Here is a 112,156-nt window from a genome sequence, read left to right as displayed (position 1 = left end):
GTCAGGGTCACGCCCGAGGTCAACAGGATCAGCGTATTGAGCAGTGGCAGGCCCCAGGCCGGAATGGTCTGGAAGGCGCCGCCGATATCGGCCGGGCCATTGGTCGGCCACGCTGCCGAGTAGCCATCCCACAGGTATTCGTTGGTGAGTACGCCATGGCCTTCACCACCGAGCCAGGGCAGGCCCATGTTGCGGGTGTAGAACAGCGCGCCGAAGAAAGCAGCGAAGAACATCACCTCGGAGAAGATGAACCAGATCATCCCCATCCGGAACGAGCCATCCACCTGCCGGTTGTAGTTGCCGCCCTCGGATTCGCGGATGACGTCACCGAACCACAAGAACAGGGTGAACACCATCATCGCCACGCCGATGAAGAAGGCCGCGCGGCCCCAGCTGGCGTCGTTGAGCCAACTGGCTACCCCGACCATCATCACCAGCATCGCGATCGATCCTACAAACGGCCATTTGCTGCTGCTTGGCACGAAGTAGACGTTGGGATCAGGGGTGTTATGGGCCATGGCGTTGCTTCCGGGTCCGTGATCAGGGAGCTGCATGCGCAGCGGCCGCGGCAGTTGCCGGGGCCAGCTGTTCGGTCAGCGCATCATTCTTGTAGAAGGTGTAGGACAAGGTGATCGTGTTGACGTCGGCCGGCAGGTCCGGGTCGACGATGAAACGTACCGGCATGTCGCGCTTCTCACCGGCCTGCAGGGTCTGCGCGGTGAAGCAGAAACATTCGGTCTTGTTGAAGTAACCCGAAGCACGCGCTGGCGCCACCGACGGCACCGCACTGCCAACCAGCGCGCGGTCGCTGTCATTGCGGGCGTAATACAGGGCTTCGTTCAACTCGCCCGGCACCACGTCCATCGTCAGCTTTTCCGGATGGAAGGCCCACGGCAGCTTGGAGTTCACGCCGCCATCGAACTCCACCCGCACGGTGCGCTTGCCGGTAGTCGCATGTGCATTGGCTTCATGCGTGGTAGCGCCACGCTCCAGGCGCACGCCGAATACTTTTTCGCAGGCGATGCGGTACAGCGGCACCAGCGAGAAGGTCAACACGAACACCGCAAACGCCACGCCGATCAGCCGGCCAAGGCCGGCATTGGGCTTGGGTGCGGGAGCCGGCGCGGTCAACTCGCCAGCACCCCGGACAGGATGAAGCCGACGTAGACCGCCACCGCGATCAGGCCGACCACCAGCGCGGTGCGCCGCGAACGGCGCCTGCGCAGGGCCAACTCTTCAGCCTGGAAATGGTCGTTGCTGCTCATTGCCGGCCTCCTCAATGGGTCACGTCGTCATGCGCCAGATCGCCCGGCTTGATCACCGGCGGCACGGTGAAGGTGTGCGCGGGCGCCGGTGACGGAATGGTCCACTCCAGGCCCTTGGCGCTTTCCCAGGCACGCGCTTCTGCACGCTTGCCGTTGCGCAGCGAGGACAGCAGGATCGCCGCCATCATGAACGGCGTGGCGAACATGCCGAATGCACCGATCGAGCTGATCAGGTTCCAGTCGGCGAACACCGGGTTGTAGTCAGGGATGCGTCGCGGCATGCCGGCCAGGCCGAGGAAGTGCTGCGGGAAGAACAGCAGGTTGACGAACACCATCGTCCACCAGAAATGGAACTTGCCCCAGAACTCGTTGTACATGCGACCGGTCCATTTCGGCCACCAGTAGTAGACCGCGGCAATCAGCGCCAATACCGCGCCGGTCACCAGCACGTAGTGGAAGTGCGCCACCACGAAATAGGTGTCGTGGTACTGGTAGTCGGCCGGCACGATGGCCAGCATCAGGCCGGAGAAACCGCCGATGGTGAACAGAATGACGAAGGCGATGGAGAACAGCATCGGCGTTTCAAACGTCAACGAGCCCTCCCACATCGTGCTGACCCAGTTGAACACCTTCACACCGGTCGGGATCGAGATCAGCATCGTGGCGAACATGAAGTAGATCTCACCACCCAACGGCATGCCCACCGTGAACATGTGGTGGGCCCACACGATGAACGACAGGAAGGCGATGGCGGCAGTCGCATAGACCATCGCCTGGTAACCGAACAGCGGCTTGCGGCTGAAGGTCGGCAGGATCTCGCTGACCACGCCGAATGCCGGCAGGATCATGATGTAGACCTCGGGGTGACCGAAGAACCAGAAGATGTGCTGGAACATAACCGGGTCACCGCCACCGGCGGCATTGAAGAAGCTGGTACCGAAGAACTTGTCGGTCAACAGCATGGTCACCGCGCCAGCCAGCACCGGCATCACCGCGATCAGCAGGAAGGCGGTGATCAGCCAGGTCCAGCAGAAGATCGGCATCTTCAGCAGGTCGATACCCGGTGCGCGCATGTTGAGCACGGTGGCGATGATGTTGATCGCGCCCATGATCGAGCTGACACCGGCCACGTGGATGGCGAACACGCTGAAGGCAACGTTGTAGCCACCCTGCAGCGACAGCGGCGGATACAGCGTCCAGCCGCCGGCCGGCGCACCACCGGGCAGGAACAAGGTCACCAGCAGCATGCCGAAGGCCACCGGCAGCAACCAGAACGACCAGTTGTTCATGCGCGGCAGCGCCATGTCGGGCGCGCCGATCTGCAGCGGGATCATCCAGTTGGCGAGGCCGACGAAGGCCGGCATCACGCCACCGAAGATCATCACCAGTGCATGCACGGTGGTCATCTGGTTGAAGAACTCGGGCTTGACGAACTGCAGGCCGGGTTGCGCCAGCTCCAAGCGGATCACCACGCTCATCGCCGCACCGATGATGAACATCGTGAAGCTGAAAAGCAGGTACAGCGTGCCGATGTCCTTGTGGTTGGTGGAGAAGAACCAGCGCTCGAAGAAGCCCTGTTGGTGGCCGTGGTGATCGGAGTGGTCCACTGCGGTATTCGCCATTGCAACTACACCTCGTTATGCGTTTTCAGGCATCGCGCCGGTGGCACCGGCACGCAGTGGTATCAGGCAGCGGCCGCCGCTGGTGCGGCGGGGGTTGCTTCCGGTTGCGTTGCTTGGGGCGCCGCGGCGGGTGCCGGTTCGGCGACAGGCGCAGGCACGACTTCTGCAGGCGCGGCAGGCGCCGGCTTGCGCGAGGCCAGCCAGGACTTGAACTCGTCCTTGGACACGGCCTTGACCACGATTGGCATGAAGCCGTGGTCCTTGCCGCACAGTTCCGCGCATTGGCCGCGGTACACGCCTTCGGTTTCGATGTTGGTCCAGCGCTCGTTGATGAAGCCCGGCACGGCGTCCTGCTTCCAGCCCAGCGCCGGTACCCACCACGCATGGATCACGTCGTCGGAGGTGATGACGAAACGCACCTTGGTATCCACCGGCAGCACCAGTGGGTTGTCCACGTCGAGCAGGTAGTGCGGATCGCTGGCCATGGTCGGCACGCTGCCGCTCTGCCGCACTTCGTCGGACTTGCGATCGAGGCGGCTGGTGAAGACCACGTCTTCACCGAGGTATTCGTACTTCCACATCCACTGATAGCCGGTGATCTTCACCGTCATCTCGGAATCGCGGGTGTCGTACATGGCGATCAGCTTGGCGGTGGCCGGCCAGGCCATCACCACCAGGATGACGATGGGAATGACGGTCCAGATGATCTCCGCCTTGGTGTTGTGGCTGAACTGCTTGGCCACCGCACCCTTGGACCTGCGGAACTTGAACATGGCGTAGGCCATCGCGCCGAACACCAGCACGCCGATGACGCTACACACCCACAACGCCACCATGTGTGCGTCCCACGCCATACGCGAGGTATGGGTGACGCCCTTGCCCATGTTGAGTTGCCATTCCTTGGGATCGGCTGATTGCGCCCATGCTGCCTGCGCCGACAGCATCATCGCTGCCGCTGCCAAACCGTGTTTCAACTTCGCGCCCCACACGCTGCTTTGCTTCATTGCCTAGACCCTTGACGTCATCGGTTGCTGCCATTGCTGGCTGCGAGCAAGCCTTCAAGTGTCACCGCAAGTTCCCGACGTTCCACGGGCGCGAGGAAACTCCCCACTTCCACCCACTTGCCGCTGGAAACCAGCAGGACCCGTTCCTTCCCGGTCACCACCCGCACCCAGTACGGGTGTGCGCGGAATACCGGCGAAACTCCGGCCGCGGGAATCACTTCCACGCAGTCCGGTCCTACCCGGATCTCTTCCCGGCGATTGCTGCTTCGCCAACATGCGCGCAGTGCAGCTGCCACCAGAAAGCCATGCAACAACGCGAAGACAGGGGCCAGGCGGTTGCCGGACAGCCAAGCCAGGCCGGCCGCGAACACCATCACTCCTGCCAACGCCGCAAACAACTGGACGAACTGCCGAGCACTGAGTGCCCGTGGGGGGTGCAGTAACAACTGCGTCCCTGAGCCATCGGAATCTTGCCGAAGCACCTGGATCATCGCAGCCGCGTCCATACCGCGGAAATCGAGTTCGATGGTAGCCCTGCCCACACACGCCCGGCAAGCTTCCATTCATCAACGTCGAGAATGCTGCAGTGCACATCAAAACTGTGCCCATATCGCCCAAGGCCGTCGATTTATTTGCCGGAATCAGCACAAATGAATCTGATCCGTTAATTATTGCGAAAGCGCCCACAGGCCAGCGCTTTTGCGCCGCAAACAGATGCTCTTAGGGGACTAGGAAATCCGCCACCGAAGATTAAAATGGCCGAATCCAACTGTGGCCGAGCGCATGAACGCAACACCTTCTCCTGATGTCGCATCCCCAACGTCGCCGGCCCCGCCGCTGCTGACACCTGAGCTGCCGCCGGCGCCGCCCGCGCTGCGCCAGGCCATCACCGATGCATGGCTCGAGGACGAAACCAGCCACGTCCGCGAACTGCTGGAGCAGGCGCGCCTGCCGGCCGCCGAACAGGCGCAGGTACAGGCCACTGCCGCCGACCTGGTGCGCCGCGTACGTGCCCGTTCCAAGAACCAGGGCGCGATCGAAGCCTTCATGCGCCAGTACGACCTCGGCAGCGAGGAAGGCGTGCTGCTGATGTGCGTGGCCGAAGCCCTGCTGCGCATTCCGGACCAGGAAACCGCCGACAAGCTGATCCGCGACAAGCTGGGCGAAGCCGACTGGAAGCGCCACATGGGCCAGTCCGATTCGGTGCTGGTCAATGCCTCCACGTGGGGCCTGATGCTGACCGGTCACCTGGTTGACCTGGCCGATGCCACCAAGCGCGACGTGCATGGTGCGTTCAAGCGTCTGATCGGCCGCGTTGGCGAGCCGGTGATCCGCCTGGCCGTGCGTCAGGCAATGAAGATCATGGGCCACCAGTTCGTCATGGGCCGCACCATCGACGAAGCGCTGTCGCGCTCGCACAAGGGCGACAACAGCAACTACCGCTATTCCTTCGACATGCTCGGCGAAGGCGCGCTGACCATGAAGGACGCGCTGCGCTACCTGGAAGATTACCGTCGCGCCATCCACGCCATCGGCAGCGACAACATCGCCCGCGGCGGCAAGGCCGATGGTGACGTCACCACCTCGCATGGCATCTCGATCAAGCTGTCGGCGCTGTACCCGCGCTACGAGCATGCCAAGCGCGAGCGCGTATTGAAGGATCTGGTGCCGGGCGTGCTGGAACTGGCGCAGCTGGCCAAGTCCTACGGCATCGGCTGCACCGTCGACGCCGAGGAAACCGATCGCCTGGAACTGTCGCTGGACATCATCGAGCGCGTGGTCAGCCATCCGTCGCTGAAGGGCTGGGCGGGCTTCGGCATCGTTGTGCAGTCCTACCAGAAGCGCACGCCGTACACGATTGATTACCTCGCTGACCTGGCCCGTCGCATCGGCCACAAGCTGCAGGTGCGTCTGGTCAAGGGCGCGTACTGGGATGCGGAAATCAAGCGTGCGCAGATCGAAGGCCTGCCCGCCTACCCGGTGTTCACCCGCAAGCAGAACACCGACGTGTCCTACATCGCCTGCGCCAAGCGTTTGTTTGGCCATAGCGACGCGATCTACCCGATGTTCGCCACCCACAACGCGGCCACCATCGCCACGATCAAGCAGATCGCCAAGGGCGGCGTGTACGAACACCAGAAGCTGCACGGCATGGGCGATGACCTGTATGCCGAGGTGATTCCGGCTGACCGTTTGAACGTGCCCTGCCGCGTGTACGCGCCGGTTGGCTCGCACGAAGACCTGCTGCCCTACCTGGTGCGTCGCCTGCTGGAAAACGGCGCCAACTCCAGCTTCGTCAACCGCATCACCGATGAAGACGTGTCGATCGACGACCTGATCCGCGATCCGGTCGAAGCCGTGTCTTCGTTCGCTTCCATCCCGCACCCCAAGATCCCGCTGCCGGTTGATTTGCTGCGCAGCCAGAACCACGACAGGACCAACTCCATGGGCATCAACCTCGCCAACGACAACGAACTGCGCGCCCTGGCCGAGCAGCTCAACGCCGCCATCAAGCCTTGGCAGGCGACGCCGCTGGTGCAGGGCGTGGCCGCGGGCACGCCGTCGCAGCCGGTGGTCAACCCGGCCGACAACCGCCAGGTCGTCGGTCACTGGCAGGCTGCCGATGCCGCCACCGTGCAGAAGGCGTTGGCCAATGCAGTAGCAGCACAGCCAGCCTGGAACCGCACCCCGGCCGCCAGCCGCGCCGCCATCCTCGAGCACGCCGCCGATCAGCTTGAATCGCGCATCGCCGAGTTCATGGCACTGTGCGTGAAGGAAGCCGGCAAGAGCCTGCCCGACGGCGTCGCCGAAGTGCGCGAAGCGGTCGACTTCCTGCGTTACTACGCCAAGCAGGCCCGCGAGCAGTTCGGCACCGCCGAGAAGCTGCCGAGCCCGACCGGCGAAAGCAACGAGCTGCAGCTGCACGGCCGTGGCGTCTTCGTCTGCATCAGCCCGTGGAACTTCCCGCTGGCGATCTTCCTCGGCCAGGTGGCCGCCGCCCTGGCCGCCGGCAACAGCGTCATCGCCAAGCCGGCCGAGCAGACCAACCTGATCGGCTACTACGCAGTGAAGCTGCTGCTGGACGCTGGCGTGCCGGAAGGCGTGCTGCAGTTCCTGCCGGGCGATGGCGCCACCGTCGGCGCCGCGCTGACCGCCGACCCGCGCGTGGCTGGCGTGGCCTTCACCGGCTCCACCGAGACCGCCCGCGCCATCAACCGCGCTATGGCCGCCCGCGATGCCGCCATCGGTGTGCTGATCGCCGAGACCGGTGGCCAGAACGCCTTCATCGCCGATTCCTCGGCGCTGCCGGAGCAGCTGGTCAAGGACGCCATCGGCTCGGCCTTCACCTCCGCCGGCCAGCGTTGCTCGGCAGCGCGCGTGCTGTTCGTACAGGACGACATCGCCGACAAGGTGATGGGCATGCTGTCCGGCGCGATGGCCGAACTGAAGGTCGCCGATCCGGGTGAACTGTCCACCGACGTCGGCCCGGTCATCGACGCCGACGCGCTGCAGATCCTCAAGGACCACGCCGTGCGCATGGACGCCGAAGCCCGCCTGATCGCTGCCGCACCGCTGTCCGAAGCCGCCGCACACGGCACCTTCTTCGCCCCGCGTGCGTATGAGCTGAAGGATCTGAATCAGCTGCACAAGGAGATCTTCGGACCGGTGCTGCACGTGATCCGCTGGAAGGCCGATCAGTTGGATGCGGTGATCGACCAGATCAACGCCACCGGCTACGGCCTGACCCTGGGCGTGCATTCACGCATCGACGAAACCGTTGATCGCATTGCAGCGCGCGTCAACGTCGGCAACGTCTACGTCAACCGCAACCAGATCGGCGCCGTGGTCGGTGTGCAGCCGTTCGGCGGCCAGGGCCTGTCCGGCACCGGCCCCAAGGCCGGCGGCCCGCACTACCTGCTGCGCTTCGCCACCGAGAAGACGGTAACGGTGAACACCACTGCAGCCGGCGGCAACGCCTCGCTTCTGACCCTCGGCGATTGATTCCAATCGTTCCGTGATTGAGAAAAGCCCCGCGCAAGCGGGGTTTTTCTTTGCCCTGCGAAAAGCCTACCCCTCCCCAGCCCTCCCCTTCGCTACGCGAAAGGGAGGGAGCGTAGTGCCGAGCCATGCTCGGCAGAGGCTTTCCCGGTAGTGCGACAGCCTTGTAGGAGCGGCGTCAGCCGCGAAGCAGATGGTCTATCTGACTGCAGCGGCATCGGTTATTTCATTGATGCCAGCTTCGCGGCTGACGCCGCTCCCACAAATGCATGGCTGCCATGCCGTGCAGCACACAAACAAAAAGCCCCGCTTGCGCGGGGCTTTCTGCATGCATCAATTACAGGTTCGATTAGAACTTGTAGTTGATCGAAGCAGCGAGGATGTCGCCGCCCACGTCGTACTTGCCCTTGACCACGTTGCCCGTAGCCGAGGTGACGTTGATGCTCGGCTCATTGGTGAACAGGTGGGTGTAACCGAAGTTGAACTCGGTCTTCTCCGACGGGGTCCAGCCGAGGCCAACCGACAGCCACTTGCGGGTCACGTCCGGCACGCGCACGTCGCGGTGCTCGATGCTGGTCGGCGACTCGTCATAGGCCACACCGCCACGCAGGGTGATGGTGTCGGACAGCTTGTACTCGGTACCGAGCGAGGCAAAGGTGGTGTCGTTGTAGTGGAAGCCCAGGGTGTTGTCCGGCTGGTTCGAGGCGAAGTCGACGGTGACTTCATCGAACGCGGTCTTCCAGGCGGTGCGCGACACGTCGCCCATCACGGTCCAGCGATCGTTGACGCGGTGGGTCACGCTCATCGAGAACGACGCCGGCAGGGTCACCGTGGCCTTGCCCGAAGTGTCCACGAACAGGCCGCTACCCGGCTGGCCGAGGGCAACCGAGACATTCTGCGGAACGGTGAAGTTGGCCTTGCCGCCGGTGATCTTGTGCTCGACCTTGGAGCGGTAGCTGAAGGCGATGTTGGTGTCTTCGGTGGGGCTCAAGGTGGTGCCAAGCACGTAACCGACGGCATTGTTGTCGCCTTCGATGGTGACGAAGCCATCGGCGCTGCCCGGGAAGAAGCCACCCGCTGCGGCGGCCTGGCCTGCTGCAGCGGCGGCGGCGGCGATCTGCGCCGGGGTGCGGCCAGCGGCAGCAGCAGCTGCGGCGGCACGCTGCTGGGCGGCACCGTTGACCACGGCGCCCATGTCCAGTGCGTTGGACAGTTCGATGGTCAGGTGCTCAACGAACACCGAGGCGCCGAACGACACGTACGGGTTGACGTCGTAAGAGAACGCCGCGCCCAGGTCGATGGCCTTCAGGTCGGTGGTCACGCCGCTGTAGCGGCCCACCCAGTTCTTGTCGTAATCGGTCTTGAAGCCGAACGGTGCAGTCAGCGACAGGCCGAAATGCATGTTGTCGTTCTCACCGAACGGCAGGTGGAAATACGCTGCCGGGACCGGCGCGATCATGCCGGCATCGCCGCCATTGCCGCCGGTGATGTTGGTGCCGGTGCCCGGGCCACCCGGGCCGGAGTTACGGCCAGAGGCTTTTTCGAAATCTGCCGAGAAGCTGATTGCGCTCAGGTCGGCCTGGAACTGGCGACCGTCGAGCAGGCGCATCGACGCCGGGTTGGTGGCGACAACCGAAGCGTCGTCCCATGCGCTGGTGGAACCAGCAAAAGCGCGGCCAAGGCCCTTGGCGCTGTTTTCCTTCAGCTGGAAGGCAGCAGCATCGGCGTGGCTGAAAGCCAGGGCGCCGGCAATACCGACGGCAAGGGCAGTTACACGAGCAATAGCAGAAGCGGTCATAGTGGAAGCTCTCTCCGTAAACGGTAATGGTCGTTTTGCGCCTGCACTCCCAAGTAGCAAGCTACTTGACAGTGCGCCGGAGTCCCCTCCCGACATACGACGCCGTATGCAGTATCACCCACGCTCGTTAACTAAACAATAACGACGTAAGACATATTCCCAGCCCTTCCCGGACGTTGCCGGGTTAGGCTTCCGCAGTCATGTTCGTCTCCATTCCTTCCAGAAATAAGTCAGGCCTGCGCTGGGCGGTGCCCTTGCTGTGCCTGACCCTGCTGGCCGCCTTCCTCTGGTCAATCTCACGGCCAGATGAGGCGCGACGCTCGCTGTGGTTGGACTGGGGTGCGCTGGCCACCGGCCTGGGCAGCGGCCACGACTGGTGGGCGGCATTGCGCGACGGCAGCGTATTAAGGCTGTTCACCGCGCTGTTCCTGCACGCCGACTGGTCGCACCTGCTGGGCAACCTGGTGTTCCTGCTGATCTTCGGCCTGCCGGCAGAACGCGTCCTGGGGCCGTGGCGCCTGCTGTTGCTGTTCCTGTTTGGCGGCGCCATCGCCAACCTGGCCGCGCTGTATGTGATCGGTTCGCCCGAACGCACCATCATCGGCGCCAGTGGCGCGGTATCGGCCCTGATGGGCACGTATCTGACCTTGTTCCCGCGCGCCAAGCTGGGCGTGGTGCTGCCACTGGGTTTGTTCCTGGAATTCGTGCGTGCGCCGGCGTTTCTGCTGATCGGCGTGTGGGCGGCCCTGCAGGTCGTCTTCGCCTACATCGGCCCCAGCTTCGGCATGGTGGCCTGGTCGGCGCATGTGGCCGGCTTTCTGTTTGGCGTGGCGTACGGGTTGTATGTGCGTGCCGCGATTGCCCGGCGCCTGCGCAAGCGTAAGGGGTTTTAGGTTTTTTGTAGGAGCGGCGTCAGCCGCGAAGCCCGCGATCCATCAGATCGCGGGTGGGCCGTGCCTTGGGTAGAGCCGAACCATGTTCGGCTGGGGCCTTACCGGTGAAGCACCTGCCGAGCATGGCTCGGCACTACCGCTGGGAGAGCCCCTGCCGAGCATGGCTCGGCACTACAGAGGCTTTTCTTCCGCTGCAGGCCTTTCTTTGGTTTCTGGCTTGGCGGCCTCCGTCGGTGCAACAGGCTTCGTTTCTGAAGCAGGCTTCGCCTTTGCCGCCGCTGCAGCCTGCGCCGCCGTTACCGAGCCGGGGTGCTTGAGTTCCTGCAGCGCCGACTGGATCGGGGCGTCGCCCGGCAACACCACGCCGGCCTTGCTGTCCACCGCTTCGTCATCGCCACGCAGATGGCCAGGCAACTTGGCTTCGCTGTAGTCGCTCAGGCTGGCCGGCAGATCGTTGACCGCATCGGCCGGATCCGGCGCCAGTTCCACATCCGGCAGGATGCCGGTGGCCTGGATCGAGCGACCGCTGGGCGTGTAGTAGCGCGCGGTGGTCAGCTTGACCGAGTCGCCGTTGTCCAGCGGCAGCACGGTCTGCACCGAGCCCTTGCCGAAGGTGCGGCTGCCGACCACGCGCGCGCGGCCGTTATCACGCAAAGCACCGGCCAGCACTTCCGAGGCACTGGCCGAGCCAGCGTCGGCCAATACCACCATCGGTGCGCCCTTGAGCAGGTCGCCCGGGGTAGCGTCGAACTTGGCATCGCTGATCGAGATGCGGCCACGGGTACTGACAATACCGCCCTTTTCCAGCAGATCATCAGCCACCTGTACGGCAGCAGTCAGCAGGCCGCCCGGGTTACTGCGCAGATCCAGCACCAGGCCCTTCAACTTGCCGCCGGCCTGCGCCTGCAGTTGGTTCAGCTGCTTCTGGAAGTCAGCGCCGGTATCGGCCTGGAAGGTGCTGATGCGGATATAGCCGTAGCCCGGCTCCAGCATCTTGCTGCGCACGCTGGTAACGCGGATGGTCTCGCGCATCACGGTGACATCGAAGGGCTTCTGCTCGCCACGCGCAATAGTCAACACCACGCTGCTGCCGGCCTTGCCACGCAGCGGTTCGCTGGCATCGATGGCGTTGATCGGGGTGCCATCGATGGCAACGATCAGGTCACCGGCCTGCAGCCCGGCACGCGCGGCCGGGGTGTCGTCGATCGGCGACACCACCTTCAAGGTGTTGTCCTGCTGCAGCACCTCCACACCGATGCCTTCGTAGGCACCATTGGTCTGCTCGTCGAAGGCCTCGGCATCTTCCTTGTTGAAGTAGGTGCTGTGCGGGTCCAGTTCCAGCAGCAGGCCGCGTACGGCCGACTGCATCAACTTCTTGTCATCCACCGGATCCACATAGGCCGCGCGCACGGCGTTGTAGACGCCGACAAAACGGCGGATCTCATCCAGCGGCACGCGTGAGGTGACCGATTCCTTGGCATCGGGATCGTCCGCCTTGGACACCTTGTCCGGGGCGCTCTGGGCCAGTGCAACAGCCGGTGACAGGGCCAACAGCAGGGCAGCAGCAAGACGGGCTACACGCATGAACCACTCCATGAGATTACGGATGCGCAATAACCGCGCTGGACCCGATTATGCGCGAAGCCCGGCTAAATTCTTGTTGAATCGACGCAGCCCGCTGCGCCAGCACTCAGCGGGCGTTACTGCCGCTGCAGCCAAGTCGAGGGATCCACCGGCTGGCCGTTGCGGCGCAGTTCAAAATACAGCGCGGTCACACCCTGGCCACCGGAGTTGCCGACCTTCGCCACCGCGTCGCCACGTTTGATGGTGGCACCGGCATCCTTCAACAAGGCGTCGTTATGCGCGTACAGGCTCATATAGCCGTTGCCGTGATCGACGATCAGGATCATGCCGTAGCCGGTCATCCAATCGGAAAACACCACCGTGCCGTCGGCAACGGCGGTGACGGTACTGCCTGCCGGCGCACCGATCAGCACGCCCGCGCTGTTGCGGCCATCCGGCAAGCGTCCGCCATAACGGGCCAGCAGGTTGCCCGACAACGGCCAACCCAGGCCGCCAACCCGCGGTGCCGGTGCGTTGGCCACCACCCGCGGCGGCACCTTGCCCGGCGTGGCCCGAGCGGGAGTGCGAGCTGAGCCGCTATTGGCGGCGGCGGTCTGCCGCGCCTGTTCGGCGGCACGGCGAGCGGCCGCGCGGCGCTCGGCTTCGGCGCGGGCAGCAGCTGCGCGCAGACTGGCCAGCACCTGCTCCAACGCGCGTGCATCCTTGCCCAAGGCCTTTTCGCGCTCGCTGCGATCCTGATAGCGGGTATCCAGCTCGCTCAGCACGCTGGCGCGCTGGCGACGGTCCTGGGCCAGCGCGGTAGCCTGCTGGCGTTGTTGTTCGCGGGCCTGCTCCAGTTCCTTGCTACGGGCGACGATCTGCTGCTCGGTGCTGGTCAGCGCCTGCAGATCGGCTGTCAGGCCGGTGATTGCCTTGGCGCGCTCGCGCTGCAGGTAGCGGTGATAGGCCAGTTCGCGATTGGCATCGGCCACGCTGTCCTGCGACAGCAGCAGCTTCAATGGCGCGTGATTGCCCAACTGGTAAGCACCGCGCAGCAGGGTTGCCAGCTGCTGGCGTTGCTGGGCCAAGCCGCTTTCCAGCGTGGTCCGGCGTTGCTGCAGGGCCGCCAATGACTGTTGTTCGCGCTGCACGGCGGCTTCGGCCTCGGCCACCGCGCGGCCGCTGCGGGCAACCTTCTGGTCGGCCTCGCGCAGGCGCTGGCTGGCTTCTCCGCGCTGCCCCTCCAGCTGGCGTCGTTCCTGGGCAACGCCTTTGATCTCGCCGCGCAGCTGCTGCAGCTTCTTCTCGGTGTCGCGCGAGCTGTTCTGCGCCGATAATGGACCGGCCAGCAACACCCCCAGCATCAGCAGGCAGGCACCGCGCCATGGCGGCAGGGCCGTACGTCGTTGGGGGCGAGGCTGGCGACTGGGCTGGCGCAAAGAGGTTCCAGTGACTTCAGGCAGATGCGGATTGTACCCAAGCGTGATGCCATGCCACCCAGTCCATCGGCATTTCCAAAGTGGAGATCTCATGAAACGTCTATTTCTACTTCTGCTGCTGAGCACGAGTGCCCCACTGGCGCTGGCCGCGGACGACATCAGCAAGGTCAATGGCAGCATCCAGACCCAGGCCGGCAACACCTACGGCGATCTGGAAACCGTCAATGGCAGCATCCAGTTGGCTTCCGGTGTGCAGGCCAACAGCGTCGAGACCGTGAACGGCAGCGTACGCACCGAAGACAATGTGCAGGCGCACAGCATCGAAACCGTCAACGGCGGGATCCACGGTGGCCGCAACCTGGTGCTTACCCACGGGCTGGATACAGTAAACGGCGGCATCTATGTTGATCGCGGCAGCCGCATCGGCGGCAATATTGAAACCGTCAACGGCAGCATCGGCCTGGTCGCCGTGCAACTGGGTGGCGATATCGAAACCGTGAACGGCGATATCACCGTTGGCATCGATTCAGTTGTCAAAGGCGGCATCAAGGTCAATCGCCCCTCGTTCGGCATCTCGCTGACGGCGCCGCGCAAGCCGCGGATCGTCATCGGCCCGAACGCGGTGGTTGAAGGCCAGCTGGTGTTCGAGCGCGAGGTCGTGCTGCTGGTGCACGACTCGGCAAAGATCGGTCCTGTGACCGGTGCCACGCCGCAACGTTTCGACAGCGAAACCGCGCCACGCTGAACGCGCATTGCAGGCCAATCCTGCCTAGAATCCGGGTTCGACCTTGCAACCCGGAGTTCTCATGCAACGCAAACTGTTGTTGTGCCTGGCCGCGACCGCGGCATTGGCCGCCTGCAAGCAGGAGGCCCCGGCACCGGCGGCCTCCGCGCCCGCCCCCGCACCGCCGCCGGCCCACACCTTTGCCGGTGCCATCAATGCCGCCGACTTCGGCGAGCTGGTGAAGACCCTGGCCTCGGATGAATTCGAAGGCCGCGCCCCCGGCAGCAATGGCGAAGAACTGACGGTCAACTACATCCGCGACCAGATGCAGCGCATCGGTCTGCAGCCGGGCAACGGCGACAGCTGGTTCCAGGAAGTGCCGATGACCGAAACCACGGCCAACCCGGCTACCGTGCTGAAGATCCAGCAGGGCCAGGCCAGCCGTGACCTGGCGTTCGGCACCGACATGGTGATCGGCACCCGCAGCGGCCAGCCGGAAATCAAGATCGACAACAGCGAGCTGGTCTTCGTCGGCTATGGCGTCGACGCACCCGAGCAGAACTGGAACGACTACACCGGCCAGGATTGGAAGGGCAAGACGGTGGTGATGTTCGTCAACGACCCCGGCTTCCATACCGACGACGCCAAGTTGTTCGATGGCAAGCGCATGACCTATTACGGGCGCTGGACCTACAAGTTCGAGGAAGCCGCACGCAAGGGCGCCGCCGCCGCGCTGATCGTGCACGACAGCGCTGGTGCCTCCTATGGCTGGGACGTGGTGAAGAACTCCTGGGGTGGCGCCCAGTACGACCTGCCCGCCGCCGAAGACAGCCAGCCGCGCCTGCAGGCACAGGGCTGGCTCAGCGCCGAGGCCGCACGCAAGCTGTTTGCCGATGCCGGGCTGGACCTGGACAAGGCCTACAAGGACGCCAGCAAGCGTGGCTTCAAGCCGGCACCGCTGAATGCCAGCCTGTCGCTGGACCTGAAGAGCACCATCGCGCAGAAGAAGTCGCGCAACGTGGTCGGCGTACTGCCGGGCAGCAAGCGTGCCGACGAAGCCGTGCTGTACATGGCGCACTGGGATCACCTGGGCAAGCACGAGGGCGAGGAAGGCGACAACATCTACAACGGTGCGGTCGACAACGCCACCGGCGTGGCCGGCATTCTTGAAGTGGCCGACGCGCTCGCCCACCAGCAGACCCCGCCGGAACGCTCGGTGGTGTTCCTTGCAGTGACGCTGGAGGAATCGGGCCTGCTCGGTTCGCAGTACTACGTGAACCACCCGACCTTCCCGCTGGACAAGATTGCCGGCGTGATCAACATCGATGCGATGTCGGTCAATGGCCGTGCACGTGACCTCACCGTGACGGGCTTTGGCAGCTCCGAGCTGGAAGACCTGCTCAAGCCGCTGGCCGCCAAGCAGGGCCGTACCCTGCATGCGGAGAGCTCGGTGCAGAGCGGCTTCTACTTCCGCTCCGATCACTTCAACTTCGCCAAGGCCGGCGTGCCTGCGTTGTATGCCGATGGCGGCGAAGACCTGATCGACGGCGGCGTCGAGGCTGGCAAGCGTGCGGCTGAAGCCTATGGCAAGGACCGCTACCACGGCCCGAAGGACGAGTACGATCCGGCCACCTGGAAGCTCGACGGCATCGTCGAAGACCTGGAACTGTTGTATGGCGTTGGCCAGCAGTTGGCCGGCGGTGACGCCTGGCCGAACTGGTACGAAGGCAACCCGTTCAAGGCCAACCGCGACGCGATGATGAAGAACAAGGACAGCAACACGGCCAAGTAAGCTGCTGCTGATCGCGACAGAACGGCGCCTGCGGGCGCCGTTCTTGTTTGTGTGTGTCTACGCTGCCTACGCCGCCGGTGCTTCCGCACGCGCCATGCGCGCCTTGCGCACACCGGCCACCGCGAACACCACCAGGCCAGCCCAGATCAGGCAGAAACCAACCAGCTGATTGGCATTGAAGGCTTCGCGGAACACCAGCACGCCGACCAGGAACTGCAGGGTTGGCGCGATGTATTGCAGCAGGCCAACCACGGTCAGCGGCACCCGCCGCACGCCGAAGGCGAAGGCAATCAGCGGGATCGCGCTGACCGCACCGGCCAGCACCAGCAACACGTCGTTGCCGACGCCCCAGCCGGAAATGAAACCGCCGCCATGACCGGCCTCGGCCCAGATCACATAGGCCAGCGCCGGTGCCACCATGAACAGGCTTTCCACACCCAGCCCGCTCACCGCATCGACAACCACCAGCTTGCGCAGCAGGCCATACAGGCCAAAGGTGATGGACAGGCCAATCGCGATCCACGGCGGACGGCCGCTCTGCCAGGTCAGCCAGGCCACGCCCAGGGCTGCCAGCGCCACCGCCAACCACTGCAGCTTGCCGAGCCGCTCACCCAGCACCATCACCCCGAGCAGCACGCTCAGCAGCGGGTTGATGAAGTAGCCAAGACTGGTCTCGACCACGTGGCCGGCGTTCACCGCCCAGATGTACAGGCTCCAGTTCAGCGCGATCAGCAGGCTGGACAGGCCCAGCAGCCAGAACCGCCGTGGCGTGGCCCATACCTCGGTCAACCAGCCCCAGCCGCGCATGATGCCCAGCCCACCGACCAGCAGCACCGCGCTCCAGACAATGCGGTGGGCAATGATCAGGAACGACGGCACCTCCTTGAGCAGATGCCAGTACAGCGGGAACAAGCCCCAGATAACGAAAGCCAAGGTGGTGGCCCACAGGCCGTTGCGGGTTTCGCTGTTGCTGTTCATGCGCGACGCAGCCTTGCAAGGGTGATGACCACGACGCCGGCCAGGATCACCGCCATCGCGCCAAGATCGGAAATGCTGAAACGCTCATGCGCGATCCACGCGCCCAGCGCCACGGCGATCACCGGATTGACGTAGGCATAGCTGCTGGCCAGCACCGGGCGCACGTTGTGCAGCAGCCACACGTAGGCGGTAAAGGCGATGATCGAGCCGAATACGGTCAGGTAGCTCACCGACAACAGACCCTGCAGGTTGGGTAGCGCGCTGATGCGTTCGCCGCGCAGCAGGCCAACACTGATCAGCACCACGCCACCACACAGCATCTGCCCGGCGGCAGTCATGAACGGCGATGGCAGGTCGCGGCCGCGCGACCAGATCGAGCCACCGGCCCAGCCCAGCGGCGCGATCAGCAACAGGATCAGCCCGGTCGGCGTCGCGGTCAGGCTGCTGCCGGCGTTGAGCCAGACCACGCCGACGAAACCAATGGCGATGCCCAGCCACTCGCCAAGCGTGGCCCTCTCGCCACGGATGGCCGAGAACAGCGCCATCCACAAGGGCACCGAGGCCACCGCCACCGCGGCCAGACCGGACGACACATCGCGCTCGGCCAGCACCACCATGCCATTGCCGAGGAACAGCAGGCACACCCCCATCACCGCCACGGTCTTCCACTGCGCGCGGGTAGGCGCGGCGACGCCACGCCAGCGCAGGAAGGCATAGAGCAGGCTGCCGGCGAGCAGGAAGCGCGTGCCGGAGATCACCGTCAGCGGCGGCAACCCGCTTTCCAGCGCGAGATGAATGCCTAGATAGGTCGACCCCCACACCACGTAGACCAGGAACAAGGCCAGAACGACAAGGCCACCCCTGGGAGGAGCAGCCGGCGTGGATACGGGGGAGGACATGAGGCGGTGCCACCATTCGGGGGAAGGTGAATTCTAGGCCACCCGGGCACAGAGATCAGTCTGAAAAACGGCATGCTGTATTCGTTTCGCAGTCCTGCCTACGTCATCCATACATGGTCTGCGCTAGCTTGAAGGCAACCACCACGCCAGCACCGCGCGCATCGCCCGGCCATCGGCCACCCAGCGAGGACAGCATCTGCATGAACAGCCCCTCCGCCAACCTACCGGCAGCCTCCGAACGCGCCGCCCTGCGCCGCTCCATCTCCAATACCTTGAAGGGCTCGGCCGGCAACCTGGTCGAGTGGTATGACGTGTATGTGTACTCGGTGTTCGCGGTGTACTTCGAGTCGCAGTTCTTCTCGGCGGCCGACAAGAACTCCACGATCTACGTGTGGGCGATCTTCGCCGCGACGTTCCTGATGCGGCCGATCGGCGCGTGGTACTTCGGCCGTTTCGCCGACCGCTACGGCCGCCGCCGCGCACTGACGGTATCGGTGACGGTGATGGCGGCCTGCTCGTTCCTGATCGCGATCACCCCGACCGCCGCGCAGATCGGCGGTGCCGCGGCACTGATCCTGCTGCTGGCCCGGCTGGCGCAGGGCTTCGCGACCGGCGGCGAGTACGGCACCAGCGCCACCTACATGTCCGAAGCGGCTATTCCCGGCCGCCGCGGCTTCCTGTCCTCGTTCCACTACGTCACCCTGGTTGGCGGCCACGTACTGGCGCAGCTGACCCTGCTCGGCATGTTGCTGCTGTGGGACAAGCCCGAGATTTCCGCCTGGGGTTGGCGCATCGCGTTCGGCATCGGTGGCATCGCCGCCATCGTGGTGTTCTGGTTGCGCCGGAGCATGGACGAATCACTGACTTCCGATTCCATCGAAGCCGCGAAGGATGGCCGCGCCAAGGCATCCGGCTCGATGTACGAACTGTTCGTGCATCAATGGCGACCGTTGCTGTTGTGCTTCCTGATCACCGCCGGTGGCACGGTGGCGTTCTACACCTACTCGGTGAACGGGCCGAAGATGATCCAGAGTGCATTCGCCGGCAATGACGTGATGACCGGCACCGTGATCAACCTGGGCGTGCTGACCTTTTTGATGCTGCTGCAGCCGCTTGGCGGTTGGCTGTCGGACATCGTCGGCCGAAAGAGCCTGCTGGTGTTCTTCGGCGTCGGCGGCGTGCTCTACAGCTGGTACATGATCACCCAATTGCCGCAGCAACATGATCCGCTGATGGCCTTCCTGGTGCTGGCAGTCGGCTTCGTCATCCTGACCGGCTATACCTCGATCAACGCGGTGGTGAAGGCCGAGCTGTTCCCCACGCATGTGCGTGCCTTGGGCGTGGGCTTTGGCTACGCGATGGCCAATTCACTGTTCGGCGGTACGGCGCCGTTGCTGTACCAGGGCGCGCTGAAGACCGGTCATGTGGATACGTTTGCTATCTATGTGACGGCGGTGATTGCGGTGTCGCTGGTGGTCTATGTGTTCTTTTTGAAGAACAAGGGGCCGAACTGGTTGGATGGTACGCGGCGGTAAGGCTGTGCAAGCAACGGAGCTGAAGTGGCTTTGGGCTTGGACGAGGACAAAAAAACGGCGGACCAAGTCCGCCGGCCTTCTCATCACTCAGCGCCGAACAAGGTCACTCAACGCCGAGCAGCATCACTCGCTTCACGTGCAGCCTCGAACTCCGCACCCTTCTGCCAGGTTGGCCACTTCCGGCTATTGGCCAGCTCCAGACCCATGTCATAAACCAGCAAGGTATCGGCGGCCAGACCACGCGCATCCCACTGCGGCGACCACGCATCGCAGGCCTGGTGATAGCACTTGGCGAAATAGGCATCACGCAGCGCGCGGCCGGCGGCAACGCCGCCGTCCAGCTTGTCCAGGCCGGCACCTACGGTGATCGCTGGCACACCCTTGCGGGCGAACGCGAAATGGTCGGCGCGGTAGAAGAAACCGGCTTCCAGGTTCGGATCCGGCGACCAGCGACGGCCGCGTGCCTGTGCAACGCGCTGCACATCATCCTCCAGCGAAACCCGGCCATTGCCCCAGGTCGCGATGTCGGCGGTTTCGCCGTCCGGGCTGAACATCTCGATGTTCAATACCGCCGCAGTGGTCTCCAGCGGTGCCAGCGGGTGCGCGGCGTAATAGCTTGCGCCGAGCAGGCCCTTCTCTTCGGCCGTCAACGCGATGAAATACAGCGAGCGCTGCGGACGCGGGCCGGCGGCGAACACGCGGCCGAGCTCCAGCACCGAGGCCACGCCGGTGGCATTGTCGATGGCACCGTGGCGCACGGTCTGGCCAGCTGCGTCCGGCTGGCCGATGCCGAAGGCATCCCAGTGTGCGGAGAAGATCACCGACTCCTGCGGATGACTGCTGCCTTCCAGCTTGGCCACCACGTTGCGGGTAACCACGCGCTCACGCTTGACCCAGAAGCTGGTGGTGAGACTGGCGTCGCCGAGCTCGACAGGACGGAAGTCAGCCTTCATCGCCTTGCGCTTCTCGGTCTCGAAATCGAGGCCAGCGGCGCTGAAGATGCGCTCAGCCAGCGCCCTCTGCATCCAGCCGCGTACCGGCGTATGCGCGGCCTGGGCCTCGTCGTTGCTGCGTTCGATATCGAACAGCGGCGAAGTACCGGACGCCTTCACCGTTGCCCACGGATAGGCGGCCGGAGCGGTCTCGTGCACGATCAGCACGCCCTCGGCGCCGCGGCGTGCGGCCTCCTCGAACTTGTAGGTCCAGCGGCCGTAGTAGGTAACCGCTTTGCCGTCGAACGCACCCGGCGCTTCGGTTTCGAAGTCGGCGTCATTGATCAGCACGACGGCGATCTTGCCGCTCAGGTCCAGGCCCTTGTAATCGTCCCAATGCCGTTCCGGCGCGGAGATGCCGTAGCCGATGAAAACCAGCGGCGTGTCCTGCTGGTCGACCACACCGAACGGACTAAGACTCTGCAGGGTGATGTCCTCACCGTTGACCAGGGGCACCGACTTGCCGTTCAAGCTCAGGCTGGCCTGTACCGGGCCATCCACCGTCGCGCGGACCAGCGGCACTTCCTGCACCCAGCTGCCGTCCTTGCCGCCCGGCTGCAGGCCGGCCTTGCGGAATTCGTCGACCAGATAGTCCACCGTGCGCTGCTCACCAGCCGAGGCCGGGGCACGGCCTTCGAACTCGTCCGAGGCCAGGATGCGTACATGCCGCGACAGCGCTTCCGGATCGATGCCACCGCCGGGCAGGTCATTGGCCGCCGAGGCGATGCCACCGACAAACAGGCAGGAAGACAGCAGCAGGATGCGCATCGGGTTCACGGCAACTACCAACGACAGAATGAATGGCAGATTCTAACCGGCCTTGCCTTGGTAGTGCCGAGCCATGCTCGGCAGAGGCGTTACCGGGAAAGCCCCTGCCGAGCATGGCTCGGCACTACACCCCTTCCCTTTCGCGCAGCGAAGGGGAGGGTTGGGGAGGGGTGGGCTTCACCACTCCTGTTCTGGTCGTGGCTTCGCGGCTGACGCCTGATCTCCTGCATTGCCGGGGAAGCCTCTGCCGAGCATGGCTCGGCACTACAGGTAACCCCGCTCGCTTTCAGCGCTTCTCGCGGTCCAACCAGCAGGCCAGTCCTTGTGCATTGAGCTCGATATCCATCGCTAGCACACGCAGCACTTCAGACGCATCCAGCGGACTGCCCTGTAATCTCAACCGCGCCACATACAACGCACCCAGCGCGTCCACCAGCAGGCGATGCCGCTCCGGCTCACCATTGCAGCGCTGTGCGATCGCCACCATCGCGTCGATCTGCTCGTGCAGTTCCTGCGCCAATCGCGCCGTGCCTTCGACCCGGCCGTAATGGGTCAGGTACATGCCTTCCGGCGCTTCCTGCATCAAGAGCAGGATCGAGGCATGCATTGCCTCCGGCTCGAACTGCACCGGCGAGGAGGTGGGAATGATGAACGCACCACCCGCGTGATCCAGCTCGCGGTACGACAAACCAAAGGTGTCGCCAGTAAACCAGCTGCGGCTGGCTGCATCCCATACACAAAAGTGGTGCCGTGCATGTCCCGGCGTATCCACGCAGACCAGCTCGCGGCCCGCCAGCAGAACGCGATGCCCGTCCTCGGCAACCACTACACGTTCGGCCGGCACCGGCACGATCTGTCCGTAACTGCGCGCGATCTCGGCTTCGCCATACACCGCCGTTGCACCGGCAATCAGTCGGGTCGGATCGATCATGTGCTGGGCGCCACGTGGGTGCACGACCAGCTTGGCATTGGGCAGCTGCTGCATCAGCGCACCAGCACCGCCGGCATGATCCAGGTGCACATGGGTGACGATCAGCCAGTCGATGTCCGCTGGCTGCAAACCGGCCTGCTCAATGCAGGCCAGCAGATTCGGCAAGGAATGCGTGGTGCCGCAATCGACGAACGCGCCGCGCCCATCCTGCACGATCAGATAGGCCGCATCGAAGTGATCGCGCTGGAACGCGGTATCGATGGTGTGGATGCCATGGGCAAGAGACATGCAGCAACTCCGGCAGAAACTGGCTTCGATCGTGCCAGCCGCCCTGCCCGCACTCAACCCGGACTTTTGTCGCAGCCGTACCGGCTCAGTGCTGCAGCACGCGCGGGCGCAACAGCAGGGCAAGCACCATCACCGCCAGGAAGCCGCCGTAGGCGTACAGCACGGCCAGGATCTGCTTCCACAGGCCTTCGGCGACCTCGGTGGCGCCCACGTGGTAGCCCCACAACATGAAGCCGATGCTGGCCACCAGGGCCAGCACCAGCATCGATGCATCAAACACGCTGCGCCGGCGATTGCGCGGCTGGCGCGGGAACCACCAGTACAGCGCTCCCATCACGCAGAACCAAGGGAGAAACAACAACAACGACAACCAGGCCATCGACGTGCTCCTCCGCAGGTGATTACTCCTTCGCTGCAGCCTCGCGCAGTTCGCGCAACGCCGCCAGCACCGGCTCCACTTCCACTTCGACCTTGAACAACTCGCTCTGCAGCGCATCGCCCTGCTCGGCCTGCTTGAGCACGGCGATCAGCTGGCCGGCATCGCGCGGCGAGTCAAAGCCTTCGCTCTGGATCAGCAGCGTGCCTTCGCCATCGAGCAGCTTGAAGTAGAAGCGGCCATCCTTCTCGCGGTACTGCTTGAACAGCGGCAGCGCCGCCTTGGCAGCGACCGCCGCCTTGGGCTTGTCACCGGCGGCAGACAGGTCACGCAGGCCAACGGCGTGGCGCAATTCCTTCAACAGCGGGATGGCGAACTGCTCGCGCAGCTGCTGGCCGCGCTTGCGCAGGATGGCTTCGATCTTCTCGGGCTCGGCCATCAAGGCGTTGTAGCGCTCGCGCAGCGGCGACAACTCGGTGTCGATGCGTTCGAACAGCTGCTGCTTGGCATCGCCCCAGCTGATGCCGTCGGCAAAGGCCTTGGCGAAGGCTGCGGTCTGCTCCGGGCTGGCGAAGGCCTGGTACATCTGGAACAGCGCCGAGCCTTCGGTGTCCTTGGGCTCGCCCGGCAGGCGCGAGTCGGTGAGGATGGAGAACACCAGCTTCTTCAGCTCCTCGCGCGGCACGAACAGCGGGATGGTGTTGCTGTAGCTCTTGCTCATCTTGCGGCCGTCCAGGCCGGCCAGGGTGGCCACCTGTTCGTCGATGATCACTTCCGGCAGGGCGAAATATTCCTTGCCGTAAACGTGGTTGAAACGCTGGGCGAAATCGCGCGCCATCTCGATGTGCTGGATCTGGTCACGACCCACCGGCACCTTGTTGGCGTTGAAGATCAGGATGTCGGCGGCCATCAGTACCGGGTACATGAACAGGCCGGCGCTGACGCCTGCGTCGTCGTCGAGCTGCTCCTCGCGGTTCTTGTCCACCGCGGCCTTGTAGGCATGGGCGCGGTTGAGGATGCCCTTGCTGGCGACCACGGTGAGGAACCACATCAGCTCGGTGGTTTCCGGGATGTCACTCTGGCGGTAGAACCACACCTTGTCCGGATCCAGGCCGCAGGCCAGCCAGCTGGCCGCGATCTCCAGGGTCGAACGCTGGGTGCGCTCGGGCTCCTGCGCCTTGATCAGGCTGTGCAGGTCGGCCAGGAAGAAGAAGCTCTCGATGTCCGAGGCCTGGCTGGCGGCGATGGCCGGGCGGATGGCGCCGACGTAATTGCCGAGGTGGGGAGTGCCGGAGGGGGTGATGCCGGTGAGGACGCGGGTAGTCATGTAAACCAAGCTGACGAGCGGATGAACCGGGCCAGTGTAACCGCCCCTGCCTGTCCCCGCCCTCAACCCCATTGCCCGCGGCCGGCCGTTTGAAGCCATGTACCCCGCCAAGGAGCCTGCCATGTACCGTTTTCTAGCCAGTGTGTTGTCGGTTGTCGCGCTATGCGGGTTCAGCCCGGTACGGCCGGCCGATGAGGGTCCGGTGCAGCTGTCGGTGATCGACCGCGACGACGGGCAGGAACTGGACCTGTACCCGCACCGGGGCCAGCAATGGGTAGCCGGCAGCCCCGGCCACCGCTACAGCGTGCGCATGCAGAACCGTAGCGGCCAGCGCGTACTGGTGGTGCTGTCGGTGGACGGGGTCAACGCCATCACCGGCCAGACCGCCTCGCCCAGCCAGTCCGGCTATGTGCTGGAGCCCTGGCAGAGCAGCGAGATCACCGGCTGGCGCAAATCCAATGCCGAGGTGGCGCAGTTCGTGTTCACCAGCTCCAGCGACAGCTACGCCAGCCGTACCGGCCGCCCGGCCAATGTCGGGGTGATCGGCATCGCCGTTTTCAATGAAGCACGCCGGCCGGTGCATGACGTGCGCCCGCTGCCGATGCCGCGGCCGACCCCACGACCGATGCCGCAGTACGAGGACCGTGCCGAGGCCAGTGCCAGTGCCAGCTCCGGCGCGCGCGCGGCCGAAGCCGCTGCGCCCAGTGCGTCGGCCAAGAGTGAGTCGCAGCAGCGGCTTGGCACCGGTCACGGTGAACGTGAGTGGTCGAGTTCGTCATTGACCAGCTTCGAACGTGCCAGCCGTAATCCGGTGCAGGTCAGCGAAGTGCGTTATGACTCGCGGCAGCGGCTGGTGGCGTTGGGCGTACTGCCGCGCGGTCATCGCCATGTGGACAGCTCACCGCAGGCGTTCCCGAGTGGTTTCGTGCCGGACCCGCCGGCGCGTGGGCGTTGAGTTGGTTGATCGCAGCGCGGGGCCGCAGCTTGTCTGTAGGAGCGGCGTAAGCCGCGAAGCTGACCTTGCCAAAGCCCTTACCCCCCATGCCATCTGATGATGCCCTTGCTTCGCGGCTTACGCCGCTCCTACAAATAGGCAAAAAGGAAACCGATGCCAGAGGTCTGGCATCGGTTTCTGATTGAGGCAAATAGCTTCTCTCAATCACCCCACATCAGTGGTAATCGGGATAGTCCTTGTGCAGCGCTTTCTGGAAGTCGCGCACTTCGGTTTCTGCGCGGTCCTTGGCCCAGCCATAACGTTCCTGCAGGCGACCTGCCAGGTATTCGGCGTTGCCTTCAGCCACCTTCATGTCGTCGTCGGTAATGTCGCCCCACTTGGCCTGTACCTTGCCCTTGAGCTGGGTCCACTTGCCGGAAATGATGTCTTTGTTCATTACGCTGCTCCTTCGGGGGATACGCGGTTGATTCGCGTGGGACCACTTTCGTCGCCCCCCCGTTGGCATCAGGTCCATGTTTCGTTGTGTGCTGCTGACCTTGGTGAACATCGCTTCAGCTAGCAGACTCCGTGCATGAAAAAGGCCGGCATTGCCGGCCTCCTTCATTCATCTGCAGGACCCTGCCAAGTATCACTTACCCTTGGCAGCGTCTTCGACCTTCTCACCGGCCTTCTGCACATCCTTGCCTGCACCCGCCACGGTATTGCAGCCAGCCAGCACCGCAACCGAGAACAGCGACAACATCATCAGGGCAACCAAACGCTTCATGTGTTTCTCCTGTGGTGGTTCCATCGGTGCGGTCCACAACGGACCGCGTGTTCATCAGCACTTGCCGTCTTTGCAATCCTGCGCCTTGTCTTCGACCTTCTCACCGGCCTTCTGCATGTCCTTGCCTGCGCCCGCCACGGTATTGCAGCCGCTGAGCATGCCAACCGAGAACGCGCCCACCAGGGCCAACATCAACAGTCGCATCATCATTCGTCTTCTCCTCCCTTTCAAGGCAGATGCCGTGGCCGGTGACCGGCGGCGGGCACGTCGTGTGTGAAGACGAATCTGGCGGCTGGGCCGTGTGCTCCGCGTGAAACCGCGCAGCACACGTTCAGCGATGTCGGCCGATTGTTAATCGCGCATCAGGGTGGACTTGCCGAACAGGCTCTCCACCAGGTCCACGGCCAGCTCGGCGGTGCGGTTCTGGTGGTCGAGCAACGGGTTCAGCTCGACGATGTCCAGCGAGCCCATCAAGCCGGTGTCGGCGATCATCTCCATCACCAGCTGCGCTTCACGGTAATTGACGCCACCCGGAACCGTCGTGCCAACGCCCGGCGCGATGCTGGGATCGAGGAAGTCCACATCGAAACTGACATGCAGGTGGGTATTGGCATCGATGCCATGCAGCGCGGCTTCCATCGTCCGCTTCATCCCTGCTTCGTCGATGTAGCGCATGTCGTAGACATCCACACGGTGCTGCTTGATCAGGCGCTTCTCTTCCGGGTCGACCGAGCGGATGCCGATCTGGTGCACCTGCCACGGTGCGATCGCCGGGGCGTTGCCGCCCAGGTGGGTCAGGCCTTCCGGGCCGAGGCCGCACAGGCAGGCCACCGGCATACCGTGGATATTGCCCGATGGGGTGACGTCGGAGGTGTTGAAATCCGAGTGCGCGTCCAGCCACAGCACGCGCAGCTGCTTGCCTTGCTCACGGCACCAGCGCGCAACGGCGGTGATCGAACCCACGCCGAGACAATGGTCGCCGCCAAGCATGATCGGCATGCGGCCTTCCTTCAGCTCGGCGTAACTCGCCTCCATCAGTGCATGGTTCCATGCGACCACTTCGTCGAGATGACGGTAGCCCTGCACCGGGCCGGTCCACGGATTGCGCGGGCCATCCAGGTTGCCGATGTCGCGTACATCCACACCGCGCTCAGCCAAGGCCTCCGGCAGGCCAGCGATGCGCAGCGCCTCCGGCCCCAGCCGCGCACCACGTGCGCCCGCACCCACATCGGTAGGCACGCCAATCAGCGACACCGGACGAAAACTGCTCATACCACCTCCGTTGCAAATGAAATCAGTTTAGCGAGCGACCGCAGAAAGACCTTGCGGCAGCGCGTCAAACCCGGAGTCCAATAACCCCCTACGCCTACTGCGCCAAGCCTTCTGGCCAGCGTACGCCCACCACATGTCAGCTGTTCGCACTGTCCGGTTCAGGCTGCCGCTGCTTGTACGCCAATCAGGGTGCCGGGGCTTTTGGATCCCAGTCCGCGGGCGCAACGATCTTGGGCAGCTCCGGGTCGGCGATGTAGTTGGGCGACATGATCTGCACCCCGGCGGCGTTGAACGCATCCTGGATATTGGCATGCAGCTCACTGAGTATCTGCGCGCGCAGCGGCAACTGAATGATGTGCACGCGCACCACATAGGCAACGTAGAAATCGTTGAGCGCGGTCTGCAGCACATGCGCGGCCGGGACCCGCTGCACATGCGCGGTCTTGCCCGCAGCGTCCAGCAACAGCCTATGCACCTGTCGCCAGGGCGTGTCGTAACCGATGGTGATGCTGGTCTCCAACCACATGCCCGCTGCCTGTGGATCCCGCGAGTAGTTCAGCAGCTTGCCGCTGAGCACATGCATGTTGGGGAGACTGACCTCCACCCCGGTAAGGGTGCGGATGCGGGTGGTGAACAGGCCGATCTGCAGCACCTGGCCTTCGACATCGGCAACCTTGACCAGATCACCGACCGACATTGTCCGTGCATAGAGCAGGGTGAAGCCGGCCGCGGCCTGGCCCACGATGCTGGAGCCGCCCAGCGAGATCATCACGCCCAGCAATACGCTCAAACCCTTGAACGCGTCGCTGCTGGAGCCGGGCAGATACGGATAGGCCATCGCAAGTGCGAACAGCCAGATACCTGCCACTGTGAGCTTGCGGCTGGGCTCGGCCAACTGGCGGTCAATGCCGAAAATCTGGAAGCGCCCGTTCTGTACGCCGCGGAACAGCATGCCAACGATCTGGCTGGCCAAGCGCGCCAACAGGAAAATGATGACCGCGGTGACCAGCCCCGGAATCGCTGCCACACCGGCCCACAACCAGGCCTTGGCCTGGGCGGCGATCCACACCGTCATCGCCGTGGCCCAGGGTTGGGTGTAATCGAACTGATGGAACACGTAGCGCAGCCATTCCTCTGCCAGCACCAGCACCGCCACCAGCAGCACCGCACGCGACAGCCAGTCGGCCAAAGCATTTGCCCCGTGCAGCATCTGCTTGACCGGTGCGCTGTGCAACGCACTCGCCCGCTTTCCAACCCATGCCAACATCGCCGCACGCAGCCTGCGCGCAGCCCATGCCAGCAACCAGATCAATGCACCCGCCAACAGCGTGGCGACAAGGCTGTACAGCACACCGCGAAGCACCCGCCCCGGTGCCCGCTCGCGTTCGGCAGCGGCAACCGCATCAGCCAGCCGGCTGCGAACTTCCTCACGCACCTGGCCCAGGCTCTGGCCCTGTGCAGCATCCACGTCGGCGGGGGTGATGATGGTGACGACCTCGCCCCCGAGCAGCAGGATCGCGCCATCGGCGGTGTCGTTGAAGCTGACCCCGGGCACGCCGGGCTCCTCAACGATCCGCTTGATGTTGAGCTCGGTGACCTGCGCCCGCTGCAGTGGCGAGCGGCCCATGAAAGCGCCGCGGAAGGTAAGGATGTCGCGGTTGTAGTAACGCGCCGTCGCCGGAACCGGCCCTTCAACCTGCGCCGCGTCATCGACGGCGACCGCCGTGCCTGGCAAGGCGAGCCCGGCCAGCGACGCGAGCGCGACTGCCAGCGCGAGCGAAGCGAACCGACGTACAACCGAGCGGACGACGACGCGGCTTCGGAACATGATTGCGCTTCCCCGCAGGAACAGGTGACAGCCCGGTGCAGTGTTGCCGCAAGAGCGGCACAAAGGGAAGCCCATCCTCCGCACAGGAGACGCTGAATGTCTCCGACGGTCATGTATCGCGAACCAGCGCTCGCCAAACTCTCCCCGCAGTACCGCCCCGCTTGATATTGGTCAGTACCACCGACCAGGCCTGCTCGGATACTCACCCAATGAACAGCCCCGCCTCCACCTTGACTGTCCTCAATGCGCCGCACCGGCTGCTGTTCTTCATTGGTGTCTGCAACCTCGGCCTGGCGATGGGCTGGTGGGCGTTGTGGCTGGGCGGGTTGCAGCTGGGAAAACCCCTGCCAGCACCCGGCTTGCCGCCGGCCTGGCTGCACGGGCTATGGATGCAGTACCTGGTGCTGCCCAGTTTCATCTTCGGCTTCCTGTTGACCGTGTTCCCGCGCTGGATGGGCCTGTCGGCGCTGCCGCGATGGCAGTACGCCGGGGTCGGCGGCGGCCTGTTCGGCGCGCAGATCGCGCTGCTTGCTGCCGGCCTCGGCTGGCAGCCGGGTGTGTGGCTGGCCCTGCTGTTGGCGTTGCTGGGTTGGGCGTTCGGCCTGCTCGCACTCGGCCGTTTGCTGCTGCAGGAGAAAGGCCGCACCTGGCATGCGTGGTCCTGCTGTTCCGGCTTGCTGATGGGCTGGATAGGCCTGCTCTGCTTCGCGATTGCTGCCGCAGGCGGCGATGTCCGCTGGCAGGCACTGAGCGTGTCGATCGGCACCTTCGGACTGTTGCTGCCGATCTACGCCAGCGTCGCCCATCGCATGTTTCCGTTCTTCGCCGGCAATGTGGTGCCTGGTTACCAGGCTTGGCGGCCGCCGCAATGGCTGGCGATCCTGTGGGGGCTGTGCCTGCTGCATCTGGCCGGTGAAAGCCTGCAGCTGGCACTGGCAACGCTGCTTGCCGATGCTGGACTGCTGCTGTTGTCGCTGTACTCGCTGTGGCGCTGGTGGCCGCGCGGCCCCAAGCCTGCCTTGCTGGCGGTATTGTTCTACGGGCTGGCGTGGTGGCCGCTGGCGATGCTGCTGTATCTGCTGCAGGACATCGCCGCCCTCGCCGGCCACGTTGGCTGGCTGGAACGCGCGCCGCTGCATGCCTTGGTGATCGGCCTGTTCGGCAGCCTGCTGGTGGCGATGGTCACCCGCGTGACCCAGGGCCATTCCGGGCGTTCGCTGGTGATGCCGGTGGTGGCCTGGATCGCCCTGCTCGGCCTGCAGCTGGTCGCAGTGCTGCGCATCCTCGCACCGCTGCTGGACGATCCCTGGCGTTGGCATGCCGTCGCCGCCGCAGGCTGGCTGTTGGTGCTTGCACCGTGGTTGCTGCGGTTGGGGTGGATCTACTGGCGCCCGCGTGCGGATGGAAAACCGGACTGAACGCTGCGCTCAGACCTGAACGCGGCCGTCAGCCAGATGCACGACCTGCTGGCCGAACATATCCACATCTTCGGGATCATGGCTGATCAGCAGCAGCGGAATGCCGGTCTGGTCCAGCACGGTCTCGAGCTCCTGGCGCAGATGCGCACGCAAGGCGTGGTCGAGGGCTGCGAATGGCTCATCCAGCAGCAGCGCCTGCGGCTTGGTTACCAACGCCCGCGCCAAGGCGGTGCGCTGACGCTGGCCGCCGGAGATCTGCGATGGCAGCAGGTCACCGAGGTGATCGATACGGAACGCCTGCAGCCATTGCTCCACCGCATCGATGCGGCGACCACGCGGTGGGTTCAACAGGCCTTGCTGCAGGCCGAAACCAACGTTCTGCCGCACCGTCAGGTGCGGGAACAAGGCGTAATCCTGGAACACATAGCCGATACGGCGGCGCTGCGGTGACAGGTTGATGCCTGCCGCCGCGTCGAACAGCGCCTGCCCGTGCATGCGGATCACACCGGCATCCGGCCGCAGCAGCCCGGCCACCGCCTTCAAGGTCAAACTCTTGCCGGCGCCGGATGGGCCGAACAACACAACATTGGGCTGCGTGCAGCGCAGCGCCGCATGCAATTGGAACTGCTGGCCTGCTGCCTGCAGCTGGCGCCGGATATCCAGTTCAAGCCACATTGCGTGCCCCCTCCTGTCGCCGTCCCACCAGCCGCGCGGCGAGCAGCAACACGCTGATGCAGACCAGCGAGGACAGCAGCACCAAGGCGTTGGCGCGACCGTCATTGCCGGCCTGTACCGCCTCGTAGATGGCGATGGACAAGGTCTGGGTGCGGCCGGGAATACTGCCGGCGACCATGATGGTGGCGCCGAACTCGCCCATCGCGCGGGCAAATGCCAGCAGCAGGCCGGCAAGAATGCCGCGCCATGCCAGCGGCAAGGTCACACGGAAGAACAGCGCCAGCTCCGACACACCCAAGGTGCGCGCAGCCTGTTCCAGCTGCCCATCAACGTCTTCAAATGCCGCACGTGCAGGTTTGAACACCAGCGGAAACGACGCGACTGCGGCAGCGATCACCGCTGCCTGCCAGGTAAACACAAGATTGATGCCGAAGCTGCTCTCCAGCCATGCGCCAAGCGGGCCCTTGCTGCCGATCAGCACCAGCAGGTAATAGCCCAGCACCGTCGGCGGCAGCACCATCGGCAAGGTGAATATGGTGTCCAGCAACTCACGGCCGGGAAAGCGCCGCCGCGCCAACAAGGCACCAAATCCGACACCGAGCACGAGGTTGATCGCGGTCGCCCAGCCGGCCACCTTCAGCGACAACCACAGCGCGCTCCAGTCCAGATCCACCATCAAGGGCTACCGAAGCCGTGCCTGTGCAGGATGGCCTGGCCCGGCGCCGAGCGCACGAAGGCGATGAAGCGCTTGGCTTCGGCGGCATTGCGACTGGTCTTCACCATTGCCAGCGGATACGCGATACCACCGGCAACCGGCACCTGGAAGGCACGCTGCACGCGCTCGCTCATCGCCTGCGCGTCGGTGGCGTAGACGAAGCCTGCATCCACTTCACCCCGCGCGACATAGTCCAGTGACTGACGCACATTCTGGGTGCTGATCATCTTGGCCTGCACCGCCGGCCACAAACCGGCATGCTGCAGCGCGCCGCGTGCATAGCGACCCACCGGTACGCTGTCGGGGTTGCCAATGGCAACGCGCTTTACATCAGCCTTGGCCAGTGCCGCCAACGTGCTCGGTTTGTTGCTGGCCTGCGGCGGCACCACCACCCACAGGCTGTTCTGTGCGAATACGTGCTGTGTCGTTGGATCAATCAGGCCTTCGGTGCTGGCCTGCGCCATGGTGGTCTGGTCGGCCGAGGCCAGCACATCGACCGGCGCGCCGCGCGCAATCTGCTGCAGCAGCGTCCCGGACGCGGCGAAGTTCAGATCAACCTTCGTGCCCGGGTTGGCCTTCTCATACGCAGCGGAAATCTCGCGAAAGCTTTCAGTCAGGCTGGAAGCAGCGGAGACCGTCAGGTCAGCCGCGCTTGCCGGCAGCGTGGCGGCCAGCAACAACAATGCCCACAGTTTGTTCATGCACGCATCCTCGGTTGGGCATCATTCGCTTGCGTCATCGGTGGCCGCCATCAGCGCCAGACGCTCCGGTTGCAGCAGGATGATCTCGCGCTGCTTCACCGCGATGACTTCCTCGTCACTCAACCGGCGCAGTACCCGGCTGGCGGTTTCCGGTGCCATGCGCAGGTAGTTGGCGATCTCGGTGCGGGTCATGGTCAGGTTGAAGCGGTGCGCCGAAAATCCTCGCCGCGCATAGCGGCTGGAGATATCCAGCAGGAACGCGGCCATGCGTTCCTCGGTACGGTAATTGGCGGCCAGCAGCGCCGCCTTGCCGATCTCGGCACTGAGCAGGCTGAACAGCTTGGCCTGCAGGCCGGGCATGCGGCTGGCCAACATGCTGATACGCGGAAACGAGATACGGCACAGATGCACGGTATCCAACGCCACCGCATTGCAGGGATAACGCGAGCCGTGGATGGCGTTCAAGCCGATCACTTCGCCGGGCAAGGCGAAGCCCAGCACCTGCTCGTTGCCAAGGCTGTCATCGACGAAGGTCTTGACCATGCCGGCACGCACCGCAGCGATCGAGTCGAAGGGCTCGCCCGCACGGAAGATGTAATCGCCCGCATGGTAGGGCCCGACGTGGTCGACCATCACGTGCAGCTCGTTCAGCGCGGTCTTGTCATAGCCCTGCGAGCTGCAGGCATCGGAAAACGCACAGGTCGTGCAGAAATGCAGCGCATCACCGTCGCCGGCAGCGGCTGGATTCGGCGTCGCAGTGCCCAAGGGGCCGCGCGGTGGGGGTGTAGGTGACGTCATTCCGTTTTCAAGCAACAGCGGCCAAGGGGCGGAAGCACGCTGCGATCATACGCCACAGCAGCTCACCTTCGTTCTGGATCAACAACATGTCGCCGTCACGGCGCAGCCAGCCGCGTTCGATGAACATGGCGACGCGGCTCCAGGCGTGCTCGAAACAGGCGTCGAATGGCTGCGCGTTGCGCCATTCGAAGGCGCGCATGTCCAATGCGTGGTCGCAGGCCAGGCTCTGCACCACCTCGTCGGTCATACGTTCATGCTCTGAAAGAATAAGCCCGGACGATATGCCCGGCTGGCCAACCACCAGGCAGGCGCGCCAATGGCTCGGCTCTGGCTCGATGCGGCAGATCACATCACCGATCTGGCTGCAGGCGCCAACGCCGATGCCGAGCAGGTCATGGCGCTCGCGCCGCGGCACCCCGAGCAGGTCGCAATGACGCTGGCCGTCGCCGTTGCGCAGCGGCATTGGCAGGTCCGGCCGCTGGTAGTGGTCGCCGCCCAGCGGCAGGTAGCCGGCCGCACGCAGCAGCCGCCATGCCTGCAGCCAGTCTGTCGGCAATGGGTACTCGGGCAGCAGGGCCGGCGACGGCAGGACGATACGCTCGGGTGCCAGCTCCACTACCCGCTGCAGCCGCTGCAGGAACGACACATCGGCGTAGCACGGCACACGCAGCTGGTAATAGCAGGCGGTGAACCCGGCCTGCTGGGCGTGCGCCAACATTGCCGGCCCGTCGACACCGGCGTGGTCGATCACCGTCATCCGGGTACAGCCGACCTCACGCAAGGACGCCGGTGCGACATCGCTGGCCGCATCCAGGCGCACCTCGACCTGCGGCCGGGCGATGGTGCACAGCTGCTCCGGCACCGCGTCCAACAGCCGGCCCAGCAGGGCGGGCGGCAGATGCTCGACGATGCCCGGCTGCAGCACCATGGCAGCCACTTCGCGGTCGCTGGCCAGCATGTCGGCGTGCAGGCGCAGGCATACCATCAGCGCATCGAGGACGTTCTCGGCGCGCTCCAGGTCATGCGGCGGCGCACAGAAACCCAGGGTCAGCGCGCGTGGAATCAGATGCTCGTTGCTGGCCTGCATGGCTGCACGCCAGCCGGCTTCGGCGAAGCCCGGGCTCAGCTCCGCCGGCGCCGGGAACAACACGTGCGCGGGTTGCTGCAGCAGTGCAACATGCAATGTGGCGTCATCCATCCCGGCGGTCTCTACTGACATGCAAGCATCCTCGCGTAGCGACCGCCGGTTTTCACTGATCTGGATCAAGCGCGGCGCTGTTTCTCCGCTGCTCCGGCATCAATGGCTTCGGGCAGATCGGTCTCGCGATCGAGCTGCGGGAAGTTGCGACGCTCCATCCGCCGGATGGCGAAGTGCATCCAGGCCAGGGAGATGCTGACCAGCACGAACAGCAGCATGAAGCAGCTGCTCCAGATGCCCAGCGCATCATTGAGCGCGCCGAACACGATGGGCAGGATGAAGCCGCCAAGGCCGCCAATCATGCCGACCACGCCACCCACCGAGCCCACATGCTGCGGGTAATAGACCGGGATGTGCTTGTAGACCGCGGCCTTGCCCAGCGACATGAAAAAGCCGAGCACGAACACCAGCACAGTGAACAGGGTCACGCTGATCGCCAGATGGAAGCTGATCTCGCCGTGTATGCCCTGCACGATGTAGCGGGTATCCGGGTAGGCGAGGATGAAGGTGCAGATCACCGATACGCCCAGCGTCCAGTACATCACCCGACGTGCACCGATGCGGTCTGACATCCAGCCGCCCACCACCCGGAACAGGCTGGCCGGGATCGAGTAACACGCCGCCAACACGCCGGCCGTGCCCACGTCCATGCCATAGGCGCCGACCAGATAATGCGGCAGCCACAGTGCCAGCGCGACGAAGCCGCCGAACACGAAGAAGTAATACAGCGAGAAACGCCACACCTGCAGGTTCTTCAGCGGCGCCATCTGTTCGGCGAAGGACATCGGCTTGACGCCGCTGCGGCGGCGGTCTTCCAGCGAGGGATCTTCCTTGCTGAACAGATAGAACAGGATGGCGGTGACCGCCAGGCCGACGGCCCACAGCTTGGCCACCATCATCCAGCCCGAGGCCACCATCACCAGCGGCGCCAGCAGCTTGGTCACCGCCGAGCCGATGTTGCCAGCACCGAAGATGCCCAACGCGGTGCCCTGCTTCTCCGGCGGGAACCACTTGGACACATAGGTGACGCCGACCGAGAAGTTGCCGCCGGCGATGCCGACGAACAAGGCCGCCAACAGGAACTGCGGATAGGTCTGCGCATAGGTCAGCAGCCAGGTCGCCACCGCACCACACAGCATCACCAGGGTCATCACCTTGCGCCCGCCGAACTGATCGGACCAGATGCCGAGGAAGACGCGGATCACCGAGCCGGTCAGTACCGGGGTGGCGATCAGCAGACCGAACTGGGTGTCATTCAGACCCAGCTGTTCGCTGATCTGGATGCCGATGATGGCGAAGATCATCCACACCGCGAAACACACGGTGAAGGCGAAGGTGCTCAGCCATAGCGCACGTTGTTGTTCGCCGCTGCTGATGTTCTGTAGATTCTGGCTCATTGCCGCTCCTGGGGGGATTGCGTCTTACTCAGCTTGTGCTTCGATGTCTTCCAGCCCGCGTACCGGGTAACGCTCGCGCAGCTCCAGCAGGAACTGCTGCACGTCGCGCTGGCGCACCTGCAGTTCGAGGTAGTCACTGATCTGTGGCTGCACCTGCTCGAAGCTCAGCGCTACGCCGGCTTCCAGCACGTCAACGCTGACCACGTGGTAGCCCCAGCGCGATTCCACCGGAAAACCCGCCAGGCCTTGCCGCAGGCGGAATACCTGGCGATCGAATTCCGGCGTGGTCTGGCCGCGTTGCAGCCAGCCCAAATCGCCGCCCTCGCTGCTGGACGGGCACTGCGAGTGGCGCGCGGCCAGATCGGCGAACAGGTGTGGCTGCTCCAGCAGTTCGGCAATCAGCTTTTCGGCCTGGGTGCGGGCTTTCAGCCGGCCGGCGATATCGTCGGCCGGTGCCGCCAGCAGGATGTGGCGTACACGGATGCGGTCCGGTGAGCGGAAGCGCTCGGGGTTCTGCGCGAAGTAGCGCTGGCAGTCGTCCTCGCTGGGCACGCGGTCTACCAGCGTCTGTTCGATCAGTTGCTGGATGCGTGCTTCCTCGCTGGTCTCCTGGCCAACGCCGGGGGCGTCGGCCAGGCCAAGCCGCTCGGCTTCCAGCCGCAGCAGCTCGCGTACCACCAGCGCACGCGCCGCATCGGCACGTGACTGCTCCGGGCGCATCGCCCGGTGGTACTGCATCTCGCGGGCGATGTCAGCCTCGCTGATCGGCGTGTCCTGCACGTACAGACTGCACGGTGCCGGTTGGCCCAGGCTGCGCGGACCATCATCGGCGTCGTGATGGTGGCCGGCCTCGGCCGGCACCGGTGTCTGCGAATCGATGACGGTGATGGGGAGAATGCGTGGCAGGCTGCCCATGAGTTACTCCCACGGACCGTAGCGCAGCGTGGCCTGGCGACGACGCACCACCTGGTATGGCCGCCACAGGTAGCTGATCGGCACGCTCCACACATGCACCAGACGGGTGAACGGGGCGATCAACACCAGCGTCAGGCCGAGGAAGATGTGCGCCTTGTAAACCCAATGCACGCCTTCTACATAGTCGGCCGCACCGGCACGGAAGGTGACGATGTGCTGCGCCCACTCGGCCAGCATCACCATCACGCCGCCATCGAGATGGCCGGCGGAGACCTTGATGCTGTACAGGCCTAGGCAGAGCTGGGCGAACAGCAGCACCAGCACCAGCGTGTCACCGAAGCTGCCGATCGCACGTACCCGCGCATTGGTCAGGCGACGCACCAGCAGGATGGTGATGCCGACGAAGCACAGCGCGCCGAAGAAGCCGCCAACCACCATCGCCAGCAACTGCTTCTGCGAGGAAGTGATGAAGGGCTCGTACAGCGCATGCGGGGTCAGCAGGCCGACGAAGTGACCGCCGAGGATGGCGATGATGCCGATGTGGAAACAGTTGCTGCCAAAGCGCATGCCACGGTCGGACAACAACTGGGTGGAGCCGGTGCGCCAGCTGTACATGGCCTTGTCATAGCGCGCCCAGCTGCCGATCAACAGCACCGCCACCGCGATGTAGGGATAGAACTGGAAGGCGAACTGATTGAGGTAATTCATGGCTGGATCTCCCGCGGCTGCGCGCGTGCCGGTGAACGATGGGGTGGATCACATTCCTGCGAAGGCGCATCGGCACCGAAGCGCACCGCTTCTTCTTCCCACAGCTGGTCCATGGCTTCGACGGTGTCGTCGCGCACTTCCTCGCTTGCGCGCTGGCGCAGCACGGCCAGATTCACCTTGCCCTCGCCTGCCTCGACCAGGATCTCCAGCAACACTGCATGCGGCAGCCCACGCTCGGCGGCGCGTGCGGCGAGCATGCCGGCGATATGGCCGATGTGGTGCAGCCAGTCCTTGGCCTCGGCCTGCGGCCGGTGCGAGAGGTATTCCAGCAACAGCGGCAGGTAGTCCGGCAGCTCCCGCGCATCCAGCTCGAAACCGTTCTTGCGATAGGCTTCGATCAGGTCGACCATGGCCTGGCCGCGGTCACGTGATTCGCCGTGGATGTGTTCGAACACCAGCAGGCTCATCGAGCGGCCACGGTCGAAAGTGGCCAGCCAGCGGTCCTGCGCGTCCAGCGGGTCGCTGGCCAGCAGGTCACGAACGAAGGTCTGCAACTGCCCGCGACGGGCCGGCGACAGCGCCGGATCGTCGCAGGCCTCGAGCAGCTCCTCGCCATGCTGCCAAAGCTCGTCACGCGGATAGTCCAGCAGGACACCAATCAGCTTGAGCACACTCATTTCGTCACCTCGTGCCGGTGCTGGCGATTGGGATGCACCGCAAAGGTGGTGCTCTTGCGCTGGGTGAACAGGTCGGCCGGGCTATCGCCGTTGCAACCATTGCCAAAGGTGAAGCCGCAACCGCCGCGTTCGCCGAAGGCGTCATTGGCGTACTCACGGTGCGCACTCGGAATGACGAAGCGGTCCTCGTAGTTGGCAATGGCCAGGTAGCGGTACATCTCTTCCACCTGCGCCGGAGTCAAACCAACCTGTTCGAGCACGCGCATGTCTTCCACGCCGTCCACGTTCTTGCCACGGCGCCAAGCGCGCATCGCCATCAAACGCTCGAGTGCGCGGATGACAGGCGCTTCGTCACCTGCCGTCAGCAGATTGGCCAGGTAACGCACCGGGATACGCAGCGAGGCGATATCCGGCAGTTCACCGCTCATGCCAACGTGGCCACGCTCGGCCGCCGATTGAATCGGCGACAACGGCGGCACGTACCAGACCATCGGCAAGGTGCGATATTCCGGGTGCAGCGGCAGCGCCAGCTTCCAGTCGATGGCCAGCTTGTAGACCGGCGACTGTTTGGCCGATTCCAGCCAGCTGTCGGGGATGCCTTCGGCACGCGCGGCGGCGATCACCGCCGGGTCGAACGGGTCCAGGAAGATGTCCAGGTGCGACTGGTACAGGTCCTTCTCCGCTGCCACCGATGCGGCTTCAGCAATGCGGTCGGCGTCGTACAGCATCACCCCCAGGTAGCGGATGCGACCCACGCAGGTTTCCGAACACACGGTGGGCTCGCCCATCTCGATGCGCGGGTAGCAGAAGATGCACTTCTCGGACTTGCCGCTCTTCCAGTTGTAATAGATCTTCTTGTACGGGCAGGCCGACACGCACATGCGCCAGCCACGGCACTTGTCCTGGTCGATCAGCACGATCCCGTCTTCCTCGCGCTTGTAGATCGCACCGGACGGGCACGCCGAGACACAGGCCGGGTTGAGGCAGTGCTCGCACAGGCGCGGCAGGTACATCATGAAGGTCTTTTCGAAGGCGCCGTAGATCTCCTTCTGCACCTTGTCGAAGTTGTAATCGCGCGAACGCTTGGAGAACTCGGTACCGAGGATTTCCTCCCAGTTCGGGCCCCACTCGATCTTCTCCATGCGCTGGCCGGTCAGCAGCGAGCGTGGACGCGCGGTCGGCTGGTGCTTCAGCTCGGGCGCGTCGTGCAGGTGCTGGTAATCGAAGTCGAACGGCTCGTAGTAGTCGTCGATCTGCGGCAGGTCGGGGTTGGAGAAGATCTTGGCCAGCATGCGCCAGCGGCCACCGGCGCGCGGCACCAGCTTGCCGCTGCCGTTGCGCACCCAACCACCGTTCCACTTCTCCTGGTTTTCCCATTCCTTGGGGTAACCGATGCCGGGCTTGGTCTCGACGTTGTTGAACCAGGCGTACTCCACGCCTTCGCGCGAGGTCCACACGTTCTTGCAGGTGATCGAGCAGGTGTGGCAGCCGATGCACTTGTCCAGGTTCAACACCATCGCAATCTGGGCACGTACTTTCATCACACCACCTCCCGCGCGGCGCCCGAGGCATTCGAGTTTGATTGCTCGTCATCCAGCCAATCGATCTTGTCCATCTTGCGCACGATCACGAACTCATCGCGGTTGGTACCGCAGGTACCGTAGTAGTTGAAGCCCCAGGCCAGCTGCGCGTAGCCGCCGATCATGTGGGTGGGCTTGAGCACGATGCGGGTCACCGAGTTGTGGATGCCGCCGCGGGTGCCGGAGATCTCCGAGCCCGGCACGTTGATGATGCGTTCCTGGGCGTGGTACATCATCGCCATGCCCGGCATCACGCGCTGGCTGACCACCGCACGCGCGGCAATCGCACCGTTGACGTTGAACAGCTCGATCCAGTCGTTGTCCTCGATGCCGGCGTTGCGTGCATCGTCCTCGCTCAACCAGACGATGGGACCACCACGCGACAAGGTCTGCATGATCAGGTTGTCGCTGTAGGTGCTGTGGATGCCCCACTTCTGGTGCGGGGTAATCCAGTTCAGCACGATCTCCTTGTTGCCGTTCTGGCGCTTGTTGAGCAGCGGCTCCACCGTGCGTGTATTGACCGGTGGGCGGTAGCTCATGAAGGCCTCACCGAAGTCGATCATCCACTCGTGATCCTGGTAGAACTGCTGGCGGCCGGTGATGGTGCGCCACGGGATCAACTCGTGCACGTTGGTGTAGCCAGCGTTGTAGCTGACGTTGTCGTCTTCCAGCCCGGACCAGATCGGCGAGGAAATGATCTTGCGCGGCTGCGCCTGGATGTCACGGAAGCGGATCGCTTCGTGTTCCTTGCCCAGCGCCAGATGGGTATGCTCGCGGCCGGTGAAGGTGCCCAGCGACTCCCAGGCCTTGACCGCGACATGGCCATTGGTTTCCGGTGCCAGGTGCAGCACCACTTCGCAGGCATCGATCGCCGTGTCGATGGACGGGCGACCCTTGCTGATGCCGTCCTCCAGCACGGTGTGGTTGAGCTTGCCGAGGAATTCCACCTCGTGCTTGGTATCCCAGCTCATGCCCTTGCCGCCGTTGCCGAGCTTGTCCAGCAGCGGCCCCAGCGAGGTGAACTTACGGTAGAGATTGGGGTAGTCGCGCTCGACCACCGCCATGCTCGGCATGGTCTTGCCGGGGATGGCCTCGCACTGGCCCTTCTTCCAATCGGCGACGCCGAACGGCATGCCCAGTTCGTTGGGCGTGTCGTGCAGGGTCGGTACCAGCACCAGATCCTTCTCGACACCGAGCACGCCCGGTGCCATGTCGCTGAGCGTACGAGCGACGCCCTTGAAGATCTCCCAGTCGCTGCGCGATTCCCAGGCCGGGTCCACCGCCTTGGACAGCGGGTGGATGAACGGATGCATGTCCGAGGTGTTGAGGTCGTCCTTCTCGTACCAGGTGGCGGTCGGCAGCACGATGTCCGAGTACAGCGCCGTGGTGCACATGCGGAAATCCAGCGTCACCAGCAGGTCGAGCTTGCCTTCCGGGGCTTCGTCATGCCACTTCACGTCCTCGGGTTTGACCGCGCCCATCTCGCCCAGGTCCTTGCCCTGCAGGCCATGACGCGTGCCGAGCAGATGCCGCAGCATGTACTCGTGGCCCTTGCCGGAGGAACCGAGCAGGTTGGAGCGCCAGATGAACATCATGCGCGGGTGATTCTGCGCGGCATCCGGATCGGCGAAAGCGAAATCCAGCGAGCCGTCCTTGAACTTGGACAGCGCATAGTCGGCCGGTGCGATGCCGGCCTGTTCGGCCTCGCGCACCAGCTGCAACGGATTGCGGTCCAGCTGCGGTGCACTCGGCAACCAGCCCATGCGCACCGCGCGCAGGTTGAGGTCGGCCAGGCTGCCGCTGTATTTGGAAGCATCGGCCAGCGGTGACAGCAGTTCGTCCACCTGCAGCTTCTCGTAACGCCACTGCCCGGTGTTGAAGTAGAAGAACGAGGTGCCGTTCATCTGCCGCGGCGGGCGGCTCCAGTCCAGGCCGAAGGCCAGCGGCTGCCAGCCGGTCTGCGGGCGCAGCTTTTCCTGGCCCACGTAATGCGCCCAGCCACCACCGGTCTGGCCCACGCAGCCGCACATGACCAGCATGTTGATCAGGCCGCGGTAGTTCATGTCGTTGTGGAACCAGTGGTTCATGCCGGCGCCGACGATGATCATGCTGCGACCATGGGTCTTGTCGGCGGTGCGGGCGAACTCACGGGCAATTTCGATCACCTCGGCGCGTGACACGCCGGTGATGCGCTCCTGCCAAGCGGGAGTGCCCGGCACGTTGTCATCGAAGCTCTTGGCGACATTGCCGCCGCCGAAGCCACGATCAACACCGTACTGCGCCAGCAGCAGGTCGTAGACCGTGGCCACCAGCGCTTCGCCACCATCAGCCAACTGCAGGCGGCGCAGCGGGATATTGCGCTCCAGCACTTCCTCGGCCGGTGCGGCGGTCCAGCCGTCGCTCTCGATGCCGCCGAAGTATGGGAAGCTCACCGCCTCGATGCCATCGTGGATATCGGCCAGGCTCAGGCGCAGGCGCGTGTCATGGCCATCGCTGGCCTTTTCCTCGATGTTCCACTTGCCCTTCTCGCCCCAGCGGAAGCCGACCGAGCCATTCGGCACGGTGATGTCGCCGCTGTTCTCGTCGAACGCCAGCGTCTTCCATTCGGGGTTGTTGCTCTCGCCCAGCCCGCCCAGCTCGCTGGCGCGCAAGAAGTGGCCCGGTACCAGGCGGCCATCGGCGCGGCGCTCGACGCGCACCAGCATCGGCATGTCCGAGTACTGGCGGCAGTAGTCCTGGAAGTATTGCGAAGGCGTGTCGACGTGGAACTCGCGCAGGATCACGTGGCCGAAGGCGAATGCCAGTGCGGCATCGGTACCCTGCTTGGGATGCAGCCAATGGTCGGTGAGCTTGGCCAGCTCGGAATAGTCGGGACAAATCGACACCGTCTTGGTGCCGTTGTAACGCGCCTCGGTGAAGAAGTGCGCGTCGGGCGTGCGCGTCTGCGGCACGTTCGAGCCCCAGGCGATGATGTAGCGGCTGTTGTACCAATCGGCCGATTCCGGCACATCGGTCTGCTCGCCCCACACCTGCGGCGAGGCCGGCGGCAGATCGCAGTACCAATCGTAGAAGGACAGACAGGCACCACCGAGCAGCGACAGATAGCGCGCACCGGCAGCGTAGGACACCATCGACATTGCCGGAATCGGTGAGAAGCCGACGATGCGGTCCGGGCCGTATTCCTTGGTGGTGTAGAGGTTGGAGGCGGCGATGATCTCGTTGGCCTCGTCCCAGTTCAATCGAACGAAACCGCCCATGCCGCGCCGACGCTTGTACTCGCGGGACTTGGCCGGGTCCTGCACGATGCTGGCCCAGGCCTCGACCGGTGACATGGTCTTGCGGGCCTGCCGCCACATGCGCAGCAAGGTGCCGCGGATCAGCGGGTACTTCAGCCGGTTGGCGCTGTACAGGTACCAGGAATAGCTGGCACCACGCGGGCAGCCGCGTGGTTCGTGATTGGGCAGGTCCGGGCGGGTGCGCGGGTAGTCGGTCTGCTGGGTTTCCCAGGTGACCAGGCCGTTCTTGACGTAGATCTTCCAGCTGCAGGAGCCGGTGCAGTTCACGCCGTGGGTGGAGCGTACGATCTTGTCGTACTGCCAACGGGCGCGATAACTGTTTTCCCAGTCCCGCCCTTCGCTCTTGCTGAACCCGTGGCCATCGGCAAAGGGTTGTGGATCCCGCTTGAAGAACTGCAAGCGATCAAGGAAATAGCTCATGGTGAATCTCCGTTCGCAAACTGCTGCATCGTGGCTATGTGTGGAATCTGGCTGCGGTGCGTGTGTAACTCAGCAGGGGGTTTCAGCCCCGCGCCGGTAGTACCACCACCAGGTCACGACCAGGCAGGTGATGTAGAACGCAATGAAGCCGTACAGCGCCATGTCCGGGCTGCCGGTCAAGGTGATGGAAGAGCCGTAACTCTTGGGGATGAAGAAGCCGCCGTAGGCACCGATGGCGCCGGAGAAGCCGACAACGGCAGCGGATTCGATGCTGGCCTGGTGGGCAGCAGCCTTCTTGCCTTCGGCACCTTCATTGGCCGACAGGCGCTCGTGCAGGGTGCGGAAGATCACCGGGATCATCCGGAAGGTGGTGCCGTTGCCGATGCCGCTGAGCACGAACAAGGCCATGAACGAGAGCAGGAAGCCAACGAAGTTGCCGCCCTGGCCATTGCTCGGCAGGAAGTGCAGCACGCCGAACACCGCTGCGATCATCAACGCGAACACCCAGAAGGTCAGGCGTGCGCCACCCCAGCGGTCGGCCATGCTGCCGCCCACCGAGCGCATCAGTGCGCCCAGCAGCGGGCCGATGAAGGCATAGGCCAGTGGATTCACATCCGGGAACTGGCTCTTGACCAGCATCGGGAAGCCGGCCGAGAAGCCGATATAGGAACCGAAGGTGCCGATGTACAACCAGCACATCAGCCAGTTGTGCTTGCGGCGGAAGATCACCGCCTGCTCGGAGAACGAGGAGCGAGCGCTGGTCAGGTCATTCATGCCGAACCAGGCGGCGATCGCGAAGAAGGCAATGAACGGCACCCAGATGAAACCGGCGTTCTGCACGAACAGGGGAGCGCCGCCGTCGGCCACCGCTTGCGGTGCGCCGCCCATGGCGCCAAACACGCCGACGCTGATCACCAGCGGCACCACCGCCTGCGACACCGATACGCCGACATTGCCCAGGCCTGCATTCAAACCCAGCGCCATGCCCTGGCGCTGCTTGGGATAAAAGAACGAGATGTTGGACATCGACGAGGAGAAGTTGGCGCCGCCGAAGCCACAGAGGATGGCGATCAGCACGAACACCCAATACGGCGTGGCCGGGTTCTGCACCGCAAAGCCCAGCCACAAGGTCGGCAGCAGCAAGGATGCGGTCGACAATGCGGTCCAGCGGCGGCCACCGAAGATCGGGATCACGAAGGAATAGAAGATGCGCAGCGTGGCGCCGGACAGGCTGGGCAGGGCCACCAGCCAGAACAGCTGATCGGTGGTGAAGGCGAAACCGATCTTGGGCAGGCTGATGGTCACTGCCGAGAACAGCACCCATACCGAGAACGCCAGCAGCAGTGACGGTATCGATATGACCAGATTGCGGGTGGCGACCTTCTTGCCGGTGCGTTCCCAGTAATCAGGATCCTCCGGCCTCCAATCGTTGATGACGCGACCGGGACCGGAACTGCTCTGCTTTGCTACATCGCGACTGGCACTCATGCATCGCTCCAAGGCTGTTTGATACGGCGCTGGCTTGCTGTGCTGTTGCTTGCCCAGTCGCCACGGCGTCATTAGGCCCGGCGCCCCCTGGGGCAGTCTTGATCTTGATCAATCCAACGGCGCTCTCGCACCGACTACCTGACAAATATCAACTGATGCTTACGGCGTCGGCCGGATTGCGGCGCTGCACGCCGCGTTGACGCACGCTGTCACGCACATCCACATCAAATTGAAGCTGCAGCGGCGGCAGTGCCTGCGTTGGCAGCATGAAACCCAGGCCGTCACGGCATGGCAGACGCGCCTGCAGCGCCAGCACGTCTTCGCGCGGCAGCTTGATCATCAACGTGGTTGCATCGCCATCCAGCAGCGCCTCCGCCATGTCGTGCAGCTGCAAGCGCTGCGACAGGGCTCCGGGCGTGCCAAGCCAGGTCTGGTTCTCCAGCACCTCGCCAGCGAGCAGGCGTGCCAGCTCGCTTTCATCAATGCGCAGCCGTAGCGACTGCGACTGGATCTGGACTTTCATGACGCAACTTCCTCCCATTCGCGGGGGGTATTGCAGTTCACAAGGCGGGCTTCGGCACCGGCTGGCAGCGGCAGCTCCAGGCCACCGAGGCGGCGTTGGAACATCCGTAGCGAGCGTGGCCCGTCTGTACCCGTGACCATTTCATACAGCAGACTGCGACAAGTGCCGTCGATGTTCAAGTACATCGGCACCGGTTCCCCGCAAAAAGTTGCACACGACGCGGCTCCCGCCCCAGCCAGCTGTCGCAGCAATGTCACATCCAACAAGGGCATATCCACCGGCACTACCCATGCAGGCCCGTCATCCAGGGTTTCCACCACGCTGTGCAGGCCGCCCAGCGGGCCGCAGCGCGGCACCACATCGGGTACCGAATCGAAGCCTGGATAGTCGCCACTCACCTTTACGGGATGGGCACCAAGTGCACTCAGCAGCGCACAACTGTGTTCGAGCAGCGTGCGCCCACGCCACCGCAGCAGCGCCTTGTCCTGGCCCATGCGGCTGGACAGCCCGCCGGCCAGCACGATGCCGGCCACCGGCGCCGGCTCAATGCGAGTGGTCGTGGACATGTCCGTCGATGTGCGCGTGCTCGGTGTCGGGTTGGCACAGGCTGCAGCCCTCGCTCCACTCGCTGTCGCCGTCCTGGTAATGCTCCTGCTTCCAGATCGGCGAACGGTGCTTCACCCCCTCGATCAACTGCCGGCAGGCGCGGAACGCCTCATCACGGTGCGGGCTGCCAGCGGCTACCACCACGGCGACATCACCGACTGCCAGTCTGCCTTTGGCATGTGCCACGTACAGTTTGATGCGTGGGCCGAAGTCGGCGGTGATTTCGGCAATCTGCCGCTGGAACTCATTCAATACCAGCGGCTCGAACAGGTCATAGGTGATGCCCAGCACCGGCCGGCCCTGGTTCAGATCACGCACCTTGCCGATGAAGACATCGATGCCGCCAAAACCCGGCTCGGATACGGCGGCGATGCCTTTCGCAGGATCAATCGCCGCATCGGCACGGTCCACCACTTTCCATACACTTTCGAAGCTCATCTCAGCCTCCACTTACCGGTGGCAGGATCGCCACCCGCCCGTCGCCGGGCAGCACATCGTTGTCGCGCAATACGCGTTGTTCGTCGGCGAATGCCGAGTAATCGACCAGGCCGGCACGGAACTGCGGGTAGCGCTGCTGCAGCAATGCGCGCAGCGCCCTGCGCAGGTCGATGACCTGCCCGCCTTCGACCGGCACACTGAGCTCGCGCTGCGGGTCCAGCTCCGAAAACGCCCCAAACAGCTGCACCACTATCTCTTTCATGACATCTCCTGCGGGCTGAGCTGCACCGGTTCGCGGTGGCCCCAGCCCTGTACACGTACCAGACTGCCGGCGGTGGCCAGATCATCGTCACCCTCCAGCACCACCCACGCATTGGCGCGCAGCATGGTCTTGAGGCGGAAGGACTCCTGCCCGGCCAGCACACGCACGCTCAGCTGCCCACTTGCATCGGCCTGCACGCGTGCGCGCGCATGGAAACGCAGGCCCGGCGGCTTGCGCACGTCGGCCTGCAGTGGCAACTGCAATACATATTCTTCTGCGAGGCCAAGCATCTTTCGCAGCACCGGCTCGACGAAGAAACGCAGCCCAACCGCGGCAGAAATCGGGTTACCCGGCAGGCCGAAATACAACGTGCCATCGGCCAGCCGCGCGAACAGCAGCGGTTTTCCCGGGCGGATCGCGACCTTGTGGAAAATGATCTCGGCACCGCGCGCACGCAGCGCATCGGGAATGAAATCGTAGCGGCCCTGCGATACCGCGCCGGTACTCAGCACTACCCGCGCACCCGCAGCCAGCGCTGAATCCAGAGCGGCATCAAAGGCGGCAACGTCATCACTGACCACGCCGTTCCAGACCACGTCCGCACCTGCAGCACGCAGGCGGCTGACCAGGAACGGGCGATTGCTGTCGCGTATCTGCCCGGACTGCAGCTCTGCGGTCGCATCGCTGATCAACTCCTTGCCGGTGCTGATCACCGCAACCTGCGGCTGTTGTTGTACCTGCACCGTGGCAACGCCGAGTGCATGCAGCAAGGTCATCGCATTGACGTCCAGGGCCGAACCCGCAGCGAGCACGGTTTCGCCCTGTTCTACATCCTGGCCGCGCAGTCGTACATGCTGGCCGGGCTTCACCGTTGCCTGCAGGCGCACGCGGGTGGGACGGCCTTCCACGGCCTCCAGCACCTCGACCTGTTCGATCGGCACCACGCTGTCCAGACCCGACGGCATGCGTGCGCCAGTCATGATTTCCCAGGCCTGTGCGGAATCGCCGTCTGCAGCGGCGGTGTCGCCTGCGGCCTGCCAACCCTGCACCCGCAGCACGCTGCCCGCTGCCACCGGTTGCCCGTTCGCGCACAGCGCGAAGCCGTCCATCGCAGCGTTGTCGAACGGCGGCAGGTCCTGCGCGCTGTTTACCGGTGCGGCCAGTATCCGTTCGGCGGCCGCATCGATGGAAACCTGTTCACTGCGCGCCGCCGGTGCGGCCGCCAGCAACTGCTGCAGCGCCTGCGCATAACTGATCATGCGTGCGTGCCCCCGTCCATCATTGCCAGCGCATGGCCGAGCACGGGGGTGAGGATGTTCATGCACTGTGCGGCGGCGCGCGGGCTGCCTGGCAGGGCGATGACCAGCAGATCGTCCAGTTGCACGACTTCTGCGCGGCTCAGCCAGGCCATCGGTGTGTGCTGGGCACTGAGCCCGCGCAGCATCTGTGCCAGTCCGGGCACCGGGCGTCCACCCAATGCCTGCAAGGCCTCGGGCGTCAGATCACGCGGGCCCAGGCCAGTACCGCCAGTGCACAGGCAGAGGCGCACACCGTCGGCGGCCAGCGCGCGCAGGCGCGCGACCAAGGGCTCGATGCCGTCTGCCAATACTTCATTGCTGACCACCTCACCGCCCAAGGCCTGCAGGCCCTTGACCAGCACCGGCCCGGATTCGTCGACATAGTCGCCGCGGCTTGCGCGGTCACTGAGGGTGATCACCGCACAGCGCGCCGCGCCCAGAGTCTTGGGCGGACGCGGGCGGAAACGTTCAAGCTCGCCGGCATCCATGCCTTGCGGGTGTGTCCACACGCCACTCTTGCCGCCTTCCTTGAACAGCAGGCGGATGGCACTGATTTCCAGTGCCGGCTCGACCGGCTTGCTCAGGTCGTACAAGGTCAGCAGGGCGGCATTGACGCCGGCCAGCGCTTCCATCTCGACGCCGGTACGCGCTTCGCTGGCGCACTCGCACCAGACCCGGATCGCCAGCCGTTCCGGCACCGGCGCGCAGTACACGCGCACCAGCTCCAACGGCAGCGGGTGACACATCGGCATCAATGCCGAGGCCATCTTTGCGCCTTGCAGACCGGCAATCTCAGCCATCACCAGCGCATCACCCTTGGGCAGGCGGCGCTCGACGATCAATGGATAGGCAACAGGCCCGGCGATCAGTTCACCCACCGCCACCGCGCGACGGCGGGTGATGCGTTTGTCGCGTACATCGGCCATATGGAATGCCGCACTTATCTGCCCACTCATTGCTTGTTTCATCCTCCAATCGAGGCCAGGTGCGGGGTAAGCCCGGTCTGGCCGAAGTGCAGTCCATGCCCGGCCGCCTTGAGCCCAAGCTGGGTGGTGATGCGCGCCAGCAGCGCATCCTGGTCATCGTCGGACTGCAGCAGCGGGCGCAGCGCCACGCCGAAGTCACCGAACAGGCACAGGCGCAGGTCGCCGCGCGCAGTAACCCGCAGGCGATTGCAGCCTTTGCAGAAATCCTTTGAATACGGGGCGATGATGCCGATGCTGCCGCGGTAATCCGGGTGGCTGAACTCACGTGCTGGGCCGGCATCGGCGACGCGCTTGCGCTCACTCCAACCGGCAGCCAGCAGCTGTTCGATCACCACGTCGGCGCGCAGGTGATGGCGCTCGTAGTACTCGCGGTTGTCACCGGTGCGCATCAGCTCGATGAAACGCACACTGATTGGGCGCTCGCGCAGGAATTCCATCCACGCCGGCAGCTCGTCATCGTTGAGGCCGCGCAGCAACACCGCATTGAGCTTGATCGACTGCAGGCCCAGGGCCTGCGCCAGGTTGAGACCTTCCATGATCTCGGGCAGCCGATCGTGGCCGGTGATGGCGTGGAAGCGATCACGCTGCAGGCTGTCCATGCTGACATTGAGCGCAGTGAGCCCGGCGCGGTGCCAGCCGGGCAGATGCCGCGGCAGCAGGCAGCCATTGGTGGTGATGGCCACTTTGCGGATACCCGGCACCTGCGCCACGGTAGCGATGATCTGCGGCAGGTCCTTGCGCAGGCTGGGCTCGCCGCCGGTCAGGCGGATCTTGTGCATGCCCAGCGCAGCAAACCCGCGCACCAGCCGTTCGATCTCATCCACCACCATGAACTGCGGCCGGCCATCGGCCTGATAACCGTCGGGCAGGCAGTAGCTGCAACGGAAGTTGCAGGCCTCGGTCAGCGACAGACGCAGGTATGGAAAGCTGCGACCGAAGCCGTCGGTGAGTTGGCTCATGGCTGTTTCACCTTGTGACTCCACGTTTGCACGCTCGCCCGGCATGCCGGGATGCCCTCGCCTTTGTTGACAGGCTGCCAGCCTACGCGGGGCATTGCGACGATGGCATGACTTAAATCAATTCAGACCCCAGCCAGACCCTGGTCAGCTGTGGCAGCATGGCTTCTCAATGGCTTCCTCCTTGTGAAAACAATCATGATGCTGAGTGATTTCGACGATCTACTGCGTGCCGCTTCGGAGCAGACCGAGCCACAACGCCTGTTGTTCGTGTTCGTCAAAGCCGACCTGCCTGAATCCCCGACCGCCGATCAACATGCCCGCCATGACAGCGGTGAAGGTGGCACCCTGAGCCCGGTGCTGTGCGTGGACAAGGCCCCGCAGGAAATCGCCTCGTTTGCCGCACTTGCCGCCGAATCTGCCAACACCGGCTTGGCCTGGGACCTGGTATTCGTCGCCTCGCTGGATGGCCGCGCCGGCATTGCTCCCTCCAGTGATGAAGCCGCGCAGCCGCTGCGCCTGATGGTCAATGCCGTCAACGATGGTCAGATCAGCCGCTTCGCCGCGTTTGACCGCGACGGCGCGCCGGTGCAGTTCTACTAGCGCGCAGTTCCGGCAGCACGCAGCGTTGCCAGCTGGCACCCCGCTCAGGTCGCAAGCTGCAGCAACAGGAAGAAGATCACCAGCACGGTGTTCAGCCCCCACGCCACGGTGAGGCCGCGTGCGGCCAAACCATAGTTGGGGTTGTGCGCGCTGGGCGCGGCCCGCCACACCGTGGGGATGATCCAACCGGTGTAGAGCAGCAAGACGGCAAACAGGCCGAGCAGCAGGCTGGTCCTGCCTTGCATCAGCGCCCATAGCGCCGCGGCCCATAACAGATTGCTGGGGATCACCCCCTGCAGCCAGAACACACGCCACAAATGTGAGGGCGGCGACTTGTCGCCCGGGGTACTCATCGAACCGACAGCAGTCATGATCGGGACTCCTGAGTTGCGCAGCACTGTACCCGAGCTTGCACCTGCCAAGCGGGCGGGTCAAATCCGCTGGCAGTCATCGCGGTAAGTGCTATCGCCTTGCCCGATCAGCAAGCTTGCCGCGCCAGCACATAGCCGGCATCCGGATGCTGCCATGCCGGGTTTCCCGGCAGTGCTCGGGCGGGGCACCTCGCCAGCCCTCTTCAATCCGCGTCATCCAGCAGACAGCGCACCAGCTTCTCGACCAGACGGCTGACCTGCTTGCGGTCGATATCCGCGCCCACCGCGCCACGCACCATCACGCCGTTGAAGATTGCCGAGATCATGTTCATCCGCAGCTCAACCTCGGCCGCGTCCAGCCCCTCTGGCAAGCCGACCCGATTGGACAAGGCCATGAATTCGCCGCTCACTACCTTGTCCGATTGCCGAAGGATGCGCTGGATGGCCGGATTACGTGCGGCTTCGGCGGCCAACTCCAACTGCAGTTCCAGATGCGCGGGATCCAGGCAGCGGTCCACGGAATCGGGGACCTGCCGCGTCACCCGGGTTGCCAGGCTGCCGCCGCTCTCGTCTTCCTGCAGCTTGCGGGCCAGCTCGGAGAGGTTCTGCTCCTCACGCTTGGCGATGGCCTCGACGATGGCTTCCTTGTTCTCGAAGTAGTGATAGATGTGCCCCGGGCTCATCCCGGCCGCTTTCGAGATCTTGGCGATGCTGGTGCCATGGAAGCCATTGCGTCGGAAGCAGACGCTGGCCGCGTCCAGCACCTGCTGGCGGCGCGCCTCACCCTTCTCCTGACCAACCGCAGCGCTGCTACTCGCATTCATGAAGTGAACCTGGCGATGTCTTGATCGGATTGGCGCATGACCCCGGCCATGTTGTGTAGTACGATCATTCTAACTAGAACGATCATTCTAATTCTGGTTGAACGCTTGGATGGCCTCCCCGCCGCCGAGCCGAGCACAACGGAGCACGCCCATGACCACCCTGCTGAAAGACATTGCGGTGCTGTTCGACGCCAGCGAATCCGGCCAACAGATTCTGGATACGGCAACCCGACTGGCCGGCGGCCATGCCTCGCATCTGATCGGCATCACCGCCCTGGCCCAGCAGCCGGCCACCCTGCAGGCAGGTTTTGCCAAGGGCGAGGCCCTGCATGAAGTGATCGTCCGCCACCAGTCGGTGATGGCCGCGCGTGCGCTCCAACTCGGGCAGAGCTTGAACGATGCCTTGAACCGTCATGAGGTGAGCGGCGAGTTACGGGTGATATCCCATGCGGAGTCCAGCAGCGAATCGTCACTGCACGCCTTGTACTGCGACCTGCTGGTGGTCAGCCATCCGAACATCCCGGCCTCGCCGCTGACCTGGTCCGCGCCACAGATACTGCAGCAATCGGGCATCCCGATCCTGATCGTGCCGCGTGACTGGGGCGACAAGCCGGTCGGGAAGAAGGTGTTGGTGGCATGGAATGGCAGCCGGCAATCACGCCGCGCCATCGCCGATGCGATGCCTATGCTCATCAAAGCCGACGAGGTCACATTGCTGATCATCGATGCGCAGCGCAAGGCCGAGTTGCACGGCGACGAACCCGGCGCGGACATGGCGGCCTATCTCGCCCGACATCACGTGAAAGTCGATCTGCAGCGCGTCACCTCCGCCGGCGTCGCCATCGCCGAGGTCATCGTTGCGCACGCAAAGCACGCCCAGTGCGACATGGTGGTGTTCGGTGCATACAGCCGACCCAAACTCAGTGAAGCGCTGTTTGGCGGCGTAACCCGGACCCTGCTGACGGAGGTTCCCGTTCCGCTGTTCGTTTCCCAGTAACTGCAACGATCACATCTGTGCATCAATCAACAGCTTGCCGCGCATGATCAAGCACGTGTGTCAGGCTAAAAGAATCTTCTGCTGACTCTCCTTCAGCAGAGATACCTCCGCGGCCTCTCCCCCGACCGCGGAGTCCTGCAGTCCATCGGACTGTGCGAATGTCGCGATGACGTCCGCGCCGGGAGGCGGTAGAGCCCCGCCTCCCGGCTTTTCGAAGATGGCTTTTTCAGCTGCGAAGACGCGCTCTGCAAGCGCGGCGATTCGCCCGCAACTGAACTCCCGATCCGCAATGACAGCTGTCCCTGGCAGAACCAGTGCAGTGCGAAAGAGCCACCGAACAACTGCTCAGGAACGTATCGCACCGCGCACAGGACAACCCCGCCGGCACAGTGTCATACGTAACCATGTCGCCTAAACCGATGCGGAATGAATCACCCGTAAATCCGTGACAAACCGTCTCATTTACGCAAATACATCGGCACTGGCCGACTCGTAGAATCGAATTGCCGAGGACATCGCGGCACTACGGCTACCGCCACACAGGTAGCCAGGCGAACTATTCCGTTTGAGTAACCTGCACCAGGAAACAACAATGAACGTCCGCGAACTTCTGCAGTCCAAGAAACAAACCGTCGTCACCATCGACGTGGAAGACACCATCGGCGCCGCCGCACACAAGATGAGCGCGAACAAGATCGCCGCGCTGGTGGTGATGAAGGACGATGCACCGGTGAACATCATTTCCGAAAAGGACATCGTGCGCAGCCTTGCCGAGGATGGCCCGCAGGCGGGACGCCGCGTGATCTCCAGCCTGCCTTCCACCGGACTGGAAGGCATCGCACCGGAGGCAAGCCTCAAGCAGGCCATGGCACTGATGACGTACTCGCGTCACCGCCACCTGATGGTGACCGAAGGCTCCAAGCTGGTTGGCATCCTCAGCCTCGGCGATATCGTCAAGAACCTGCTCAGCGAGCTGGAACTTGAGAAGGCTGTATTGCAGGACATCTACACCGCTGCACACTGAGCCAACCACCTGCGCTCACGCTGGGCCTGTGCATCACACAATCACAGGCATCGGCTCAACTACCCTCACAGTATCTGCAAGCGCCGCATAGCGGCAACAGATCGCGGCCTTCAGCAAGCTTGGGGGACCGCGATCCAACCTTCAGCTGGCCACAGAGCACTGCCTGGCAGTCCAAGGGAAACGTTGCCGACAAGCCGGCCGATGGCTGCTCCGGCGATTTCCGCGCTGCTGCACGGTATCCGCACTCTGCGCATGCATGCCAGCCGACCAACGCATGTACCTTGCCTTCCCCGTTGCCGTGCCCTGCATTCAGTCGTGCACTGCACTTGCACATTCAACGGCCATGCCGGTAACTGACAGCGATATCCGCAGGTCCTTTCCACAGCGGTATTTCCGTGTGGGCTGAACTTGGATCCTGACGACGGATATCGCGTTCTGGCGGCAGGCGCGCAGTTGAAACCATGGCCTTGCGCAAGCCCAGATCGCCTTCACTCCGACCACCATCTCCCACAAGGTTGCGTTACCCGACATGGAAGCGGAAACGAGCACTGGCAGTCCAGGCAAGGCCAGCATCCTGCTATCAGCGGCGCAAGATGATGGTGCTCACTCAGCCCATCCCATCATTGAGTTCAAGCATGTTGGAAAGCGCTATCGCGGAAGAACGGCCGTCGCCGATCTCTCGCTGACCATCGCCGCCGGCAGCTTCTTCGCCTTGCTGGGTCCAAATGGCGCCGGCAAGACAACGTCCATCCGGATGATGTCGACCCTGACCCAACCAAGCACCGGCACGATCACGGTGGCGGGGCATGATGTGGTGAAAGACGCCGCACGCGTGCGGGGCCAGATCGGTGTTGTGTTCCAGAACCATTCGCTGGACGATGAACTCAGCGTCAACGAAAACCTGCAGCTGCACGCGATGATCCATTCGATGCCCGTCGCCGATGCCAGGCACCGGGCAGCTGCGCTGCTGGAGCTGGTAGGTATGGCCGCGCGTACACGCCAGCTGGTGCGCGGCCTGTCCGGCGGCGAGAAGCGACGCGTCGAGCTCGCGCGGGCCCTGCTTCATCGGCCGCGCATCCTGTACCTGGATGAGCCGACCGTCGGCCTCGACACCCAGGTCAGGAATACGCTCTGGTCATACCTCAAGCGCATCTCGGCGGAGGAAGGTGTCACCGTTGTGTTCACCACGCATTACCTGGAAGAGGCCGAGGCCAACGCCGATGCGCTCGCGCTGATCAATCGCGGGCACCTGCTCGGCAGCGGAACCATCGATGCGCTGAACAGCGCGCTCGGTACAACGGGGCTGACCGATGCGTATCTGCAGATGACAGGCAAGGAACCGAGCTGATCATGTTCAAGCCCATTTACGGCCTGTGGCTGCGCGATATCAGGAAGTTCAGCCGCAGCCGCTGGAAGATCCTCAGCGGCCTGGCCCAGCCCGTGCTTTATCTGGTGGTGATGGGCATGGGCATGGATCAGGTGTTCCAGGCTGCCGGCTACAGCAGCTATCCGCGCTTTCTCTCTCCTGGCGTGGTTGCGATGGCAGTGATCATCGCCGCGTTCATCAGTGGCTTCTCGGTACTCTGGGACCGCAAGTTCGGTTTCCTGAAGGAAACCCTGGTGGCACCGGTCCCGCGCTGGCAGCTGGTTGTCGGCAGGTGCCTGGGCGCAGCCACCACTGCTGCGCTGCAGGCTTCGCTGGTGCTGGGGTTGGTGTATCTGGTCCTGGCGCAATGGCCAGGCGGCCTTGCCTTGCTGGAAATGGAAAGCGCGATCTTCGCTACCGGTTTCCTGTTCGCGGTGCTCGGCGCATTGTGTGGCGCGGTCATCGAGGACTTCCAAGCCATACAGGTCATCATCAGCTTTATCCTGATGCCAATGATCTTCCTGTCCGGCGCGCTGTTCCCGCTTCCCGCGGGCGATCACTCCGCAATTCTCGGGACTCTCATCAGGTTCAACCCGGTGAGCTATCTGGTCGACCTCATCCGACTGGCGATGGGGCAGCCGGGCAGTTTTTCGCTGACCACTTCGCTCAGCATGTATACCGGCCTGCTCGCCGGCTCGCTGGCGTTGTGCGTACGCGCTTTCACCAGGATCGATGCGTCCTAGCAACCGCACCTGTCCGTGGCCGGCCACAACTGCCAGCATCTTCCGCCGAGCAGCGATGCATCCGGGATGCACCACGGCGGGAAACTGCATACCCATCGCATGGCCATGCATCAGGGTCCACCCGGATCATCACCACGCCAGAGAAGCAGAAGCCCACGTCGCCGTGGGCTTCTCTCGTTTACCCAGTTACCTGCATGGGCGTGAATGTCGCCGAGCCGGTCACCTCAGTTCGGTACGCGCTTGGCGAGCTCGATCAGCATCCGTGATGCCAGGTACAGGCGCGGCGGTATGGAGTCGATCTCGATGTACTCATTGCGTGCGTGGTAGCCCCATCCGGCAAGCCCAAGGCCTTCCAGCACCGCGGCATGGCCGGAGCGGCCGGCAAAGCCGGCATCGGTGCCGCCATTGGTGGTGGGATGCATCAGCAGCTTGCGTCCATCCAGCTCGGCATAGATCTGCTGTGCCAGATCCGCCAACGCCCGGCCACGTTCGCCCGCCACGTAGATCGGGCGCAGTGGCTCCAGCGTCACCGTGGTGGTGGTATCCGGCACTGCGTGGCTTTCCTTGACCTTGGCCTGCAGCGCAGCCAACAGATTGGCATTGCTGTCGGCCTGCATCACCCGCGCATCGCCGCCGACTTCCGCACGCTCCGGAATCTGGTTGCGTGCGGTGCCTGCATTGGCGGTGGTCCAGTTGAGCTGCGCGCCGGGCACGGCGGCGGCGACGTCCTTGGTCTGGATGATCTGATGTGCCAGCTCGACGAGTGCGTTGCGGCCCTGCTCCGGTGCCGCACCTGCATGTGCAGACAGGCCCTGCACCGTCATCCGTACCTGCGAGGTGCCGGCGGCACTGAGCAGCACGCCTTCGCTTTCGATCACGGCCTTGGCCGGCGAGGGCTCGAAGGACAGCACCACGTCGTGCTCGTCCGCCAGCTTGGCAATCGTTTCGCCCGAGCCCGGCGAGCCGATTTCCTCGTCCGGATTGAACAACACGGTGACCGTCGCGTAATCGTTCCAGCCACGCGCCTTGAGCAGGGCCAGCGAATGCAGGATCACCGCGATACCACCCTTGTCGTCGGCGATGCCCGGGCCGTACAGCAGGTTGCCCTTCTGGTGGAAGGGTTCCTTCTCAAGGATGCCGCGGTCGTAGACAGTATCGGCGTGGGCGATCAGCATCACCTGCAACTTGCCGTTGCCGGTGAAGGTACCGCGGACCAGATCCGGGCCGCCGGTGGCCGAAGCAACCCGCTCGACCTTGGCATCAAGGGCGCGCAGTCGCTTGTCCAGATAGTCCATCAGTTTGCCGACACCTTCGTGATCGGTGGAACCCGACTCCACCGTCACCAGCGCGCGCAGTGTCTCGATCACCGCCGGTTGCTGGGCCGTGGCCGCTGCCTGCAGCTGCGCATCCAACTGCGCTGCCTGCGCCTGCGATCCAAGTATCCCTGCAGCCAACAAACCGCTGAAAATCGCCGTGCGTGAAATGCTCATGGCCTGCTCCTATGGTTGCTGCCGTAGCCTATCAGCGCCACGGCAGCAATGGAGAGCACGGGCGCACAGGGACTGGTCATCCGCTGGAACCATGGTTTTGCGCATCCCCTCGGCGTTGCCCGCGGAGAGATGATCCGTGAGTTTCAGCGGTTGACGGTGCCTTCAGACCTCCTGCAGGCCCGGCCGGCCATGCGCCACCGCATAGCGCTTCCAGCTTTCCAGCTTGCCGTTGGGCTGCATGACCTGGTCAAGCGTCTTCATGTCGCCCATCCAGGTATCGCGGGTCACGTCGCACAGGACATAACCACGTTTGTCGGTGGTGGCCTTCAGGTGCGGGCTGTGTTGCAGCGTATTGCGTGCCATCGCGTCGATGCCCTGGCCATCGGCGCCAGAGCTGATCGAGGTGGCCAGGAACTCGCTGGAAATCACCCCGGAGTCGGCGTTGTCCTGCACCAGGTCGCTGGCGTAGTGGCGGTGCGCGTCACCGCATGCGGTGACCACGTTGTTGAAGCCCACTGTCTGGATGTGATCGAGCAACCGTCTGCGGCTGTCCAGGTAACCGGACCATTGGTCGTCCGATGACACTACCTGCCCATCCTTCTCGCGCGCGTAATTACCCAGCGACACCTGGTGGGCGATGGTGTGCCAACGCGGCGTTGCATCCGCCAGCCCATCGAACAACCAGCGTTCCTGCTGCGCGCCGACGATGCTGCGTGCCGGCGACTCGACCTGCGCACGCGACGCCATGTCCGCCTGCTTGCTGCGGTATTGGCGGGTATCCAGCAGATGCAGGTCCATCAGGTTGCCATAGCGCGCACGGCGATACAGCTGCATGTGCCCATTCACCGGAAATGCCGAACGGCGCAGCGGCATGTTCTCGTAGTACGCCTGGAAGGCCTGCGCGCGCCGCAGCAGGAACACTTCGCTCGGGGTTCCATCCTGGTCCTCCGCGCCCGCCCAGTTGTTGTCCACTTCATGATCGTCGAAGGTCACGAACCAGGGTGCGGCGGCGTGCGCGGCCTGCAGATCGGCGTCACTCTTGTACTGCGCATAGCGGCGGCGATAATCATCCAGCGTGTAGATCTGCGGCCCAACGTGGTTGCGCAGGTTGGTGAAAGGCTGACCATTCATCCGCCGCACACCCGGCTGACTTTCGCCCTCGTAGATGTAGTCGCCATAGTGGAAGACGAAATCCAGCGGTTCCTCGGCGATGCGGCGCCAGCCGGTGAAATGCCCTTCCTCGAAGTGCTGGCAACCGGCCACCGCGAAGCGGACCCTGTCCACCTGTGCCGTCGCCGCAGGCAGGGTGCAGGTGCGGCCTGCCGCGCTTTCATGGCCGCCAACGGTGAAGCGGTACCAATACGGCCGGCCAGGCTCCAGCCCTTCCAGCTCCACGTGCAAGGCATGGCCGAGCTCGGGATGCGCCAGCGCGGAACCCTGCCGCAGCACGCGACGGAAGCCGTCGTCGGCAGCCAGCTGCCACTGCACCGGGATCGGCCGCGGCGTGATGCCACCGCCGAATGCCAACGGCTCGGTCGCCAGCCGCGTCCACAACACCATGCCATCGGTACTGGGGTCACCGGACGCCACGCCGAGCGTGAACGGCGTGCTGGCAAAGCGCGGCGACGCCAGCAGGTTGCGCGGATTCAGCGCGCTGGCATCGGCCTGTGCGGCCAACGACGCGGTGCCCATCCACGCGCCGAACGCCGACAGACCGGACAGCGCGAGGAAGCGCCTGCGATTGAAGTTGTCCACGGGCCGCGTCCTCAGTTGTAGATGATGTGGAAATAGTAGAAGCGGCCGTAGTCATCGATCTCGGTACGGAAGCGCCCGTTCGGACCGGTGCTGTAGGTCGGCTGCATGTTGAACAGGTTCTTGGCTTCGTACTTCAGCGTGACGTGCTTGCTGATCTTGTGGCTGAAGGCCAGGTTGAAGGTCATGTACGGGTCGTAATAGGAGTCCAGCCATTCGGTGTCACCGAAGTCGACCAGCATGCGGCTGCGGTAGTTGCCGGAAACCCGCAGCTGGGCGCTGTTCCACGGCATGCGCCAGATCGCTGAACCATTGACCGACCAGTCCGGCTGGTACAACAGGCGATCAAGCCGGCGCGGGGTACCGTCACTGATCTTGTAGTTGGTCTGTCCGTCCAGGCCGGTGGCGTTGAAGAACATGTCGAAGCGGTGCCGTCCCCAGCGCAGGTTGCGGTTGGCGATGGCGAACTCGACGCCGCGCAGCCGCGACTCCTCGGTGTTCATCGGCTGGGTGACCCGATAGGTGGTGTCGCCGATATCCTCGAAGGTGGTCAAGGTGTAGATGTCGTCCTTGATCACCTTGTCGAACAAGGCAACCGAGACGATGCCGTTGTTGCCGTTGAAGTACGTCTCCCAGGCCAGGTCCAGGTTCGTCGAGCGGCGCGGGTCGAGCCCGGCATTGCCTTGCTTGATCGTGCAGTAGCCCCTGCCCTCATCATCGTCCGCGCAGCTGCTGTTGGTGGCCTGGGCGATGTTGCTCGGGGTCGGCCGGCCGAGCGTCCGGCTCGCAGAGAAGCGCAGGCGCTGGTTCTCGCTGAGTTTGAAACTGGCATTCAGCGACGGCAGCAGGTCGCTGTAACCGCCGCTGGTCTTGAGGAAATCGGCGGTATAGGTGCTGCCGCCGTTGCTGCTGTACGGGCTGAATGCATCGAAGCGGGTGTGGTCGTAGCGCAGGCCGCCGATCAGCAGCAGGCGATCCCATGCATAGTGGGCGGACACATAGGCATTGGCGATGTCTTCCACATACTTGTAGTCGCTGGTGAAGTTCGCGTTGGGATAGGCCGCGTTGTTGTTACCCAGGGTCGGCAGCAGCTCTTCGGTGACCTTGCTGTTGTCGATCAGCGGGAAGCCAGGCACCGAGCCGAGCAGCGTGGAGCCCGGGTACAGGTAGTCATTCAAGGTTGCGCTGGTCTTGTAGTAGTTGAAGTCGATGTCCTGCCAGATGTTGAGGTGGCGGTACTCGGCACCGGCAGCAAGGCCGAAACCGCGCGCGTCGGCATCGATGTTGTGGCTGAAATCCAGGCGCAGGTTGTCGATGGTCTCCTTCGCGTCGCGCGGCGAGATATAGGCCTGGGCTGGATTGAGCTTGAAGCTGGAACTGGTCAGCAGGCTGGGATCAGACACGCCCACGGCGTTCGGGAAGCCATGCTTGTCATTGGCGTAATCCACGAACAGATTGCTCGGGTAGGCACGCACGCCCCAGTAGACCTGGGTGTTGTCGAAGGTTTCCTCGGTATGGCCGCCACGCAGGGTCAACCTGGTCAGCGCGCCGATGTCCCAGTTGAAGCTGGCGATCGCGCCGCGGTTGTTGCGGTCCCAGCGATCGTGGCGGTTCTTGATGTAGATGCTGTTGATCTGGGTGGTGCCGCTGTCCGCCGTCTGATCACGGATCGCGAACTTCGCGTTGGAATACAGATCGGTCTTGTTCATCGTCGAGTTCTCGTAGAAACGGTACGAGTACAGCAACAGCGACGCATAGAAGGGATCATCACTTGGCTTCCACTCCAGCTTGGCCGAGCCACCGAAATTGGTGATGTAGTTGGTATAGGTGCCGGTACTGAAGTTGCCCGGTGCACGCAGGCCGTTCCAACCGGCCGCCTCGGTGGGCGCGGTGGTGCCATCGGTCAGGTACTTGCCCGCATCGTTGAAGTAGTAGTTGGACTCGACCCAACGCTTGATGCTGTTGCGTGAGCGCTGTTCATAGCGGGCGACCGCGACGATGCCGAACTGCTGGTCTGCGCCAAACTGGTTGGAGAACACCATCTTGGCGCTCTTGCCGAAGTGTCCCAGCGTCTTGTGGTCACCGCCTGCGCTGCGGCCGACGTCGGTCTCCGCGGTGGAGTAGATGCCAGCCACGTCGGCGAACACATATTTCCCCGAGCGGTCGAACGCGCTGCGGCTGATGATATCGATGACGCCACCAATGGCATCCGGCGCCTGCTCGGCACTGAAGCTCTTGTAGATATCGGTGCGGGTACCGATGTCGCTGGGAATCAGCTGCAGATTGTTCATCCGCTCGCCGGATCCACTACCGCCGACGCTGGCTATGGCGATGCCATCAATCGTGGTGTAGTTGAGGTTGGCCTGCACGCCACGCACGGTGACGTAACGTGGCTCACCGGCGTCCTCCACCGCACTCAGGCCCGGCGCAGCCATCAGGCTCTCGGCCAGTGTCTCATCGCCATAGCTGTCCATCTCGTCATAGATCACCGAATCCTTGATCACCGGCGACTGCTTCTTCTGGTCGATGACCTCGTGCGCGGCAATCACCGTCACCGTCCCCAGGGTCGGCGCTGCAGCGGCCTCTGCGGCACGTGGTACCACTGGCGCTGGCTGCGCAGCGGCCGGCTTGGCGGGCGCTGGATCGATGGCGATGACGTTGCCATCCACCACGCTGTAGCCCAGCCCGCTGCCGGCCAGCAATACATCCAGCGCCTGCTTGACGGTGGCGCCGCTCGGCACCGCCGCTGCCATGCGCGGCGCACCGGTGGGCGAGTAGAGGAACTGCACACCGGCACTGCGCGACAACTGCTCCAACGCGTGGCCCAGCGACTGCGCCGGGATCGCAGTCGTCACCTTCGCCTCCAATCCGCCGGTGGCGGCCAGTGCCGGCACGGCAATGCAAGGGGATAGTGCGAGAACGACCGACAGGTAGAGCTTCTTCCGCATCACGGTTCCTAGAGGAGGGAGATTGCATGTACCGCGTCGGCAGGTGACGTCGGCTTCCCCTAGTAAGAGCTGTGCTGTGGCGAAGTGGAGAACACTGATTCGATGAATTTTTTCTTACAGGCCCAACGCCGAGCCCTCAGCGGCTATGGACATGCACGGTGTCACCGCGGCGTTGCACCTTGAAGCGCGGGTCGCGGGCAAGGAATGCCTGCAGCGCCACGATCCGGTCCGCATCCAGGCTGCCAGACAGGCGCATGGCCGCCGCTGTATCGTCCTCGATCACGACCTGCACGCGGTTATGGCGATTGAATGCCGCCGCAACCTCATCCAGGCGCTCGTCCAGGAAGGAGACCTTGCGTTGCTGCCAATCCAGTAGCATCGATGCAGGCATGTCCAAGGGCTGTACAGCACCGGTATCGTTGTCCACCAGCACCACCCGGCCCGCAAACAGCCGGGCAAGTCGCTGCTGATCCGAGTCCCCCCGCCAGACCTCGACTTCGCCGGAGACCACACCGATACGGGTGTTCTGCAGCCGCCGCGACACATCGAACACGGTACCGATATCGCGCACCCGCAACTCGCCTACCTGCACCTCGAACGCGCGCCGGTCCGGTGCCACATCGAAACTCGCCTCACCGCGCAGCAGCTCTACATGTCGATCCAGCCAGCCCATGCGCACGCGGATCGCGCTGTCCGCGTTCAGTCGCACCTGGGTGCTATCTGCCAGTACCAGTTCGCGCAGTTCACCGTGGCCTGCAGTCAACACCTGTTCCTGCGGCCATAGACGCGACAGTGACGCCCCCAACAGCAGCACCAGGCAGGCAGCAGCAGCCAAGGCAGCCCAGCCGCGCCTGCCACGTCGCGCTGGAACGACGTTGTGTGCGGTGGCTTTGGCGAACAAGGGCACGACCTTGGCCATCGGTCGGCCTGCGCCAGCCACTATCAGGTCGCCTTCCAGCAGGTCGGACGATGCAGCCGGCATCGCCTCGCCCACCTGCCGGTGCAGATCCAGTGCCTGCAGATAGGCACGCACATGCTCGGGTGAACGGCGCAACCAGGCCAGGAACGCGCGTCGCTGTACTTCGCTCAGCGCTCCTTCGCGATTGACCAGAAGCCATTGCAGGCCCTGCTCGGCGACACTTCCGTCTGTACAGTCGGTGGTATTCCGGTTCATGCACCCTCCCTGGTGCCTAGCGCCTGCCGGCAGGCTTCCAGCCCCTTGCCGATATGCTTGCGCACCATGTGCACCGACACATCAAGCTGCGCGCTGATCTGCAGGCACTCCACGCCTTCGCGGTAATGCAGTTCCATCACCCGGCGCGTGGTTGCAGGCAATCGCGCGATGGCGCCACGGATGTCACTCCAACGTTGCACCTGCTCGAACTCGCCCTCGATGTCTTCCTCGCTCTTCAACACCTCGGCAAGCAGATCGACGTCGTCCAGCGGTGGGCGCGCGGATTGCGTGCGCGCGTGCTCGCGCGCAAGGTTGGCGGCTACCGCAAAAAGATAGCCTTCTGGATTGGCGATGGCCTCGGCATCGTCGTCACTGCGACGCAGCAGCCGCAGGTAGACCTCCTGCGCCAGATCCTCGGCATCATCGGCGTGGGAGCCACGGCGCAGGAAGAATCCCCGCAGCAAGCGTCGGCGCAGCTCATAGCCCTGCTCCCAGATCCTGGCGCTTTTCACGACAACCCAAGGTCCCGCCGCCGATAAAGCGGCAGATGGTGGCGCGCGATGATGACAGCAGCATTTCATCGCCTGGCAAAGGGAGTAGCTGCGGTGCGCCGGCAATGCATGCATTCCCGGCGGCAGGAAGCCTGTGATTGCATGTCAGGGGGAGGTGTCCCTGCGGTGGCATCCCGGTCAGTCCGCACGCGTCACGCTTCACCAACCCCATGCGCATGGCCGCATCGGTGGCGTGCGGCAACGATTCCATGAACAAGAAAGTGAACAAAAACAGCGGCTTCGTCCAAAAAAGGAAGCAAGCCGTTCGCGCGTGCGATGATCGGGGTTCCTCCGCTACCCCAACACTGCATGGAATGGTTATCCGACCCAACAATCTGGATGGGTCTCTCTACACTTGTCGTTCTCGAAATCATCCTCGGCATCGACAACCTCGTTTTCATCGCGATCCTTGCGGACAAGCTTCCTCCCCACCAGCGTGACAAGGCCCGCCTCATTGGCTTGAGCCTGGCGCTGGTGATGCGACTGGGCCTGCTGGCCACGCTGTCCTGGATCATGCGGCTCACCGCGCCGCTGTTCTCCGTATTCGACCACGCGTTCTCCGGCCGTGACCTGATTCTGCTGGTCGGCGGTCTGTTCCTGTTGTTCAAGGCAACGATGGAACTGCACGAGCGGCTTGAAGGACGCTCGCACGAGACCGGCGACAACAAGGTCTACGCCAGCTTCGGTCTGGTGGTGACGCAGATCGTCATCCTCGATGCGGTGTTCTCGCTGGACTCGGTGATTACTGCGGTCGGCATGGTCGACCACCTCGGCGTGATGTTTGCTGCAGTGACGATTGCGATGGCGGTGATGATGCTGGCCAGCAAGCCGCTCACCAGTTTCGTCAACCGTCATCCGACAGTGGTGATCCTGTGCCTTGGCTTCCTGTTGATGATCGGCTTCAGCCTTGTGGCCGAAGGCCTGGGCTTCAAGATTCCCAAGGGCTATCTGTACGCTGCGATTGCGTTCTCGGTGCTGATCGAGGGCTTCAACCAGTGGACCCAGTTCAACCGCGAGAAGCACGCGCAGAACCTGTCCTTCCGGCAGCGCACCTCCAATGCGGTGCTCAAGCTGCTGGGGTCGCGCCCGACGCAGGCCGTTGCCGGTGAGAGCCACGAGCCAGCCGATCAGCTGCCATCAGGCCTTGCCGCATCCGAGCACGACATGATCCGTGGCGTGCTGGCCCTGGCCGACCGCTCGGTAGCAAGCGTGATGACCGTGCGCGCCGACATCCAATGGATCGATCTCGGCAAGGGGCCAGAGCACACCACCGCGCAATTGATGAGCTCGCCGCATACCCGCCTGCTGGTGGCGGATGGCGAACTGGACAACCTGCAAGGCGTTGTGCAGAGCCGCGACCTGCTCGCAGGCGTTCTCGCCGGCAAGCCCTTGGTACTGGCGGATTACCTGCGCGAGCCGCTGACCCTACCCGAAGGCGCAACCGCGCTGCGTGCGCTGGAACGGATCAAGCAGCACCCGATTCCGTTGGCGGTGGTAGTCGACGAATACGGCAGCGTGCAGGGTCTGGTTACCGCCAACGATCTGCTGGCGGCCATTGCAGGCGATCTTGCCGATACCCGCGACGCCGATTTCGGCACCGAACAGGTGGACGGCAGCTGGATCGTGGATGCGTCCATGTCGATCGAAGACGTGGAGCGCATCACCGGCATCACCCTGGAACGAAGTCCACTGTATGTCAGTCTGTCCGGCTTGCTGTTGCATGCACTGGAGCGGCTGCCAGTGGCTGGCGATACTGTTGAGTCGGCTGGCTGGCGTCTGCAGGTGATTGACCTGGAAGGCAGGCGAATCGGCAAGACGCGGATTTCCGCGATCGACAAGCCGTACCCACCGCGGTGGGGGTCACGGCTCCCCCGTGCCGCCGTTACGCGTCCTGACAACCGTCCTGGCTCAGGCCTGCCGGGGTGATCCAGGCACCAATCAGCATCATTGGCTGTTGTCACTGCATCCAAACCCTGTGCTGCTGCGTACAAGCGACCTCTGACACGCTGGAAAGGACCAACAAGCGCCATGCAGATACGTAGACAGCTCCTCGGATTCGCCGGCTGGTTCCTGGTCACCTTCGTCGCCGCAGCGCTTGGTGCCCGCGCCTCCATCTCGGCCTCCAGTTTCTACGCCGCCCTTGCACTACCTGCATGGGCACCACCGGCGAACCTGTTTGGTCCCGTGTGGACGGCGCTTTACGCGATGATGGCGCTGGCAGCGTTTCTTGTCTGGCGCGAACGCGGTTGGCGCGCGGCCGCACCTGCGTTGCCCCTTTACCTGCTGCAGCTTGGCATCAACGCACTATGGAGCTGGCTGTTCTTCGGCTGGAAACAGGGCGCTATGGCCTTCGCCGATATTCTGCTGTTGATCGTGTTGATCGTTGCCACGCTGATTGCGTTCTGGCGCATCCACAAGGTCGCGGCCTGCCTGTTGCTGCCCTATCTTGCCTGGGTGGGCTTTGCCAGCGTGCTCAACTACGCGGTCTGGCAGGCGAATCCCGGGCTGCTGTAAACAGCAAAAGCTCTTACGCGCGCGTGCTGCCGCAGCAGGCCTACGCTGCGTCGGCATCCCCAAGCTGATTGATCTGCGTGCACTCCACCTCGCCGGGCGGATCACGCATGCGTGCCAATGCGATCATCGCGCGACCCAGAACCAGGTTGCTGGTGAACAGCGACGGCAGGGCAGCCGCTGCCAGCTGCATCATTGGCCCGCCAACCACATACAGCGGCTTCAGCAGCGCATGTCGGGTGCCGGTGCCAGCGACCGGTCGCATGCCGCCCGGCCGCAGCATTACCGTACGCCCCGGCAGCTGGGCCAGTGCCCGCTCCGTTTCGCCTTTGATGCGCAGGGGCATAAAGTGGCTTTCAGGGCTGGCATGTGCGCCTGATACATACAGGAACATGCCCTGTGGATTGGCTGCGAACCAGGTCTGCGCGACTGCCAGTGTGGTGTCCAGCGTGACTCGCCGATACTCGTCCTCCTCGGTGCCAATCGGCGCTGCACCCGCGCAATAAAAGCAGGCATCAAAGCCGACCAGGTCCGCACGGCGGCGGTGCGCCTGCTGGAAATCCTCCAGCACCAACTCCTCCGTCGCCGTAACCAACCCACCCGCACGCCGCACCAGCGCGACCGTGCGCTTGACGTGCGCGGAACCGGCGCAGGCCAAGGCCACGCCTTGACCGACCAGCCCGCTGGCGCCGGTCAACACGATCTTCAGGCGTCCGGCATCGTTCATCGGCTGCGTCCCGTGCGATCTACAGTTTGACGAAGCGTTGCACTTTGCGCGCCAACCAACCACTGAACACCAGCGGTGCGTCCAACGCCGACACGCAGATGCACGGCACACCAGGGGCTGTGACCGGCTGGTGCTCGACGTCCCCATCCAGGTCCGCCACGTCGCCGGGGGCGAACAAGCCCAAGGCATCGTTGTAGGAGCCGCGCAGGATCTGGGTCAGCTCGCTGCGGCCATGACTGTGCATCGGCAGGCACTTGCCAGGGGCGATCTTCAGCATGATCAGTGACGGCATCTGCCTCGCGCGGATGCAATGCACACCCGGTGCCATCCAACGCCAGCGCAGGCTGCCCAGCGAGTCGCCGAAATAGGGATGCAGTGATGCGGGCAGATACTCCGGGTCGGCCTGTGGCCGCTCGGGTGGCAAGGGGCGCTCTGGCTTCTGCTCAGGCATCGCAGCCGTACTGGGTTCCATCAGTTGCGCCAGCATGGAAGCGCGCAATGTTTCGCGCCGCGTTTCCTCCAGCACCGGCTGGGTTTGTTCCAGCAGTGCCGAGCCGACCGCTTCGGCATCGCGCAGGCGCTTGCGGCAGTGCGGGCACTGCTCGAGATGGGCGCCGGCAACGATGCTCAATGGCGCCTGCAAGGCACCGGCCGCGTAACTCATCAAGGTCGATTCATGCAGGTGATGGTGCGGGTTCATGACGCCCCCCCGACCTTGGACTGCAACAGCAGGAAGGCGCGACGCAGATGTGACTTCACCGTGCCCAAGGGCATCCCCAACGCCTGCGCGATCTCGCCATGGCTCTTCGCCTCGAAATAGGACATCCGCACCAGCCGCGCCTGCACGGCGGAGAGCTCGTTGATGCGTTGGCGCAGCCGTGCATGGTCGGCGAACTGCTCGGCACTGCTGCGCTCGAGTACGTCGCTGGCGGCGGCGTTCTCCACTGCCGCCTGCACCAGCGTCCAGCTGCGCTCGTGGCGCACGCGGTCGATGTGCAGGTTACGTGCGATGCGGTACAGCCAGGTACTCAGCGCGCCCTGCGCCGGATCGAACTCCCCGGCCCGCAGCCACAAGCGCAGCAGGCATTCCTGCGCCAGTTCCTCGGCCACCGCCTCCGGGGCACCCAGGCCACGCAGGTATACGCACAGGCGTGGCATGAAGTGGTCGTAGATGCGCATGAAGCAGTCGCGATCGCGCAGCCGCGCCACGCCGTCCATGTCACCGGCCCAGTTCATTGGCTCTTTGCTCAGCTGCTGTGAACTGGACACGATCCGGGCGATGTCCAAGGAGGAAGGGAGGTTGCGGGAATCAGGGTACATCTGCGTGGGCAGGACTGCAGTGAATGTGTTGTCCTTCCTACGCGCGGTGGCGGCGTTTGGATGCACGGCCCTGCCTGCATCCAGCGGCCGGCCTCGCCCGTAGGCAGGGAGAGCTCTTTCCGGGATGCCCCCATGCGCATGGCCTGCCTGTTGCTGTTCCTGCCCTTCATGGCGTCGGCAGCGCCGCTGCTGCGCGGTGAAGGCGTTGCCACGACCCGCGACGGGGCGGTGGCCTACCGCGAGGTGCATTGGCAGCGCGGCGCTGGGGATGCGGCGGAGCGCTGGGTGCACTACCTTTGCGCCGACGGCCAGCCGTTCGCGCGCAAGCACATGCAGGTCAACGGTTCCGCTCAGGCCCCCAGCTACCACTGGGAGGACCGTCGCAGCGGACAGGCCGCCAGCGTTGCAGCGGCAGCGGGCGTCCTGCAGCTGAACTGGAAAGAAGATGCAGCGGCAAAAACGCGCGCGCGGCGACTGCCACTTCCAGCCGATGCGGTGATCGACGCCGGGTTCGACGCCGCCGTGCGCACGCATTGGCAGCGCTTGATGCAGGGCGAGCGGCTCAGCCTGCAGTTCCTGGTACCCAGCCGGCAGCGCTACTACCCGGTGCAGGTGCAGCGTGTCGGCGCCGTCCGCTGGCAGGGTATGGATGCCCAGTCCATCCAGGTGCAGCTGGATGCGTGGTACGGGATGGTCGCGCCGCGTCTGGCGCTGGTCTATGCCGATGCTGATCGGCGGCTGCTGGAATTCCATGGCACCAGCAACCTGCGCGATGCCCGCGGTGACTACCCGCTGGTGACGGTACGCTTCGCGAAGAAGGCAGTGGAACGCCCGGCGGCGCAGTGGCAGGCGGAACTGCAGCAGGCACTGGTGGCGCGCTGTACCGCCGCACCGGGCTGACCGCAATGGAATCTCCATTACGCTGCATCCAATCACCGCCGCGCGCCGTAGAGAAGGGTAGAAATCCTCCCGAGATACGCTCCATGGCATCCGCAGCGCCCCTTCCCCGCCGACGTGTGGCCCTGCTGCGCACGCTGCAGCGCTGGTTCGACACCGCCGATAGCGCTGGCGCCGCTGGCGAGTCGCTGCCAAACGATCGCATTGATTGGATGCGCGCCCTGCCTTTCGTCCTGCTGCACCTCGGCTGCCTGGGGGTGATCTGGGTGGGTGTCTCGTGGACGGCAGTTGCCGTTGCGCTGGCCTTGTATGCAGTGCGGATGTTCGCGATAACCGCGTTCTATCACCGCTATTTTTCCCATCGCACCTTCCAGACATCGCGCGCGGTGCAGTTCGTGTTCGCCCTTGTCGGCGCGTCCAGCGTGCAGCGCGGGCCGCTGTGGTGGGCGGCGCACCATCGGCATCACCACCGCCATGCCGACCAGCCGCTGGACCCGCATTCCCCGCAGCAGAAAGGCTTCTGGCGCAGCCATGTCGGCTGGTTCCTGACCCGTGAGGCGTTCGCCACCGACCTGCAGCGCGTGCCGGATCTTGCCCATTTCCCGGAACTGCGTTGGCTGGACCGCTTCGACACCGTGGTCCCCCTGCTGCTCGCCGCAGCCCTGTATGCACTGGGTGCGTTGCTTGAACGCTGGGCACCGGGCCTGCAGACCTCGGGCATGCAATTGCTGGTATGGGGTTTCTTCATCTCCACGGTGGTGTTGTTCCACGCCACCGTCACCATCAATTCACTGGCCCACCGCTTTGGCCGCCGCCGCTTCGACACCCGCGACGACAGCCGCAACAACCTTTGGCTGGCGCTGCTCACCTTCGGCGAGGGCTGGCACAACAACCACCATTTCTTTCCCGGCACGGTGCGACAGGGATTCCGCTGGTGGGAGATCGACCTGACCTGGTATGGCCTGCGGGTGATGGCGATGCTGGGCCTGGTCAAGGAGCTCAAGCCGATCCCGGCCTGGGTGCTTGCCAAGGCGAGGAACTGATATGCGTATCGCCGTCATTGGTTCGGGAATTGCCGGGCTGGCCAGCGCCTGGTGGCTGGATGCCGCGCATGAAGTCACGTTGTTCGAGGCCAATGACTACCTCGGCGGCCACACCCACACCCATGCGCTGCAGGTGGACGGGATACCGATGGCCGTGGACACGGGCTTCATCGTCTTCAACCCGCAGCACTACCCGCTGCTGAGCGCGCTGTTCGATGAGCTTGGCGTGGCATCGCAGCCGACCACGATGAGTTTCTCCATGCGCAGCGAGCGCAGTGGCGTGGAGTACAACGCGACCTCGCTCGATGGCCTGTTCTGCCAGCGTCGCAACCTGCTGTCGCCACGCTTCTGGGGCATGCTGCGTGACCTGCGCCGCTTCTACCGTGAGGCACCTGCGCTGCTGGAAGGCGGTGACGGCCCCACGCTTGGCGAATACCTGCGCAGCCAGCGCTACGGCGAGGCCTTCGTCGAGGAACATCTGCTGCCGATGGCATCCGCGCTGTGGTCCTCGCCGACCGCAACCGTGCGCGATTTCCCGGCACGCTATCTGGTCCAGTTCATGGCCAACCACCAGATGCTGCAGGTCAGCGCACGTCCACAATGGCGCGTGGTGAAGGGCGGCTCGGCACGCTATGTCGACGCCCTGCGGGCACGCTGGCAGGTGCGAGAACGGCTTGAATGCGCGGTATGGAAGGTTGAGCGCGAAGCGGATGGTGCCTGGGTCCACAGCAGCGCAGGCGTTGAGGGCTTCGACGAGGTGATCCTGGCCTGCCACAGCGACCAGGCCTTGCGCCTGCTCGATGACGCGACCCCGCTTGAGCAGCAGATACTGGGCGCCATCAACTACCAGCACAACGAAGTGCTGTTGCATACCGATGCCTCCTTGCTGCCACGCAACCGCAAGGCGTGGGCAGCGTGGAACGCGCACGTGCCGCAAGCTGCCGACGCACCCTGCACGGTCAGCTACTGCATGAACCTGCTGCAGGGACTTCCAGGCGATACGCCGCTGGTGGTGACGCTCAACGACAGCGCTCGGATCGATCCTGCCAAGGTGCTGCGCCGCATGCGCTACGCACACCCGGTGCACGACCACGCCGCGGTGGCGGCACAACAGCGCTGGGCCGATATCCAGGGCCAACGCCACACCTGGTTCGCCGGCGCGTATTGGGGCTGGGGCTTCCACGAAGATGGCATACGCAGTGCCCGCCGCGTGGTGGATGCCTTGACTGCGCGCAGGCCCAATGCATCGTGGCTGCCGCAGCCGGAGGCGACCGCATGACCAACAGTGCGATCTACCTCGGCCATGTTGTGCATCGCCGCCATCTTCCGCATCCACATGCGTTCCGCTATCCCATCGCCCAGCTGCTGCTGGACCTGGACGAACTGGAGCAGATCTTTGCCGGGCGCTGGCTGTGGTCGGTGAACCGCCGCAACCTGGTCGAGTTCCGCCGCAGTGACTATTTCGGCGATCCCGCCCTGCCCTTGGCAGATGCAGTGCGTGCCCACGCCGCAACCGTGCTTGGTCATCGGCCGGCCGGACCGGTGCGCCTGCTTACCCATCTGCGCGTTGCGGGCCATGTGTTCAATCCGGTCAGTTTCTACTACTGCTACCGGGCCGACGGCATCAGCCTGGACTGCATCGTGGCGGACATCACCAACACGCCATGGAGAGAACGCCACGCCTATGTACTGCCCGCAGCCACCGCGCTCAGCAACGGCCGGGCACTGCGCTGGCAGTTCGACAAGTGCTTCCATGTTTCGCCGTTCATGGCGATGGATTGCCGCTACGACTGGCGCCTCACCGCGCCCGGCGACGACCTGCAGGTGCATATGCAGGTCTGGCGCGAAGGCCTGCGCCAGTTCGACGCGACCCAGTCCATGCAGCGCCACCCGCTCAATGGCACCGGCTTGGCGCGGGTACTGGCCTGCTATCCGTTGATGACGCTGCAGGTTGTCGCCGCCATCCACTGGCAGGCATTGCGGCTGTGGCTGAAGCGCAACCCAGTCCACGACCACCCTTCCCTTGCCGAGAAAACGCGATGAACCAGATGACTTCCTCGGTAGCCCTGCCGCAACCCGGTGCGCTGGATGCACTGCTGCGGCGCCGGATGCTGGCCGAACTCGCACCACTGCGCGATGGTTGCCTGCGCGTGCGCGATGCGCTCGGCGAGGTGGTGCTGGGCGATGCTTCAGCGCAGCTGCAAACCACGGTGACCATCGACGACCCCGCGTTCTACCGCAAGGTAGCCGCACAAGGCAGCGTCGGCGCCGGCGAAAGCTACATCAATGGCGACTGGCGTTGCGATGACCTGGTCACGCTGGTGCGCATCCTGGTGCGCAACCGCGACCTGCTCGATGACATGGAGCGCGGCCCCGCGCGTATTGGTGGCTGGCTGCTGCGTGGATGGAACCGGCTGCGGCGCAACAGCCGCGAAGGCAGCCGCCGCAACATCGCCGCGCACTATGACCTCGGCAACGATTTCTTCGCGCTGTTCCTGTCGCCGGACCTGATGTATTCCTCCGCACTGTTTGCCGACGAAAACACATCACTTGAGCAGGCCTCACAGCGCAAGCTCGACCGCATCTGCCAGCAGCTGCAGTTGCAGGCCGGCGACCGAGTGATCGAGATCGGCACCGGCTGGGGTGGTTTCGCCGTGCACGCGGCACGCCACTACGGCTGCCATGTCACTACAACAACCATCTCGGCGGAGCAGCACGCACTGGCTGCGCAGCGCGTGAGTGAGGCCGGGCTGCAGGACCGGATCACCCTGCTGATGCAGGACTACCGTGATCTTGAAGGTCGGTACGACAAGCTGGTCTCGATCGAGATGATCGAGGCCATTGGCGCCGAATACCTGGACACCTACATGGCTACCCTGCAGCGGCTGCTCAAGCCCGATGGCGTAGCGCTGCTGCAGGCGATCACCATCGAGGACCATCGCTACGAACAGGCCCGGCGCAGCGTTGACTACATCAAACGCTTCGTGTTCCCCGGCAGCTTCATCCCTTCGATCAATGCGATTGTGGCGGCGAAAACGCGGGCCAGCGATCTGCAGCTGGTGGCCCAGAACGACTTCGGCTACTCCTATGCCTTGACCCTGCGCGCCTGGCGCCAGCGCTTCATGGCGCAGCTGCCTGCGGTGCACGCACAAGGCTTCGACGCACGCTTCTGCCGACTCTGGGAGTTCTATCTCGCCTACTGCGAGGGTGGCTTCCTGGAACGCTCGATCGGCGTATCGCACCTGCTGCTGGCCCGGCCCGGCCATCAACCCGCAGCCAATGCCGGACAGATCCGCTGACATGCGCAGGACCGTGCTGAACCTGCTGGGCAATCAACTGGTCTGGCTGTGCGCCGTGGCCGGTGCCGGGCGTGGCTGGCAATGGCCGGCCCTGCTCGCCTCGGCGCTCTACATCGTCAGCCAGTTTTGCAGCGCCGCCCAGCCACGGATCGAGTTGCGCTTGCTGCTGCTGGCGCTGGTCTGCGCCTGGTTGGTTGACGCGCTGGCCGCGGCAAGCGGCCGCGTCGACTACGCCGCTGCCCCGTTTGGCTGGGCGCCGCCGCCGTGGATCATCGCGCTATGGGCCGCGTTCGCGATGACGCTGACCTCGTCGATGGCCTTCCTGCAACGGCATTGGCTGCTACCGGTGACGTTCGGGCTGCTGTTGGCACCGCTGGCCTATCTGTCCGCCGCACGTGGCTTTGGCGCCGTGCATTTTGCCGCCCCCGCTTGGCAAGGATTGCTGCTTCTTGGTATCGGCTGGAGCGTCGCCCTGACGTTACTGGTCACCAGCGCACGCCGCTGGTCCCGCAGCCCAACCCAAGCTCCACTGACAGGCGCGTCCACATGAACAATCTGGGCTGGGTACTGTTGTATGCCGTGGCGATCATGCTTTGGGGCTGGGTCTGGCAGCGCCGCCATCGCAATATCGGCATCGTCGATGTGCTCTGGGCCAAGGGCCTGGCTGCCGCCGCGCTGCTGCTTGCGTGGCTGGGCGACGGCGCAGTGTTGCCGCGCATCAGCTTGGCCGTGCTCGGCGGACTGTGGGGAAGCCGTCTCGCCCTGCATCTATGGCAGCGCGTGCGGCACGAGTCCGAGGATGGTCGCTACACGTATCTGCGCGAACATTGGCACAGCCATCAAGGCAAGATCTTCGGCTTCTTCATTGCCCAGGCACTGCTGATAGTCCTGTTTTCGCTGCCGTTTGTCGCGGTGGCCAGCAACCCACGCACCGATGGCTATGGCTGGGTAGTCGCAGCGGCTTCGGTTTGGTTGTTGAGCGTGCTCGGCGAATCAGTGGCAGACCGCCAGCTCGCGCGTTTTCGTGCTGAGTCGGGCAACAAAGGCCGCACCTGTCGGCAGGGTCTGTGGCGCTACTCGCGACACCCCAACTATTTCTTCGAATGGCTGCACTGGTTCACCTACGTGCTGCTGGCCGTTGGCTCGCCACTATGGTGGCTGGCATGGGCCGGGCCGGTGCTGATGTACCTGTTCCTGCGCTACCTGAGCGGCGTGCCGTTCACCGAGAAGCAGGCGCTACGCAGCCGCGGTGAGGATTACCGCGCTTACCAGCGCAGCACCCCGATGTTCTTCCCCTGGTTTCCTCGCACTGCCAAGGAGCAATCACCATGAACGCAGCCACGCAGCTGGATTCCGCCAACCATGCCGAGCCCGGCCTGACCGGCTGGGCCGAGCGCGGTTGGCTGCCAGATGCCGCGCTGCGCTGGGGTATCCGCCGCCTGTGCGCACAGCGACTGGAGGAGGAAACTGAGGAAGGCCTGCAAGCGCAATCGGAGCGGTTCAGCCGGCGCATCGCCGAGTTGTCCAGCAGTCCGCTGGCCCTGCATGTGGATGCTGCCAACCGCCAGCACTACGAAGTACCTGCGGCATTCTTCCAGGCCTGCCTTGGCCAGCGTTTGAAGTACAGCAGCTGCTACTACCACACCGGCACTGAAACCCTGGATCAGGCCGAGGACGCAATGCTGGAGCTCTACGGGCAACGCGCCGGGCTCGCCAATGGCCAGCACATCCTCGAACTGGGCTGCGGCTGGGGCTCGCTGACCCTGTGGATGGCCGAGCACTACCCTGACGCGCGGATCACTGCGGTCTCCAACTCACATAGCCAGCGCCAACACATCCTGGCCCAGTGCAAGGCGCGCGACTTCGCCAATGTCGAAGTGCTGACCATCGACGTCAATCAGCTGCAGCTGCCGAGCGCCACCTTCGACCGCTGCGTATCAGTGGAGATGTTCGAACACATCCGCAATTACGAGCGCCTGCTTGGCCGCATTTCCCGCTGGCTGAAGCCGGATGGCGCGTTGTTCGTGCATATCTTTGCCCATCGCACGCATATGTATCCGTTCGACACGATCGGCGAGGACAACTGGATGGGTCGCCATTTCTTCACCGGCGGGCTGATGCCGGCCGCCGATACCCTGCTGCATTTCCAACGCGACATGCAGCTGCAGCAGCGTTGGTTGCTGGATGGCCGCCACTACCAGCGCACCGCCAACCATTGGCTGCAACGGCAGGACGCCGCACGCGAGCAGGTCATGCCGCTGCTGGTGCAGACCTACGGCAGCGACGCCGCCGCAAGCATCTGGTGGCAACGCTGGCGCATGTTCTGGATGGCCTGCGCAGAGCTGTTCGGTTACGACGACGGCCAGCAATGGCTGGTGGCGCATTACCTGTTCCGTCCCCGCTGAAGGCAGGCCCGACCATGCGAACCCTTCCGATTCTGTCGATGCTGTCCATCGCCTTGTTCGGCGCTGGTTGCAGCAACCTGGACACCCGACCGATCCCGCGCCCGGCATCGGTCGATGTACCGCGCTTCATGGGCGACTGGTACGTGATCGCGCATATTCCGTCGCGTCCGGAACGCCAAGCCTTCGATGCGGTGGAACGTTATGCAGCGCGGCCCGACGGACGCATCCAGACCACCTTCACCTACCGCAAGGGCAGCTTCCAGGCGCCGCTGAAAACCATGCACCCCATCGGCAAGGTCGACGCCGAAGGCAATGGCGCAGTCTGGGGCATGCAGTTCATCTGGCCGATCCAGGCCGAATACATCATCGCCTGGGTGGACGAGGGCTATAGCCAGACCATCGTCGCCCGCAGCAAGCGCGACTATGTCTGGTACATGGCGCGCACACCGCAGGTTTCGGCAGCGGACTACCAACATGCGGTGGAGCGCATCAAGGCGATGGGCTACGACGTCAGCAAGCTGCGGCGGGTGCCGCAGTCGGTTCGGTGATCACACAAGCGCCAAAGCAGCTATGGAACTTCAAATTCAAAGCCCTTCTTTCTCTCGCCAACCACAGCAACTTCGCGAAAATTCAATTCCGAATCAACTTCGCAAACTCTTCGTCCCCACCTTTCCCTCTCACTACCATCGTGCCAACGAATGACAACCTGCAGGCGGCCATCCTCGGTAAATTCAGCCGATTGAAATTTCATCAGTGCAACCCACGGAGACGGCCAGAAATTCAACAACCGATACTTGACATCTCTCGCCACATCCAGCAGAACAAATCGCACCGATTCAAACTCCGTTTCCAACGAAAGTGCAAATCTTCGGTGAATCGCCCAGGCTTTTGTAGACACTCTTCAGCCGTTTAGTGCGTACTGCCGTTCAAACTCTATCGGGGACAGGCCGCCATTGGAACCGTGTCGCCGTGTCGGGTTGTAAAACATCTCGATGTACTGGAAGACATCTGCGCGTGCCTCGTCGTGATTGCTGTAGATCCGCCGCTTAATGCGTTCGCGTTTCAATAGCTGGAAGAAGCTCTCCATTGCTGCGTTGTCGTGGCAATTTCCTCGCCGGCTCATGCTGCATACGATGTCGTGCTCACGCAGGAAGCACTGCCAGTCTTCGCTGGTGAACTGCGTTCCTTGGTCAGAGTGCAGAAGCAAACCTGGATCGGGTTTGCGCCTCCACACCGCAGCGAGCAGCGCTTGCAGCACCAAATCGGTGTGCTGCGTGGGGCGCGTCGCCCAGCCCACCACCTGGCGTGAGAACAGGTCCAGCACAACGGCTAAGTACATGAAGCCGTCGTAGGTTCGGATGTAGGTAATGTCCGTTACCCATGCGCGATTCGGCTCACATACTTTGAAACCGCGCGCCAAGACGTTCTTTGCTACTGACCCCACTGGTCCACTCAGGGGTCGTGGCTTACGGCCATAGCCAACCATGGCCCGAAGTCCTTCGCTCTTCATCAATCGCGCTACGCGATGTCGGCTGCACGTCTCCCCTAGCTCGCGGAGATCCGAAGTGACCTTGCGATGTCCGTAGACCGAGCCACTCTCAAGCCAGCTGTGTTTGATCAGTCCAAGCAGTCGTTGGTCATCCCGCTCGCGGTGGCTTATCGGACCTCGTAGCCAAGCGTAGTAACCGCTGCGATGGACACTCAGTACCCGGCACATGGCTGCCAATCCGAACTGATCCGCATGGAGCTTCATGAAGGCGTACTTTGCTCTTACCCCTTGGCAAAGTACGCGGCGGCTTTTTTTAGGATGTCTCGCTCTTCAGTGACGCGACGCAACTCAGCCTTAAGCCGGCGAACCTCGGCGTTCTGATCCTGCTCAACGCGACGCCCCACCTCTCCCTGGCCGTGCTGACGTCTCCACCCGTACAAGCTATGGACCGACACACCTAGTCGCTCAGCAACCTCAGCTACCGGTCGACCGTACTCGACAATCTGCCGAACCGCCTCGATCTTGAACTCATCCGTGTAACGCTTCGTACTCATAACCACCTCCGCGTAAGCCATAGTTTATGGCTGCGAGGTGTCTACGAAATCCTGGGCGATTCACATGCTATTTCGGGAGCACCAGTCCGCGCTCGATCAGGCCATATTTTTTGCGCAATTCGCAGAACCCGGGGATATTTGCTTCTGCGTGGGAGCCGGGGGAGCTGGAAAAACCAGTTTAGCGCAGATCTTGGGGCCGATGCTCTACGGAGAGCAATCCAGCCAGCAGTCTGGAACAAAGCCCTTTATTCTGGTTTCGCTGGATGCTGCTGATCGAGCGTACTTCAGTTCGAAAGACTTCATTCGCAGCTGCCTGTTAGAACTGGGCGATCCCTTCAGGTCACGCGTGGAAGACGTTTCACGCTGGGAGTTGGCACCGGAGATAAAACAGCGACTTGTAAGACTGACCAGCCTGCATTCTTCACGCTCTCACGGCGAGCCGGAGATGAGGGCCGCTTTTGTCAATCTAGCCAAAATGTTAGGCGTCAAACTGCTTATTATCGACGAGGCCAACATGCTGCGTTTGACGCAAAAAACTCGGGTTCCTACAGACTATCTAGAAAGTCTTCGTAGATTGGGGGATAAGGCGGGCTGCTCGATTATCCTCTTTGGGACGATCGATCTTATTGGTCTGCTAGGCCATAGTGCTCAGCTGAACCGTCGCACATCTCGGATCCATATCGCTCGAATGAGTTGTCGCGATGAATGCGGAGCCATCGAATTCACAGCCTTCTTAAAGGGGATTGAAATCGATTATTCCATCACTCCTGGACTGCTTACAGAGCAGAGATTCGCTGTTCATGAGTTGACGTATGGCATACCCGGAGAAATTGTCGGGTTGGTTAAGCGTGCGAAGATGACTGCTGGGGCGGAGGGGGTCGAGTTGGAATGGAAACACGTGAGCAAAGCGGGTCACCTCCCCATGGCATGGAAACAGATGATAACCGAGGCCGACCTCATCGAATCTACGATGGAGGGTACAAGCAGCATGCCAGACCCGAGGGCAGATGTGGCTCATCCGAAGCGCAAGATCCGAATGAAGCCAAGGCGCACAGCTAACAGCAAGTACTCCTCATGATACAGCTCGTCATGCCGCAGCCTAGGCATCTAGGGAGCATTTATGCGGAGTCTCTACATTCTCTGGTGATGCGGACCGCAATGGCCTATCAGGTGCCGTTATCGGAATGCTGCCGTCTCGCTTCCTCCGCAGTGTCTGACGAGCCCAAGAGATTTTATTACAAGACACTTCAGAATTGGGTGAGCCAAGGAATGGCCTGCTCACAGCTGGTCGATGGCCTGGAACTTATTTCGGGTCGCAGCGACATTCGACTTACTACACTCCAATTTCTTCGTATTGGACAAAGTCGAAAGCTGGTTGCGCGCCAGCTGCGTCTTTGCCCGCTATGTGTTCATCCTCGCGATGGCTGCGACTATGGAATGCTCGCCCATCAGATGGTGCACGTGCGCCAATGCCCCCTTCATGGATGCAAGCTGGTCGATCGCTGCCGGTGCGGTAAATTCTTCACAATCGGGCAGCTTGAGATCGCAGGCCGCCGGTGCCGCCAGTGTGGAGAAGGGCTATGGGAATACGTAGAAAAAGCTACTTGGATGGATACGCTAGACAAGTGGCGCCAAGAACAAGTGTTAAGTCTCGTAGAGTATTCCACGAGTATGGAGAGATTGAGTAGTGCAGAGGACTGGCTCATCAAATTCAATGCGGGCATGACTGAATTATTGAATTGCAGGACTGCCTATGCCAAAGCGGATCGGTGGCTGGTTAGAGAAATTGTCAAACGAGCACGGAAGAATCCCGAGGCTCGTCCATCGTTGAATACCCTGATCTCAGTCGCTGCAATGCAAGCGAAAAACGTGATCGACTTCATCCAGGCGCCGGCCGCGGCTCTGACACCACGCCTTCTTGATATTGGCAACGTGACCACGGGTAGGGATAAACGTAAGGCAAAGAACAATGCAACGACTAACCGAGCTAAAAAATTGCTAAAAGACCTCCTCGCACTGACTGAAGAGGCAGAATTGCCGTCGTTACGAAGTGTATTGCGACAAGCAGAGATCGACTCTACGGTTATTTGGCGATCTGATCCGAAGTTGTTGCGGCGCTATTGTGAAGAGCGACAACGCCGAAAGGATTGGGCAAACGACAGGGTCAAGAGGAAGGCGCAGTTCGAAGCGCATCGCCTAGTGACAGAGCTTGTGCAGCGAGGTGATACACCGGAGATTCGCCGCCACGGAAGGGAGGTGATGATCACCACCGGTGCAACCAAGGAAGTCGCCGAGCAAGCCATGCGCGCAGTGCTGCTCGGATGGTCCGCAGTTGTCGACATTCCGCAAACGTAAGGAACCTCAAAAGTATCAGCCGGATCGCGTCGTATGAGGCATGGCCGGGCGGGACTGGAGCCCAACTCCTTGGAGCTGCCACAGTAGCCATGTACCGTGCCCAATTCCAACCTAGCGTGTCACTGCCGGGACTCCTTTGGGCAGCCGCGACTCAGGGCCAGCCAGTCCAGAGTACGTGGCATACGTCAGACGCGTGATTACCCGACCCTAGGCGGTTTGGTAGAAAACGAGGTCCATCGACCACGCTGGGTTGGCAGCAGTCGGCCGCAACGGAGGCGGCTCACGGCGTAGTCACTGTGGTATCGGGTCCGAAGATCTGTCACAAGGCGCGCTTAGTGCCAGCGAATTCTCAGAGAACATAGTCGAGAATCTTCTGGCGTATCAAACAATTAGCGATCTTGACTCCGAAAATACCAGCACTTGTTGAGGGCGGATCCCAAAAACCAGAAGATCCTGAGAATCCTCTCAACAAGTCGTTGTGGGGCCAGAGACATGCTCGGACTTCAATCTGGCGCGCCCGGAGGGATTCGAACCCCCGACCAATGGCTTCGGAAGCCACTACTCTATCCGGCTGAGCTACGGGCGCATTGTGCTCCGACCGGCTGAGCCGGGCGGACGCGCATTCTAACGGCAAAAGCGGCCGCAGGTCTGCCCCCACCTTTGGATTGCTGTAGTTGGGCGGGAAAAACCTGCCCAGCTGGTAACCTTTGCACATGAGCCGTCTCCCAACTACACCGTCCACCGCAGCTGGCACTTCGCGGTTCGGGCACTACTGGAAATTGATGCGCGCCGATCGCCCGATCGGCACCTTGCTGCTGCTGTGGCCCACCTGGTGGGCGCTGTGGCTGGCCGCCGATGGCCTGCCGCCGCTGTGGATACTGTTCGTGTTCAGCGCCGGCGTCTGGCTGACCCGCTCGGCCGGCTGCGTGATCAATGACTACGCCGACCGCTGGTTGGACCCGCACGTCAAACGCACCAAGGATCGACCGCTGGCCACCGGCGCCATCTCCGGCCGCGCAGCGCTGATGCTGTTCGCCGGCTTGATGCTGGTCGCATTCGCGCTGGTGTTGACCCTGAACGCCTTGACCATCGGGCTGAGCTTCATCGGCGTGTTCCTGGCCGCCAGCTATCCCTACCTGAAGCGCTACACGCATCTGCCGCAGGTCTACCTGGGCATGGCCTTCGGCTGGGGCATCCCGATGGCCTTCGCCGCCATCCAGGGCGAGGTGCCGCCATTGGGCTGGGTGCTGTATGCCGCCAACATCCTCTGGTCCACCGCCTATGACACCTGGTACGCCATGGTCGACCGCGATGACGACCTGAAAGTGGGCTCGCATTCCACCGCCATCCTGTTTGGCGATCTGGACCTGGTGATCCAGGGCATCCTGTACGCGCTGTTCTTCGCTGCGATGGCGCTGGTCGGGCAGCGCGCGGGCTTGGGCTGGGCGTATTGGGCCGGCATCGGCGTGGCGATGGCGCTGGTGGTGTATGAGTTCTGGCTATGCCGCGACCGCGAGCGAGAGCCTTGCTTCAAGGCCTTCCTGCACAACAACTGGGTCGGCGCGGTGTTGTTTGCCGGCATTGTCGCCAGCCAGTATCTGGATTGATAAGAAACGGCCCGCACTGCGGGCCGTTTCTCTATTGCGGTGCCGTTGTCCCGTTGTAGGAGCGGCGTAAGCCGCGAAGCCCACAATGTCGGATGGCACAGCCCTCTGTGGATCTGATGGACTATCTGCTTCGCGGCTTACGCCGCTCCTACAAAATGCGACGTCACATCGCGCCGATGGACTTGCCCAGCGAGCGCAGGCGGAACGCTGCGATTATCTGCAGCACGCCGTAGATCAAGGCCAGCACGCCGATCCACAGCGAAGTCACTGCCAGGCCGGCAATCGGGTTGAGTGCGAACATCACGCCCAAGGCCACTGCCAGCAGACCGCTGACGATCAGCATCCACTCACCCGTGATCTGCTTGCGCACGCGGATGGCGAACACGATGCGATAGATGCCACCAACCACCAGCCAGGCGGCCAGGAACAGCAGCAGCACACTCGCCGTTGCCAGCGGGTTGATCACCGCCAACACGCCAAAACCGATCGAGGCCAGCGCATAGAACAGCGCCCAACCGCGCGATACCGGTGCAGAGCCATTGAAGGCCGAGACCAGCACCACCACGCCCTCAACAATGGCCATGATGCCGAGCCACCATGCCAATACCGCCGCGGTACGCACCGGTGCCATTACTGCCAGAACGCCAAAAATCACCGCAAACAGGCCAAACAGCAGCAGCACCCACCAGTTGCGCGTCAATGTGCCAAACAACGATCCAGCAGGAAAACCCGGGGAAGCACCCATGTCTGTCTCCTCTTGTTGATCAGGTGTAAAGGCCTTTCCATCCCAGTCTAGGCCCATAGCCGTAGTAATGGCATGTAGAGATGACATCCGAGATCTCAAGCCCGTTGCGGCGCAGGTCCGGCCTAGTGATCACACCGCCTGCAATCACGGCACGCGCGCACAGACCCAGGCATCCACCCGCTGCACACCCGCGCGGTGCAGCGTGTGCGCCGCCGCATGCAAGGTGGCACCGGTGGTCATCACGTCATCGAGCAGCACTACATGCGCCGGCAGCACCCCCACGGCGATGAAGGCGCCACGCAGATTGCGCTTGCGTTCGGATGCATCCAGCTCCGATTGCGGCTGGGTGGATAGCCGCCGATGCAGGCCACGGCACAGCGGCAGCTGCAGCGCGCGCGCCACCGGTTTGGCCAGCTCCTTGGCCTGGTCATAGCCGCGTTGGCGCAACCGCGACAGATGCAGCGGCACCGGCACGATCGCCTGCGGGCGCTCGGCGTCGCGCACCGCATCCAGCAACAAGGCCGACAACAGCCGCCCGGCGCTGAGGTCATGGTGGAATTTGAATCGCAGTAGCAAGCCGTCAACCGGCGCGCTATATGTGAAGGCCGCCAGAGTCGATTGCAGGGGCGAGCTCGAGCGCTGGCAGGCGCCGCACACCCCACCGGCATCGACGCCCGGTAAGGGCAGCGCACAACGCCGGCAAGCGGCCCGTTGCCATGGCAGTCCCGCGCTGCAGGCCAGGCACAGATCCCGCCCCGGCAAGCCATCCTCACCGCAGACCAGGCAGCGCGGCGGGAACAGCAGCGCCGACAACTGGCCCCCAATCCTGTAAACCAGACCTTTCATTAGATAGTTGACAGCAATGTGTATGCTGACCAGACTGCGCCGCTTCCATCGCCCCATCTGTCAGGTAACACCGATGTCCACCGTCATCCGCCACGACTGGAAGCGCGAAGAGCTGCTGTCCCTGCTCGAATTGCCCTTCCCCGAGCTGCTGCACCGCGCAGCCAGCGTGCATCGCCAGCACTTCGACCCGGCGCAGGTTCAGGTCTCCACCCTGCTGTCGGTCAAGACCGGCGGTTGCCCGGAAGACTGCGCCTACTGCCCGCAGGCCCAGCGTTACGACACCGGCGTGGACGCGCAGAAGCTGATGGACACCGACAGCGTGGTGGCCCGTGCCCGCGCCGCCAAGCAGGCCGGCGCCTCGCGCTTCTGCATGGGTGCGGCCTGGCGCTCGCCCAAGGACCGTGACATCCCCAAGGTCGCGGCGATGATCCGCGAGGTGAAGTCGCTGGGTCTGGAGACCTGCGCCACCCTCGGCATGCTCGAAGGCCACCAGGCGCAGGCGCTGAAGGACGCCGGGCTGGACTACTACAACCACAATCTGGACACCGCGCCGGATTACTACGACTCCATCATCCATACCCGCCAGTACCAGGACCGCCTGGACACGCTGGAGCACGTGCGCAACGCCGGCATGAAGACCTGCTGCGGCGGCATCGTTGGCATGGGCGAGACCCGCGAGCACCGCGCCGGCCTGCTGCAGGCGCTGGCCAACCTGCCGGCGCACCCGGACTCGGTGCCGATCAACCGCCTGGTGCAGGTCGCCGGTACGCCGTTGCACGGCAGCGCCGAGCTGGACCCGTTCGAGTTCGTGCGCATGATCGCCGTGGCCCGCATCGTGATGCCGCGCTCGATGGTGCGGCTGTCGGCCGGCCGCGAAAGCATGAGCGACGAGCTGCAGGCGTTGTGCTTCCTGGCCGGTGCCAACTCCATCTTCTACGGCGAAAAGCTGCTGACCACCGGCAACCCGGACACCGAGCGCGACCAGGCTCTGTTCGCCCGTCTCGGCATCAGCCCGATGCAGGTACATGTGGACGCCGACGACCACGACCACCCTGGCACGGTGCACCTGGATATCGCCCCGCTCTGCGCCCGCAGCGCCTGACCTCGCCGGCGCCCCGCCCGCGGGGCGCCGCTTGGGCATTCTTACAGGCAACCGGGTACGCTAGCCGCCCGCTTGACCATGAACCTTGCCATGGCCCGTCCTGACATCCACGACCGCATCAACGCCCAGCGCAAGCTGCGGCTTGCCCAGGGCCGCATCCGCACCCGGCGCAGCATCAGCCGCCGTGACGGGGTGCGTTTGGAACTGGACGGCCGCTGGTTGACCGGCTTCTGCAGCAACGACTACCTCGGCCTGTCGCAACAGTTCGAGGTGATCGCCGCGCTGCAGGACGCCGCCGGCCGCGAAGGCGCCGGCAGCACCGCCTCGCACCTGGTCTGTGGCCACCACAGCGTGCACGAGCAGCTGGAACGCGAGATGGCCGACTGGCTCGGCTACCCGCGCGCCCTGCTGTTCGACAGCGGCTTCATGGCCAACCTCGCCGTGCAGCAAGCACTGCTCACCGAAGAAACCGATATCTGCGTGCAGGACCGGCTCAACCACGCCAGCCTGCTCGACGCCAGCCGCCTGGCCGGCTGCCGCCTGCGCCGCTATCCACACCTGGACAGCGAAGGTGCCATGCGCCAGCTCAAGAACACCGCCGATGGCGCCGCCATGCTGGTCACCGACGGCGTCTTCAGCATGGATGGCGACATCGCCCCGCTGCGCTCACTGTCGCTGGTGGCACGCATGCAGGAGGCGCTGTTCTATGTGGACGACGCCCACGGCATTGGTGTGATCGGCGAACACGGCCGCGGCTGCGTCGCCGATGCTGGCCTTGGCGTGAAGGAAGTTCCGCTGCAGCTGGCCACCCTGGGCAAGGCACTTGGCAGCCACGGCGCGGTGGTCGTAGGCGAAGACGCGCTGATCCAGCACCTGGCCGAAACCGCACGCCCTTACATCTACACCACTGCGCTGCCGCCGGCACAGGCTGCCGCCTCGCTGGCGGCGGTGAAGCTGGCGCGCCGCGACCACTGGCGCCGCGAAAAACTCACCGAGCTGATCTCCGCCTTCCGCGAGGGTGCGCGCTGCAACGGGCTGGAACTGATGGCCTCGGAAACCCCGATCCAACCGCTGCTGTGCGGTGACGAAGCCACGGTGATGGCCTTGTCGGCGACGCTGGAGCAGTCCGGCTTCCTGGTCAGCGCGATCCGCCCACCGACCGTGCCCGAAGGCAAGGCGCGTCTGCGCGTGACCATGTCGGCGCTGCATACCGTCGAGCAGGTCAAGGCGCTGGTAGACGCCATCGCCAAGGCCCGCGACGTGGTGCTGTACCAGAAGTCCCTGAACACTGTTGCCTGAGAACCGGTTGTAACGCCATGCATATCGAAGTCACCGGCAGCGGCCCGGCATTGGTCCTGATCCACGGCTGGGCATTGCATGGCGGCATTTTCGCGCCACTGGTCGAGCGGCTGGCGCCGCACTTCGAACTGCATGTGGTCGACCTGCCCGGGCATGGCCACAGCCGCGACGATGCAACACCCTTGCGCCTGCCCTACCTGGTCAACGCCATCGCCAGCGCCACCCCGGCGGCGGTGTGGTGCGGCTGGTCGTTGGGCGGGCTGGTGGCCCTGCACGGCGCCGCTACATTGCCGCAGGTGCGCGGGCTGGCGATGCTGGCAGCCACGCCGCGCTTCGTCCGCGATGCCGATTGGCCCAATGCAGTGGAGCCGGTGGTGTTCGAGCAGTTCGGGCGCGATCTGGAACAGGACTATCGCGGCACCCTCGAACGCTTCCTCGCGCTGGACGTGATGGGCTCGCAGCACGCCCGCAGCGAACTGCGCACCCTGCGCGATGCGCTGGTCGAACGCGGCGAACCGGCCCCGCGCGCCCTGCATGAAGGCCTGGCCCTGCTGGAGCGTAGCGACCTGCGCGGCGGCCTGCCCGGCCTGCAAAAACCCGGCCTGTGGATAGGCGGGCAGCGCGACCGGCTGGTGCCGTCCAAGGCCATGCACCAGGCCGCCACATTGGCGCCGGCAGGCCTGCACAGCGCCCACACCATCGAAGGTGGCGGCCACGCGCCATTCCTCGGCCATGCCGATCACGTTGCCGGGCTGCTGCAACAGTTTGTTGCTGGCTGCGAGTGAACGGTTACGCGGCCATTCGCGCTGGCTGGCCGATGATGTCGTCGGCCGCCTGAGCACAGCAGCGCTTCCCATCCCGAATTACGAATCCGAATCACCGCCATGTCTTCTCTGTTCGACCCCAAACACGTCCGCCGCGCCTTCTCACGCGCCGCCAGCAGCTACCGCGCCGCCGCCGTGCTGCAGCAGGAAGTCGCTAAGCGCCTGCTGGAATCGCTGGACTATCTGGAAGACCGGCAACCGCAGGTGGTGTTGGACGTAGGCAGCGGTCCGGCCCACGCCACCGCGGCGATGAAGAAGCGCTGGCCCAAGGCGCAGGTAATCGCGCTGGACCTGGCCCTGCCGATGCTGGCCGAGGCCAAGAAGCAGGCCGGCTGGTGGCGCCCGTTCTCGCGCGTCTGCGCCGACGCCCGCGCCCTGCCGCTGGCCGACAACAGCGTGGACGTGATCTACAGCAACCTGTGCCTGCAGTGGGTGGAAGACCTGCCAGCGGTATTTGCCGGCTTCCGCCGCGTGCTCAAGCCCAATGGCCTGCTGGTCTGTTCAACCTTCGCCCACGACACGCTGGTGGAACTGCGGCAGGCGTTTGCGCAGGCCGATGACACCTCGCATGTAAGCCACTTCGTGCAGATCGCCCAGTTCGGCGATGCCTTGATGATGGCCGGTTTCCGCGATCCGGTACTGGACCGCGACATGTTCACCCTGACCTATGACGACCTGCCAACGCTGATGCGCGAACTCAAGGCGATAGGCGCCACCAACGCCATGCACAACCGTCGCCACACCCTGACCGGGCGCAGCCGCTTTGCGGCAGCACGCGATGCCTACGAGCCGATGCGTCGCGCTGACGGCAAGCTGCCGAGCAGCTGGGAAGTGGTGTACGCGCATGCCTGGGCACCGGCACCGGGCGCGCCAATTCGTGAGCAGGGCCAGGATGTGGCGAGCGTGCCGTTGTCGTCGATTCCCATTCGGCGGAAGACGCAGGAATAGGGACAGGGGAAGATGCTGCTCCGTAGTGCCGAGCCATGCTCGGCAGGGGCTTTACCAGCGAAAAACTGCCCTCCCCCCCCCCTCTCCCGCAGGCGGGAGAGGGGCTAAAGCCGTAGTGCCGAGCCATGCTCGGCAGGGGCTTTACCAGCGAAAGACTGCCCTCACCCCAACCCCTCTCCCGCAGGCGGGAGAGGGGCTAAAGCCGTAGTGCCGAGCCATGCTCGGCAGAGGCTCTACCAGCGAAAGACTGCCCTCACCCCAACCCCTTTCCCGCAGGCGGGAGAGGGGCTAAAGCCGTAGTGCCGAGCCATGCTCGGCAGGGGCACTACAGACAACCCATCGGACAGCGCGTCAGCTTCGCGGCTTACGCCGCTCCTACAAATGCAGTTTCTTCACCGCTCAAGCTCCTTTTACAAACAGGTCGCGGTGGAAGAAATAGACTTCCTGCAGCAGGAAACGCCAGCTGGTGTGGAAACTGCGGAAGCGCGTGCTCGGCGTGGACGACGCCAACGCATCAATCCCCAACTCCTTGGACAGACGCAGCGCGCGCGCCATATGCAACGGGTCGCTGACCACGATCACCTTGTGCATGTCGTGCTTGGCCATTACCTGCTTGGCTTCGACCAGATTCTGCCGGGTAGTGCGCGAGCGGGTTTCGATCAGGATGTCATTGCCCGGAATCTTCTGCTTCAGCGCATAGCGCCGCGCCACCTGTGATTCGGAAAAACGCGCACCCGTGCCACCAAAGCCACCGGTAAAAATCAACTTCGGTGCATAGCCCTGCCGGTACAGATCCAGGCCATGGCGGATGCGTTCTTCAAATACCGGCGAAGGCTTGGCGTCATAGGCCGCAGCGCCAAGCACGATGATGGCATCGGCAGGCGCGGCCTGGTCACGGTCACCCACCCAGATGATCCACGCCGCCACGCCCAGCACCCACAACAGCAGCAACACACACAAGCGCCACAACCAGCCCATCAACCCTGTACGCCGAACCGCTGACTTCATGCCTGCACCCAAGGCAAGGCATCCAGATCCACATTGCCACCGGACAACACCAGCCCCACCGTGCGCCCGGCAAAGCACTGCGGCTGGGACAGCACGGCCGCCAGGGTGATCGCCGACGATGGCTCGACGGTCTGCTTCATCACCTGCCAGATCAAACGCATCGCAGCCACGGTATCGGCATCGTCCACGCTGATTACCTGTGCCGCACCGTGCAACAAGGCGAAATTGGGCGCACCCAGCGCGCCGCGCAGGCCGTCGCATAGCGTATCCGGCACGAAGTCGATCAAACGCTCACCCGCCGCCAGCGAACGCGCGGTGTCGGCGGCGCCGGCTGGCTCGGCCAACACCAGCTCGCAGTTCGGCAGCAGCTGCTGCATCGCCAGCAGGGTACCTGCGGCCAAGCCACCGCCGCCTACCGGCACCACCAGTACATCCAGTTGCGTGCCGGCCTGACGGATCAGCTCAAGCACGGCAGTGCCCTGCCCGGCGATGACCCGCGGGTCGGTATAAGGATGAACCAGCGTCGCCCCGGTTTCGCGCTGCACGCGCAGGCACTCGGCTTCACGCGCGGCCTGGGTAGGCGCACAACGCCAGAGGGTGGCCTGGTTGCGTTCGATATTGGCCAACTTGGCCGCCACCGCGCCCTCGGGCACCACCACATGGCAGGGAACCCCGCGCGAGCGCGCCGCCAAGGCCAGTGCGGCACCGTGGTTGCCCGAAGAATGTGTCACCACACCGTGGCTGGCATGCTCCACATCCAGCGACCACACCGCGTTGCAGGCCCCGCGGAACTTGAACGCGCCGCTGCGCTGCAGGTGTTCGGCCTTGAAGTGCAGGCTGGCGCCGGCCAGTGCATCCAGCGTGCGTGAGCGCAGCACCGGGGTGACCGTCGCATGGGCGGCAATCCGCGCCGCTGCTGCCAGAACCTCGGCAAATCCGGGCAAAGGAAGTTCATTCATGGTGAAAGGTTAGCCCAGGCCCCGGGCCTGCGACCATCTCATCTGCGCACACGTTGTATGTTCAGCCATGTAGATGCGAATTAAGGGCCGATTCAACGCCGTGGCCCGAAGCTGGATGCCATACCCACGAGGGGGGGATTTCTGATGATCAAGCGCCTGATTGTTTCCACCGGCCTGCTGTTGGGCCTGTCTGGCTGTGCCACGTACGACTACGTAGGCGGCGGTTCGGGCGGCTATTACCACGGCTCCCCCTCGGTGCAGTACAGCTATCCCTATGGCTACCCGAACAGTGGCTACGGCTACGGCGGTTATGGCTATGGCAGCGGCTACTACGGCTACGGCAACTACGGTTACCCCGTCTACCGGCCCAATTACAACCGTCCCCGCCCGCCGTATCACGGCAATGGCCAGCGTCCGCCCGGTCATGGCAATGGGAATCGGCCGCACCCCGGCGGTGACGGCGATCACAACCATGGTGGCAACCGTCCACGCCCGCCGGGCAACGGTGGCAATGACGGCCGACCGACACGACCGCCACCGCCGGTGAACGGCGGCGGCAACAAGTCGCCGTGGCGCAACCTGGACAATCTGAGCCGGCCGCCGCCACGCGCCAACAACCAGCCGATGCAGCGCGCCCAGCCCATGCAGCAGGCGATGCAGCGGCCTCAACCTGCTGCCCGTCCGGCTATTCAGGCACGGCCGATGCCGGCCCGACAGCCGTCACAAACCCGGCAACCGAACGGCGCCCGTATCCAGGAACGATAAAAAGGTTGCAATTGGCGCAAATGCAGGCATTCTTGGCCCTACGGGTGACCGCTTGCGTCGCATAGTGACCTAAACCGGTCCCGCCCAGACAGTTCAATGTCGATGTCCGTCAGGAAATCTGGATCCCCCCTGTTCCGGCCCTGTCGGACATCGGCGCCTTAAAAGACAAAGCCCCGGCCTAGGCCGGGGCTTTGTCTTTCAACGCTTTCCCGCCAAGGCGGGCCTTGCTGGACTGCAAGGCCGGTAGTCCCCCGACTACCGGCCCCTGCTACCCCAACGTGCGCTTCGGTCGGCCCCTGTTCCAATTCCGACCTTGTTGCGCCTATGTCGCATGCCACGTTGGGTGCAATGTATTAACTGCAGGTTGCGTGCCAACTTTAGGGTCCATGCGTACCTGATTGCGCTTGGCAGTAAAATCACCACATACGCCGTCACATCGTGGGGAAATACCCATCTGACGGACTTCACACTTTCTTGACCGATCTCACGCCCATGAGCGACTCCTTCTACCGTTACGACGTCATCGTCATTGGCGGCGGCCACGCTGGCACCGAAGCAGCCCTGGCTGCAGCGCGTGGCGGCGCCCGCACCCTGCTGCTGACCCACAACGTCGAAACCGTTGGCGCGATGAGCTGCAACCCGGCCATCGGCGGCATCGGCAAGGGTCATCTGGTCAAGGAGATCGATGCGCTGGGCGGGGCCATGGCACATGCCGCCGACCGTGCCGGCATCCAGTGGCGCACGCTCAATGCCTCCAAGGGCCCGGCCGTGCGCGCGACCCGCTGCCAGGCCGACCGCAACCTGTACCGGATGGCGATCCGCGGCATCGTGGAGTCACAGCCGAACCTGACCGTATTCCAGGCCGCCGTCGATGATCTGGTGATCGAGGGCGACGCCGTGCGTGGCGCCATCACCCAGACCGGACTGACCTTCCACGCCGCCGCAGTAGTGCTCACCGCCGGCACCTTCCTCGCAGGCAAGATCCATATCGGCGAAACCCAATACACCGCCGGCCGCATGGGCGACCCGCCGGCGACCACGCTGGCCGCGCGCCTGCGCGAGCGCCCGTTCGTCATCGACCGCCTGAAGACCGGCACCCCGCCGCGCATCGACGGCCGCTCGCTGGATTACAGCGTGATGGACGAGCAGCCCGGCGACGATCCGTTGCCGGTGATGTCCTACCTGGGCGATGTCAGCGAGCATCCGCAGCAGGTCAGCTGCTGGATCACCCATACCAGCGAGCGCACCCACGACATCATCCGTGGCGCCTTGCATCGCTCGCCACTGTACAGCGGCCAGATCGAAGGCATCGGCCCGCGTTACTGCCCGTCGATCGAGGACAAGGTGGTGCGCTTCGCCGAGAAGAACAGCCACCAGATCTTCGTCGAGCCGGAAGGCCTGGACGTGGTGGAGATCTATCCCAACGGCATCTCCACCTCGCTGCCGTTTGACGTGCAGCTGGAACTGGTACGCAGCATCCGAGGTTTCGAGCAGGCGCACATCACCCGCCCCGGCTACGCGATCGAGTACGACTTCTTCGATCCGCGCGGCCTGAAAAACACGCTGGAAACCCGTCAGGTCAACGGCCTGTTCTTCGCCGGCCAGATCAACGGCACCACCGGCTATGAAGAAGCCGGCGCGCAGGGCCTGCTGGCCGGCATCAATGCCGCCTTGTTCGTGCAGGGCAAGGACGGATGGTGCCCGCGTCGCGACGAAGCCTATATCGGCGTGCTGGTTGACGACCTGATCACCCACGGCACCACCGAGCCCTATCGAATGTTCACCAGCCGCGCCGAATACCGGCTGCAGCTGCGCGAAGACAATGCCGACACCCGTCTGACCCCGACCGGCCGCAAGCTGGGCCTGATTGACGACCGCCGCTGGTCGGCGTTTGAAACCAAGCAGGCCGCCGTTGCCAGCGAGAGCGCACGTCTGCGCGGCATCTGGGCAACACCGGGCAATGCACTGGGCCGCGAAGTCGCCGAAACCACCGGCGTGGCAGTCAGCCGCGAAACCAATGTGCTGGACCTGATCAAGCGCCCGGAACTGGATTATGCCAAGCTGATGCAGGTGCCATCACTCGGGCCGGGCGTCGATGATGCCCGCGTGGCCGAGCAGGTGGAGATCAGCGTCAAGTACGCCGGTTACCTGGACCGTCAGCGCGATGAGATCGAGCGTTCGCAGCGGCATGAAAACACCGCGATTGTCGAAGGCTTCGACTTTGCTTCGGTGCGTGGTTTGTCGACCGAAGCATTGCAGAAGCTGGAGCGTGTTCGCCCGCAGACGATTGGTCAGGCGCAGCGTATTCCGGGGATGACGCCTGCGGCGATTTCCTTGCTGCTGGTGCACCTGGAGCGGGCGCGACGCGGCAAGGTGGCGTGAGTTTCTGATTTGGGTTGGTAGTGGCGGGAGCTTAAGGGCGTTACCCCTCCCCAACCCTCCCCTTGGCTGCGCCAAAGGGAGGGGGTAGAAGCGGCGCCCCGCCATCCGAAAGAACACGCGAAACAGCCCCCTCCCTTGCGCCGAAGGCGGAGGGGAGGGTTGGGGAGGGGTGCCGTTCGCGAACAACACAACGTCGACCGCGCAACATCGCTCACATCAATGCATCCCTACTGCATCTGATTTCCAGACAACTCCTCAACCACCGGAAGCCAACCGCGCAAAGCCGCAACCAAGCCGCGCGTTATCATGCGCATCAACGCCTCACCGACATCGAACACCACCATGCCCGCACTGCGCCCCTTCCTGGATAAAACCCCCACCCTCGGTGAACGCGCCTATATCGACGAGGCCTGCACCATCATCGGTGATGTGCAGATTGGCGATGATGCGTCGGTGTGGCCGGGTACGGTGATCCGTGGTGATGTGAACTACGTGCGCATCGGTGCACGCACCAATGTGCAGGACGGCACCATCATCCATGTCAGCCATGACAGCCCCTACAACAAGGGCGGCTACCCGACGCTGATCGGCGAAGGCGTCACCGTCGGCCATGGCTGCATCATCCACGCCTGCACCATCGGTGATTACTGCCTGATCGGCATGGGCGCCTGCATCCTTGATGGTGCGGTGATCGAAGCCAATGCCTTCATCGCTGCTGGCGCGGTGGTTGGGCCGGGCAAGCTGGTGCGCAGCGGCGAGTTGTGGGCGGGCAACCCTGCGCGACTGATGCGCCAGCTCAGCGAGAAAGACATCGAGGGCCTGCGCTACTCAGCCGATCACTACGTCAAGGTCAAGGACCAGTACCGCGGCATGCAGGGCTGACCAGCAGGCATTGTCGGCAGCTGCCTTGCGGGTGCACACTGCCGGCCTTGGCGTGGGGACGCCTTCGAGGGTTTGACATGATGTCGATGAGAATCGTGGCGCAGCGCCTGTTGGCGACTGTGGCACTGCTGTGTGTGGTTTGCTTTGCCGCCTCCGCCCAGGACGCTGCCCCGCAAGAACAGGGCATGAGCGCGGAGCAGTTCGAGCAGTCGCTGCAGTTCCGTAGCGGGCAGATCGAAGTACCCGAGGCACGGGCCCACTTCAACTTGAATGACGAGTTCCGCTATCTGGACAAGGCTGACGCGCGCCGGGTGCTGGAAGACATGTGGGGCAACCCGCCCGATGACAGCGTGCTCGGCATGATCGTGCCGCGCAGCCCGGGTTTGAGCGAGCAGGACAGTTGGGCGGTGGTCGTGACCTGGTCCGACGATGGCTACGTGTCCGACGAAGATGCCAGCAAGATCGACTACGCCGACCTGCTCAAGACCATGCAGGCCGAGACCCGCGACAGCAATCCTGAGCGAGTGAAGGCAGGCTATGGCTCACTCGATCTGGTGGGCTGGGCGGTGCCGCCACGTTATGAGGCAGGCAGCAAGAAGCTCTACTGGGCACGCGAGCTGGCCTTCAACGACCAGCCCGATCACACCCTCAACTACGACATCCGTGTGCTCGGCCGGCATGGCTACCTGAGCTTGAATGCTGTTTCAGGAATGTCGGAACTGGCACTGGTACGTGATGGCATGGACAAGCTGCTGCCGATGGCCGAGTTCGACCAGGGTGCGCGCTACGCCGATCACAACCCCAGTACCGACAAGGTCGCCGCCTATGGCGTGGCAACCTTGATCGGCGGTGGGCTGGCGGCCAAAGCCGGACTATTTGCCAAGCTCGGCCTGCTGCTGGCCAAGTTCTGGAAGCTGCTGTTGATCGGCGTGCTGTTCTTCGGTGCTGCAATCAAGAAGCTGTTCGTGCGTGGTGACGACAACCGTACCGTGCGCTGAAACCCGCCTCGCCCAGCCCATTGCTGTCTGCGGTGGGCTGGGTTTTCAGGCTGCCGCCAGCTAAAGTCAGCTTTCTGATAGGGACGTAGCAGAGACACGAATGCCACAGGCATCCGTCCGGGCCGGACTCCGGGCTTCCATCCGCCGCATGCAGCACCAGCACTTGCTGCTGGAGCTACTGCAATGAACGCAGCGCGGCCGATGCTGGACACCTATCGCGAGGTCATCACACCCGAAGGCGTGCCCCTGCAGCTGCCCGCTGCCGGTCCGGTGCCGCGTGCCCTGGCCTGGTTGATCGACCTGTGCGTGCGCTTTGGCGTGCTGACGGTGATGAGCCCATTGCTGTTCGCGCTGGGCGAGTTCGGTAGCGGCCTTTATCTTGGGCTGATGTTCCTGATGTTCTGGGCCTACCCGATCGTGCTGGAGGTGTGGTTCGGCCGCACCTTGGGCAAGAAGGTGTTGGGCCTGCGCGTGGTCGCCCGCGACGGCGCACCGTTGGGCTGGATGGCGGCGATCGTGCGCAACCTGCTGCGCACCGTCGACGTGCTGCCATTTGGTTACGCGCTGGGCCTGGTCACCTGCCTGTTTGATACGCATGGCCGCCGCCTGGGCGATCTGGTCGCCGGCTCGCTGGTAATCCATACCGTGCCGCGTCCGGCCACGCCGCCAGCACGCATCGATACCGCACTGGCACCACCGCTGCCCTTGCAGCCCAGCGAACAGGCTGCCTTGATCGCCTTCGCCGACCGCGCGCCGGCACTTTCACCAGGCCGTCAACGTGAGCTGGCCGACATTGCCATTGGGCTGAGCCAGGAGCGCGGCCAGGCTGGCGTAGTGCGTTTGTATGCAATGGCCAACTGGTTGCTGGGGCGGCGATGAGACAGGAACAGTTTGTCACCCGCTATCAGCACGAATGGCAGCAGTTCGAGGACTGGCTGCAACGCCGTGGCGAACGCACGCGGAAGCAGCGGCCCAGCATCGACCCCGACGTGCTGGGCGATGAAACCATCCCCCAACGTTACCGTCGCCTCTGCCAGCAGCTGGCCTTGGCGCGCCGCCGTGGCTACAGCCCGCAGCTGGTGGAACAACTGCAGCAGCTGATGCAGCGCGGCCACAACCTGCTGTATCGCACACCGGCACCGCGCTGGCAGCGTGCGCTTGAATTCCTGTTCGCCGACTTCCCAACCACCGTACGCAGCCAGGCAGGCGCAATGTGGGTGGCGTGTGCGCTGTTCGCGATTCCGCTGATCGGCATCTTCGTGCTGCTGCAATACAAGCCTGAGCTGATCCACATGCTGATGGATCCACGCCAGCTGGCGAACATCGAAAAGATGTATGACCCGGCCGCCGACAATCTGGGCCGCGATAGCGGCACCGACTGGGCAATGTTCGGCCACTACATCATGAACAACATCAGCATCGGCCTGCGCACCTTTGCCAGCGGACTATTGGCCGGCATCGGCACCATCCTGGTATTGCTGTTCAACGGCATCACCATTGGTGCGGTGGCCGGGCATCTGCAGCAGATCGGCTCGGGCGATCCGTTCTGGCGCTTTGTGGTCGGCCACGCGCCGTTCGAGCTGACCGCCATTGTGATTGCTGGCGGTGCCGGCCTGCAGCTGGGCCTGCGCCTGCTGGCACCGGGCCGCAAACGTCGCATCGATGCACTGATCGAAGGCGGCGTGATTGGTGCACGGCTGTGCCTGGGCGTTGCCTTCATGCTGCTGGTGGCTGCTTTCATCGAGGCGTTCTGGTCCTCGATCGCATGGGTGCCGATGTGGGGCAAGCTCAGTGTGTCTGCCGTGCTGTGGACGGTAGTGCTGTTGTGGCTGTGGCGCGGCGGACGTGGAGGTGATCATGCGCATTGATCAGCTCGATGTCGCACTGCGTGCGCGTTCGCAGTGGGAAGCGATGGAACTGGGCACCGCCCTGGTCCGCCGTCATGCCGCGGCAATCTGGAAGCCCTGGGTGTTGCTGACGCTGCCGGTGTTTGCGCTGCTCAACCTGCTGGGCTGGTGGCTGGACAACTTCTGGGTGTCCAGTTTCATCCTATGGTGGCTCAAGCCCGCCTTCGAGCGCATCCCGCTGTACGTGATTTCGCGTGGCGCATTTGGTGCCGAACCCACTACCGGCCAGACCCTGCGCGCGCAGTGGAACTGGGGATGGCGCGGTGTCGGCGCCTATCTCGGTTGGCGTCGACTCAGCCCCGCCCGCTCACTGTTGATGCCGGTCGATCTGCTGGAAGGTGGCGACGCCAGCCAGCGACGCGGACGTCGGCATGTACTTGGCGGTGCCGCCTATGGCCACGCCGCGCTGCTTACGTGGGTGTGCTGGCATTTCGAGGCCATGCTGCAATTTGCCGGTGTTGCCCTGTTTTTCATGTTCGTGCCGGTGGAGCTGCTGTCCGAATCACTGCGAGCAACGTGGGAACTGATCGGCCAAGACACCCCCGCATGGGCATGGATAGGCTTCAATCTGCTGGCATGGCTGGCGATGACCTTGATCAGTCCGTTCTACAGCGGCGCCGGTTTTGGCCTCTACCTCAACCGTCGCACCCAGCTGGAAGCCTGGGATGTGGAAATCGCCTTCCGTCGCCTGCGCGAGCGACTGGCCGGCCTGGCGCCGATGCTGGTAGTGCTGCTGGCCGTGTTCGCGCTGCCATCGCTGCAGGCGCTTGCACAGGACAGCGCGGATACGCATAGCGTCAGCAGCCACGGCAACCACAAAGACGCTACCGAAGCAGGAACTGAATCGTCTCCCGCTGCCGCTGCCCCGACCACACCGCAACAACTGTTCGACGCTGCACCAGCCGATACCGCCGGCTTCCGCCAGGCTGCTGCACGTGCCTATGAAGACCCACAACTTGGCGCCAAGCGAAGCGTCACCCGCTGGGTAAAGAAGGCATCGGACAAGAAGCCTGATACCGATGACGACAACGACGAGCGCGATCTCGGCCCGATCCTCGGTGCCATCGCCAAGTTCGCCGCGCTGATCAGCGAAAGCATCCTGTGGATTCTGCTTGCCGTGCTGCTGGTGGTACTCGCGCTGACCGCGCGTTGGTGGCTGCCGTGGTTCCGCGGCGATGGCCGTCGCAGCCGCGACGTGCAGACACCAGCGCTACAGGAAGCGCGGCAGCTGCCGGAAGTGCTGCCGCCGGACATCCTCGGCAGCGCGCGTCGGTTGTGGCGCGAAGGCAAGCCACGGCACGCACTGGCATTGCTGTACCGCGCTTCGGTGGAGGTGCTGGTCGAACGCGGCAATACCGTGTTGCCACCAGGTGCCACGGAAGCGCAATGCCTGCGCGCATCACGCAAGATGCCGCAGGATGCAGACCGCAACCTGTTCGCACGCATGGTACGCATCTGGCAGTACGCCGCTTATGCCGGCCGTCTGCCCAGCGATGAAGAATTCGAAGCACTGATCAAGGAACTGCACCAGCAGTACGGGTGGCCGGCATGAACGCCGCCATGCGTAATACGCTGGTGGTCGTGCTGCTGTTGCTGGCCACATTGGTCGCGTTCTGGTTCGTCCGCAATTACGAGAAAGTCAGCGAAGAAGTCACCCTGCCTGCTTATGGCGAACCGACCTACAACGCGCTGTATGCGCTGCGCGAAGCCCTGATCCGCGACGGCAGCAAGGCCGCAACCCGGCGCCAGCTCGACCTGCCAGCCATGCAGCTGCAGCCCGGCGATACCGTGTTGATGCTGGACGACCCGCGCCTGCTCACCCCAACACAGGTGGAAAGCCTGCTGGACTGGCTGCAATTCGGCGGCCACCTGGTGTTGCAGGCGCCAGACGCCGACGAAGACCTCGATGGCGACGAACAAGGCCTGCTGGAACGTCTTGGCGTGGTCCCCAGTGACGTACCGGCGCGTTGCCAGATCTGGCAGGTCCCCGGCCAGGAATCGCACAACGAGTTCTGCAGGGGCAACCGCTTCACCCTCGCCGGGAAGGCCCGCGCCGAGCGCCGCTGGGCCGATGCAGACGACGATGGCACGCTGGCCTATGCGCGCCTGCGTTACGGCCTGGGCCGGGTGGATGTGCTGGGCGACATGGATTTCCTGCTCAATGGCAGCGGCGAACGCGACACCGGCCTGCGCGACATCCCGCACCGCGACCTGGCCCGGCTGGTGCTGGCACCCAACTACGGCAAGGGCACCACCCACCTGATCTATGCGATGGAGCTGCCATCGCTGTGGAAGACGCTGTTCCAGCGCGGTTGGCCGGTGTGGGTGCCGTTGCTGCTCGCGCTGCTGGCATGGCTGTGGATGCGCTGCCAGCGCTTCGGCGCGTTGCTGCCTTCGCCGCGCGAAGACCGCCGCTCGCTGTTGGAACATGTGCGCGCCAGCGGCGAGCACCTGCACCGCTACCGCAAGTCACCGCTGTTGTACGACGCCGTGCGCCAGGCCTTCCTCACCCGTCTGCGCCGTCGCGCGCCGGTGGCTGCTGCGCTGACTGGCGATGCCCAGGCACAGGCCATCGCCGATCACCTGCAGTGGCCGATCGGCCGTGTGCAGACCGCCCTGCAGATTCCCCCTTCGCAGGACGATATCGCCCTGCGCGACCGTATCCGCTTGCTCATCCAGATGAGAAACCAGCTATGACCGACGAGCTCACTCCGCCCGCCCTCCCCGGCGATGCACCAGCGCCGACGCCTGCTCCTGCGCCGGTCAACACGGACCTGATTGAACGCGTCGAGCGCATCCGCGACGCGGTAGGTCATGCCTTCATTGGCCAGAGCGACGTGCTGGACCAGATCCTGATTGCCTTGCTGGCCGGTGGCCATGTATTGATCGAAGGCGTGCCCGGACTGGGCAAGACGCTGCTGGTCCGCGCCCTGGCACAGGCGCTGGAGCTGGACTACGCACGCGTGCAGTTCACCCCGGACCTGATGCCCAGCGATGTCAGCGGCCACGCCGTCTACGATCCCAAGACCGAGAGCTTCAAGATCCGTCGCGGCCCGGTTTTCACCAACCTGTTGCTGGCCGACGAAATCAACCGCGCCCCGGCCAAGACCCAGTCGGCGCTGCTGGAAGTGATGCAGGAAGGCCAGGTCACCATCGAAGGCAAGGCCTTCGCACTGACTCCGCCGTTCCTGACCATGGCCACGCAGAACCCGGTGGAGCAGGAAGGCACCTATCCGCTACCGGAAGCACAGCTGGACCGCTTCCTGCTGAAGGTGCTGATCGACTACCCACAGCTGGAAGACGAAAAGCAGATGGTGCAGGCCATCACCACCGGCCGCACCGCCAGCGACTTCAACCTCAGCCAGGTACCGCGCGTACTCAGCGGCGCCGATGTGGTGGAACTGCAGAAGGCGGTGGCTGCAATCACCGTTGACCCGCAGGTGATCGATTACGCCGTGCGCATTGTCGCGGCAACCCGCAAGTGGCCGGGCATCGCCCTGGGCGCCGGCCCGCGCGGCAGCATCGCGCTGGTTCGTGCGGCACGCGCACAAGCGGTGCTGTCCGGCCGCGACTTCGTCACCCCGGACGACGTACGTGAGATCGCCAAGCCGGCACTGCGCCACCGCATCGCGCTGGCCCCGGAACTGCAGATCGAAGGCCAATCCGCCGACGACGCCCTGACCGCCCTGCTCGCCAAGGTGGAGGCGCCGCGCAAGTGAGCAACGCGGCAAGAAGCGCCAGCATGCCAAACGAAGCCCTTGCCTTGGACCCTGCACGCCTGGCGCGCCGGAGAGGTGTGGTGAAGCGAGCTGTTGCCGCGGCTTCGGCTGCTGATCTTGCCCCCTCCCTTGCGCGCGCAGCGCGGAGGGGAGGGTTGGGGAGGGGTGCTTCGGTTCTTGTTGTTGCTCGACCTTGCCAAACACCAAATCTCCAGACAACCAGGGCCACGCAGTGAGACCCGCCCCCCTACTGATCACCCTGCTGGTGCTGTGGAGCCTGCTCGGCCTGCCAGTGGCCCTGCACTACCTGCCCATGCAGGCATGGACCATCAGTGCCGCGGCAATTGCCGTGCTCGCCCTGATCGACCTCGTGCTGCTCTGGCGCAAGCCCAGCCCACAGGTACGTCGCGAACTCCCCGACTCCCTCGCCCTGGGCGTCGAGCGTGAAACCTGGCTGCAGCTGGACTCCTACGGCAAACAACGCGTCGACGTATTCGACCTCTTGCCGGATGGCTGGAACAGCGACGGCCTGCCGCGCCGGCTGCTGCTGGGCAAAGCCAGCGAGACCCGTTTCAGCTACCGCTTCACCCCGGCCAACCGCGGCACCTTCGTGTTTGATGGCGTGCACCTGCGCCTGCATTCGCCACTGCGGCTGTGGCGGCAGCAACGCACCTTAGGCACACCGCAGACCGTCCGCGTCTATCCCAACTTCGCCCCGCTCACCCGCTTTGCCCTGCTGAGCGCGGAAATGGCCTCACGTCTGGTAGGTGCACACCTGAAGCGCCGCCGTGGCGAAGGCACCGACTTCCACCAGATGCGCGAGTACCGCGTCGGCGACAGCCTGCGCCAGATCGACTGGAAGGCCACCTCACGCGCACGCAAACTGATCTCGCGGGAGTACCAGGACGAGAAGAACCAGCAGTTGGTGATGCTGATCGACACCGGCCGGCGGATGATGGCCGACGAGGGCGGGTTGTCGCATTTCGACCACGTGCTCAATGCCTCGCTGGTGGTGTCGTACCTCGCATTGCGCCAAGGCGATGGCGTCGGCTTGTTCGCCAGCGGCGGTGACAGTCGATGGGTCGCACCGAAGCGCGGCATGGGCGCGATCGACAGCCTGTTGCGCGCCAGCTATGACCTGCAACCCAAGCCGGTGGCTACCGACTATCTCGCCGCAGCCACCGAATTGTCGCTGCGACAATCGAGGCGCAGCCTGGTGATGCTGGTCACCAACGTCCGCGACGAAGATATCGAAGATCTGCTGGCTGCCGTGCGCCTGCTGCAGAAGCGGCATCTGGTCTGTGTGGCCAGCCTGCGCGAGCGCGAACTGGACCAGGCGCTGACGCGGGATGTGGAAACCGTGCCAGATGCGATACAGGCAGGCGCCATCGCCGCCTACCTGCAGCAGCGCAGTGATGCGCATGAAGCGCTGCGCAGCCACCGGGTGATGGTGCTGGACGTCACCGCTGAGGAATTGCCGGCAGCCTTGGTTGAACGCTACCTCGCAGTAAAGCGCGACGGCCTGTTGTAACCGGCTTCGCGGATGACACCGCTCCCACAAAAGCCGTGTCATGTAGTGCCGAGCCATGCGCGGCTGGCGCGCCCCCGGTAAAGCCTCAGCCGAGTAGGGCTCGGCTCTACAGTGGCATTCAGGCCCAACAGCCGCTTACAGATAAATCCTGGTCGTGCCCTGCGGCGCATCATCAATGATGGCGTGCGGCAGGAAACGGGCGCTGTCGCGGGTAATGTGGCTGTTGTCTTCGCGGATGCCAACGCCGCAGGCACGGTCGCCGACGATCCAGCTACCCACCAACGGGTAGTTGCCGTCAAACACCGGCAGCGCATGGAATGCCTGACGGATGCTCGGCCCGTTGTACGGCCCTTCGCTCTCCTGCCAGCTGCCGTCGCTCATGTGCATGGCCACATTGGCGCCTTCGCGCGAATGCAGCGGCTTGCGCACCCAGCCGGCCGGCAAGGCACTGCCATCGTCGAAGTAGGACTCCAGCAGATTCGGGTGGCCTCGATGGCGCTCCCACAACAACGGCAGGATGCCCTTGTTGCTCAACACAGCCTTCCACGCCGGCTCCAGCAACTGCACGCCCGAACGCGGCAAGGCCGCGCCGAACTCTTCGCGCATCAGGTCCTCCAACGGGTACAGCTTGAACAGGCTGCCGATCACCACGTCATCCAGATCGGTGAAGCGGCCGTCAGCCGACAAGCCGATATCCTCGATGGCAATCGCCGCCGCGTGCAAGCCGGCCTGCGCCGCGCAATCGCGCAGGTAGGCCACCGTGCCCTGGTCCTCCTCGGACTCCCCCACCGCGCTGAAATACAGCGGCGGCGGCAGGCGCGAGGTCAGTTCGGCGAAGCGCTCCACCAAGGTCTCGTGGATGGAGTTGAACTGGTCGGCCTGCTGCGGCAACGCGCCACGGTTACGCTGGTCTTCCAGCCACTGCCATTGGAAGAACGATGCTTCGTACAGCGAGGTGGGCGTGTCGTAGTTCAGCTCGTACAACTTGGCTGGACCGTTGCCGTCGTAGGCGAAATCCAGACGACCGTATAGATGGGGATCACGGCGACGCCAGCTTTCGGCGATCCAATCGCGGAACGCTTCGGGGATGGCCAGCTGCGCCATCAGCGCATCGCTGCCCACAACGTCGCCCACCAGATCCATTGCCATCGCATGCAGCTCGGCGCTGGGATCTTCGATATCGTTCTCGATCTGGCGCAGGGTAAACGCGTAGTACGCGCTTTCATCCCAATACGGCGCACCGTCGATGGTGTGGAAGCGGAAGCCCGCCTCCGCAGCACGGGCCTTCCAGTTGCCGCGTTCGGCAATTGCAACGCGCTTCACTGCATCAACCGCCGACGCTGCTGCGGCCGCCGCTACGCGCACCAAAACCACCACGGCTGGCAGTTACGGCGCGGTTCGGGGTGGCGTTGACCGGCGCCAGGCCAGCCTTGCCTGCACCAATGCCGCTGCCAGTGTTCAAACCGCCACTGCCGCCCGGTGCGGGCTTGGCCCAACCATTGGCCTTGTCCTTGAACGCAGGCTGCGATGCCGGCGGTGCGGCCACGGCGCCACGGCTGCCGTTGAGCATCTGCGACATGAAGAAGCCCATCATCATCGGACCGATGAACGAGGTGCCAGCGCTGGTCTGCTGCTGCACGCACTGCTCGGCCGGGTATTCCTTGGCGCACTCTTCCTTGCTGGCGTACTTGGGCGCGGCATCGGCCGACTGCTTCTGCGCAGTGGCAAACGCCTCGCGGCAGCTGGACGGATCGCCGGTCGCTTCGCTGCAGGCTTCCACCGAGGTGTACAGCCCTTCCTGCGTCTGCACGGCCTCATCCTTCTGGCAGGCGGTCAGCAGCAGCGGCACGGCGCTCATCAGCACCAGTGCGGTGGCCTTGGATCGCTTCATGGTCGGTTCCCCGTCAATTTGATTCCCAATAATGCCCGATGAAGGCCGCAAGGCGGAAACCGGAAAACTCCTGAAACTGAATCGGATTTCAGCTGATGCTTGGAAATGCTTGGGGTGGCTGGGGTTTGGGCTTTTTTCTGCTTGCTTCGCAATTCACCGCGTGGGCGCTGGTGGTGTGTTGGAAGAGCCAAAGGCGAAGGCCCCCCCAACCCTCCCCTGCGCTACGCGCAAGGGAGGGGGCTGTTTGCTGCGATCGTTCAGGCCGCGAGCGCGCCGCCTTTACCCCCTCCCTTGCGCGTAGCGCAGGGGAGGGTTGGGGAGGGGTGCTTTTTGGCTTTGGCTTTGGCTTTCGCTTCGCCTGACCCCGCCCTTCCCACCAGCCCCACCAACCAACAATCAACCTGCCACCCAACCGCCCCACTCCACCCCACAACCACCGCAATCCGATGGTTGCAGCTGCAACCGGGAACTTGATGCAGAATCAATCGCACTGCACTTCTGCCAGCCCGTTCCAGCTCGCCCCCATGCCCGAATACCGCTCTAAAACTTCTACCGCTGGCCGCAACATGGCCGGCGCCCGCGCCCTGTGGCGTGCCACCGGCATGACTGATGGCGACTTCCACAAACCCATCGTCGCGGTGGTCAATTCCTTCACCCAGTTCGTGCCTGGCCACGTGCACCTGAAGGACCTTGGCCAGCTCGTGGCGCGCGAGATCGAAGCCGCCGGCGGCGTGGCCAAGGAGTTCAACACCATCGCCGTGGACGACGGCATCGCGATGGGCCATGACGGCATGCTGTATTCGCTGCCCAGCCGCGAGATCATCGCCGACTCGGTCGAATACATGGCCAATGCCCACTGCGCCGATGCACTGGTGTGCATCTCCAACTGCGACAAAATCACCCCCGGCATGTTGATGGCCGCACTGCGCCTGAACATTCCCGCGGTGTTTGTCTCCGGTGGCCCGATGGAGGCCGGCAAGACCAAGCTGGCCGACCATAAACTCGACCTGATCGACGCGATGGTTGCTGCTGGCGATGACAAGGTCAGCGACGAGCAGGTGGCCGCGATCGAACGTAGCGCCTGCCCAACCTGTGGTTCCTGCTCGGGCATGTTCACCGCCAATTCGATGAACTGCCTGACCGAGGCACTGGGCCTGTCCTTGCCTGGCAACGGCACCGTGGTGGCCACGCACAGCGACCGCGAGGCGCTGTTCAAGCGCGCCGGTCGCCTGATCGTCGAGCTCTGCCATCGCTGGTACGGCGGCGAGGAGGCTAACGTGCTGCCGCGCGGCATCGCAACGTTCGAAGCGTTTGAAAATGCGATGACGCTGGATATCGCCATGGGCGGTTCCACCAACACCATCCTGCACCTGCTGGCCGCCGCACAGGAGGCCGAAGTGACCTTCGACCAGCGCGATATCGATCGCCTGTCGCGGCGTGTGCCACAGCTGTGCAAAGTGGCGCCGAACACGCAGAAGTACCACATCGAAGACGTGCACCGCGCTGGTGGCATCATGGCCATCCTCGGCGAGCTGGCACGCGGTGGCCTGCTGCATACCGATGCCTCCACCGTGCATAGCCGCACGCTCGGCGATGCGATCGCGCAATGGGATGTCACCCAGACCCAGGACCAGGCCGTCCATCAGTTCTACAAGGCTGGTCCTGCAGGTATCCCTACGCAGGTGGCTTTCAGCCAATCCACGCGTTGGCCGTCGCTGGATGTGGACCGTGCCGAAGGCTGCATTCGTGACGTTGCCCATGCGTTCTCCAGCGAAGGCGGCTTGGCGGTGCTGTACGGCAATCTCGCCGCCGATGGCTGCGTGGTGAAGACCGCCGGCGTGGACGAATCCATCCATGTGTTCGAAGGCAATGCCCGCGTCTATGAAAGCCAGGACGCCGCAGTGAAAGGCATCCTCGGCAACGAAGTGCAGGCCGGCGACGTGGTGGTGATCCGCTACGAGGGACCAAAGGGTGGCCCGGGCATGCAGGAAATGCTCTACCCCACCAGTTACCTCAAGTCCAAGGGCATGGGCAAAGCCTGCGCCCTGCTCACCGATGGCCGCTTCTCCGGCGGCACCTCCGGATTGAGCATCGGCCACTGCTCACCCGAAGCCGCAGGCGGCGGTGCCATCGGCCTGGTCCGTGACGGCGACCGCATCCTGATCGACATCCCACAGCGTGGCATCAACCTGCTGGTGGATGATGCCGAACTGGCACGCCGCCGCCGCGAGCAGGATGCCATGGGCTGGAAGCCAGCCGAAGCACGCCCGCGCAAGGTCACCACAGCGTTGAAGGCATATGCCCTGCTCGCTACCAGTGCCGACAAGGGCGCCGTGCGCGACAAGGCGCTGCTGGAGGGCTGATCACTGCCTTTAAACCGGGAGTGGCGGCACTCCCGGTAGCCGGTCCAAGGGGCTAAGCAGACCGCCTGCACCACGCCCGAGAACGTGCGTGTAGATCTGGGTGGTAGTGACATCCTTGTGCCCAAGCAGTTCCTGCACAGTGCGGATGTCATGCCCGGCCTCCAATAGATGCGTCGCAAAGGAGTGCCGCAAGGAATGGCAGGTTGCGGGCTTTGTGATGCCTGCAAGGGCCCGTGCCATTTTCACCGCTTGCTGCAATGGTTCTTCGCTGACGTGATGCCGCCCGATTGTCCTGGTTCGAGGATCAGTAGACAGTCGAGTAGAGGGGAACAGGTATTGCCAACCCGGTTCTGCGTTTGCATTCGGATACTTGCGTGCCAACGCATACGGCAACTGTACCCGCCCCTTTCCTTCATCGAGATCCTTGCGGTGTATCCGCAGCGCCCGCTCGCGTTGCCGTAGCAGGCGCTCACAGAGCGAGATGGGCAGCGGCACGCGTCGGCCCTTGTTGCCCTTGCCACTACGTACACATATCTCGTTGCGTGCGAAATCCACGTCTTTGATGCGAAGCCGAACGCACTCCATCAAGCGCATGCCGGTGCCGTACAGCAGTTGCGCCATCATCCCCGTTTGCCCCTCAGGAATGGCTTGCAGCAGACGCGCAACCTCGTCCGGTGACAGAACAACCGGAAGACGACGCGGTTGCTTGGCGCGCACCACCTGATCCAAGCGCGGCAGCTCCATGTCCAGCACCTCGCGATAGAGAAACAACAATGCCGACAACGCTTGGTTCTGGGTAGAAGCCGACACGTGCCTCACCGTCGCCAGCCGGGTCAGAAAGTCCCCTACTTCAAACACACCAAGCTCCTGCGGATGGCGTTTGCCATTGGCAAGGATGAAGCGCCGTATCCAGCCAACGTAAGCCTGCTCGGTACGCAAGCTGTAATGCCGGACCCGGATATGCTCCCTGACCCGATCCAGCAGTCGTTGGGGTTTAGCCGCTTTTACGCCTGCTGAGACAGGGGTGTATTCCATATGACGGCTTCCGGGCGGCAATAAAGTTGGAGCTTGATATGGCGATGCGGGCTGGAGAATCTCGTAATTCGTTGTTTCTTTGTGAGAATTTTCCGGTTCAAAACCGAAGCGGAAGTGGGCATACTCGGTTTTACACCGCTTTTAGGCGGTCTACTAAGAGTTAGGCCTCTAGATGAGCGACGACACAAGCAAATACCTAGCTGGTCTCGATCTGTCTCGACTTCCGGACCATGCAGGCCCGGTACTAATCGCGCTTGGTCAGTTCAATAGCGGCGAGTCAGTTACCTCCAGCTGTCCCAGATGTGGCGCGCCAATTTCAGTAGAGGCCCGAGGCAATCCCCCCTGTGCGTGGGTACACTCCTGTCCTTGCGGCACATGCAGTGGATCATTTCGTGGGCTCTAGCATTGCCAAAGGCCTGCAGCCACGCTGTTCTGCTGCGAGGCCTAACGGTTCATTCAAGCCGAACTCGCTTCGCGAGTCGGCTTAATTCCAGAGTTAGGCGCCATGGATCGAAGTTCGCCAATGTCAGAAGGAAGAGCATGAACTTCGCGGTCTTCCTGATGGGAGAGAATTTCCTGATTAACGGGCAGCCAGCCTTGCAGGGCTTCTTTATCACCAAAGGTATCGAGGCGATAAACGAGGAGGCGGCTGCGGCGCAAGCAGTTGACGCTGTAAGAGCGGATCCTCTTTTTTTTGGCACAGCCTCTAGTATCGTCGCGGCGCCATCAACCATCACCGTCAAAGTCGTCCACCAGCTCCCGCATCTCATGTCAGACACTGACTATCTGTTCTTCCCAATGGAAGAGCCATGAGCTTTCGTACTTCAGCCGGCTTGGCGCCTAACAGTTCATTCAAGCCGAACCCGCTTCGCGGGTCGGCTTAATTCCAGAGTTAGGCCGCATGAAAAAGCTCCTCGCAAACTTGGCCATAGTCTTAGGCACAGTTGTCGCGGGCTTTGCTCTCATTGCCATTCTTGGGTTACTTCCGGTAGACCTCATGCTACTCGCTGACACCCATACCAACTCCAACTACTGGTGCGCTACCCCGACTGCATCGCAGAATTTCGCCTATCTACAATATGCTCTACTGCTCGGCGGCTTCATGCTATTCATTACAGGTGTAGTTCTTCGTCAAAGGCCACCCGGCAATGCGGCCTAACAGTTCATTCAAGCCGAACCCGCTGCGCGGGTCGGCTTAATTCCGGAGTTAGGCGTCATGGAAAATTCCAAGATTCACAAAATCTGGGCCGATCTCGTATGCGGAGATCATCACTGCTGCTTTTGTGGAACATGGATAGAGCAGGACCTGCAACCAATCGTGTTGCCGCTCGCTGGAGACGCGACTCAAGCCCTCAGCGCTCACGGCTCTTGCTTAAAGCAGCGCCTTGATAAAGCTGTTCCGTATCTTTCTCCCAGCGAGGCGTGCGAGTGATGACGCCTAACAGTTCATTCAAGCCGAACTCGCTTCGCGAGTCGGCTTAATTCCGGAGTTAGGCGGCGGTGCGCTGGGTTGGCTGGCCCTTCTTCTTTCGGCAGCAGTATCAGCAATTCACCGGTCGGCTCCGGGTAACAGTTCCAACGGTTCCTGGCAGCGGCAAGCCTGCCACTTCGCCTTACGCCTCATTACTCTGCCGCAATCATTTCATCGCACTCCGGCGGCAGCGCTCGGCAAGGCTTCCCGGGCAAGCTCCATCCCACGAGCTGTGGCATGATCGGTTTGCGTTGGGTGGCACAAGCAAGGCAGCATTGGCCCGGGGAGCGGCAAGGGCCACAGCCGCCTAACAGTTCATTCAAGCCGACGCCGCTTCGCAGCGCGGCTTAATTTCAGAGTTAGGCGGCGGTGTTTTGGTTGGCTGGCCCTTCTTCTTTCGGCGGCAACATCGGCAAGTCACCGGTCGACTCCGGGCAGCAGCGCCAACTGCTCCTGGCATCGGCAAGCTCGCCACTTCGACTTACGCTTCACTGCCCCAGCGCAATCATTTCTTCAAACTTCGGCGGCAACGCGCGGCAAGGTTTCCCGGGCAAGCTCCATCCCGCAGGCTGTGGCATGATCGGCTCACGTTTGGTTGTATAAGCAGGGCAGCGTTGGCCATGGGTTATGCAATTGGCTGCGGCCGCCTAACGGTTCATTCAAGCCGAACCCGCTTCGCGGGTCGGCTTAATTCCAGAGTTAGGCCCCTAGAAAATGCTCATGACAGGTCAAGTCCAGCAACTACGCGAACTGATCGAGCACCGCCTTGTAGAGGCATCAAGTGTGTCCCTAGTGGATGTCCTTGCGGCTTTCGATCACCAGAACCATTGCTTGCCCACCACGTGGCGCTGGAATCAAGCAATCGCAGAGGTAACAGAGCCTTTGGTCTTGTCCGCTGACGGGACCCATGTAGAGCTCTCTACCGGGCCCAAGCTTGCCAAGCTATCGGACTCAGACGTTTCCCGTGTTGTTGCGCTGTACCTGAGGGCTATTCAGCCTAAACAGCCGGGGTACGGGGCCTAACAGTTCATTCAAGCCGAACCCGCTTCGCGGGTCGGCTTAATTCCAGAGTTAGGCCTGCCCTATGTATATCGAGCGCGTCCGTCAAGTCGATTCAAGCGAATCCAACGAGTCCGGCCTGTACGACTACTACTACGAGTACGACACCTACCGATTCACCGAGGGTACGGTTTGTTTCGTCGTCCGCAGCTACACCGATGAACCAGATGAGGCACACTTCCTTAGAGTCGAGGAAAGCGGAAACCGGCGCGCCTTAACCAGTGGCGATCTTTCACACCCTCTTTTCCACATGGCGCATGATCACCTACGCGGTGAGGGCAAGGTGCGTATCCGGTGGCTGAGTGGCAAAGGAAACGGATATGAATCGCTGTAAGCAGGCTAGCAACACGAGGCCTAACAGTTCATTCAAGCCGAACTCGCTTCGCGAGTCGGCTTAATTCCAGGGTTAGGCGGCGGTGGGCTCGGTTGGCTGGCCTTTCTTCTTTCGGCAGCAACATCAGCAATTCACCGGTCGGCTCCGGGTAGCAGTTCCAACTGTTCCTGGCATCGGCAAGTTCGCCACTTCGTCTTACACTTCACCGCCCTGCCGCAATCATTTCATCGCACTTCGGCCACAACGCTCGGCAAGGCTCCCGGGCAGGCTCCGTCCCGCTGGCTGTGGCATGATCGGCTCGCGTTGGGTTGTACAAGCAGGGCAGCGTTGGCCATGGGTTATGCAATTGGCTGCAGCCGCCTAACGGTTCATTCAAGCCGAACTCGCTGCGCGAGTCGGCTTAATTCCAGAGTTAGGCCTCATGTCAGATGACCAGCAAATCGATCTAGAGAAGCGCCTTCTAGCTGCTGCCTTGTTCAACCTGCGGGTTCTTCTTGCAAGTCACATCGACCCCGAGGAGCAAAGCCCAGCGAGTGATGCCGCATGGCTTGCTTACTCTCTTCACAATCAAGCGCTCTCGGTGCTTGATGGGCAAGCATTCGATGTAACGCAGGCACTACAAGCAGTAGAGCGACTCGAACCAAGGCTTGGGACCGCCTATGTGCAGCAATTTCGGCAAGCCGTTCTCAATGAGGCCTAACAGTTCATTCAAGCCGAACTCGCTTCGCGAGTCGGCTTAATTCCAGAGTTAGGCGGCTAGGGGAGTTTCATGAGGATCACAATCCTGTGTATCGGGATCGTCCAATTGGCCGCAGGCATACTGCAGCTATGGTTCGTCCTGTGGGCCGGAGAGGCCTCACTTCATCTCGGATCACCCATCCGTAACCGCGGCGACATCTCTCTTTGGATTGCCGATCAATCGCAACAATCCGCAGCATCCTATCTACATGAGGCGACGCTTCAAGTTATCGACACATTGCGATTGAGCCTCGACGTTCATTTGCTTTTCGGCGCACTTCTCCTTGCGCTCGGCTGTGCAACGCTCTGCATCTACTTTCTTAGCGCTCAGCGCCTGCGTCCCGGGGCGCCGCCTAACAATTCATTCAAGCCGAACCCGCTTCGCGGGTCGGCTTAATTCCAGAGTTAGGGCCTACGTCATGCAATTCGTGAAGCTTGGTGAATTCCTCGCAGCAACTCATATATCAGGAATCACCCACAACCTCCTTAAGATTCGTCTGACCGATTCCGACCAAGAGGCTATGGTCAGCTGCGAGCGCCTGCCCGCAACAGGCGGATGCCGGCACAGACCCATTGATGAGCAGGCTCTAATCGAGTTCGTCCTGAGCGGCGTTAAACAAGCCAACGAAAAGCTTGGCACGTCCTATAGAGTGACCCATATTCAATACGTTGAGAATGACACTCCGCCAGAATCAAAGTACGGTTACCTAGCTGCCAGAATCGTGGAACACCTCCATGCAGGTGAAGCATGGGCTATCGGCAGACCCTAACAGTTCATTCAAGCCGACGCCACTGCGCGGCGCGGCTTAATTCCAGAGTTAGCAGTCATGATAGATCGAAGTTGGCCTAGCCAAGTGCGGGAAGCGCTAGGCCATGATGTCAAGTTGTTCCCCGACCTCTACATCGACATATATGCTTCGACCTGGCTTGCCAGCCACGTGCGCCTGGTGGAGTTGGCACTCTCTCAGCCAACAACAGATTTGGCCTTGCTGTTTTTTGTTGCGTCGCGAAGAATCGGAAGCTGTAAGACATGGCAGGAGTGGATTGCGGCGACTGCTTCTAGTCCCATGAATCGTATTGAGCTTCAAGCACTTGTTGATCATGCGATCTCTGACATTGCAGTGGAGTTCCCAGGATTTCCTAGACAGAGCTAGCCTCTGTTGGGGGTAGCATTGGGAGACAGTCATGTCTGCAGGCAAGATCACCAGCAAGACCCGGCAAGCCTACAAAT

106 protein-coding genes and 1 tRNA gene (1 of these 107 cut by a window edge) are annotated in these 112,156 nt (G+C 63.5%); 48 read left to right on the top strand and 59 right to left on the bottom strand.

All coding sequences use genetic code 11. From position 1 onward, the window contains the following. The 6 genes from ACVOLS_RS04750 to ACVOLS_RS04725 all read right to left on the bottom strand — a co-directional run. On the bottom strand, positions 1 to 518 hold the 5' portion of the coding sequence (locus ACVOLS_RS04750; RefSeq protein ID WP_282268145.1) for a cytochrome c oxidase subunit 3. The gene continues 358 nt to the left of window position 1, outside the view; only the first 518 of its 876 coding nucleotides appear in the window; the start codon lies at positions 516 to 518; its stop codon lies off the left edge, out of view. Positions 519 to 540: 22 nt separating this feature from the next. Then, positions 541 to 1,131 (bottom strand): cytochrome c oxidase assembly protein, encoded by a 591-nt coding sequence (locus ACVOLS_RS04745; RefSeq protein ID WP_303748538.1) that lies wholly within the window; start codon positions 1,129 to 1,131, stop codon positions 541 to 543. Further along, entirely contained in the window at positions 1,128 to 1,265 is a 138-nt protein-coding gene (locus tag ACVOLS_RS04740; RefSeq protein ID WP_282268142.1) for a hypothetical protein, read from the bottom strand. The genes ACVOLS_RS04745 and ACVOLS_RS04740 overlap by 4 nt, the downstream gene beginning before the upstream one ends. Positions 1,266 to 1,276: 11 nt before the next feature. Beyond that, a complete protein-coding gene (ctaD, locus tag ACVOLS_RS04735) occupies positions 1,277 to 2,887 on the bottom strand; it encodes a cytochrome c oxidase subunit I (RefSeq protein ID WP_282268140.1) in 1,611 nt (536 codons plus the stop codon). A 62-nt stretch (positions 2,888 to 2,949) separates the two neighbouring features. After that, positions 2,950 to 3,891 (bottom strand): cytochrome c oxidase subunit II, encoded by a 942-nt coding sequence (gene coxB / locus ACVOLS_RS04730; protein ID WP_481544678.1) that lies wholly within the window; start codon positions 3,889 to 3,891, stop codon positions 2,950 to 2,952. A 17-nt stretch (positions 3,892 to 3,908) separates the two neighbouring features. Continuing rightward, positions 3,909 to 4,382 (bottom strand): DUF2244 domain-containing protein, encoded by a 474-nt coding sequence (locus ACVOLS_RS04725; protein WP_481544695.1) that lies wholly within the window; start codon positions 4,380 to 4,382, stop codon positions 3,909 to 3,911. A gap of 292 nt (positions 4,383 to 4,674) precedes the next feature. Between ACVOLS_RS04725 and putA the strand changes: the two genes are divergently transcribed. After that, positions 4,675 to 7,893 (top strand): bifunctional proline dehydrogenase/L-glutamate gamma-semialdehyde dehydrogenase PutA, encoded by a 3,219-nt coding sequence (gene putA / locus ACVOLS_RS04720; protein ID WP_481544677.1) that lies wholly within the window; start codon positions 4,675 to 4,677, stop codon positions 7,891 to 7,893. A gap of 346 nt (positions 7,894 to 8,239) precedes the next feature. Here the strand turns inward: putA and ACVOLS_RS04715 are convergent, their stop codons facing one another. Next, positions 8,240 to 9,688, bottom strand: coding sequence for an outer membrane protein transport protein (locus tag ACVOLS_RS04715; RefSeq protein WP_481544676.1), 1,449 nt, complete (start codon positions 9,686 to 9,688; stop codon positions 8,240 to 8,242). Between the two features lie 200 nt (positions 9,689 to 9,888). Between ACVOLS_RS04715 and ACVOLS_RS04710 the strand changes: the two genes are divergently transcribed. Further along, positions 9,889 to 10,581 (top strand): rhomboid family intramembrane serine protease, encoded by a 693-nt coding sequence (locus ACVOLS_RS04710; RefSeq protein WP_481510496.1) that lies wholly within the window; start codon positions 9,889 to 9,891, stop codon positions 10,579 to 10,581. Between the two features lie 171 nt (positions 10,582 to 10,752). On the opposite strand, the gene ACVOLS_RS04705 is transcribed toward ACVOLS_RS04710, so the two are convergent. Further along, on the bottom strand, positions 10,753 to 12,165 hold the full coding sequence (locus tag ACVOLS_RS04705) for a S41 family peptidase (RefSeq protein ID WP_481544675.1): 1,413 nt from the start codon (positions 12,163 to 12,165) through the stop codon (positions 10,753 to 10,755). Between the two features lie 116 nt (positions 12,166 to 12,281). Continuing rightward, entirely contained in the window at positions 12,282 to 13,508 is a 1,227-nt protein-coding gene (locus ACVOLS_RS04700; RefSeq protein ID WP_481544694.1) for a murein hydrolase activator EnvC family protein, read from the bottom strand. Positions 13,509 to 13,674: 166 nt separating this feature from the next. On the opposite strand from ACVOLS_RS04700, the gene ACVOLS_RS04695 reads away from it, so the two are divergent. Together ACVOLS_RS04695 and ACVOLS_RS04690 are read left to right on the top strand one after the other, a co-directional pair. Beyond that, positions 13,675 to 14,328, top strand: coding sequence for a DUF4097 family beta strand repeat-containing protein (locus tag ACVOLS_RS04695; RefSeq protein ID WP_481544674.1), 654 nt, complete (start codon positions 13,675 to 13,677; stop codon positions 14,326 to 14,328). 61 nt (positions 14,329 to 14,389) lie between these two features. Then, positions 14,390 to 16,099, top strand: coding sequence for a M28 family metallopeptidase (locus ACVOLS_RS04690; RefSeq protein ID WP_481544673.1), 1,710 nt, complete (start codon positions 14,390 to 14,392; stop codon positions 16,097 to 16,099). 66 nt (positions 16,100 to 16,165) lie between these two features. Here ACVOLS_RS04690 and rarD read toward each other — a convergent pair whose 3' ends face one another. Together rarD and yedA are read right to left on the bottom strand one after the other, a co-directional pair. Further along, positions 16,166 to 17,077: an EamA family transporter RarD gene (gene rarD / locus ACVOLS_RS04685; RefSeq protein ID WP_481544672.1), complete on the bottom strand. Its 912-nt coding sequence runs from the start codon at positions 17,075 to 17,077 to the stop codon at positions 16,166 to 16,168. Further along, positions 17,074 to 17,976: a drug/metabolite exporter YedA gene (yedA, locus tag ACVOLS_RS04680; protein ID WP_481544671.1), complete on the bottom strand. Its 903-nt coding sequence runs from the start codon at positions 17,974 to 17,976 to the stop codon at positions 17,074 to 17,076. Before yedA ends, rarD begins: the two co-directional genes overlap by 4 nt. A 200-nt stretch (positions 17,977 to 18,176) precedes the next feature. Between yedA and ACVOLS_RS04675 the strand changes: the two genes are divergently transcribed. After that, positions 18,177 to 19,511 carry an MFS transporter gene (locus ACVOLS_RS04675; RefSeq protein WP_481544670.1) on the top strand — a complete coding sequence of 445 codons (1,335 nt, stop codon included), beginning with the start codon at positions 18,177 to 18,179 and terminating at the stop codon, positions 19,509 to 19,511. Between the two features lie 107 nt (positions 19,512 to 19,618). Here the strand turns inward: ACVOLS_RS04675 and ACVOLS_RS04670 are convergent, their stop codons facing one another. The 4 genes from ACVOLS_RS04670 to ACVOLS_RS04655 form a co-directional block, all read right to left on the bottom strand. After that, positions 19,619 to 21,271 (bottom strand): M28 family metallopeptidase, encoded by a 1,653-nt coding sequence (locus tag ACVOLS_RS04670; RefSeq protein WP_481544693.1) that lies wholly within the window; start codon positions 21,269 to 21,271, stop codon positions 19,619 to 19,621. Between the two features lie 286 nt (positions 21,272 to 21,557). Then, a complete protein-coding gene (locus tag ACVOLS_RS04665) occupies positions 21,558 to 22,490 on the bottom strand; it encodes an MBL fold metallo-hydrolase (protein WP_481544669.1) in 933 nt (310 codons plus the stop codon). A gap of 85 nt (positions 22,491 to 22,575) precedes the next feature. After that, positions 22,576 to 22,869, bottom strand: a complete 294-nt coding sequence (locus ACVOLS_RS04660; protein ID WP_282273156.1) for a hypothetical protein — start codon at positions 22,867 to 22,869, stop codon at positions 22,576 to 22,578. 22 nt (positions 22,870 to 22,891) lie between these two features. After that, positions 22,892 to 24,193: a tryptophan--tRNA ligase gene (locus ACVOLS_RS04655; RefSeq protein WP_481544668.1), complete on the bottom strand. Its 1,302-nt coding sequence runs from the start codon at positions 24,191 to 24,193 to the stop codon at positions 22,892 to 22,894. 121 nt (positions 24,194 to 24,314) lie between these two features. On the opposite strand from ACVOLS_RS04655, the gene ACVOLS_RS04650 reads away from it, so the two are divergent. Beyond that, positions 24,315 to 25,148: a hypothetical protein gene (locus tag ACVOLS_RS04650; protein ID WP_481544667.1), complete on the top strand. Its 834-nt coding sequence runs from the start codon at positions 24,315 to 24,317 to the stop codon at positions 25,146 to 25,148. A 214-nt stretch (positions 25,149 to 25,362) separates the two neighbouring features. Here the strand turns inward: ACVOLS_RS04650 and ACVOLS_RS04645 are convergent, their stop codons facing one another. The 5 genes from ACVOLS_RS04645 to ACVOLS_RS04625 form a co-directional block, all read right to left on the bottom strand. Next, positions 25,363 to 25,584 (bottom strand): CsbD family protein, encoded by a 222-nt coding sequence (locus ACVOLS_RS04645; protein ID WP_282269033.1) that lies wholly within the window; start codon positions 25,582 to 25,584, stop codon positions 25,363 to 25,365. Between the two features lie 192 nt (positions 25,585 to 25,776). Beyond that, positions 25,777 to 25,914, bottom strand: a complete 138-nt coding sequence (locus tag ACVOLS_RS04640; protein ID WP_481544666.1) for an entericidin A/B family lipoprotein — start codon at positions 25,912 to 25,914, stop codon at positions 25,777 to 25,779. Positions 25,915 to 25,968: 54 nt separating this feature from the next. Continuing rightward, positions 25,969 to 26,121 carry an entericidin A/B family lipoprotein gene (locus ACVOLS_RS04635; protein ID WP_481544692.1) on the bottom strand — a complete coding sequence of 51 codons (153 nt, stop codon included), beginning with the start codon at positions 26,119 to 26,121 and terminating at the stop codon, positions 25,969 to 25,971. 144 nt (positions 26,122 to 26,265) lie between these two features. Then, a complete protein-coding gene (gene rocF / locus ACVOLS_RS04630; RefSeq protein ID WP_481544665.1) occupies positions 26,266 to 27,186 on the bottom strand; it encodes an arginase in 921 nt (306 codons plus the stop codon). A 184-nt stretch (positions 27,187 to 27,370) separates the two neighbouring features. Beyond that, on the bottom strand, positions 27,371 to 29,014 hold the full coding sequence (locus tag ACVOLS_RS04625) for a mechanosensitive ion channel family protein (protein WP_481544664.1): 1,644 nt from the start codon (positions 29,012 to 29,014) through the stop codon (positions 27,371 to 27,373). A gap of 209 nt (positions 29,015 to 29,223) precedes the next feature. Between ACVOLS_RS04625 and ACVOLS_RS04620 the strand changes: the two genes are divergently transcribed. Then, complete coding sequence (locus ACVOLS_RS04620) at positions 29,224 to 30,432, top strand: NnrS family protein (protein WP_481544663.1); 1,209 nt, start codon at positions 29,224 to 29,226, stop codon at positions 30,430 to 30,432. A gap of 9 nt (positions 30,433 to 30,441) precedes the next feature. On the opposite strand, the gene ACVOLS_RS04615 is transcribed toward ACVOLS_RS04620, so the two are convergent. From ACVOLS_RS04615 to moaA, 19 genes are all read right to left on the bottom strand, one after another. After that, positions 30,442 to 31,107 carry a sulfate/molybdate ABC transporter ATP-binding protein gene (locus ACVOLS_RS04615; protein ID WP_481544662.1) on the bottom strand — a complete coding sequence of 222 codons (666 nt, stop codon included), beginning with the start codon at positions 31,105 to 31,107 and terminating at the stop codon, positions 30,442 to 30,444. Then, positions 31,097 to 31,780 (bottom strand): molybdate ABC transporter permease subunit, encoded by a 684-nt coding sequence (gene modB / locus ACVOLS_RS04610; RefSeq protein ID WP_197606690.1) that lies wholly within the window; start codon positions 31,778 to 31,780, stop codon positions 31,097 to 31,099. The genes ACVOLS_RS04615 and modB overlap by 11 nt, the downstream gene beginning before the upstream one ends. Before the next feature lie 2 nt (positions 31,781 to 31,782). Then, on the bottom strand, positions 31,783 to 32,523 hold the full coding sequence (gene modA / locus ACVOLS_RS04605; protein WP_481544661.1) for a molybdate ABC transporter substrate-binding protein: 741 nt from the start codon (positions 32,521 to 32,523) through the stop codon (positions 31,783 to 31,785). Between the two features lie 21 nt (positions 32,524 to 32,544). Continuing rightward, positions 32,545 to 33,321: a helix-turn-helix domain-containing protein gene (locus tag ACVOLS_RS04600; RefSeq protein ID WP_481512935.1), complete on the bottom strand. Its 777-nt coding sequence runs from the start codon at positions 33,319 to 33,321 to the stop codon at positions 32,545 to 32,547. A gap of 7 nt (positions 33,322 to 33,328) precedes the next feature. Then, positions 33,329 to 34,540: an oxygen-independent coproporphyrinogen III oxidase gene (locus ACVOLS_RS04595; protein WP_481544660.1), complete on the bottom strand. Its 1,212-nt coding sequence runs from the start codon at positions 34,538 to 34,540 to the stop codon at positions 33,329 to 33,331. 44 nt (positions 34,541 to 34,584) lie between these two features. Continuing rightward, positions 34,585 to 35,916 (bottom strand): MFS transporter, encoded by a 1,332-nt coding sequence (locus ACVOLS_RS04590; RefSeq protein ID WP_481544659.1) that lies wholly within the window; start codon positions 35,914 to 35,916, stop codon positions 34,585 to 34,587. Between the two features lie 24 nt (positions 35,917 to 35,940). After that, positions 35,941 to 36,831: a peptidylprolyl isomerase gene (locus ACVOLS_RS04585; protein WP_481544658.1), complete on the bottom strand. Its 891-nt coding sequence runs from the start codon at positions 36,829 to 36,831 to the stop codon at positions 35,941 to 35,943. A gap of 3 nt (positions 36,832 to 36,834) precedes the next feature. Next, positions 36,835 to 37,539, bottom strand: a complete 705-nt coding sequence (gene narI, locus ACVOLS_RS04580) for a respiratory nitrate reductase subunit gamma (RefSeq protein WP_481544657.1) — start codon at positions 37,537 to 37,539, stop codon at positions 36,835 to 36,837. Then, complete coding sequence (narJ, locus tag ACVOLS_RS04575; protein WP_481544656.1) at positions 37,536 to 38,216, bottom strand: nitrate reductase molybdenum cofactor assembly chaperone; 681 nt, start codon at positions 38,214 to 38,216, stop codon at positions 37,536 to 37,538. Before narJ ends, narI begins: the two co-directional genes overlap by 4 nt. Continuing rightward, positions 38,213 to 39,757: a nitrate reductase subunit beta gene (gene narH, locus ACVOLS_RS04570; protein WP_481544655.1), complete on the bottom strand. Its 1,545-nt coding sequence runs from the start codon at positions 39,755 to 39,757 to the stop codon at positions 38,213 to 38,215. The genes narJ and narH overlap by 4 nt, the downstream gene beginning before the upstream one ends. Continuing rightward, on the bottom strand, positions 39,757 to 43,512 hold the full coding sequence (locus ACVOLS_RS04565; protein ID WP_481544654.1) for a nitrate reductase subunit alpha: 3,756 nt from the start codon (positions 43,510 to 43,512) through the stop codon (positions 39,757 to 39,759). Before ACVOLS_RS04565 ends, narH begins: the two co-directional genes overlap by 1 nt. A gap of 69 nt (positions 43,513 to 43,581) precedes the next feature. Next, on the bottom strand, positions 43,582 to 45,000 hold the full coding sequence (locus tag ACVOLS_RS04560; protein WP_481544653.1) for a NarK family nitrate/nitrite MFS transporter: 1,419 nt from the start codon (positions 44,998 to 45,000) through the stop codon (positions 43,582 to 43,584). Positions 45,001 to 45,148: 148 nt separating this feature from the next. After that, positions 45,149 to 45,523, bottom strand: a complete 375-nt coding sequence (locus tag ACVOLS_RS04555) for a DUF7009 family protein (RefSeq protein WP_481544652.1) — start codon at positions 45,521 to 45,523, stop codon at positions 45,149 to 45,151. Continuing rightward, the gene (gene mobA, locus ACVOLS_RS04550; protein WP_481544651.1) at positions 45,520 to 46,089 is read right to left on the bottom strand and encodes a molybdenum cofactor guanylyltransferase; all 570 of its coding nucleotides are present in this window, start codon (positions 46,087 to 46,089) and stop codon (positions 45,520 to 45,522) included. Before mobA ends, ACVOLS_RS04555 begins: the two co-directional genes overlap by 4 nt. Next, positions 46,067 to 46,567 (bottom strand): molybdenum cofactor biosynthesis protein MoaE, encoded by a 501-nt coding sequence (locus ACVOLS_RS04545; RefSeq protein WP_481544650.1) that lies wholly within the window; start codon positions 46,565 to 46,567, stop codon positions 46,067 to 46,069. Before ACVOLS_RS04545 ends, mobA begins: the two co-directional genes overlap by 23 nt. Position 46,568: 1 nt before the next feature. After that, complete coding sequence (locus ACVOLS_RS04540; RefSeq protein ID WP_481544649.1) at positions 46,569 to 46,829, bottom strand: MoaD/ThiS family protein; 261 nt, start codon at positions 46,827 to 46,829, stop codon at positions 46,569 to 46,571. Beyond that, positions 46,826 to 48,088 (bottom strand): molybdopterin molybdotransferase MoeA, encoded by a 1,263-nt coding sequence (locus tag ACVOLS_RS04535; protein ID WP_481544648.1) that lies wholly within the window; start codon positions 48,086 to 48,088, stop codon positions 46,826 to 46,828. Before ACVOLS_RS04535 ends, ACVOLS_RS04540 begins: the two co-directional genes overlap by 4 nt. After that, on the bottom strand, positions 48,085 to 49,083 hold the full coding sequence (gene moaCB, locus ACVOLS_RS04530; RefSeq protein ID WP_481544647.1) for a bifunctional molybdenum cofactor biosynthesis protein MoaC/MoaB: 999 nt from the start codon (positions 49,081 to 49,083) through the stop codon (positions 48,085 to 48,087). Before moaCB ends, ACVOLS_RS04535 begins: the two co-directional genes overlap by 4 nt. Positions 49,084 to 49,091: 8 nt before the next feature. Further along, positions 49,092 to 50,072, bottom strand: coding sequence for a GTP 3',8-cyclase MoaA (moaA, locus tag ACVOLS_RS04525; protein WP_481544646.1), 981 nt, complete (start codon positions 50,070 to 50,072; stop codon positions 49,092 to 49,094). Between the two features lie 195 nt (positions 50,073 to 50,267). On the opposite strand from moaA, the gene ACVOLS_RS04520 reads away from it, so the two are divergent. After that, positions 50,268 to 50,672: a ribonucleotide reductase subunit alpha gene (locus ACVOLS_RS04520; protein WP_481544645.1), complete on the top strand. Its 405-nt coding sequence runs from the start codon at positions 50,268 to 50,270 to the stop codon at positions 50,670 to 50,672. Between the two features lie 44 nt (positions 50,673 to 50,716). Here the strand turns inward: ACVOLS_RS04520 and ACVOLS_RS04515 are convergent, their stop codons facing one another. Both ACVOLS_RS04515 and ACVOLS_RS04510 read right to left on the bottom strand, forming a co-directional pair. Continuing rightward, positions 50,717 to 51,043 (bottom strand): hypothetical protein, encoded by a 327-nt coding sequence (locus ACVOLS_RS04515; protein WP_282269085.1) that lies wholly within the window; start codon positions 51,041 to 51,043, stop codon positions 50,717 to 50,719. Between the two features lie 203 nt (positions 51,044 to 51,246). After that, entirely contained in the window at positions 51,247 to 51,867 is a 621-nt protein-coding gene (locus ACVOLS_RS04510) for a TetR/AcrR family transcriptional regulator (RefSeq protein ID WP_481544644.1), read from the bottom strand. Positions 51,868 to 52,018: 151 nt separating this feature from the next. Between ACVOLS_RS04510 and ACVOLS_RS04505 the strand changes: the two genes are divergently transcribed. From ACVOLS_RS04505 to ACVOLS_RS04490, 4 genes are all read left to right on the top strand, one after another. Further along, the gene (locus ACVOLS_RS04505) at positions 52,019 to 52,864 is read left to right on the top strand and encodes a universal stress protein (RefSeq protein ID WP_481544643.1); all 846 of its coding nucleotides are present in this window, start codon (positions 52,019 to 52,021) and stop codon (positions 52,862 to 52,864) included. A gap of 592 nt (positions 52,865 to 53,456) precedes the next feature. Continuing rightward, on the top strand, positions 53,457 to 53,888 hold the full coding sequence (locus ACVOLS_RS04500) for a CBS domain-containing protein (RefSeq protein ID WP_481544642.1): 432 nt from the start codon (positions 53,457 to 53,459) through the stop codon (positions 53,886 to 53,888). 529 nt (positions 53,889 to 54,417) lie between these two features. Then, on the top strand, positions 54,418 to 55,236 hold the full coding sequence (locus ACVOLS_RS04495; protein ID WP_481544641.1) for an ABC transporter ATP-binding protein: 819 nt from the start codon (positions 54,418 to 54,420) through the stop codon (positions 55,234 to 55,236). A 2-nt stretch (positions 55,237 to 55,238) separates the two neighbouring features. Then, positions 55,239 to 55,997, top strand: a complete 759-nt coding sequence (locus ACVOLS_RS04490) for an ABC transporter permease (RefSeq protein WP_481544640.1) — start codon at positions 55,239 to 55,241, stop codon at positions 55,995 to 55,997. A gap of 224 nt (positions 55,998 to 56,221) precedes the next feature. Here ACVOLS_RS04490 and ACVOLS_RS04485 read toward each other — a convergent pair whose 3' ends face one another. The 5 genes from ACVOLS_RS04485 to ACVOLS_RS04465 all read right to left on the bottom strand — a co-directional run bounded on the left by ACVOLS_RS04485 (position 56,222) and on the right by ACVOLS_RS04465 (position 63,873). Beyond that, positions 56,222 to 57,487 (bottom strand): glutamate carboxypeptidase, encoded by a 1,266-nt coding sequence (locus tag ACVOLS_RS04485; protein ID WP_481544639.1) that lies wholly within the window; start codon positions 57,485 to 57,487, stop codon positions 56,222 to 56,224. A 162-nt stretch (positions 57,488 to 57,649) separates the two neighbouring features. Next, positions 57,650 to 59,242 (bottom strand): alkaline phosphatase D family protein, encoded by a 1,593-nt coding sequence (locus ACVOLS_RS04480; RefSeq protein ID WP_481544638.1) that lies wholly within the window; start codon positions 59,240 to 59,242, stop codon positions 57,650 to 57,652. An 11-nt stretch (positions 59,243 to 59,253) separates the two neighbouring features. Continuing rightward, positions 59,254 to 62,187: a TonB-dependent receptor gene (locus ACVOLS_RS04475; protein ID WP_481544637.1), complete on the bottom strand. Its 2,934-nt coding sequence runs from the start codon at positions 62,185 to 62,187 to the stop codon at positions 59,254 to 59,256. A gap of 136 nt (positions 62,188 to 62,323) precedes the next feature. Continuing rightward, on the bottom strand, positions 62,324 to 63,361 hold the full coding sequence (locus ACVOLS_RS04470; protein WP_481544636.1) for a FecR family protein: 1,038 nt from the start codon (positions 63,359 to 63,361) through the stop codon (positions 62,324 to 62,326). Then, a complete protein-coding gene (locus ACVOLS_RS04465; protein WP_481533769.1) occupies positions 63,358 to 63,873 on the bottom strand; it encodes an RNA polymerase sigma factor in 516 nt (171 codons plus the stop codon). The genes ACVOLS_RS04470 and ACVOLS_RS04465 overlap by 4 nt, the downstream gene beginning before the upstream one ends. A gap of 348 nt (positions 63,874 to 64,221) precedes the next feature. Here ACVOLS_RS04465 and ACVOLS_RS04460 point away from each other — a divergent pair, with 348 nt between their 5' ends. Beyond that, positions 64,222 to 65,838, top strand: a complete 1,617-nt coding sequence (locus tag ACVOLS_RS04460) for a TerC family protein (RefSeq protein ID WP_481544635.1) — start codon at positions 64,222 to 64,224, stop codon at positions 65,836 to 65,838. A gap of 102 nt (positions 65,839 to 65,940) precedes the next feature. Beyond that, positions 65,941 to 66,426 carry a TspO/MBR family protein gene (locus ACVOLS_RS04455; RefSeq protein ID WP_481544634.1) on the top strand — a complete coding sequence of 162 codons (486 nt, stop codon included), beginning with the start codon at positions 65,941 to 65,943 and terminating at the stop codon, positions 66,424 to 66,426. Between the two features lie 40 nt (positions 66,427 to 66,466). Here the strand turns inward: ACVOLS_RS04455 and ACVOLS_RS04450 are convergent, their stop codons facing one another. The 3 genes from ACVOLS_RS04450 to ACVOLS_RS04440 are packed head-to-tail and all read right to left on the bottom strand — an operon-like array spanning position 66,467 to position 68,470. Next, positions 66,467 to 67,150: a Rossmann-fold NAD(P)-binding domain-containing protein gene (locus ACVOLS_RS04450; protein WP_481544633.1), complete on the bottom strand. Its 684-nt coding sequence runs from the start codon at positions 67,148 to 67,150 to the stop codon at positions 66,467 to 66,469. 19 nt (positions 67,151 to 67,169) lie between these two features. Then, positions 67,170 to 67,850: a ChrR family anti-sigma-E factor gene (locus tag ACVOLS_RS04445; protein WP_481544632.1), complete on the bottom strand. Its 681-nt coding sequence runs from the start codon at positions 67,848 to 67,850 to the stop codon at positions 67,170 to 67,172. Continuing rightward, entirely contained in the window at positions 67,847 to 68,470 is a 624-nt protein-coding gene (locus tag ACVOLS_RS04440) for a sigma-70 family RNA polymerase sigma factor (RefSeq protein WP_481544631.1), read from the bottom strand. Before ACVOLS_RS04440 ends, ACVOLS_RS04445 begins: the two co-directional genes overlap by 4 nt. 132 nt (positions 68,471 to 68,602) lie before the next feature. Between ACVOLS_RS04440 and ACVOLS_RS04435 the strand changes: the two genes are divergently transcribed. The 9 genes from ACVOLS_RS04435 (at position 68,603) to ACVOLS_RS04395 (ending at position 76,662) form a co-directional block, all read left to right on the top strand. Further along, the gene (locus tag ACVOLS_RS04435; RefSeq protein WP_481544630.1) at positions 68,603 to 69,370 is read left to right on the top strand and encodes a hypothetical protein; all 768 of its coding nucleotides are present in this window, start codon (positions 68,603 to 68,605) and stop codon (positions 69,368 to 69,370) included. Between the two features lie 83 nt (positions 69,371 to 69,453). Next, positions 69,454 to 70,410: an acyl-CoA desaturase gene (locus ACVOLS_RS04430; protein ID WP_481544629.1), complete on the top strand. Its 957-nt coding sequence runs from the start codon at positions 69,454 to 69,456 to the stop codon at positions 70,408 to 70,410. A gap of 1 nt (position 70,411) precedes the next feature. Continuing rightward, positions 70,412 to 71,689 (top strand): NAD(P)/FAD-dependent oxidoreductase, encoded by a 1,278-nt coding sequence (locus ACVOLS_RS04425; protein ID WP_481544628.1) that lies wholly within the window; start codon positions 70,412 to 70,414, stop codon positions 71,687 to 71,689. Next, entirely contained in the window at positions 71,686 to 72,453 is a 768-nt protein-coding gene (locus ACVOLS_RS04420) for a DUF1365 domain-containing protein (protein WP_481544627.1), read from the top strand. The genes ACVOLS_RS04425 and ACVOLS_RS04420 overlap by 4 nt, the downstream gene beginning before the upstream one ends. Beyond that, a complete protein-coding gene (locus ACVOLS_RS04415) occupies positions 72,450 to 73,709 on the top strand; it encodes a class I SAM-dependent methyltransferase (RefSeq protein ID WP_481544626.1) in 1,260 nt (419 codons plus the stop codon). Before ACVOLS_RS04420 ends, ACVOLS_RS04415 begins: the two co-directional genes overlap by 4 nt. 1 nt (position 73,710) lies before the next feature. Beyond that, positions 73,711 to 74,259 carry a DUF2878 domain-containing protein gene (locus ACVOLS_RS04410; RefSeq protein ID WP_481544625.1) on the top strand — a complete coding sequence of 183 codons (549 nt, stop codon included), beginning with the start codon at positions 73,711 to 73,713 and terminating at the stop codon, positions 74,257 to 74,259. Beyond that, positions 74,256 to 75,041, top strand: a complete 786-nt coding sequence (locus tag ACVOLS_RS04405) for a DUF1295 domain-containing protein (protein WP_481544624.1) — start codon at positions 74,256 to 74,258, stop codon at positions 75,039 to 75,041. The genes ACVOLS_RS04410 and ACVOLS_RS04405 overlap by 4 nt, the downstream gene beginning before the upstream one ends. Next, a complete protein-coding gene (locus tag ACVOLS_RS04400; RefSeq protein WP_481544623.1) occupies positions 75,038 to 76,114 on the top strand; it encodes a cyclopropane-fatty-acyl-phospholipid synthase family protein in 1,077 nt (358 codons plus the stop codon). The genes ACVOLS_RS04405 and ACVOLS_RS04400 overlap by 4 nt, the downstream gene beginning before the upstream one ends. Before the next feature lie 38 nt (positions 76,115 to 76,152). After that, positions 76,153 to 76,662: a lipocalin family protein gene (locus tag ACVOLS_RS04395; protein ID WP_481544691.1), complete on the top strand. Its 510-nt coding sequence runs from the start codon at positions 76,153 to 76,155 to the stop codon at positions 76,660 to 76,662. Between the two features lie 20 nt (positions 76,663 to 76,682). Here the strand turns inward: ACVOLS_RS04395 and ACVOLS_RS04390 are convergent, their stop codons facing one another. Together ACVOLS_RS04390 and ACVOLS_RS04385 are read right to left on the bottom strand one after the other, a co-directional pair. Continuing rightward, positions 76,683 to 76,946 carry a hypothetical protein gene (locus tag ACVOLS_RS04390; RefSeq protein ID WP_481544622.1) on the bottom strand — a complete coding sequence of 88 codons (264 nt, stop codon included), beginning with the start codon at positions 76,944 to 76,946 and terminating at the stop codon, positions 76,683 to 76,685. Positions 76,947 to 77,015: 69 nt separating this feature from the next. Then, positions 77,016 to 78,157, bottom strand: a protein-coding gene (locus ACVOLS_RS04385) for an IS3 family transposase (RefSeq protein ID WP_282273475.1) whose coding sequence is annotated in 2 segments (ribosomal slippage) — positions 77,016 to 77,920 and positions 77,920 to 78,157 — 1,143 coding nt in all. Because the reading frame shifts where the segments join, the coding sequence is not laid out codon by codon here. Between the two features lie 37 nt (positions 78,158 to 78,194). Here ACVOLS_RS04385 and ACVOLS_RS04380 point away from each other — a divergent pair. Both ACVOLS_RS04380 and ACVOLS_RS04375 read left to right on the top strand, forming a co-directional pair. Next, entirely contained in the window at positions 78,195 to 79,235 is a 1,041-nt protein-coding gene (locus ACVOLS_RS04380) for an AAA family ATPase (RefSeq protein WP_481544621.1), read from the top strand. Beyond that, positions 79,232 to 80,512, top strand: a complete 1,281-nt coding sequence (locus ACVOLS_RS04375) for a TniQ family protein (protein WP_481544620.1) — start codon at positions 79,232 to 79,234, stop codon at positions 80,510 to 80,512. Before ACVOLS_RS04380 ends, ACVOLS_RS04375 begins: the two co-directional genes overlap by 4 nt. Before the next feature lie 509 nt (positions 80,513 to 81,021). Here the strand turns inward: ACVOLS_RS04375 and ACVOLS_RS04370 are convergent. Next, positions 81,022 to 81,098: transfer RNA gene (locus tag ACVOLS_RS04370), tRNA-Arg, on the bottom strand. A gap of 127 nt (positions 81,099 to 81,225) precedes the next feature. Here ACVOLS_RS04370 and ubiA point away from each other — a divergent pair. After that, positions 81,226 to 82,119 carry a 4-hydroxybenzoate octaprenyltransferase gene (ubiA, locus tag ACVOLS_RS04365; protein WP_481529639.1) on the top strand — a complete coding sequence of 298 codons (894 nt, stop codon included), beginning with the start codon at positions 81,226 to 81,228 and terminating at the stop codon, positions 82,117 to 82,119. Between the two features lie 163 nt (positions 82,120 to 82,282). On the opposite strand, the gene ACVOLS_RS04360 is transcribed toward ubiA, so the two are convergent. Both ACVOLS_RS04360 and ACVOLS_RS04355 read right to left on the bottom strand, forming a co-directional pair. Next, positions 82,283 to 82,864, bottom strand: a complete 582-nt coding sequence (locus ACVOLS_RS04360; RefSeq protein WP_481544619.1) for an HdeD family acid-resistance protein — start codon at positions 82,862 to 82,864, stop codon at positions 82,283 to 82,285. 144 nt (positions 82,865 to 83,008) lie between these two features. Next, positions 83,009 to 83,710 (bottom strand): double zinc ribbon domain-containing protein, encoded by a 702-nt coding sequence (locus ACVOLS_RS04355; RefSeq protein WP_481544618.1) that lies wholly within the window; start codon positions 83,708 to 83,710, stop codon positions 83,009 to 83,011. Between the two features lie 73 nt (positions 83,711 to 83,783). Between ACVOLS_RS04355 and bioB the strand changes: the two genes are divergently transcribed. The 4 genes from bioB to bioC all read left to right on the top strand — a co-directional run bounded on the left by bioB (position 83,784) and on the right by bioC (position 87,883). Next, the gene (bioB, locus tag ACVOLS_RS04350; RefSeq protein ID WP_481513442.1) at positions 83,784 to 84,812 is read left to right on the top strand and encodes a biotin synthase BioB; all 1,029 of its coding nucleotides are present in this window, start codon (positions 83,784 to 83,786) and stop codon (positions 84,810 to 84,812) included. 90 nt (positions 84,813 to 84,902) lie between these two features. Further along, complete coding sequence (gene bioF, locus ACVOLS_RS04345) at positions 84,903 to 86,111, top strand: 8-amino-7-oxononanoate synthase (RefSeq protein ID WP_481544617.1); 1,209 nt, start codon at positions 84,903 to 84,905, stop codon at positions 86,109 to 86,111. Between the two features lie 17 nt (positions 86,112 to 86,128). After that, on the top strand, positions 86,129 to 86,896 hold the full coding sequence (gene bioH, locus ACVOLS_RS04340; protein WP_481544616.1) for a pimeloyl-ACP methyl ester esterase BioH: 768 nt from the start codon (positions 86,129 to 86,131) through the stop codon (positions 86,894 to 86,896). Between the two features lie 99 nt (positions 86,897 to 86,995). Next, positions 86,996 to 87,883, top strand: a complete 888-nt coding sequence (gene bioC, locus ACVOLS_RS04335; protein WP_481514837.1) for a malonyl-ACP O-methyltransferase BioC — start codon at positions 86,996 to 86,998, stop codon at positions 87,881 to 87,883. Between the two features lie 399 nt (positions 87,884 to 88,282). Here bioC and ACVOLS_RS04330 read toward each other — a convergent pair whose 3' ends face one another. After that, on the bottom strand, positions 88,283 to 88,891 hold the full coding sequence (locus ACVOLS_RS04330; RefSeq protein ID WP_481544615.1) for a YdcF family protein: 609 nt from the start codon (positions 88,889 to 88,891) through the stop codon (positions 88,283 to 88,285). Continuing rightward, positions 88,888 to 89,850, bottom strand: coding sequence for a pyridoxal-phosphate dependent enzyme (locus tag ACVOLS_RS04325; protein WP_481544614.1), 963 nt, complete (start codon positions 89,848 to 89,850; stop codon positions 88,888 to 88,890). The genes ACVOLS_RS04330 and ACVOLS_RS04325 overlap by 4 nt, the downstream gene beginning before the upstream one ends. 144 nt (positions 89,851 to 89,994) lie before the next feature. Here ACVOLS_RS04325 and ACVOLS_RS04320 point away from each other — a divergent pair, with 144 nt between their 5' ends. The 10 genes from ACVOLS_RS04320 (at position 89,995) to ACVOLS_RS04275 (ending at position 102,034) form a co-directional block, all read left to right on the top strand. Then, positions 89,995 to 90,615, top strand: a complete 621-nt coding sequence (locus ACVOLS_RS04320; protein WP_481544613.1) for a hypothetical protein — start codon at positions 89,995 to 89,997, stop codon at positions 90,613 to 90,615. A gap of 492 nt (positions 90,616 to 91,107) precedes the next feature. Continuing rightward, on the top strand, positions 91,108 to 92,997 hold the full coding sequence (gene mnmG / locus ACVOLS_RS04315) for a tRNA uridine-5-carboxymethylaminomethyl(34) synthesis enzyme MnmG (RefSeq protein WP_481544612.1): 1,890 nt from the start codon (positions 91,108 to 91,110) through the stop codon (positions 92,995 to 92,997). 342 nt (positions 92,998 to 93,339) lie between these two features. Continuing rightward, on the top strand, positions 93,340 to 93,879 hold the full coding sequence (locus ACVOLS_RS04310) for a gamma carbonic anhydrase family protein (RefSeq protein ID WP_481544690.1): 540 nt from the start codon (positions 93,340 to 93,342) through the stop codon (positions 93,877 to 93,879). A gap of 80 nt (positions 93,880 to 93,959) precedes the next feature. Beyond that, positions 93,960 to 94,877 (top strand): DUF2167 domain-containing protein, encoded by a 918-nt coding sequence (locus tag ACVOLS_RS04305; RefSeq protein WP_481544611.1) that lies wholly within the window; start codon positions 93,960 to 93,962, stop codon positions 94,875 to 94,877. 183 nt (positions 94,878 to 95,060) lie between these two features. After that, positions 95,061 to 95,756: an RDD family protein gene (locus ACVOLS_RS04300; protein ID WP_481544610.1), complete on the top strand. Its 696-nt coding sequence runs from the start codon at positions 95,061 to 95,063 to the stop codon at positions 95,754 to 95,756. Beyond that, entirely contained in the window at positions 95,753 to 96,745 is a 993-nt protein-coding gene (locus ACVOLS_RS04295) for a stage II sporulation protein M (protein WP_481544609.1), read from the top strand. Before ACVOLS_RS04300 ends, ACVOLS_RS04295 begins: the two co-directional genes overlap by 4 nt. Next, entirely contained in the window at positions 96,735 to 98,336 is a 1,602-nt protein-coding gene (locus tag ACVOLS_RS04290) for a DUF4129 domain-containing protein (RefSeq protein ID WP_481544608.1), read from the top strand. The genes ACVOLS_RS04295 and ACVOLS_RS04290 overlap by 11 nt, the downstream gene beginning before the upstream one ends. Then, complete coding sequence (locus ACVOLS_RS04285; protein WP_481544607.1) at positions 98,333 to 99,481, top strand: DUF4350 domain-containing protein; 1,149 nt, start codon at positions 98,333 to 98,335, stop codon at positions 99,479 to 99,481. Before ACVOLS_RS04290 ends, ACVOLS_RS04285 begins: the two co-directional genes overlap by 4 nt. Beyond that, on the top strand, positions 99,478 to 100,503 hold the full coding sequence (locus ACVOLS_RS04280; RefSeq protein ID WP_481544606.1) for an AAA family ATPase: 1,026 nt from the start codon (positions 99,478 to 99,480) through the stop codon (positions 100,501 to 100,503). Before ACVOLS_RS04285 ends, ACVOLS_RS04280 begins: the two co-directional genes overlap by 4 nt. Before the next feature lie 232 nt (positions 100,504 to 100,735). Then, positions 100,736 to 102,034: a DUF58 domain-containing protein gene (locus tag ACVOLS_RS04275; RefSeq protein ID WP_481544605.1), complete on the top strand. Its 1,299-nt coding sequence runs from the start codon at positions 100,736 to 100,738 to the stop codon at positions 102,032 to 102,034. Between the two features lie 135 nt (positions 102,035 to 102,169). Here ACVOLS_RS04275 and ACVOLS_RS04270 read toward each other — a convergent pair whose 3' ends face one another. Continuing rightward, a complete protein-coding gene (locus tag ACVOLS_RS04270; protein ID WP_481544604.1) occupies positions 102,170 to 103,357 on the bottom strand; it encodes a glutathionylspermidine synthase family protein in 1,188 nt (395 codons plus the stop codon). Positions 103,358 to 103,361: 4 nt separating this feature from the next. Continuing rightward, entirely contained in the window at positions 103,362 to 103,925 is a 564-nt protein-coding gene (locus ACVOLS_RS04265) for a DUF1190 domain-containing protein (RefSeq protein ID WP_481544603.1), read from the bottom strand. A 524-nt stretch (positions 103,926 to 104,449) separates the two neighbouring features. Between ACVOLS_RS04265 and ilvD the strand changes: the two genes are divergently transcribed. Continuing rightward, positions 104,450 to 106,288, top strand: a complete 1,839-nt coding sequence (ilvD, locus tag ACVOLS_RS04260) for a dihydroxy-acid dehydratase (protein WP_481544689.1) — start codon at positions 104,450 to 104,452, stop codon at positions 106,286 to 106,288. 9 nt (positions 106,289 to 106,297) lie between these two features. Here the strand turns inward: ilvD and ACVOLS_RS04255 are convergent, their stop codons facing one another. Further along, positions 106,298 to 107,323: an integron integrase gene (locus ACVOLS_RS04255; RefSeq protein WP_481544602.1), complete on the bottom strand. Its 1,026-nt coding sequence runs from the start codon at positions 107,321 to 107,323 to the stop codon at positions 106,298 to 106,300. Positions 107,324 to 107,863: 540 nt separating this feature from the next. On the opposite strand from ACVOLS_RS04255, the gene ACVOLS_RS04250 reads away from it, so the two are divergent. The 7 genes from ACVOLS_RS04250 to ACVOLS_RS04220 all read left to right on the top strand — a co-directional run bounded on the left by ACVOLS_RS04250 (position 107,864) and on the right by ACVOLS_RS04220 (position 111,695). Beyond that, the gene (locus ACVOLS_RS04250; RefSeq protein WP_481544601.1) at positions 107,864 to 108,136 is read left to right on the top strand and encodes a hypothetical protein; all 273 of its coding nucleotides are present in this window, start codon (positions 107,864 to 107,866) and stop codon (positions 108,134 to 108,136) included. Between the two features lie 88 nt (positions 108,137 to 108,224). Further along, positions 108,225 to 108,482, top strand: coding sequence for a hypothetical protein (locus ACVOLS_RS04245; protein ID WP_481544600.1), 258 nt, complete (start codon positions 108,225 to 108,227; stop codon positions 108,480 to 108,482). A 57-nt stretch (positions 108,483 to 108,539) separates the two neighbouring features. Then, positions 108,540 to 108,755: a hypothetical protein gene (locus ACVOLS_RS04240; RefSeq protein WP_481544599.1), complete on the top strand. Its 216-nt coding sequence runs from the start codon at positions 108,540 to 108,542 to the stop codon at positions 108,753 to 108,755. Between the two features lie 1,123 nt (positions 108,756 to 109,878). Further along, a complete protein-coding gene (locus tag ACVOLS_RS04235) occupies positions 109,879 to 110,187 on the top strand; it encodes a hypothetical protein (protein WP_481544598.1) in 309 nt (102 codons plus the stop codon). 421 nt (positions 110,188 to 110,608) lie between these two features. Next, positions 110,609 to 110,887: a hypothetical protein gene (locus ACVOLS_RS04230; protein ID WP_481544597.1), complete on the top strand. Its 279-nt coding sequence runs from the start codon at positions 110,609 to 110,611 to the stop codon at positions 110,885 to 110,887. A 69-nt stretch (positions 110,888 to 110,956) separates the two neighbouring features. Further along, positions 110,957 to 111,322, top strand: coding sequence for a hypothetical protein (locus ACVOLS_RS04225; RefSeq protein ID WP_481544596.1), 366 nt, complete (start codon positions 110,957 to 110,959; stop codon positions 111,320 to 111,322). Positions 111,323 to 111,344: 22 nt separating this feature from the next. Next, complete coding sequence (locus tag ACVOLS_RS04220; RefSeq protein WP_481544595.1) at positions 111,345 to 111,695, top strand: hypothetical protein; 351 nt, start codon at positions 111,345 to 111,347, stop codon at positions 111,693 to 111,695. The last annotated feature ends 461 nt before the right edge of the window (positions 111,696 to 112,156 follow it).

Source organism: Stenotrophomonas sp. STEN038 (assembly GCF_056759895.1).
The sequence above is the reverse complement of the archived record's forward strand: the minus strand, read 5'-3'. Positions and strand labels throughout refer to the sequence as shown.

Coding starts and splice junctions, on each gene's coding strand:
- ACVOLS_RS04740 (WP_282268142.1), bottom strand. CDS start 1,265: ATGAGCAGCAACGACCATTTCCAGGCTGAAGAGTTGGCCCTGCGCAGG.
- ctaD (WP_282268140.1), bottom strand. CDS start 2,887: ATGGCGAATACCGCAGTGGACCACTCCGATCACCACGGCCACCAACAG.
- coxB (WP_481544678.1), bottom strand. CDS start 3,891: ATGAAGCAAAGCAGCGTGTGGGGCGCGAAGTTGAAACACGGTTTGGCA.
- ACVOLS_RS04725 (WP_481544695.1), bottom strand. CDS start 4,382: ATGATCCAGGTGCTTCGGCAAGATTCCGATGGCTCAGGGACGCAGTTG.
- putA (WP_481544677.1), top strand. CDS start 4,675: ATGAACGCAACACCTTCTCCTGATGTCGCATCCCCAACGTCGCCGGCC.
- ACVOLS_RS04715 (WP_481544676.1), bottom strand. CDS start 9,688: ATGACCGCTTCTGCTATTGCTCGTGTAACTGCCCTTGCCGTCGGTATT.
- ACVOLS_RS04710 (WP_481510496.1), top strand. CDS start 9,889: ATGTTCGTCTCCATTCCTTCCAGAAATAAGTCAGGCCTGCGCTGGGCG.
- ACVOLS_RS04705 (WP_481544675.1), bottom strand. CDS start 12,165: ATGCGTGTAGCCCGTCTTGCTGCTGCCCTGCTGTTGGCCCTGTCACCG.
- ACVOLS_RS04700 (WP_481544694.1), bottom strand. CDS start 13,508: ATGCTGGGGGTGTTGCTGGCCGGTCCATTATCGGCGCAGAACAGCTCG.
- ACVOLS_RS04695 (WP_481544674.1), top strand. CDS start 13,675: ATGAAACGTCTATTTCTACTTCTGCTGCTGAGCACGAGTGCCCCACTG.
- ACVOLS_RS04690 (WP_481544673.1), top strand. CDS start 14,390: ATGCAACGCAAACTGTTGTTGTGCCTGGCCGCGACCGCGGCATTGGCC.
- rarD (WP_481544672.1), bottom strand. CDS start 17,077: ATGAACAGCAACAGCGAAACCCGCAACGGCCTGTGGGCCACCACCTTG.
- yedA (WP_481544671.1), bottom strand. CDS start 17,976: ATGTCCTCCCCCGTATCCACGCCGGCTGCTCCTCCCAGGGGTGGCCTT.
- ACVOLS_RS04675 (WP_481544670.1), top strand. CDS start 18,177: ATGAACAGCCCCTCCGCCAACCTACCGGCAGCCTCCGAACGCGCCGCC.
- ACVOLS_RS04670 (WP_481544693.1), bottom strand. CDS start 21,271: ATGCGCATCCTGCTGCTGTCTTCCTGCCTGTTTGTCGGTGGCATCGCC.
- ACVOLS_RS04665 (WP_481544669.1), bottom strand. CDS start 22,490: ATGTCTCTTGCCCATGGCATCCACACCATCGATACCGCGTTCCAGCGC.
- ACVOLS_RS04660 (WP_282273156.1), bottom strand. CDS start 22,869: ATGGCCTGGTTGTCGTTGTTGTTGTTTCTCCCTTGGTTCTGCGTGATG.
- ACVOLS_RS04655 (WP_481544668.1), bottom strand. CDS start 24,193: ATGACTACCCGCGTCCTCACCGGCATCACCCCCTCCGGCACTCCCCAC.
- ACVOLS_RS04650 (WP_481544667.1), top strand. CDS start 24,315: ATGTACCGTTTTCTAGCCAGTGTGTTGTCGGTTGTCGCGCTATGCGGG.
- ACVOLS_RS04645 (WP_282269033.1), bottom strand. CDS start 25,584: ATGAACAAAGACATCATTTCCGGCAAGTGGACCCAGCTCAAGGGCAAG.
- ACVOLS_RS04640 (WP_481544666.1), bottom strand. CDS start 25,914: ATGAAGCGTTTGGTTGCCCTGATGATGTTGTCGCTGTTCTCGGTTGCG.
- ACVOLS_RS04635 (WP_481544692.1), bottom strand. CDS start 26,121: ATGATGCGACTGTTGATGTTGGCCCTGGTGGGCGCGTTCTCGGTTGGC.
- rocF (WP_481544665.1), bottom strand. CDS start 27,186: ATGAGCAGTTTTCGTCCGGTGTCGCTGATTGGCGTGCCTACCGATGTG.
- ACVOLS_RS04625 (WP_481544664.1), bottom strand. CDS start 29,014: ATGTTCCGAAGCCGCGTCGTCGTCCGCTCGGTTGTACGTCGGTTCGCT.
- ACVOLS_RS04620 (WP_481544663.1), top strand. CDS start 29,224: ATGAACAGCCCCGCCTCCACCTTGACTGTCCTCAATGCGCCGCACCGG.
- ACVOLS_RS04615 (WP_481544662.1), bottom strand. CDS start 31,107: ATGTGGCTTGAACTGGATATCCGGCGCCAGCTGCAGGCAGCAGGCCAG.
- modA (WP_481544661.1), bottom strand. CDS start 32,523: ATGAACAAACTGTGGGCATTGTTGTTGCTGGCCGCCACGCTGCCGGCA.
- ACVOLS_RS04600 (WP_481512935.1), bottom strand. CDS start 33,321: ATGACGTCACCTACACCCCCACCGCGCGGCCCCTTGGGCACTGCGACG.
- ACVOLS_RS04595 (WP_481544660.1), bottom strand. CDS start 34,540: ATGTCAGTAGAGACCGCCGGGATGGATGACGCCACATTGCATGTTGCA.
- ACVOLS_RS04590 (WP_481544659.1), bottom strand. CDS start 35,916: ATGAGCCAGAATCTACAGAACATCAGCAGCGGCGAACAACAACGTGCG.
- ACVOLS_RS04585 (WP_481544658.1), bottom strand. CDS start 36,831: ATGGGCAGCCTGCCACGCATTCTCCCCATCACCGTCATCGATTCGCAG.
- narI (WP_481544657.1), bottom strand. CDS start 37,539: ATGAATTACCTCAATCAGTTCGCCTTCCAGTTCTATCCCTACATCGCG.
- narJ (WP_481544656.1), bottom strand. CDS start 38,216: ATGAGTGTGCTCAAGCTGATTGGTGTCCTGCTGGACTATCCGCGTGAC.
- narH (WP_481544655.1), bottom strand. CDS start 39,757: ATGAAAGTACGTGCCCAGATTGCGATGGTGTTGAACCTGGACAAGTGC.
- ACVOLS_RS04565 (WP_481544654.1), bottom strand. CDS start 43,512: ATGAGCTATTTCCTTGATCGCTTGCAGTTCTTCAAGCGGGATCCACAA.
- ACVOLS_RS04560 (WP_481544653.1), bottom strand. CDS start 45,000: ATGAGTGCCAGTCGCGATGTAGCAAAGCAGAGCAGTTCCGGTCCCGGT.
- ACVOLS_RS04555 (WP_481544652.1), bottom strand. CDS start 45,523: ATGAAAGTCCAGATCCAGTCGCAGTCGCTACGGCTGCGCATTGATGAA.
- mobA (WP_481544651.1), bottom strand. CDS start 46,089: ATGTCCACGACCACTCGCATTGAGCCGGCGCCGGTGGCCGGCATCGTG.
- ACVOLS_RS04545 (WP_481544650.1), bottom strand. CDS start 46,567: ATGAGCTTCGAAAGTGTATGGAAAGTGGTGGACCGTGCCGATGCGGCG.
- ACVOLS_RS04540 (WP_481544649.1), bottom strand. CDS start 46,829: ATGAAAGAGATAGTGGTGCAGCTGTTTGGGGCGTTTTCGGAGCTGGAC.
- ACVOLS_RS04535 (WP_481544648.1), bottom strand. CDS start 48,088: ATGATCAGTTATGCGCAGGCGCTGCAGCAGTTGCTGGCGGCCGCACCG.
- moaCB (WP_481544647.1), bottom strand. CDS start 49,083: ATGAGTGGGCAGATAAGTGCGGCATTCCATATGGCCGATGTACGCGAC.
- moaA (WP_481544646.1), bottom strand. CDS start 50,072: ATGAGCCAACTCACCGACGGCTTCGGTCGCAGCTTTCCATACCTGCGT.
- ACVOLS_RS04520 (WP_481544645.1), top strand. CDS start 50,268: ATGATGCTGAGTGATTTCGACGATCTACTGCGTGCCGCTTCGGAGCAG.
- ACVOLS_RS04515 (WP_282269085.1), bottom strand. CDS start 51,043: ATGACTGCTGTCGGTTCGATGAGTACCCCGGGCGACAAGTCGCCGCCC.
- ACVOLS_RS04510 (WP_481544644.1), bottom strand. CDS start 51,867: ATGAATGCGAGTAGCAGCGCTGCGGTTGGTCAGGAGAAGGGTGAGGCG.
- ACVOLS_RS04505 (WP_481544643.1), top strand. CDS start 52,019: ATGACCACCCTGCTGAAAGACATTGCGGTGCTGTTCGACGCCAGCGAA.
- ACVOLS_RS04500 (WP_481544642.1), top strand. CDS start 53,457: ATGAACGTCCGCGAACTTCTGCAGTCCAAGAAACAAACCGTCGTCACC.
- ACVOLS_RS04495 (WP_481544641.1), top strand. CDS start 54,418: ATGGAAGCGGAAACGAGCACTGGCAGTCCAGGCAAGGCCAGCATCCTG.
- ACVOLS_RS04490 (WP_481544640.1), top strand. CDS start 55,239: ATGTTCAAGCCCATTTACGGCCTGTGGCTGCGCGATATCAGGAAGTTC.
- ACVOLS_RS04485 (WP_481544639.1), bottom strand. CDS start 57,487: ATGAGCATTTCACGCACGGCGATTTTCAGCGGTTTGTTGGCTGCAGGG.
- ACVOLS_RS04475 (WP_481544637.1), bottom strand. CDS start 62,187: ATGCGGAAGAAGCTCTACCTGTCGGTCGTTCTCGCACTATCCCCTTGC.
- ACVOLS_RS04470 (WP_481544636.1), bottom strand. CDS start 63,361: ATGAACCGGAATACCACCGACTGTACAGACGGAAGTGTCGCCGAGCAG.
- ACVOLS_RS04460 (WP_481544635.1), top strand. CDS start 64,222: ATGGAATGGTTATCCGACCCAACAATCTGGATGGGTCTCTCTACACTT.
- ACVOLS_RS04455 (WP_481544634.1), top strand. CDS start 65,941: ATGCAGATACGTAGACAGCTCCTCGGATTCGCCGGCTGGTTCCTGGTC.
- ACVOLS_RS04450 (WP_481544633.1), bottom strand. CDS start 67,150: ATGAACGATGCCGGACGCCTGAAGATCGTGTTGACCGGCGCCAGCGGG.
- ACVOLS_RS04445 (WP_481544632.1), bottom strand. CDS start 67,850: ATGAACCCGCACCATCACCTGCATGAATCGACCTTGATGAGTTACGCG.
- ACVOLS_RS04440 (WP_481544631.1), bottom strand. CDS start 68,470: ATGTACCCTGATTCCCGCAACCTCCCTTCCTCCTTGGACATCGCCCGG.
- ACVOLS_RS04435 (WP_481544630.1), top strand. CDS start 68,603: ATGCGCATGGCCTGCCTGTTGCTGTTCCTGCCCTTCATGGCGTCGGCA.
- ACVOLS_RS04430 (WP_481544629.1), top strand. CDS start 69,454: ATGGCATCCGCAGCGCCCCTTCCCCGCCGACGTGTGGCCCTGCTGCGC.
- ACVOLS_RS04425 (WP_481544628.1), top strand. CDS start 70,412: ATGCGTATCGCCGTCATTGGTTCGGGAATTGCCGGGCTGGCCAGCGCC.
- ACVOLS_RS04420 (WP_481544627.1), top strand. CDS start 71,686: ATGACCAACAGTGCGATCTACCTCGGCCATGTTGTGCATCGCCGCCAT.
- ACVOLS_RS04415 (WP_481544626.1), top strand. CDS start 72,450: ATGAACCAGATGACTTCCTCGGTAGCCCTGCCGCAACCCGGTGCGCTG.
- ACVOLS_RS04410 (WP_481544625.1), top strand. CDS start 73,711: ATGCGCAGGACCGTGCTGAACCTGCTGGGCAATCAACTGGTCTGGCTG.
- ACVOLS_RS04405 (WP_481544624.1), top strand. CDS start 74,256: ATGAACAATCTGGGCTGGGTACTGTTGTATGCCGTGGCGATCATGCTT.
- ACVOLS_RS04400 (WP_481544623.1), top strand. CDS start 75,038: ATGAACGCAGCCACGCAGCTGGATTCCGCCAACCATGCCGAGCCCGGC.
- ACVOLS_RS04395 (WP_481544691.1), top strand. CDS start 76,153: ATGCTGTCCATCGCCTTGTTCGGCGCTGGTTGCAGCAACCTGGACACC.
- ACVOLS_RS04375 (WP_481544620.1), top strand. CDS start 79,232: ATGATACAGCTCGTCATGCCGCAGCCTAGGCATCTAGGGAGCATTTAT.
- ubiA (WP_481529639.1), top strand. CDS start 81,226: ATGAGCCGTCTCCCAACTACACCGTCCACCGCAGCTGGCACTTCGCGG.
- ACVOLS_RS04360 (WP_481544619.1), bottom strand. CDS start 82,864: ATGGGTGCTTCCCCGGGTTTTCCTGCTGGATCGTTGTTTGGCACATTG.
- ACVOLS_RS04355 (WP_481544618.1), bottom strand. CDS start 83,710: ATGAAAGGTCTGGTTTACAGGATTGGGGGCCAGTTGTCGGCGCTGCTG.
- bioB (WP_481513442.1), top strand. CDS start 83,784: ATGTCCACCGTCATCCGCCACGACTGGAAGCGCGAAGAGCTGCTGTCC.
- bioF (WP_481544617.1), top strand. CDS start 84,903: ATGGCCCGTCCTGACATCCACGACCGCATCAACGCCCAGCGCAAGCTG.
- bioH (WP_481544616.1), top strand. CDS start 86,129: ATGCATATCGAAGTCACCGGCAGCGGCCCGGCATTGGTCCTGATCCAC.
- bioC (WP_481514837.1), top strand. CDS start 86,996: ATGTCTTCTCTGTTCGACCCCAAACACGTCCGCCGCGCCTTCTCACGC.
- ACVOLS_RS04330 (WP_481544615.1), bottom strand. CDS start 88,891: ATGAAGTCAGCGGTTCGGCGTACAGGGTTGATGGGCTGGTTGTGGCGC.
- ACVOLS_RS04325 (WP_481544614.1), bottom strand. CDS start 89,850: ATGAATGAACTTCCTTTGCCCGGATTTGCCGAGGTTCTGGCAGCAGCG.
- ACVOLS_RS04320 (WP_481544613.1), top strand. CDS start 89,995: ATGATCAAGCGCCTGATTGTTTCCACCGGCCTGCTGTTGGGCCTGTCT.
- mnmG (WP_481544612.1), top strand. CDS start 91,108: ATGAGCGACTCCTTCTACCGTTACGACGTCATCGTCATTGGCGGCGGC.
- ACVOLS_RS04310 (WP_481544690.1), top strand. CDS start 93,340: ATGCCCGCACTGCGCCCCTTCCTGGATAAAACCCCCACCCTCGGTGAA.
- ACVOLS_RS04305 (WP_481544611.1), top strand. CDS start 93,960: ATGTCGATGAGAATCGTGGCGCAGCGCCTGTTGGCGACTGTGGCACTG.
- ACVOLS_RS04300 (WP_481544610.1), top strand. CDS start 95,061: ATGAACGCAGCGCGGCCGATGCTGGACACCTATCGCGAGGTCATCACA.
- ACVOLS_RS04295 (WP_481544609.1), top strand. CDS start 95,753: ATGAGACAGGAACAGTTTGTCACCCGCTATCAGCACGAATGGCAGCAG.
- ACVOLS_RS04290 (WP_481544608.1), top strand. CDS start 96,735: ATGCGCATTGATCAGCTCGATGTCGCACTGCGTGCGCGTTCGCAGTGG.
- ACVOLS_RS04285 (WP_481544607.1), top strand. CDS start 98,333: ATGAACGCCGCCATGCGTAATACGCTGGTGGTCGTGCTGCTGTTGCTG.
- ACVOLS_RS04280 (WP_481544606.1), top strand. CDS start 99,478: ATGACCGACGAGCTCACTCCGCCCGCCCTCCCCGGCGATGCACCAGCG.
- ACVOLS_RS04265 (WP_481544603.1), bottom strand. CDS start 103,925: ATGAAGCGATCCAAGGCCACCGCACTGGTGCTGATGAGCGCCGTGCCG.
- ilvD (WP_481544689.1), top strand. CDS start 104,450: ATGCCCGAATACCGCTCTAAAACTTCTACCGCTGGCCGCAACATGGCC.
- ACVOLS_RS04255 (WP_481544602.1), bottom strand. CDS start 107,323: ATGGAATACACCCCTGTCTCAGCAGGCGTAAAAGCGGCTAAACCCCAA.
- ACVOLS_RS04250 (WP_481544601.1), top strand. CDS start 107,864: ATGAACTTCGCGGTCTTCCTGATGGGAGAGAATTTCCTGATTAACGGG.
- ACVOLS_RS04245 (WP_481544600.1), top strand. CDS start 108,225: ATGAAAAAGCTCCTCGCAAACTTGGCCATAGTCTTAGGCACAGTTGTC.
- ACVOLS_RS04240 (WP_481544599.1), top strand. CDS start 108,540: ATGGAAAATTCCAAGATTCACAAAATCTGGGCCGATCTCGTATGCGGA.
- ACVOLS_RS04235 (WP_481544598.1), top strand. CDS start 109,879: ATGTATATCGAGCGCGTCCGTCAAGTCGATTCAAGCGAATCCAACGAG.
- ACVOLS_RS04230 (WP_481544597.1), top strand. CDS start 110,609: ATGTCAGATGACCAGCAAATCGATCTAGAGAAGCGCCTTCTAGCTGCT.
- ACVOLS_RS04225 (WP_481544596.1), top strand. CDS start 110,957: ATGAGGATCACAATCCTGTGTATCGGGATCGTCCAATTGGCCGCAGGC.
- ACVOLS_RS04220 (WP_481544595.1), top strand. CDS start 111,345: ATGCAATTCGTGAAGCTTGGTGAATTCCTCGCAGCAACTCATATATCA.